The sequence below is a fragment of the Croceicoccus sp. Ery15 genome, assembly GCF_020985305.1.
Classification (GTDB): domain Bacteria; phylum Pseudomonadota; class Alphaproteobacteria; order Sphingomonadales; family Sphingomonadaceae; genus Croceicoccus.
The window spans coordinates 169,879-284,432 of the sequence record NZ_CP087588.1; the positions used below are offsets into that span (position 1 = coordinate 169,879).

103 protein-coding genes and 5 pseudogenes (1 of these 108 running past the window's edge) are annotated in these 114,554 nt (G+C 61.3%); 57 read left to right on the forward strand and 51 right to left on the reverse strand.

All coding sequences use genetic code 11. The features are described from left to right. Positions 1–26 precede the first annotated feature (26 nt). Together LOZ77_RS00930 and LOZ77_RS00935 are read right to left on the reverse strand one after the other, a co-directional pair. Positions 27–1,106, reverse strand: coding sequence for a nitronate monooxygenase family protein (locus tag LOZ77_RS00930; RefSeq protein ID WP_230280429.1), 1,080 nt, complete (start codon positions 1,104–1,106; stop codon positions 27–29). A 102-nt stretch (positions 1,107–1,208) separates the two neighbouring features. Beyond that, complete coding sequence (locus LOZ77_RS00935; RefSeq protein WP_230280430.1) at positions 1,209–1,547, reverse strand: hypothetical protein; 339 nt, start codon at positions 1,545–1,547, stop codon at positions 1,209–1,211. Positions 1,548–1,793: 246 nt separating this feature from the next. On the opposite strand from LOZ77_RS00935, the gene LOZ77_RS00940 reads away from it, so the two are divergent. Next, on the forward strand, positions 1,794–4,262 hold the full coding sequence (locus LOZ77_RS00940) for a strawberry notch-like NTP hydrolase domain-containing protein (RefSeq protein ID WP_230280431.1): 2,469 nt from the start codon (positions 1,794–1,796) through the stop codon (positions 4,260–4,262). A gap of 248 nt (positions 4,263–4,510) precedes the next feature. Next, positions 4,511–5,815, forward strand: a complete 1,305-nt coding sequence (locus LOZ77_RS00945) for a hypothetical protein (RefSeq protein ID WP_230280432.1) — start codon at positions 4,511–4,513, stop codon at positions 5,813–5,815. Here the strand turns inward: LOZ77_RS00945 and LOZ77_RS00950 are convergent. Genes LOZ77_RS00950 through LOZ77_RS00960 form a run of 3 tightly spaced genes read right to left on the reverse strand, consistent with a single transcriptional unit; the run spans position 5,805 to position 9,273 of the window. After that, positions 5,805–6,821, reverse strand: coding sequence for a tyrosine-type recombinase/integrase (locus tag LOZ77_RS00950; RefSeq protein WP_230280433.1), 1,017 nt, complete (start codon positions 6,819–6,821; stop codon positions 5,805–5,807). The genes LOZ77_RS00945 and LOZ77_RS00950 overlap by 11 nt on opposite strands. Continuing rightward, positions 6,818–7,732, reverse strand: coding sequence for a tyrosine-type recombinase/integrase (locus tag LOZ77_RS00955; protein ID WP_230280434.1), 915 nt, complete (start codon positions 7,730–7,732; stop codon positions 6,818–6,820). Before LOZ77_RS00955 ends, LOZ77_RS00950 begins: the two co-directional genes overlap by 4 nt. Continuing rightward, positions 7,726–9,273 carry a tyrosine-type recombinase/integrase gene (locus LOZ77_RS00960; protein WP_230280435.1) on the reverse strand — a complete coding sequence of 516 codons (1,548 nt, stop codon included), beginning with the start codon at positions 9,271–9,273 and terminating at the stop codon, positions 7,726–7,728. Before LOZ77_RS00960 ends, LOZ77_RS00955 begins: the two co-directional genes overlap by 7 nt. Before the next feature lie 209 nt (positions 9,274–9,482). On the opposite strand from LOZ77_RS00960, the pseudogene LOZ77_RS00965 reads away from it, so the two are divergent. From LOZ77_RS00965 to LOZ77_RS00975, 3 genes and pseudogenes are all read left to right on the forward strand, one after another. Then, positions 9,483–11,098 (forward strand): annotated as a pseudogene (locus LOZ77_RS00965) (strawberry notch C-terminal domain-containing protein). A gap of 60 nt (positions 11,099–11,158) precedes the next feature. After that, positions 11,159–11,572, forward strand: a complete 414-nt coding sequence (locus LOZ77_RS00970) for an MbcA/ParS/Xre antitoxin family protein (RefSeq protein ID WP_127692237.1) — start codon at positions 11,159–11,161, stop codon at positions 11,570–11,572. Beyond that, entirely contained in the window at positions 11,569–12,288 is a 720-nt protein-coding gene (locus LOZ77_RS00975; RefSeq protein ID WP_230280436.1) for an RES family NAD+ phosphorylase, read from the forward strand. Before LOZ77_RS00970 ends, LOZ77_RS00975 begins: the two co-directional genes overlap by 4 nt. A gap of 105 nt (positions 12,289–12,393) precedes the next feature. On the opposite strand, the gene LOZ77_RS00980 is transcribed toward LOZ77_RS00975, so the two are convergent. Next, a complete protein-coding gene (locus LOZ77_RS00980) occupies positions 12,394–13,164 on the reverse strand; it encodes a hypothetical protein (RefSeq protein WP_230280437.1) in 771 nt (256 codons plus the stop codon). 53 nt (positions 13,165–13,217) lie between these two features. Continuing rightward, the gene (locus LOZ77_RS00985) at positions 13,218–13,403 is read right to left on the reverse strand and encodes a hypothetical protein (protein ID WP_007013849.1); all 186 of its coding nucleotides are present in this window, start codon (positions 13,401–13,403) and stop codon (positions 13,218–13,220) included. A gap of 224 nt (positions 13,404–13,627) precedes the next feature. Here LOZ77_RS00985 and LOZ77_RS00990 point away from each other — a divergent pair, with 224 nt between their 5' ends. From LOZ77_RS00990 to LOZ77_RS01005, 4 genes are all read left to right on the forward strand, one after another. After that, positions 13,628–14,383, forward strand: coding sequence for a DUF4365 domain-containing protein (locus LOZ77_RS00990; RefSeq protein ID WP_230280438.1), 756 nt, complete (start codon positions 13,628–13,630; stop codon positions 14,381–14,383). 99 nt (positions 14,384–14,482) lie between these two features. Further along, positions 14,483–15,832 carry an IS1380 family transposase gene (locus LOZ77_RS00995; protein ID WP_230279774.1) on the forward strand — a complete coding sequence of 450 codons (1,350 nt, stop codon included), beginning with the start codon at positions 14,483–14,485 and terminating at the stop codon, positions 15,830–15,832. A 195-nt stretch (positions 15,833–16,027) separates the two neighbouring features. After that, the gene (locus tag LOZ77_RS01000; protein ID WP_230280439.1) at positions 16,028–16,642 is read left to right on the forward strand and encodes a hypothetical protein; all 615 of its coding nucleotides are present in this window, start codon (positions 16,028–16,030) and stop codon (positions 16,640–16,642) included. After that, on the forward strand, positions 16,639–18,096 hold the full coding sequence (locus tag LOZ77_RS01005) for a hypothetical protein (RefSeq protein ID WP_127692224.1): 1,458 nt from the start codon (positions 16,639–16,641) through the stop codon (positions 18,094–18,096). The genes LOZ77_RS01000 and LOZ77_RS01005 overlap by 4 nt, the downstream gene beginning before the upstream one ends. 36 nt (positions 18,097–18,132) lie before the next feature. On the opposite strand, the gene LOZ77_RS01010 is transcribed toward LOZ77_RS01005, so the two are convergent. Beyond that, positions 18,133–18,905 (reverse strand): IS5 family transposase gene (locus tag LOZ77_RS01010; RefSeq protein WP_156170621.1). Its coding sequence is split into 2 segments (ribosomal slippage): positions 18,133–18,587 and positions 18,587–18,905, totalling 774 coding nucleotides; the frame shifts between segments, so codons are not numbered across the junction. 465 nt (positions 18,906–19,370) lie between these two features. Between LOZ77_RS01010 and LOZ77_RS01015 the strand changes: the two genes are divergently transcribed. From LOZ77_RS01015 to LOZ77_RS01030, 4 genes are all read left to right on the forward strand, one after another. Continuing rightward, complete coding sequence (locus tag LOZ77_RS01015) at positions 19,371–21,359, forward strand: ParB/RepB/Spo0J family partition protein (protein ID WP_230280440.1); 1,989 nt, start codon at positions 19,371–19,373, stop codon at positions 21,357–21,359. A 155-nt stretch (positions 21,360–21,514) separates the two neighbouring features. Continuing rightward, positions 21,515–22,456 (forward strand): ArdC family protein, encoded by a 942-nt coding sequence (locus LOZ77_RS01020; RefSeq protein WP_230280441.1) that lies wholly within the window; start codon positions 21,515–21,517, stop codon positions 22,454–22,456. Positions 22,457–22,467: 11 nt separating this feature from the next. Next, positions 22,468–22,890 carry a hypothetical protein gene (locus LOZ77_RS01025; RefSeq protein WP_230281945.1) on the forward strand — a complete coding sequence of 141 codons (423 nt, stop codon included), beginning with the start codon at positions 22,468–22,470 and terminating at the stop codon, positions 22,888–22,890. A gap of 300 nt (positions 22,891–23,190) precedes the next feature. Then, positions 23,191–24,156: a DUF2493 domain-containing protein gene (locus LOZ77_RS01030; protein ID WP_230280442.1), complete on the forward strand. Its 966-nt coding sequence runs from the start codon at positions 23,191–23,193 to the stop codon at positions 24,154–24,156. Between the two features lie 71 nt (positions 24,157–24,227). Here the strand turns inward: LOZ77_RS01030 and istB (LOZ77_RS01035) are convergent, their stop codons facing one another. Further along, entirely contained in the window at positions 24,228–24,995 is a 768-nt protein-coding gene (gene istB / locus LOZ77_RS01035; RefSeq protein ID WP_048578302.1) for an IS21-like element helper ATPase IstB, read from the reverse strand. Beyond that, a complete protein-coding gene (gene istA / locus LOZ77_RS01040; RefSeq protein WP_081261070.1) occupies positions 24,992–26,482 on the reverse strand; it encodes an IS21 family transposase in 1,491 nt (496 codons plus the stop codon). The genes istB (LOZ77_RS01035) and istA (LOZ77_RS01040) overlap by 4 nt, the downstream gene beginning before the upstream one ends. 127 nt (positions 26,483–26,609) lie before the next feature. Here istA (LOZ77_RS01040) and LOZ77_RS01045 point away from each other — a divergent pair, with 127 nt between their 5' ends. Then, positions 26,610–27,836 carry an AAA family ATPase gene (locus LOZ77_RS01045; protein WP_230280443.1) on the forward strand — a complete coding sequence of 409 codons (1,227 nt, stop codon included), beginning with the start codon at positions 26,610–26,612 and terminating at the stop codon, positions 27,834–27,836. On the opposite strand, the gene LOZ77_RS01050 is transcribed toward LOZ77_RS01045, so the two are convergent. After that, on the reverse strand, positions 27,833–28,477 hold the full coding sequence (locus LOZ77_RS01050) for a S24 family peptidase (RefSeq protein WP_230280444.1): 645 nt from the start codon (positions 28,475–28,477) through the stop codon (positions 27,833–27,835). The two genes, LOZ77_RS01045 and LOZ77_RS01050, sit on opposite strands and share 4 nt — an antisense overlap. Before the next feature lie 392 nt (positions 28,478–28,869). Between LOZ77_RS01050 and LOZ77_RS01055 the strand changes: the two genes are divergently transcribed. Then, a complete protein-coding gene (locus LOZ77_RS01055; protein ID WP_230280445.1) occupies positions 28,870–29,097 on the forward strand; it encodes an AbrB/MazE/SpoVT family DNA-binding domain-containing protein in 228 nt (75 codons plus the stop codon). 1 nt (position 29,098) lies between these two features. Beyond that, a complete protein-coding gene (locus LOZ77_RS01060; protein ID WP_230280446.1) occupies positions 29,099–29,491 on the forward strand; it encodes a type II toxin-antitoxin system death-on-curing family toxin in 393 nt (130 codons plus the stop codon). Between the two features lie 176 nt (positions 29,492–29,667). Here the strand turns inward: LOZ77_RS01060 and LOZ77_RS01065 are convergent, their stop codons facing one another. Together LOZ77_RS01065 and LOZ77_RS01070 are read right to left on the reverse strand one after the other, a co-directional pair. Further along, a complete protein-coding gene (locus LOZ77_RS01065; RefSeq protein ID WP_230280447.1) occupies positions 29,668–29,943 on the reverse strand; it encodes a hypothetical protein in 276 nt (91 codons plus the stop codon). Positions 29,944–30,006: 63 nt separating this feature from the next. Next, the gene (locus LOZ77_RS01070; RefSeq protein WP_230280448.1) at positions 30,007–30,390 is read right to left on the reverse strand and encodes a hypothetical protein; all 384 of its coding nucleotides are present in this window, start codon (positions 30,388–30,390) and stop codon (positions 30,007–30,009) included. 202 nt (positions 30,391–30,592) lie between these two features. Between LOZ77_RS01070 and LOZ77_RS01075 the strand changes: the two genes are divergently transcribed. Beyond that, the gene (locus LOZ77_RS01075; RefSeq protein WP_230280449.1) at positions 30,593–30,922 is read left to right on the forward strand and encodes a hypothetical protein; all 330 of its coding nucleotides are present in this window, start codon (positions 30,593–30,595) and stop codon (positions 30,920–30,922) included. Positions 30,923–30,993: 71 nt separating this feature from the next. Here the strand turns inward: LOZ77_RS01075 and istB (LOZ77_RS01080) are convergent, their stop codons facing one another. The 16 genes from istB (LOZ77_RS01080) to LOZ77_RS01155 form a co-directional block, all read right to left on the reverse strand. Continuing rightward, complete coding sequence (gene istB / locus LOZ77_RS01080; RefSeq protein WP_048578302.1) at positions 30,994–31,761, reverse strand: IS21-like element helper ATPase IstB; 768 nt, start codon at positions 31,759–31,761, stop codon at positions 30,994–30,996. Continuing rightward, positions 31,758–33,248, reverse strand: coding sequence for an IS21 family transposase (gene istA, locus LOZ77_RS01085; RefSeq protein ID WP_081261070.1), 1,491 nt, complete (start codon positions 33,246–33,248; stop codon positions 31,758–31,760). The genes istB (LOZ77_RS01080) and istA (LOZ77_RS01085) overlap by 4 nt, the downstream gene beginning before the upstream one ends. Before the next feature lie 100 nt (positions 33,249–33,348). Continuing rightward, entirely contained in the window at positions 33,349–34,797 is a 1,449-nt protein-coding gene (ltrA, locus tag LOZ77_RS01090; RefSeq protein ID WP_230280450.1) for a group II intron reverse transcriptase/maturase, read from the reverse strand. A gap of 612 nt (positions 34,798–35,409) precedes the next feature. Continuing rightward, entirely contained in the window at positions 35,410–36,429 is a 1,020-nt protein-coding gene (gene traU / locus LOZ77_RS01095) for a conjugal transfer pilus assembly protein TraU (protein WP_230280451.1), read from the reverse strand. Further along, positions 36,426–37,064 carry a type-F conjugative transfer system protein TraW gene (gene traW, locus LOZ77_RS01100; RefSeq protein ID WP_230280452.1) on the reverse strand — a complete coding sequence of 213 codons (639 nt, stop codon included), beginning with the start codon at positions 37,062–37,064 and terminating at the stop codon, positions 36,426–36,428. The genes traU and traW overlap by 4 nt, the downstream gene beginning before the upstream one ends. Next, positions 37,061–37,582, reverse strand: a complete 522-nt coding sequence (locus LOZ77_RS01105; protein ID WP_230280453.1) for a S26 family signal peptidase — start codon at positions 37,580–37,582, stop codon at positions 37,061–37,063. Before LOZ77_RS01105 ends, traW begins: the two co-directional genes overlap by 4 nt. Further along, positions 37,579–37,923 (reverse strand): TrbI F-type domain-containing protein, encoded by a 345-nt coding sequence (locus tag LOZ77_RS01110; RefSeq protein ID WP_230280454.1) that lies wholly within the window; start codon positions 37,921–37,923, stop codon positions 37,579–37,581. The genes LOZ77_RS01105 and LOZ77_RS01110 overlap by 4 nt, the downstream gene beginning before the upstream one ends. A gap of 34 nt (positions 37,924–37,957) precedes the next feature. Next, positions 37,958–38,338 (reverse strand): hypothetical protein, encoded by a 381-nt coding sequence (locus tag LOZ77_RS01115; RefSeq protein ID WP_230280455.1) that lies wholly within the window; start codon positions 38,336–38,338, stop codon positions 37,958–37,960. Further along, positions 38,335–40,878, reverse strand: a complete 2,544-nt coding sequence (gene traC / locus LOZ77_RS01120) for a type IV secretion system protein TraC (RefSeq protein ID WP_230280456.1) — start codon at positions 40,876–40,878, stop codon at positions 38,335–38,337. The genes LOZ77_RS01115 and traC overlap by 4 nt, the downstream gene beginning before the upstream one ends. Next, the gene (locus LOZ77_RS01125) at positions 40,875–41,462 is read right to left on the reverse strand and encodes a hypothetical protein (protein WP_230280457.1); all 588 of its coding nucleotides are present in this window, start codon (positions 41,460–41,462) and stop codon (positions 40,875–40,877) included. The genes traC and LOZ77_RS01125 overlap by 4 nt, the downstream gene beginning before the upstream one ends. Next, entirely contained in the window at positions 41,459–42,331 is an 873-nt protein-coding gene (locus LOZ77_RS01130; RefSeq protein ID WP_230280458.1) for a DsbC family protein, read from the reverse strand. Before LOZ77_RS01130 ends, LOZ77_RS01125 begins: the two co-directional genes overlap by 4 nt. Beyond that, positions 42,328–43,644 carry a TraB/VirB10 family protein gene (locus LOZ77_RS01135; protein WP_230280459.1) on the reverse strand — a complete coding sequence of 439 codons (1,317 nt, stop codon included), beginning with the start codon at positions 43,642–43,644 and terminating at the stop codon, positions 42,328–42,330. Before LOZ77_RS01135 ends, LOZ77_RS01130 begins: the two co-directional genes overlap by 4 nt. Next, complete coding sequence (locus tag LOZ77_RS01140; RefSeq protein ID WP_230280460.1) at positions 43,644–44,459, reverse strand: type-F conjugative transfer system secretin TraK; 816 nt, start codon at positions 44,457–44,459, stop codon at positions 43,644–43,646. The genes LOZ77_RS01135 and LOZ77_RS01140 overlap by 1 nt, the downstream gene beginning before the upstream one ends. Further along, positions 44,456–45,025 carry a type IV conjugative transfer system protein TraE gene (locus LOZ77_RS01145; RefSeq protein ID WP_230280461.1) on the reverse strand — a complete coding sequence of 190 codons (570 nt, stop codon included), beginning with the start codon at positions 45,023–45,025 and terminating at the stop codon, positions 44,456–44,458. The genes LOZ77_RS01140 and LOZ77_RS01145 overlap by 4 nt, the downstream gene beginning before the upstream one ends. Positions 45,026–45,037: 12 nt before the next feature. After that, positions 45,038–45,325 (reverse strand): type IV conjugative transfer system protein TraL, encoded by a 288-nt coding sequence (gene traL / locus LOZ77_RS01150; protein ID WP_006834208.1) that lies wholly within the window; start codon positions 45,323–45,325, stop codon positions 45,038–45,040. Between the two features lie 34 nt (positions 45,326–45,359). Continuing rightward, positions 45,360–45,689 (reverse strand): hypothetical protein, encoded by a 330-nt coding sequence (locus LOZ77_RS01155; RefSeq protein WP_230280462.1) that lies wholly within the window; start codon positions 45,687–45,689, stop codon positions 45,360–45,362. 367 nt (positions 45,690–46,056) lie between these two features. On the opposite strand from LOZ77_RS01155, the gene LOZ77_RS01160 reads away from it, so the two are divergent. The 4 genes from LOZ77_RS01160 (at position 46,057) to LOZ77_RS01175 (ending at position 49,011) form a co-directional block, all read left to right on the forward strand. Beyond that, a complete protein-coding gene (locus LOZ77_RS01160; RefSeq protein WP_230280463.1) occupies positions 46,057–46,548 on the forward strand; it encodes a hypothetical protein in 492 nt (163 codons plus the stop codon). After that, positions 46,541–46,756 (forward strand): AlpA family transcriptional regulator, encoded by a 216-nt coding sequence (locus LOZ77_RS01165; RefSeq protein ID WP_230280464.1) that lies wholly within the window; start codon positions 46,541–46,543, stop codon positions 46,754–46,756. Before LOZ77_RS01160 ends, LOZ77_RS01165 begins: the two co-directional genes overlap by 8 nt. A gap of 167 nt (positions 46,757–46,923) precedes the next feature. Then, positions 46,924–47,703: a hypothetical protein gene (locus tag LOZ77_RS01170; RefSeq protein WP_230280465.1), complete on the forward strand. Its 780-nt coding sequence runs from the start codon at positions 46,924–46,926 to the stop codon at positions 47,701–47,703. 126 nt (positions 47,704–47,829) lie between these two features. Continuing rightward, positions 47,830–49,011 (forward strand): hypothetical protein, encoded by a 1,182-nt coding sequence (locus LOZ77_RS01175; RefSeq protein WP_230280466.1) that lies wholly within the window; start codon positions 47,830–47,832, stop codon positions 49,009–49,011. Positions 49,012–49,569: 558 nt separating this feature from the next. Here LOZ77_RS01175 and LOZ77_RS01185 read toward each other — a convergent pair. Beyond that, positions 49,570–49,959 carry a hypothetical protein gene (locus LOZ77_RS01185; protein ID WP_230280467.1) on the reverse strand — a complete coding sequence of 130 codons (390 nt, stop codon included), beginning with the start codon at positions 49,957–49,959 and terminating at the stop codon, positions 49,570–49,572. A 2,562-nt stretch (positions 49,960–52,521) separates the two neighbouring features. On the opposite strand from LOZ77_RS01185, the pseudogene LOZ77_RS01190 reads away from it, so the two are divergent. From LOZ77_RS01190 to LOZ77_RS01195, 3 genes and pseudogenes are all read left to right on the forward strand, one after another. Then, positions 52,522–53,244: pseudogene (locus tag LOZ77_RS01190) on the forward strand (translocation/assembly module TamB domain-containing protein); the annotation flags it as partial. Between the two features lie 125 nt (positions 53,245–53,369). Then, positions 53,370–53,627: pseudogene (locus tag LOZ77_RS17905) on the forward strand (translocation/assembly module TamB domain-containing protein); the annotation flags it as partial. Beyond that, on the forward strand, positions 53,627–53,821 hold the full coding sequence (locus tag LOZ77_RS01195) for a hypothetical protein (protein WP_230280468.1): 195 nt from the start codon (positions 53,627–53,629) through the stop codon (positions 53,819–53,821). The pseudogene LOZ77_RS17905 and the gene LOZ77_RS01195, both read left to right, overlap by 1 nt. Positions 53,822–53,898: 77 nt before the next feature. Here LOZ77_RS01195 and LOZ77_RS01200 read toward each other — a convergent pair whose 3' ends face one another. Continuing rightward, positions 53,899–55,521: a M20/M25/M40 family metallo-hydrolase gene (locus LOZ77_RS01200; RefSeq protein ID WP_370638092.1), complete on the reverse strand. Its 1,623-nt coding sequence runs from the start codon at positions 55,519–55,521 to the stop codon at positions 53,899–53,901. A gap of 142 nt (positions 55,522–55,663) precedes the next feature. Here LOZ77_RS01200 and LOZ77_RS01205 point away from each other — a divergent pair, with 142 nt between their 5' ends. The 4 genes from LOZ77_RS01205 to LOZ77_RS01220 all read left to right on the forward strand — a co-directional run bounded on the left by LOZ77_RS01205 (position 55,664) and on the right by LOZ77_RS01220 (position 62,345). Then, positions 55,664–56,266, forward strand: a complete 603-nt coding sequence (locus LOZ77_RS01205; RefSeq protein ID WP_230280470.1) for an RNA polymerase sigma factor — start codon at positions 55,664–55,666, stop codon at positions 56,264–56,266. Continuing rightward, on the forward strand, positions 56,263–57,327 hold the full coding sequence (locus tag LOZ77_RS01210) for a FecR family protein (protein WP_230280471.1): 1,065 nt from the start codon (positions 56,263–56,265) through the stop codon (positions 57,325–57,327). Before LOZ77_RS01205 ends, LOZ77_RS01210 begins: the two co-directional genes overlap by 4 nt. A gap of 135 nt (positions 57,328–57,462) precedes the next feature. Beyond that, the gene (locus tag LOZ77_RS01215) at positions 57,463–60,591 is read left to right on the forward strand and encodes a TonB-dependent receptor (protein ID WP_230280472.1); all 3,129 of its coding nucleotides are present in this window, start codon (positions 57,463–57,465) and stop codon (positions 60,589–60,591) included. Positions 60,592–60,614: 23 nt separating this feature from the next. Next, on the forward strand, positions 60,615–62,345 hold the full coding sequence (locus LOZ77_RS01220; RefSeq protein ID WP_230280473.1) for an amidase: 1,731 nt from the start codon (positions 60,615–60,617) through the stop codon (positions 62,343–62,345). A 115-nt stretch (positions 62,346–62,460) separates the two neighbouring features. On the opposite strand, the gene LOZ77_RS01225 is transcribed toward LOZ77_RS01220, so the two are convergent. Further along, positions 62,461–64,458, reverse strand: a complete 1,998-nt coding sequence (locus tag LOZ77_RS01225) for an MFS transporter (protein ID WP_230280474.1) — start codon at positions 64,456–64,458, stop codon at positions 62,461–62,463. A 411-nt stretch (positions 64,459–64,869) separates the two neighbouring features. Between LOZ77_RS01225 and LOZ77_RS01230 the strand changes: the two genes are divergently transcribed. The 3 genes from LOZ77_RS01230 (at position 64,870) to LOZ77_RS01240 (ending at position 67,647) form a co-directional block, all read left to right on the forward strand. After that, complete coding sequence (locus LOZ77_RS01230; protein ID WP_230280475.1) at positions 64,870–65,463, forward strand: hypothetical protein; 594 nt, start codon at positions 64,870–64,872, stop codon at positions 65,461–65,463. Between the two features lie 328 nt (positions 65,464–65,791). Beyond that, positions 65,792–67,114: an Hsp70 family protein gene (locus LOZ77_RS01235; RefSeq protein WP_230280476.1), complete on the forward strand. Its 1,323-nt coding sequence runs from the start codon at positions 65,792–65,794 to the stop codon at positions 67,112–67,114. After that, complete coding sequence (locus tag LOZ77_RS01240; RefSeq protein WP_230280477.1) at positions 67,111–67,647, forward strand: GreA/GreB family elongation factor; 537 nt, start codon at positions 67,111–67,113, stop codon at positions 67,645–67,647. Before LOZ77_RS01235 ends, LOZ77_RS01240 begins: the two co-directional genes overlap by 4 nt. On the opposite strand, the pseudogene LOZ77_RS01245 reads toward LOZ77_RS01240, so the two are convergent. Together LOZ77_RS01245 and LOZ77_RS01250 are read right to left on the reverse strand one after the other, a co-directional pair. Continuing rightward, positions 67,557–67,787, reverse strand: a pseudogene (locus LOZ77_RS01245) (exopolysaccharide biosynthesis protein); the annotation flags it as partial. The gene LOZ77_RS01240 and the pseudogene LOZ77_RS01245 sit on opposite strands and share 91 nt — an antisense overlap. A 1-nt stretch (position 67,788) precedes the next feature. Beyond that, positions 67,789–68,532 (reverse strand): ZIP family metal transporter, encoded by a 744-nt coding sequence (locus LOZ77_RS01250; protein ID WP_230280478.1) that lies wholly within the window; start codon positions 68,530–68,532, stop codon positions 67,789–67,791. Positions 68,533–68,665: 133 nt separating this feature from the next. On the opposite strand from LOZ77_RS01250, the gene LOZ77_RS01255 reads away from it, so the two are divergent. The 4 genes from LOZ77_RS01255 (at position 68,666) to LOZ77_RS01270 (ending at position 72,539) form a co-directional block, all read left to right on the forward strand. Beyond that, positions 68,666–69,103, forward strand: a complete 438-nt coding sequence (locus tag LOZ77_RS01255; RefSeq protein WP_230280479.1) for a DUF2231 domain-containing protein — start codon at positions 68,666–68,668, stop codon at positions 69,101–69,103. Continuing rightward, positions 69,100–70,395 (forward strand): sorbosone dehydrogenase family protein, encoded by a 1,296-nt coding sequence (locus tag LOZ77_RS01260; RefSeq protein WP_230280480.1) that lies wholly within the window; start codon positions 69,100–69,102, stop codon positions 70,393–70,395. The genes LOZ77_RS01255 and LOZ77_RS01260 overlap by 4 nt, the downstream gene beginning before the upstream one ends. Before the next feature lie 655 nt (positions 70,396–71,050). Next, positions 71,051–72,040: a GSU2403 family nucleotidyltransferase fold protein gene (locus tag LOZ77_RS01265; protein ID WP_066761518.1), complete on the forward strand. Its 990-nt coding sequence runs from the start codon at positions 71,051–71,053 to the stop codon at positions 72,038–72,040. A 316-nt stretch (positions 72,041–72,356) separates the two neighbouring features. Then, positions 72,357–72,539, forward strand: coding sequence for a hypothetical protein (locus tag LOZ77_RS01270; RefSeq protein ID WP_230280481.1), 183 nt, complete (start codon positions 72,357–72,359; stop codon positions 72,537–72,539). Between the two features lie 162 nt (positions 72,540–72,701). Here the strand turns inward: LOZ77_RS01270 and LOZ77_RS01275 are convergent, their stop codons facing one another. After that, positions 72,702–73,733 carry an IS110 family transposase gene (locus tag LOZ77_RS01275; protein WP_230280482.1) on the reverse strand — a complete coding sequence of 344 codons (1,032 nt, stop codon included), beginning with the start codon at positions 73,731–73,733 and terminating at the stop codon, positions 72,702–72,704. A 102-nt stretch (positions 73,734–73,835) separates the two neighbouring features. Here LOZ77_RS01275 and LOZ77_RS01280 point away from each other — a divergent pair. Beyond that, positions 73,836–74,726, forward strand: a pseudogene (locus LOZ77_RS01280) (IS3 family transposase); the annotation flags it as partial. A 205-nt stretch (positions 74,727–74,931) separates the two neighbouring features. Here the strand turns inward: LOZ77_RS01280 and LOZ77_RS01285 are convergent. Both LOZ77_RS01285 and LOZ77_RS01290 read right to left on the reverse strand, forming a co-directional pair. Then, complete coding sequence (locus LOZ77_RS01285; RefSeq protein WP_098108407.1) at positions 74,932–76,848, reverse strand: AMP-binding protein; 1,917 nt, start codon at positions 76,846–76,848, stop codon at positions 74,932–74,934. Further along, complete coding sequence (locus LOZ77_RS01290) at positions 76,845–77,774, reverse strand: DMT family transporter (RefSeq protein ID WP_066762459.1); 930 nt, start codon at positions 77,772–77,774, stop codon at positions 76,845–76,847. Before LOZ77_RS01290 ends, LOZ77_RS01285 begins: the two co-directional genes overlap by 4 nt. 136 nt (positions 77,775–77,910) lie before the next feature. Here LOZ77_RS01290 and LOZ77_RS01295 point away from each other — a divergent pair, with 136 nt between their 5' ends. From LOZ77_RS01295 to LOZ77_RS01335, 9 genes are read left to right on the forward strand one after another with little or no spacing between them, the layout of a single operon-like run. Further along, positions 77,911–79,290, forward strand: coding sequence for an aromatic ring-hydroxylating dioxygenase subunit alpha (locus LOZ77_RS01295; RefSeq protein ID WP_066762456.1), 1,380 nt, complete (start codon positions 77,911–77,913; stop codon positions 79,288–79,290). 25 nt (positions 79,291–79,315) lie between these two features. Beyond that, complete coding sequence (locus LOZ77_RS01300) at positions 79,316–79,840, forward strand: aromatic-ring-hydroxylating dioxygenase subunit beta (protein WP_066762449.1); 525 nt, start codon at positions 79,316–79,318, stop codon at positions 79,838–79,840. Positions 79,841–79,882: 42 nt separating this feature from the next. Further along, positions 79,883–80,980 carry an NAD(P)-dependent alcohol dehydrogenase gene (locus LOZ77_RS01305; protein ID WP_066762443.1) on the forward strand — a complete coding sequence of 366 codons (1,098 nt, stop codon included), beginning with the start codon at positions 79,883–79,885 and terminating at the stop codon, positions 80,978–80,980. A 34-nt stretch (positions 80,981–81,014) separates the two neighbouring features. After that, the gene (gene ppdK, locus LOZ77_RS01310) at positions 81,015–83,681 is read left to right on the forward strand and encodes a pyruvate, phosphate dikinase (protein ID WP_230281946.1); all 2,667 of its coding nucleotides are present in this window, start codon (positions 81,015–81,017) and stop codon (positions 83,679–83,681) included. A gap of 53 nt (positions 83,682–83,734) precedes the next feature. Further along, the gene (locus tag LOZ77_RS01315; RefSeq protein ID WP_098108409.1) at positions 83,735–84,697 is read left to right on the forward strand and encodes a dihydrodipicolinate synthase family protein; all 963 of its coding nucleotides are present in this window, start codon (positions 83,735–83,737) and stop codon (positions 84,695–84,697) included. Positions 84,698–84,722: 25 nt separating this feature from the next. Further along, a complete protein-coding gene (locus LOZ77_RS01320) occupies positions 84,723–85,736 on the forward strand; it encodes a ketopantoate reductase family protein (protein WP_098108410.1) in 1,014 nt (337 codons plus the stop codon). Positions 85,737–85,749: 13 nt separating this feature from the next. Continuing rightward, the gene (locus LOZ77_RS01325; RefSeq protein ID WP_230280483.1) at positions 85,750–86,817 is read left to right on the forward strand and encodes a tartrate dehydrogenase; all 1,068 of its coding nucleotides are present in this window, start codon (positions 85,750–85,752) and stop codon (positions 86,815–86,817) included. A gap of 44 nt (positions 86,818–86,861) precedes the next feature. Then, the gene (locus LOZ77_RS01330) at positions 86,862–87,146 is read left to right on the forward strand and encodes a DUF1330 domain-containing protein (RefSeq protein ID WP_066762426.1); all 285 of its coding nucleotides are present in this window, start codon (positions 86,862–86,864) and stop codon (positions 87,144–87,146) included. 10 nt (positions 87,147–87,156) lie between these two features. Continuing rightward, a complete protein-coding gene (locus LOZ77_RS01335; RefSeq protein WP_230280484.1) occupies positions 87,157–87,582 on the forward strand; it encodes a BphX family protein in 426 nt (141 codons plus the stop codon). Here the strand turns inward: LOZ77_RS01335 and LOZ77_RS01340 are convergent. From LOZ77_RS01340 to LOZ77_RS01350, 3 genes are all read right to left on the reverse strand, one after another. Continuing rightward, complete coding sequence (locus LOZ77_RS01340; RefSeq protein WP_230280485.1) at positions 87,568–88,500, reverse strand: 2-dehydropantoate 2-reductase; 933 nt, start codon at positions 88,498–88,500, stop codon at positions 87,568–87,570. The two genes, LOZ77_RS01335 and LOZ77_RS01340, sit on opposite strands and share 15 nt — an antisense overlap. Positions 88,501–88,504: 4 nt before the next feature. Then, a complete protein-coding gene (locus tag LOZ77_RS01345) occupies positions 88,505–89,824 on the reverse strand; it encodes an LLM class flavin-dependent oxidoreductase (RefSeq protein ID WP_230280486.1) in 1,320 nt (439 codons plus the stop codon). Between the two features lie 62 nt (positions 89,825–89,886). Next, positions 89,887–90,816: a fatty acid desaturase gene (locus LOZ77_RS01350; RefSeq protein ID WP_098108416.1), complete on the reverse strand. Its 930-nt coding sequence runs from the start codon at positions 90,814–90,816 to the stop codon at positions 89,887–89,889. Positions 90,817–91,009: 193 nt separating this feature from the next. On the opposite strand from LOZ77_RS01350, the gene LOZ77_RS01355 reads away from it, so the two are divergent. Further along, on the forward strand, positions 91,010–91,861 hold the full coding sequence (locus LOZ77_RS01355) for an IclR family transcriptional regulator (protein ID WP_229660417.1): 852 nt from the start codon (positions 91,010–91,012) through the stop codon (positions 91,859–91,861). Between the two features lie 100 nt (positions 91,862–91,961). After that, positions 91,962–93,194 (forward strand): multidrug effflux MFS transporter, encoded by a 1,233-nt coding sequence (locus LOZ77_RS01360; protein WP_229660418.1) that lies wholly within the window; start codon positions 91,962–91,964, stop codon positions 93,192–93,194. Between the two features lie 9 nt (positions 93,195–93,203). On the opposite strand, the gene LOZ77_RS01365 is transcribed toward LOZ77_RS01360, so the two are convergent. The 3 genes from LOZ77_RS01365 to hpaH are packed head-to-tail and all read right to left on the reverse strand — an operon-like array spanning position 93,204 to position 95,988. Further along, the gene (locus tag LOZ77_RS01365) at positions 93,204–94,370 is read right to left on the reverse strand and encodes a CaiB/BaiF CoA-transferase family protein (protein ID WP_098108418.1); all 1,167 of its coding nucleotides are present in this window, start codon (positions 94,368–94,370) and stop codon (positions 93,204–93,206) included. Positions 94,371–94,374: 4 nt separating this feature from the next. Next, a complete protein-coding gene (locus LOZ77_RS01370) occupies positions 94,375–95,163 on the reverse strand; it encodes an HpcH/HpaI aldolase/citrate lyase family protein (RefSeq protein ID WP_230280487.1) in 789 nt (262 codons plus the stop codon). Between the two features lie 9 nt (positions 95,164–95,172). Then, a complete protein-coding gene (gene hpaH, locus LOZ77_RS01375) occupies positions 95,173–95,988 on the reverse strand; it encodes a 2-oxo-hept-4-ene-1,7-dioate hydratase (RefSeq protein WP_066762404.1) in 816 nt (271 codons plus the stop codon). Positions 95,989–96,069: 81 nt separating this feature from the next. Between hpaH and LOZ77_RS01380 the strand changes: the two genes are divergently transcribed. From LOZ77_RS01380 to LOZ77_RS01425, 10 genes are all read left to right on the forward strand, one after another. Then, a complete protein-coding gene (locus tag LOZ77_RS01380) occupies positions 96,070–96,987 on the forward strand; it encodes an alpha/beta fold hydrolase (RefSeq protein ID WP_229660421.1) in 918 nt (305 codons plus the stop codon). Between the two features lie 95 nt (positions 96,988–97,082). Next, a complete protein-coding gene (locus LOZ77_RS01385; RefSeq protein WP_230280488.1) occupies positions 97,083–97,610 on the forward strand; it encodes a TIGR02444 family protein in 528 nt (175 codons plus the stop codon). A 43-nt stretch (positions 97,611–97,653) separates the two neighbouring features. Further along, positions 97,654–98,571, forward strand: a complete 918-nt coding sequence (locus LOZ77_RS01390; protein ID WP_066762401.1) for an SDR family NAD(P)-dependent oxidoreductase — start codon at positions 97,654–97,656, stop codon at positions 98,569–98,571. A 10-nt stretch (positions 98,572–98,581) separates the two neighbouring features. After that, positions 98,582–99,751, forward strand: coding sequence for an acyl-CoA dehydrogenase family protein (locus LOZ77_RS01395; protein WP_066762398.1), 1,170 nt, complete (start codon positions 98,582–98,584; stop codon positions 99,749–99,751). Between the two features lie 108 nt (positions 99,752–99,859). Continuing rightward, positions 99,860–101,074 (forward strand): CoA transferase, encoded by a 1,215-nt coding sequence (locus tag LOZ77_RS01400; protein ID WP_066762395.1) that lies wholly within the window; start codon positions 99,860–99,862, stop codon positions 101,072–101,074. Continuing rightward, positions 101,071–102,285: an acetyl-CoA C-acetyltransferase gene (locus LOZ77_RS01405; RefSeq protein ID WP_066762392.1), complete on the forward strand. Its 1,215-nt coding sequence runs from the start codon at positions 101,071–101,073 to the stop codon at positions 102,283–102,285. Before LOZ77_RS01400 ends, LOZ77_RS01405 begins: the two co-directional genes overlap by 4 nt. A gap of 2 nt (positions 102,286–102,287) precedes the next feature. After that, positions 102,288–103,880, forward strand: a complete 1,593-nt coding sequence (locus tag LOZ77_RS01410; protein ID WP_066762390.1) for an acyl-CoA dehydrogenase family protein — start codon at positions 102,288–102,290, stop codon at positions 103,878–103,880. Further along, positions 103,877–104,737 carry a MaoC family dehydratase N-terminal domain-containing protein gene (locus LOZ77_RS01415; RefSeq protein ID WP_061939682.1) on the forward strand — a complete coding sequence of 287 codons (861 nt, stop codon included), beginning with the start codon at positions 103,877–103,879 and terminating at the stop codon, positions 104,735–104,737. Before LOZ77_RS01410 ends, LOZ77_RS01415 begins: the two co-directional genes overlap by 4 nt. 22 nt (positions 104,738–104,759) lie before the next feature. Further along, positions 104,760–105,635: a MaoC/PaaZ C-terminal domain-containing protein gene (locus LOZ77_RS01420; RefSeq protein WP_066762467.1), complete on the forward strand. Its 876-nt coding sequence runs from the start codon at positions 104,760–104,762 to the stop codon at positions 105,633–105,635. Then, positions 105,622–106,797 (forward strand): acyl-CoA dehydrogenase family protein, encoded by a 1,176-nt coding sequence (locus tag LOZ77_RS01425; RefSeq protein ID WP_066762387.1) that lies wholly within the window; start codon positions 105,622–105,624, stop codon positions 106,795–106,797. Before LOZ77_RS01420 ends, LOZ77_RS01425 begins: the two co-directional genes overlap by 14 nt. 94 nt (positions 106,798–106,891) lie before the next feature. Here LOZ77_RS01425 and LOZ77_RS01430 read toward each other — a convergent pair whose 3' ends face one another. The 8 genes from LOZ77_RS01430 to LOZ77_RS01465 form a co-directional block, all read right to left on the reverse strand. Further along, on the reverse strand, positions 106,892–108,076 hold the full coding sequence (locus tag LOZ77_RS01430) for an acyl-CoA dehydrogenase (protein WP_066762465.1): 1,185 nt from the start codon (positions 108,074–108,076) through the stop codon (positions 106,892–106,894). A gap of 12 nt (positions 108,077–108,088) precedes the next feature. Next, a complete protein-coding gene (locus tag LOZ77_RS01435; protein WP_230280489.1) occupies positions 108,089–108,337 on the reverse strand; it encodes a hypothetical protein in 249 nt (82 codons plus the stop codon). A 156-nt stretch (positions 108,338–108,493) separates the two neighbouring features. After that, positions 108,494–108,859: a cytochrome c gene (locus tag LOZ77_RS01440; RefSeq protein ID WP_066762383.1), complete on the reverse strand. Its 366-nt coding sequence runs from the start codon at positions 108,857–108,859 to the stop codon at positions 108,494–108,496. Between the two features lie 31 nt (positions 108,860–108,890). Beyond that, entirely contained in the window at positions 108,891–110,357 is a 1,467-nt protein-coding gene (locus tag LOZ77_RS01445; protein ID WP_066762381.1) for an FAD-binding oxidoreductase, read from the reverse strand. Between the two features lie 13 nt (positions 110,358–110,370). Further along, entirely contained in the window at positions 110,371–110,595 is a 225-nt protein-coding gene (locus LOZ77_RS01450; protein ID WP_066762380.1) for a non-oxidative hydroxyarylic acid decarboxylases subunit D, read from the reverse strand. Further along, the gene (locus LOZ77_RS01455) at positions 110,592–112,046 is read right to left on the reverse strand and encodes a non-oxidative hydroxyarylic acid decarboxylases subunit C (protein WP_066762379.1); all 1,455 of its coding nucleotides are present in this window, start codon (positions 112,044–112,046) and stop codon (positions 110,592–110,594) included. The genes LOZ77_RS01450 and LOZ77_RS01455 overlap by 4 nt, the downstream gene beginning before the upstream one ends. A 19-nt stretch (positions 112,047–112,065) precedes the next feature. Continuing rightward, positions 112,066–113,511, reverse strand: coding sequence for an aldehyde dehydrogenase family protein (locus LOZ77_RS01460; protein ID WP_066762376.1), 1,446 nt, complete (start codon positions 113,509–113,511; stop codon positions 112,066–112,068). Between the two features lie 42 nt (positions 113,512–113,553). Continuing rightward, positions 113,554–114,554: the 3' portion of an FAD-binding protein gene (locus LOZ77_RS01465; protein WP_066762374.1), read on the reverse strand. 559 nt of this gene lie beyond the right edge of the window; only the last 1,001 of its 1,560 coding nucleotides appear in the window; the start codon falls outside the window, past its right edge — the gene reads right to left on this strand; the stop codon is at positions 113,554–113,556.

The following is a 114,554-nucleotide window of genomic DNA, read 5'->3' on the forward strand; positions in this document are numbered from 1 at the left end:
CTCGTGTACAACGCTGGGCGTGAACATTAATGCTCTAGATCCGTATGTATCGATCGGCTCTGCTGGAGTTCGGCTCGCAGCGTCTGAACCAGTCTGGCGGCCGACATAGCACGATTGAGCGGCGCACCCTGGCCGGCCCATTGCGCACCAAAGGCATGCTCGCCTTTTGCCTTGGCTGCAGCGTGAAGTGCTTTTCCGGCATCGTAGGCTATCGGATAATCCGGTGGAAGCCGCTCCCCCAGCCGATCCGCCATGGCCGTGAACCGATTGGCGACCGCTCGCGCAGGACGGCCTGATATAAGCGATGTCAGTACAGTGTGATACGCTCCCAAGCCGTTCAGCGCCGCACGATAGGCATCGTCCGCAGCCGATTCCGGGCATGCGATAAACGCAGTGCCGAGTTGCGCCGCGACAGCGCCAAGATCGAGCACTGCCGCGATACCGGCGCCGTCCATAATCCCACCGGACGCAATGACAGGGATATTCAATTCGCTAACCAGCAATCGGGTCAAGGCAATGGTGCCCAACGCTGGATCTGGTGCGGCAGGGTCGAAGACACCTCGGTGGCCGCCCGCCTCGATGCCTTGTGCGACGATGGCGTCGATTCCCGCGGCCTTGATGGCCCGAGCCTCATCAAGGTTGGTTGCCGTGGCGATCAGATAAATACCTCGCTCGCGCAATGCCGACAAAATGTCAGCGGAGGGCAGGCCGAAGTGGAAGCTGACAGCAGGGGGCGCCAGGTCCAGCACCACCGACAACATGTCGGGATCGTGGGCAAAGCTTTTGTAGATTGTATGCAACTGTGTTGGTGGCTCGGCATCGAATTCCGCGAACAGCGGAGCGAGCCATTCGAGCCAAGCCGCCTCCCGATCCGGATCCGCGCTGGCAGGACCATGGACGAACAGGTTGACATTGAAGGCCCGGCGGGTGCGGCCGCGTAATTCCTCAATCATCGCTCGCGCAGCCGCGGCGTCACTTGATCCCACCCCAATGGATCCAAGCCCACCCTCTTCACACACGGCAGCAGCCAGCGAAGGAGTGGAGACGCCGGCCATGGGGGCCTGGACTAACGGTATTGTGAGTTTGAGCTGATCGATGAAAGACATGGACGCGCGCTGATCGAAACTGAAATGACGGTCTGCTTATGGACGTCCCTGAGTGCCATGGGAATGGATGCTATGTCGGCGGATGACGAAGTTGACCCCCAGTCAGCGTTTTTTCTTGGCAATGGTGGCCGTGAAATCGGGGTCCTTATTCGCCACCCAATCGACGAACTTGCGGACTGCGGGATCGGCCAACAGGCTCTCTATGTCCATTCCGTGCCGCTGCAGTTCGGAATTGGTGAAATTGGCGATCAGCGTCTGCTGACAAATCGGATGCATGGGGACCACGTCTCGACCACCTCGGCTTTTGGGTACGGGGTGGTGCCAGACAATGGTCTTGCCGGTCGGCCGACTGCAGAGCCAACAGTGGACCACGCTCTCAGGCACCTCTTCCTCCTGGTGCACGTCGCCATAGGGATCATTTTTCGAATGCTTGCGGGCCATCGGTCTGCCTGAATTTGCGTTGTCAGTCTCATAGCGGGCGGTGCTGGGATTACCATCCTCGCGGCGTCAGTCAGAGCCTTCTTCCTGATTGACGATTATTCGGCATGTCCAGAGTCCGAGCTGCGGTCTGAGTGCCAGTAAGAGGAAAGCAGGCTTGGGGCCTTATGAGGCCCCCAGACGGATTCATCCGAACGGACACCCGGACTAACTCCGGGAGCAGGCAAGGGCCTCTTTAGGAGGTCTCGCATGTCACACGCAAATACTGCTTTCGCATTCTCCGATACCGCCGAGCTGCAAGTATTGGCGGCGGCGAGGGCGCTAGCTGTACTACTCGCTGCCGATCAAGCCATCTCACGGCGTACAGTGAACGCAACAATGGCCGATCACTTCGGCGGTAGCGACGCCGAAGGACGCTGGTCCGTACGCGATGCCCATGCCGCGCTTGAATTGGCGCAGGTGCTGTTTCTTGCGCAGGCAACTGAATTCTCTCTCGCGATGCCATCCAGCGCTGCCGATGAGGCTTTCACGCGCCTTGAACGTCTGGTCCCGACCCAGTCCAACCGGAGCGATGAGCAGATCGAGTGGCAACAATTCGCGACGCCGCCCCGTCTGGCCTGGATGGCTGCAAAGGCATGCGCGATTTCTGCCAATGAACTGGTTCTCGAACCGTCGGCCGGGACCGGCATGCTGGGCGTATGGGCTGCAAAGGCAACTGCGCGTCTTGCTCTCAACGAGATATCGCCGCTGCGCCGCGAATGCCTGGGCGCCGTGTTTCCGGAAGCGACAGTTACGGGAATTGACGGGGAACTGGTCGACGAACTTCTCACCCCCGACGTGGGTCCGAGCGTGGTGCTGATGAACCCGCCTTTTTCACACAGTATCGAGAGGGGCCACGATAGCCGTACTTGCGATCGGCACTTGCGTTCTGCCTGGAAGCGTCTTCTGCCAGGTGGCCGCCTGGTCGCAGTGATGCCCGAGTGGTTCGAGCTTCCGAAGTTCCTCGCCGGGATCGCCGGTCCCGTCGCGCTCCGCCTCAACGCGACAATCGAGCGCGGTTTCATCAAGCAGGGCACATCAATCTCAACCCGGCTGCTGGTACTCGACAAGGCTGAGGATGGTACCAGCCCGATCATTGCCCAGCCGGCAGATTTTGCCGAGCTTCATTTGCTGATCGATATGCTGCCTGACCGGGTAAGCCTGCCCGCCGAACCCAGCATCGGCACCAAGCCAGCCTTGCCGCTGCGACTGGCGGCGGGAAAGAAGAACCCGGTTCCGCTTAGCGCCCGTCCAGCCGCTACGGCGCCGTCGATCCTGCCGCTTGCATTTACGCCGCGCGAAGCACCTGCGCCGATCGAGAATCAGGTTGGGCATTATTTGCCTTACCGACCGAGCCGGATCTCAATTGCAGATGCTGTCCCGCATCCGACCCCGCTGGTCGAATCCGTCGCGATGGGTTCGATCACCGCACCCGTGCCCGAAGTGGTGCCTCAGCTTCCTTCGAGCATCATTGCTGGAGGCGTCTTATCCGCTGCACAGGCCGAGACCCTGATCTATGCCGCAAGCGCGCATGCCCGCGATCTGCCGGGCCGGTTTGAGCCCGACGACAAAGGTTGCGCCTTGAAGCCGAGCGCCGAGGGGCACGCCTACCGCATGGGCTACTTTCTTGGTGACGGAACTGGCGCAGGCAAAGGCCGGCAAGTCGCATCTGTCATCCTCGACCGGTGGGTGAGGGGCGAGCGGCGCCACATCTGGATTTCCAAAAACGAAGCTTTGCTCGAAGACGCCCGCCGCGATTGGAGCGCGCTCGGCGGCCTTCCCATCGACGTTCAGCCCCTTGGTCAATGGAAGCTCGGTGTCCCGATCGGGATGCGCGAAGGCATACTCTTCGTGACTTATCCCACACTACGCTCGGGACGCGGCGACGCGACCCGGCTCGAGCAGATTCTCGAATGGGCAGGGGAGGATTTCGTCGGGCTCATCGTCTTTGACGAAGCCCATGCGATGGCCAACGCCGCTGGCGGGGAAGGCTCACGTGGTAAGGTCAAAGGATCGGAACAGGGCATTGCCGGTGTTCGCATCCAGAATCTGCTGCCGCGCGCCCGCGTGCTCTACGCTTCGGCGACTGGGGCATCCGACGTCAATAATCTCGCCTATGCCACCCGTCTTGGCCTGTGGGGTCCCGAAACGGCTTTTGCCAATCGCGAAGCCTTTGTCGCAGATATCCGTGATGGCGGTATCGCTGCAATGGAACTGGTCGCCCGTGATCTGAAGTCTCTGGGGCTTTACGCGGCGAGGGCACTTTCATTTGCCGGGGTTGAGTACGAGATTCTGGAGCATTGCCTGACCCCCGACCAGGTAGCGGTTTATGACGCCTATGCAGACGCCTGGGCAATCATTCATGCCAATTTGCGGGAGGCGCTCGAGGCAACCCGGATCGTCGACACTGACAGTGGCGATACCCTCAATTCAGGTGCCAAATCGGCTGCGCTTTCGGTATTTGAAGGCACCAAGCAGCGCTTCTTCGCGCAGCTCCTTCTATCGACGAAGCTGCCGAGCCTGCTGCCTGCGATTGATACGGCGCTTGCCGACGGCAACGCGGTTGTGGTGCAACTTGTCTCGACCGCCGAAGCCATGCTCAACCGCCGCCTCGCCGATCTCTCCGATGCAGAGCGTGAAGCGCTCGAAATCGATCTCTCCCCCCGAGAATATGTGTAATGTTGAGCTCAATATTAGACATATTCTTTGCAGTCGCAGTTTATGTCGAGCGTGGTGGCGGGAGGCGCAGGTTTCCTTCGGTTTTCCATGATTTCACTCCAGATAATTGCCTGACAAGGTTGAATGCTGGGGCCGTTAGGATTGTCGGCACCGCTGGAATGGTGCAGGTTGTAGAAGATCCCCGAGGCAGTCGTTCGTCGCTTTCAATCGAGGTCCCGATGCAAGGCTGTCCGCCATGGAGATATGCCATGCCGAGCAAACTGCCCAAGCGCCCCATTATCGTTTTTCTCGCAGGGATTTTTCTGGGCTTGCCCGGCGTCGCATGTGCAGTGACATTGACGTCATTAAAAGGCATGGATCTCGAAGGAAGCTATGGCTCGTATGCGCCGCGTGGCGATTGCTCCCGAGGGGCGAGCCTTGAGATCAACGAAACCGGTTTTACTTTCAAAGCGTCTGGTCAGACTGTAAAAAGCACCCGGTTTGAGTACGCGGCTTCGTTTCTTGGCCCGACCTATGAAGGCATTAGCGCGGTCTTTTTTCCTTTTCCTGTCAATGCCAACGATTTCGGACGCGTGATCTTGACGGTCAATGACGACGAAAAGCGAGGCGTAGTCCGCCTTGAAGCAGACGTCGCGCCGGGACAGCGCCTGGATCCGTTCAAGTCAGCGCTCGTGTCGCAATCCCCATTGCTTTTGTGCAATGGGTCTGGGCTGGCATCTGCTGCTTCAAAAGCACCGCTGCAAGCAAGGCCAGTCTTGGGAAAACCGACGCCGCTAACCTGGACCAATCTTGCCAGTTCCGTAGGGAAATTCCAAAGTGATTCCGATCCCAACGGAATAGATCTTTTGACAAGGGGTCCGATAGCTGACGCGATACGTTCGCGTTTGGGCCGCAAAACAGACCTGCTGGCCAGCAATCTTTCGGCGATATCCGGTCTCCAGCGACAAGGGTCTCTCTATTGGGTTACCGGAAATGCGCCGCATCAAGGCGGTGTAGAGCAAGCCTATGTTTTGCTTGATGCAAATCGCCGTGCTGTTCAAATTGGCCTTTGGGAAAAGGGAAAGTTGACGGTCTATGCGCCTCAAGGAGGCCGCTTGCCCGTGCCCCAGGACATTGCTCGCCTGCTTATGGACAGCCCACCTGAGGACGCAGTGCCGCTGCCTGGGACTGCTTGGGAGGTCGTGCCGGTCCAAGGCCGCGCCCCAATGGCCTATGTCGATGTAGCTGCGTCGCCAAACATCAAGTCGTTTAGCCTGTTTTGTGAAGGCAACCGCCCCATGATGGCCATGCTCCTTAACAAGCCCGCGACGGTGCCGCGCGTTACGGTTACATGGAATTTTGCTGGTCGATTAATTGACATTCCGACCGGCCGCGCTAACGCTCAGAGCACGTTTTGGCAGGCCAACCTCACTGGTTCCCAACTCATTCCGATGCTTCTCCGTCAAAACGGTTCGGTTATGCTGCGCATCAACGGCCGCCTCGAAGGCGAAGCTTTGTTGGCGGGAGCGCCACTGGCGCTTCGGACTGCGATGCGGAACTGTGTCAAATTTTGACATGACCTCCTGCACGTATTTCCTGAAGCATTGATAGTAGATCGTCGCTTTGCGGCTTGAAGCGCCCGGGCCTGATGGCAGGGGCGCCGTGCGACGCGAGAATTTGCAGCTTTTCCTCGGGATCAGCGCGCAAATAGGTCTCAGTGCTCTGGATGCTGGCGTGCCCGAGCCATAATGCGACCTTGCGAATGTCCCCGGTCGCCGCGAGCGTGTGCATTGCGCAGGAATGGCGCAGCACGTGCGGTGTTACGCGCTTGCCAAGGATCGACGGCTGCTTCTCTGCCGCGCGCTTGACGTGCTCCGCCAAACGGAACGCAAATCCGTCGCGGGTCATGGGTTGCCCGCTGGCATTGAGGAATATCTCGGCAGCTTGCGCATCGGGGCGGATCGCAAGCCACGCGCGCAATGCGAACTGAGTCTCCTTCCAGAGCGGGAGGACCCGTTCACGCCGTCCCTTGCCCATGATGTGCACGGTGGACAGGAAGCGGTCCGGGAAATCGCGCAGTTGTAGCGTTACGAGTTCCGACACCCTCAGCCCGCCAGCATAGGCCAGATGCAGCATTGCGCGATCGCGGGTGCCAAGGCGTGTCCGGGGATCCGGGGCGTCGAGCAAAGCCTTGATCTCTGCCCGGTCGAGGTAGTCGATCAGCGCCTTGTCGGTCTTCTTGGTAGGGATCGATCTGACGCGAAGGGCCTGATCCAGGCAGGCCGGAATACGATACTCGATGTAGCGGAAGAAGGACCGGATCGCGGCGAGCCTGCCATTGCGGGTCCGAACACAGCTGCCGCGACCGTTCTCGACATGGTCAAGGAAGGCCATGATCATGTCGGTGTCGAGATCCTCGATCTCGAGATCGGTCGGCCGACGCTTCAGCCGATCGGCAGCGAACTGGACCAGGAGGACAAAGCAGTTGGCATAGGTCTTCACCGTGTGCGGACTGACAGCACGTTCGCGCGGCAGATGTTCACGCAGGTAGATCGAGAGATGCGGAGCGAGTGCCGTCATGCCGCTTCTCCCCGGTAAAGTTCCTCGCTGGCGACAGCGATATCGCGCAGCAGCACCGGAGTGGCCTCGAGATACCAATAGGTGTTGGCTACCGACGCATGCCCCAGATATACGCTGAGTCCGGCCATGTGGTGTGCGATGGCTTCCCTGTCGCGCGGACAGGACTCAAGGGAACGCACGGCGAAAGTGTGCCGCAGGTCGTGTAACCGCATCCCGGCCGTTCCGGTCGGTCCGCGGTATCCGAGCTGCCGGGCCAGCCTGACGAACACCACGTGGGCGCGCACCTTGTGTGGTGCTCTCCCCCGAATGGTCACGAACAGGTCATTGCCCGTGGCGCCAAGCCTTGCTCGGGTGGCGAGATATGCTTCGAGCGCCCGACGGGTCGATGGCTGCAAGGTAATCAGCCGCTGCTTGCCGAACTTGCCGTTGCGGACGATCAGGCCATCCTCGACCAGATCGTTGCATTGAAGAGCGAGGGCCTCGGAAATCCGGAGACCTGTCGCCGCCAGCAAGCCGAACAAATAATGGTACGTGTATGGGCTGATCGTGTCTTGGGACGCAACGTCCAACGCCGCGGTCATGATCGCCCGGACCTGTTCCGGTTCGATGATGGTCGGGGTCGGGCGTGGCCGCTTGCCCCGACCGAAGACACCGACAGGCGGAACCTCGTAAACTGGATCATCGGCTTGGATAAAGCGGCTGAAGTTGCGAACGGTATCAAACCTCCGGCGGGCCACATTTTGCGAACTCGCCGTGTGGCACCAGTCGTAGATCCGCTGGACTTGGATGTGCCGGTCGCCGAATTCTTCGGCGTAGGCGGCGTACAGGCGCAGCATGCGTTCCTGTTCAGAGAACTTCCGCCCGAGGCTGCGATGCAGCGCCACGTATCTGGAAATGTGGATGTTCAGCATGACTGTTCTCCCGGCCAGGGCTGCGTGATCTTCATGAGCATCGGCAGATCGACCTTGGCGTAGATGGCAGTGGTCACGGGCGAGCTGTGACGCAGGATGGTCCCGACGGACTCCAGGCCTGCGCCTGCGCGCAGCAGGTTGGTGGCAAGCGAATGCCGGAATATGTGTGACCCGGTCGGCACTCCTTCGATCCCACCGCGGTCGCGCGTACGAGCGACGATGCCCGCGATCTCAGCGGACGAGCGGAATGGCCGAAACGGTGCTTGTGCACGCAGGAACAGATGCTTTTCGGCGGTCTTCGGGCGGGCTGCCGCAAGATATGCCAGGATCGCGTCGCCAACATCCTGCGGCAATGGCAGGCGGTCCGGTCGACGCGTCTTGCCCTTGACCGTCAGGTGGCCGGATCGCCAGTCGATGTCGTCGAGACGCATGTCCTGAATATCGGCAGCCCGCAGGCCGAGCCTGGCGAGCAGGAGAATGATGGCCTTGTCCCGGACTTCCACCGGACGATCTGTCGGACAGGCCGCAATGATCCTCTCGATCGTTGCCGTGTCGACATGGCGCGGCAGCGTCGAAAGGCGGTAGCGCTGCACTGATGGAACTGCATGCAATAAAGCCGGCCGGCACTCGCCACGCACGACCAGAAACCGGATGTAGCTCCTCATTATCGTGACGAGCAGCGATGCCGAGCCCGGCGTCTCCTTGCTTCGTCGTTGGAATGCGCTCCTGAGTCCGGCGGCATCCCATTGCGCAGGCTCGCCCAGCATTGGCATGAGCCGTCTGATATCAGTCCGGTAGCGCCGGATCGTCTCGTCCGTGGCGCCGCGGTGTTGCTTGAGCCATGCCAAGTAAGCCGACATGTGCGGGTCATCGTCCGCCACCGGTTCAACCAATGGGATGGCGCCCCGGCCTCGCAGGAACTCGACGAAGTGCCGTGCGCATCGCCGCCGCCGCTTGGTGCCCGTTGCGACCAGCTTGCCCCGCTTGCGCCAGACCGGGCATCGGCAATCATGCGCTGCATAGTGGTCGATGATCGCGTCATCGATCTCGATCCATTGGCGCCGCGCCATGCGAAGCCAGGCCACGAAATGCTCGGCCTCGGACCGATAGGCCTGTGCCGGTCCCTCGGCAAGTTGCAGGCGATCGATCGCATCGGAATAGTCGGCGAGGTGCCGTGGCAGATCGTCGATCCCGTCGTCGACTTCGACGTAGCCTTGATCTTCCAGGAACCGGACGAAGCGCCTGACCCTTGCTGCTTGGTCAGCCTTGTAAAGCGCTTGCTGCGCCGAATACCGGTGGCACCGGCACCCATGCTTCTCGAACCGCCGGACAGCCCGATCGTCAATCGTGCGGATCGCGATCTTATGCAGGCCCAGCCAATGCAGGAAATGGCGGACCGCCGCGCCATACAGAACCGCACAGCCTGACTTCTCGTCGAGCGACAGAGAGGAGAGGAATGCGGTGAGAAGGGCGCCGTGACTGGGCGGGTCTTCGACCCGGAGCGGGGCCGCTCGAAACGGCAATGATGATCTTGATCGCATGTTGGTTCCTTCGACTTGTTGAGGTCGAGGGAACCGTAATTATCTGGAGTGAAATCATGGAAAACCGAAGGAAACCTGCGCCTCCCGCCACCACGCTCGACATAAACTGCGACTGCAAAGAATACGTGGTCGATTACCTCACCAAGAGCTTTCCGGTTCGGTTGATGGCCGTGTTTACGGACGAAAATGGCAATGCCCGGTCTGAACCGATGAGTGATGAGAATGGTGCTCCTGTTCTGTGCCGTTCGGCGCTTGCCGCGCGCGATCGCATGATCGAGCAGCTCTGTGCCTTGCCGCCGATCGCGACGGCGCTCGATGCAATTATCGAACGGTTCGGTGTCGATCAGGTCGCCGAAGTCACGGGCCGTACCCGCCGCCTGATTGTTGGACACGATGGGCGCCAAGTACTCCAGTCGCGCTCTCCACGCGCCAATGTCGCCGAAACGCGAGACTTCATGGACGGGACCAAGCGAATTCTGGTTTTCTCCGATGCCGGTGGCACCGGCCGCAGTTATCATGCCGACCTTGCGGCAAAGAACCAGATGCGCCGGATTCACTTTCTGCTTGAGCCGGGCTGGCGGGCCGATGCCGCAATTCAGGGCCTTGGCCGTACCAACCGTACCAATCAGGCATCTGCCCCGCTGTTCCGCCCGGTGACGACCGATGTGCGCGGCGAACGCCGGTTTATATCGACCATTGCACGGCGGCTCGACAGCCTCGGGGCACTGACCCGAGGGCAGCGCCAGACAGGTGGGCAGAACCTCTTCGATCCTGCCGACAATCTCGAGAGCACCTACGCCAAGGAGGCGCTTCACCGCTGGTTCGGCCTGTTGTTCGCGGGCAAGCTGGAAGCCGTTACGCTTTCTCGGTTTGAGGAACTGACCGGGCTCAGGATCGAAGGGCCCGATGGCGCGATGGTCGATGACCTGCCAACAATCCAGCGCTGGCTCAATCGCATCCTCGCTCTACCGATTGCTCTGCAAAACGGGATATTTGACGAGTTTCTTGGCCTCGTCGAAGCGCGGATCGACGCTGCACGCCAGGCGGGCACGCTCGACATCGGGGTCGAAACCATTGCGGTCGAGCATTTCGAGGTGCCCGCGCGCTCAAGCCTTTGCGTCTCGAGCGGCTCGAGGAGCTCTACGGCTTTTCGGGCTCGCGTCAGCAGTTTCTGCGTAATGCGCGCTCAGGCCGGATCGGCCTGCTCGTCCCGGCGCGCAGTCTGCTCACCGACGACGGTATGCGTGTGGCCCGCTTCGAGCTTGTCCGTCCCTTGAAGCATGGGCACATCACCGCCGATCAACTCGCGGAGAGCAGCTGGGAAACGGTGGATCCAACCGAATTTCGCCGCCTGTGGCAGGTGGAGGTCGATGACGCCGCCTCAAATCACAAGCGCGAGCGCCTGCATCTTGCAACCGGCCTGCTGCTTCCGGTGTGGGACAAACTCCCTTCCGACTATGTTCGGGTCAGCCGGATTTCGGCGCGAGATGGACGCTCGCTGTTAGGCCGGGAGGTTCCCCTCCATTGCGTGCCCGAACTTTGCCAGGCGCTTGGGCTCGAAGACGAACATGCCTTTTCGGCAGAGCAAATCGTCGATGCGGTGCTCGGGACAGGGCGACCGATGCAAATCAAAAGCCGCGAAGCGCTTACGCTCAAGCGCAGCCTCGTCAATGGCGCGCAGCGGCTCGAACTGGCTGGTTGGTCGGTGTCGCGCCTCGACTGGTACAAGACACATGGGTGCTTCACCGAGATCATACGCTATCAAACGCGACTTTTCGTCCCGACGACGAGCGCAGTAGCGGTCTTGGCGCGACTTGTGGGATGAGAATCGTTATCTTGCCAATTGGCATCCAAAGTTATATATGATGCCATATGGAGAATGCTTATGTTGGCACTGCAACCCGTTGATACCGTCCCCCATGCCTTTCGGCCCGATCCTGTAACCCAGGAGGAAGCATCGGCGATGTTTCGCGCCGTGCTGAACCTGTTTGGGAAATGGGAACTAACCGACGAACAAGCCGCGACTTTGCTCGACATGCCTGTTCGCTCCTACCGGCGGTGGAAGGCTGAGGGTGCAGGCCGTGTCTCGCGCGATGGCGCGGCGCGGCTCTCCAACCTGATGGGTATCCACAAGGCGCTGAGGATCATCTTTTCAGAAGCTCCGCGTGGCTACGCCTGGATCAAGGCAGGCAACGCCGCCTTTGCCGGAGCGAGTGCGCTCGACGTCATGCTTGGCGGCGAGCTGACCGATATCATGCGGGTGCGTCGCTATCTTGATGCCGAACGTGGTGCCTGGTGATTGATCCCAAGGCGATTCCGGTTGCCCAGGTCGAGTGGAAAGGTGCGGTACGAATTATCCGCAGTGCCTTTCCACCGATCGACCTGTTCGAAGATATCGCAGACCCCGCAGATTGGCCACTGCTGATCTCTGCCGAGCAAAAAACCAATCCTCGCATTATGGCGACGATCGGCAATCTCGATCTGGTACCTGCTGACCGCCGGGTAGGGGGCAACGGCGCATCCTATCTGATGGCCCCGTTCACGCATGTCAGCACCGACCGACCTAGTCGCTTCACCGATGGGACCTACGGCGTCCTATACGCGGGGGATACATTCGAAACTGCGCTGTTCGAGACAATCCATCACCATGCCCGCTTCATGGCTCGCACTGTAGAAGCGCCAGGCTGGACCTCACAGTTCCGTGAGATCATCCTTTCGGTAAGCGCCGATTTTCACGATCTCAGGAGCCTTGCCGCAGGCGATCCCGCGCTTGATCCCGACAACTATGCTGCATCGCAAGCTCTCGCTGTTGCGCTCAAAGGGGACGGGGCCGAAGGTGTTGTCTATCCGAGCATCCGGCATTCGGGTGGTGAGTGTGTCGGATTGTTCTACCCGGATTGTGCATCCGACCCCACTCAGGGACGTCACCTCGACTACCACTGGGATGGAACGGGTGTCGATCTGGTTCGAGACGCGGGAACAGGTGCCGTGTTTCGAGTGGTGGACACTGACTGAAGATCCAACATCCGGCTTGCGCTGCGGCGACTCCGGCAGCTTTGCGCCCCTCAAAGGTGTATCAAATAACCTGCACTTGGCCTTGAAAGCTGACATCAAATTGGCTCAAGATCGGGCGTTCTCGCGCTTTCGGTTGAATGCTTCTTTAATTCGCTCGGTCATTATGCCCCATGCCGTGCGCTTTCTGGCTAACGAAGCTCGCATGGAATGCAGAGATTTTTCACGCCAGCGTTCGTCAAGGCGCTCGTCATTTTGGAATGTATCGAGGACCGCTGAAGGATCGTTGCGCATGTGCTTGTGCGCCTTGCGGCCTACGATGTCGCTCGAAAGGTAATCATAGAGGGCTTGAAGAACGCCTGTAACGTGCTTGCTTTGGCCATTATCTAATTGCTCGAGAAGAAATTCGCGCAGAACAATTGGTGAAGCGTTGAGCTGATTAAGGGTCAGGTCGGTTTCCCTTTTGAGCTGGACAACGTTGGCTAGGCGGCTTTGCAGGCAATGAAAGGGATGCATTATTGGGACATGGAGCTCAGCCGTCCCTTCAGTCATCCTGACATTCATTCTTATCTGGATGGCTTGCTTCTTTAGCTTGGCGCCATCGACGCCCATGACATGCCAGAGAAAATCGATTTCAATCGGGTGCCCATCGATCTCAGCATGCACTATGGCCGTCTGCGGTGTGTGGTTGTCGGTGTCGGGGATGGCAACGGAACCACCAAGAGCGTTTGCAAGCTTTTCTGCGGCTTCGCGCTGACCAAAGTAGTCAATATCTTTGGATGTGTAGGGCCCGTAGGCATCGAGCTCGGCTACATGGCTGTAGCGCTCTGCCCACAGGTTGAGCGCTTGGCCTCCGACGATGAAGGCATCGTCACTCAATTTCAGGATGCTTGCTAGATCATAGACGATCTTGGCAGGTAGAACTGCTTGATTCAGGCGAAAGCCTCTTCGCAGATGATCGACGATTCGACGATGTCCAGCGAGGAGAAAAAACCATTGCGGGCACGCATCTCGTCGCGCGAAATACGGCCAGAACGCAGGTCGTCGGCGTCGGAAGCGCGTTGACGCTCCTTCTCCTGCTGGCGTTCCGCCGGGCTGTAGTAGCAAGCCTGCTGCATGGTTTTCTCCGTTAGTTGATATATTCTGCGGAAGGTTACCAGTCAATGAACTGTTTAATTCTGCCCTCGTTCCCTTTTCCTACCTCAGATCTCTCTTTCGCGTCACAGCATTGAAAGCGGCCTTGGCGCCACTCCTACCTAGCGGGGGAAACGCGTTTTCAAGAACTTGCTACGAAGGCCTCGGCACCGTATATTCTTGATATGTTCTCATGGCCGCGCCTTCGATGAAGACTCTCACGGACAACCAGCTGACTGGCGAGTTGGGCGAAACCGTAGTCAAAAGCAAGATTCTTGAGCTCGGCCACGTTTTCGAAGGCCGTGGGCGCCTGGAAACGGGCATCGATGGGACGATCGAATTTCGAGATCCCGTTACGCGCTCCATGACCGGTCTCACCGTCGCAGTTCAAGTGAAGACGACGAAGTCCACCAAATATGTCGGCGAAAGTGACGACGAGTTTGAATACAGCGTTCGCCAGCAGGATATCGATTATTGGAAGCGTTGCAGTCTCCCTGTCGCACTGATCCTCTACCGACAGGAAGACGGATCACTCTATTGGCGCGACGTTGAGGCTGGAGAGGAAGGCAATGAACGGCGCCTCAAATTTCGCAAGGATCGAGATCGCCTCGATTCCAGCTCGATCGAGCGCCTGGCCGCAATGGCAGTCCGCCGCGGTAAGGATGGCACATTCCTCCCATCGCTTCGAGTGGGCGAGCAAGCGCATCTAAATCTGATGCACGTCGGACTGCCTTCATCGATCTTCGTTGGCGAAAGTCCTTTTGCCTCGGGCCGTGACGCGGTTCCGGAGTTATTGCGCGCTGACGGCCATCACTTCGACTGGGTTATTCGCGGCCGCCGTTTTCTGTCCTTTCGCAATCCCAAAAGTACACCGCTCGAAGCGATTGTCGATATCGACACGGTCGAGGAAGTCGATACGGAAGACGTGTCGATTAGCCCGTCGTATTCACCAAACCGGTCCTAAAGGGTTAGCGGGAGTGGCCTAAGCCTCTGATCTGAATTAGGAACTGGGTGTCTAAGCCGAACCTGCCGCAGGGCAGAAAATGCCACAGGTCACCCCCGCATGAACAACGATATCGCAAGCGCATTTGGATTCCCAGCAGTCGGCCGCAAGAAAGTCACAGCCGCTTTCGACGGCGGCCGGCTTACCTCGGATGGCGGCGTGTTGCTGCTGGCACAGGCCGAACGAGCGATGGGGATCTGCCAGCGGCTTGCAGCCTGCATTTCCGATCCGCGTGACCCGGGCAGAGTGGTGCATCACCTCGACGATATCCTGCGCGCCCGCATCTTTGCGATCAGCTGTGGCTATGAGGACGCCGATGATCTCGACGCTCTGCGCGACGATCCGGGCTTCCGCCTGGCGCTGGGCAAGCTGCCGGGATCGGGCGTGGGGCTTGCGAGCCAACCGACCATGAGCCGGTGGGAAAATGCGCCGACTACGCGCGAGTTGGCCAGGATGATGGCCGCGATGATCGACATCTACTGCGCCAGCTATCCCGCCGCGCCGGCGGCGGTGACGCTGGATATCGATGACACCTGTGATGTCGTGCACGGCTATCAGCAACTCTCGTTCTGGAACGGTCATCACGGGGAGCGCTGCTTCCTGCCGATTCATGTCTACGACACCGCCACCGGTCGGCCGGTGGCAATGCTGCTGCGCGCCGGCAAGACACCGTCGGGCGCCGAGGCTGCCGGACACATTCGGCGCCTGGTGCGCCATCTTCGGCGGCACTGGCCCGATACCCACATCACCATCCGCGGCGACGGGCACTATGGGCGGCCCGAGGTCATGACGTTGTGCGAGGCGACCGGCGTCGATTACGTATTTGGTCTGCCGACCAACGCCGTGCTGCGTGCCCATCCCGAAATCGTCGTTGCCGCCGATGCCTGTGCGGTCAAACGCGCTCAGCGCCAGTACCCGGTCCTGCGCACCTATGCCGAGACCCGCTACGGGGCCAAAAGCTGGAAGTGCCAGCGCCGCGTCGTCGCCCGGATCGAGGCCAGTACGATGGGCATGGACATCCGCTATGTCGTCACCTCGCTGACCGAAGGCTCGGCCGAGCACATCTACGACACGCTGTACTGCGCCCGCGGTCAGGCCGAGAACCTGATCAAGCGCCACAAGAGCCAGCTCGCCAGCGATCGCACCTCGTGCCGCTCGGCGGGCGCCAACCAGATGCGCCTCATCCTGCACACCGCCGCATACTGGCTCCTGTGGCGAATCCAGCAGGAAATCCCAAGAGCCACCGCACTCGCCACCGCCGAGTTCGCCACGCTGCGCCTGCGCCTGCTCAAGGTCGCTGCCCGCGTCATCGAAACCGCCACGCGTATCCGCGTCGCCTTCGCTTCGGCTTGCCCGGATGCCGGTGTGTTCAAGGCCATCACCACCAGTCTGCGACCAGCGCCCACATAGCAAGAGCGGCGGTGCCGCCGAACCCCTGAGCCCCAGTCCATCAACCTCGAAAAGCCCATTGCTCCTGCCGCGGTGAAAAACGCCGGTGGAGGCGTGCGCCTTGATCAATCAGGCACCGCCACATCGCCGTCCGAACAACACGAAGCGGTAGCCTCATGAATAGGACGGGTTAGCGATGATCATGATGATGCGGTGATGATGATCGAACTGCTGCGCCGGACAATGGCCGAACAGTTCTCGGATATCCTCGCTTTCGACCGAAAAGCCCGGCTCTTCTATTTCAAGGCCGAAGAGAGGTATCAGCCGAGGCGATATTTCTATCGATCCCTGCGCGAAACGACATCCGCGACGGTCGTCCAAGTTTATGACTACAAGAAGGGAAAACGCAAAGGACAGGTCAACTACCTTCGCCACCACGCTTTCTCACCTCGCTTCCAACAAATCGGGAGCAATTGGTTTCTATCGATTTCCCCTACCTTTGTTTTCACCGAAGACGGTTTCCGCGCTCATAGGTTCGCCTCCGATCTCCTTGCTGGGAAGAAGAGGCTCGATCGTAACGGATCGATACGCGGACAGATGATGATGTTCCGTTTTCTGCTTTCAGGAATTGATCTTCAGCCGCACGCGAAGTTCGATCTTTTTCAAGAAGCCGAGGAAGTCAGCCCGGTTCTGACATTCAACGTCGTTGAACCCGTAGCCATGGAAGCGGCCGTTCCTGAGAACGCTTGGTCCGAAACAGATCCGAACGCCAAACGGATGAAGGTTCAGGACGATGAGTCCACACAGGGGGAGTTGGGAGTAGGCGTGTGACATTCACATTCGAAACTCGCTGTATTCCCGAGCCAGATCTCGAATTTGGGGATGGCGGCCTGTTCCTCGACCCGCGTGTCGGATTGATGCGCCACGGCCCTCTGCAGCCAAAGCCTGGCGACCTGATTCGGATCGGAGTGGTAGGCACATCTGATACGGTCGATGGGTTTGCCAAATACATCGACCGCGCGATGCAAGGTATCCCGAGCGACAATGAAAAACTGGGGAATTTGCATCCAGATTTCCCCGGGCTTGGAAACCAGAACCCCTTTCGCTGCCGCTTCGAAGTGCCTCGGGAAGCCTGCCAGACGGTTCTTCAATCCGAGATAAAGAGGATTGTTGCGATAAGGAACCACGAGGAAGCGGTTCGCGCCGCTGTCGATCTGCTGATCGTGCAGGCGCGCATTTTGCTTGAGGGCACTTCGCGTCCCGAGGTGATCGTCATCGCCCTACCGAAAGTTCTGATCGAAAAGGTGGTCAACGCACGTAGCATCGTGTCCGAAGATGATGATGACGATGATGAGGAGGAAGCCGGCCCTACCGAGCTCAATTTCCGTGATCTGTTCAAGGCAAAGGCGTTGAGCCTTAGCGTGCCGACGCAGATTGCTTGGCCTTCGGTCTGGGATGACGCCTTCAAGCTTTCCAGGAAGATGAAAACCACTGAGCGCAAGGTGCAAGGCCCAGCTACGCGGGCTTGGAACCTGCTCAACGCGATTTTCTACAAGGCCGGTCGCGTGCCGTGGCGTCTACCCAAATCCGACGGATATGAAACATGCTATCTTGGTATCGGATTTTATCGGGACCTGGACGGCCATCGGCTTTGGACAAGCACCGCTCAGATGTTTGACGAGCGGGGTAAAGGGCTGATCCTTCGCGGAGCGAGGGCTCGTACTGATCGGCCAGGAAAGCACCCCTATCTGGCCCGCGCAGATGCTTGCGATCTCGTCAAGCGCTCGCTTGAGACTTATTTTGAGCATCACCGCACGATGCCGGCCCGGATCGTCATTCTGAAGACGTCCCGCTTCGAGAATAGCGAATCTCGTGGCTTCGCAGAAGCTATCGAAGAGATGCGCGTCGCCATGACTGATATGGTTTGGGTATCGGAAGGTGGCCATGTAGCCCTCTTCCGGGAAGGTGATTACCCCGCGCTCAGGGGGAGCTTCGTCCGCATTGGAAACGACGGCATCCTCTACACGCGGGGTAGCGTCCCATACTACGGCACCTACCCGGGCGCACGAATGCCCAACGCACTACAGCTTCGGCCCTATGAATGTGAAACCTCGCTGGACGAAATAGCTACCGAAATCCTTGCCTTAACCAAGATGAATTGGAACTCGACCCAATTCGATCACGCACTTCCCATCCCCATCCGAGCAGCGCGGGAAGTCGGACGGGTTTTGAAGCACGTTAGCTATGCCGAGCGAGATCAGCCCGACTTTCGCTATTACATGTGAAGGCTGGCACGAGTTGGGGCTGCGGCCAATTCGTTACTAGGGCGTAGACTCATTAGCGGCGATCCATAGGCGTGTGCAGAAGAGCTTGATGGCAGCGAGGAAGTTATCGCTTCGTTTGTCGTATCTGGTGGCCAAGCCTCTGGCGTTTTTGAGTTTCCCGAAGAAACGCTCGACCAGATTACGGTAGCGATACAGGAAGCTGCTGAACGCGAAGCCTTTGCGACGATTGCGCTTGACTGGGATGTTGGCGAAGCCACCCTGCGCGGTGATCTGACTGCGAATGGCATCGCTGTCATAAGCCTTATCGGCGAGAAAGGTGGTGGCGTTCGGCACGGCGGCCAGCAGCCTCTCGGCCTCACGGCAATCGCTCGCCTGGCCTTCGGACAGATGCAGTTGGATCGGCAGGCCGCGACCATCAACCAGGGCATGGATCTTGGTTGTCAAACCGCCCCGGGAACGTCCCATGCAGCGATTTGGGTCCCCCTTTTTAGGGTCGCACCGTGCTGGTGGACCCGGATGGAAGAACTGTCGATCATGACCAACTCGCCGTCGAAGGCTTGGCTCACCGCTTCGAGAAGGCGGTCCCACACACCGGCTTTGCGCCAGCGCACGAAACGGTTGTAGCAGGTGGTATGTGGGCCATAGCGCTCGGGAATATCAGCCCAAGGACTGCCCGTGCGAAAGCGCCACAATATCCCGTCGATGACCCGCCGGTCATCCACACGCGGAACCCCGCGAGGCTTGTTCGGCAACAACGGCTCGATCACCAGCCACTCATCATCGGTCAGTTCAAATCTACGACGCGTCATCCAAAGCTCCTTCCCGAAGCCTTGAATCAACCGCGCCCGCGCCGCGCAAGTCAGTTTATGAGTTTACGGCCTAGCTGTCTGACATCTACCCTTCATTCTCCCTCGCCATGTCTCAGTTTACGTATTTTCGCCGGAGGAGTGCGAGCAGGTCATCCGCTAGACGGCTGCGTTCGGCCCGCAATTCCATGCGTGTCCGGTCTGCCCGGGTGGGCAGGATAAGCGCGCGTTCTTCCTGGTCGCCGCGTGCGGCACGTCGTTGTGAGCCGTCCTCAGTTCGAACCTCCCGTGGTGAAGGGAGGAAACGCACACGCCCGTCGACGTGAGCTTTCTGGCATTTCGCTCTCAATTACGGGCCGACCGCAATCGGCCCACCCGCGGTCATAGAGAGGGAAGGGGGCTTGCTTCTGTTTGAGCCGAATGGGCGTCGAAGGTCGATGCCCGTGCTCATATTCAGGAGTATGTTCCATGATCAAGTCGATCCCGCTGGCCAAGTTGGTCCAGTCCCCTCGCAATGTGCGCCGTCACGGTGACCCAGCCGCAGATTCCGAACTGAAAGCGAGCATTGCAGCCCATGGGCTGTTGCAGAACCTCATCGTTCGGCCTGCGGCTCGTGGCAAATTCGAGGTCGAAGCCGGAGAGCGCCGCCGCTGCGCCCTGCTGGCGCTTGCCGAAGAGAAAGTCCTGCCGAAGGGCTACGAGGTTACCTGCCTCGTGCTTGAGGACGATGCGGAAATCGCAGTCGAAACGAGCCTGGCCGAAAACTTCCATCGCCTCGCGATGAACCCGGCCGACGAAGCGCAGGCGTTCGCTGCCCTGATCGAGGCAGGTGCATCGACGGAGGACGTCGCGCGCCGGTTCGGACTGACGGTCCGCTTCGTTGAAGGCCGTCTGCGTCTCGCCACCCTTGCACCCGTCGTCTTCGATGCACTGGCGGCCGGCGAAATCACTCTCGATCTCGCCAAAGCTTTCGGCGCGACCTCCGACCAGGAAATTCAGGCTCGCGTCTATGAACAGGCGTCTTCGGGCTATTATGCGCCCAGCGCCGACAGTATCCGGCGCATGGTGCTCTCCGGCACGGTTCGCGGCAACGATGCTCGGGCCCGCCTTGTCGGTCGCGAAGCCTATATCGCTGCAGGTGGCCGGATCGAACGCGAACTCTTCGACGACGATGACAGCGAGTCCTGGGTCGATGTCGCGCTTCTGGAAACGCTCGCCGCGGAGGAGATGGAAAAGCGCGCCAAGGCGCTCGCAGCAGAACAGGGTCTTGCCTGGGTCAAGCCGACGCTTGACGCCTATGCCAGTCACGATCTCGTCGAAGGCCTCATTCGACTTCCAGCCGAGCCGGCTCCGTTGACTGACGCCGAACTGGCCCGCCTTGACGAGCTCGATGCCTCGTACGACGAGCATGCGGCCATTCTTGAGGACGAAGACAGCGCCGAAGAAGCAATTGCTGCGGCCGAGGCGACGATCGAAGCGATCGAGCGCGAATGCCAGGACATTCGGGCAAAGCCCCCGGAGCTGGCACCCGAACTGAAGGCCGATGCCGGAATGATCCTCGTTCTCTCGCGCGACGGCACACCGGTTCTCCAGCCGGTGTTCTACGGCGAGCGCGACATCGAAGTCGTTGGTGACGAAGATGTCGTCGAAGTCGTTGCGAGTGTCGGCAGTGATGGCAAACGCCGTGCAGCGCTTTCCAAGCGCCTGGTCGACGAACTTGCGATGCAACGTCGTGACGTGCTCGCGCTCCACGTGGCCTCGGATCCCGGCCTTTCGCTTGACATCATGGTCTTCACCCTCGCGGATGCCGACACCCACGACTGGCGGTCGCGCGCGGCCACGACCCTGCGTGGCGGCGTCCCTGCGGGTCCGATTGTCGGGTTCGAAGCGAAGGATGCGCCGGCAAGCGCATCCCTTGCGGACCTGCGCTCTGGTCTCGATGAGAGCTGGCGATCTGGCGAAGACGCTTCGTCGCGCTTCAAGATGTTTCGGGCACTCGCCGATGAAAGCCGCGCAGCATGGCTCGGCTTCGTCGTCGCTCGCACGCTCGAGGCGAGTCTCAACATGGCAGGCGAACGTCAGATCACGTTTCAGGATCATCTGGGCAGCACGATCGGCATTGACATGTCGCAATGGTGGCGTCCGACCGCGGCAAACTACTTCGACCGCGTCTCAAAGCAGGTCATCCTTGATGCGCTCACCGATGTTGGCGGTTTGGAACTGTCCTCACGCTTCGCATCGGTGAAAAAGGGCGATCTTGCGATGAGCGCCGAGCGCGTCTTCGCGGGGACCTACATCACCGAGGTCGAAGTTCGGGAAAGGGCCCTCGCCTGGGTGCCTGAAGTCATGCGCTTTGCCGACCAGCCGGAAATTCCTGCCGACAACGATGCGCAAAGTCCCGACGCGGATTTCGTCGCCAACGACGACAATCAGCCCCCGAGCGAGCTGGCCGCCTGACCTCCTCCTGACAGGAACGGCTGCTCGCCACGGTGAAGCGGTCCTCCGGCACATGCCGGGGGGCCGCTTCCTTCATGGAAAGAGAGCGGAGGGGGCTCCGGGATCTCCGGCACTGACCGACGGAACTGTCGTCAGGCCATTTCAGGAGATCCAACATGGCCTATCGCAAGGGACAAAGCGGCGCAGTGTCGCCTGCTACCCGTATCACCCAGGAAATCATCGCCCGCCTCGAGTCCGGCACGAAGCCCTGGATCAAGCCATGGCGCGGTGTGCCAGTCTCGCGCCCATTGCGGGCGTGCGGCATCCCTTATCGCGGCATGAATGTATTCTGGCTCTGGATGGTTGCCGACATGTGCGGTTACGCCTCGCCGTTCTGGATGACCTACAATCAGGCCAAAGAACTGGGCGCACAGGTGCGCAAGGGTGAAAAATCCACCATCGCCATCTTCTACAAGAGCTACACCAAGGAAGTAGAAGCACCCGACACCGGCGAAAAAACCGACGAAAGCCGTCGCGTGTTGAAGGCCTATCCGGTTTTCAATGCTGATCAGGTCGAAGGTCTTCCGGAACGTTTCCATCCCGCCGCGACGCTTGAGGTGGTGGAGCCCGAGGGCCGTCAGGCTGAACTCGACTCATTCTTTGCCAGTATTCCGGCCGTCCTGCGTCATCAGGGCGACGAAGCCTATTATGAGCCGGTAGCTGACCGGGTGACAATGCCGCCCGCGCATCTCTTCTCGGGCTTCGACCACTATTACGCGACGCTCGCGCACGAGCTATCGCATTGGACCGGTCATGCCAGCCGCCTCGACCGTAATCTCAAGAATCGATTTGGCTCTGCAGCTTACGCTGCCGAGGAACTCATTGCCGAACTTTCGAGCGCCATGCTTGGCGCTGAACTCGGTCTGCCAGTCACACACCTGGATAGCCATGCGAGCTATATCGAGCATTGGCTCAAGCTCCTGAAGCAGGATGACCGTGCCATTCTCACCGCTGCCGCGAAGGCTGAGGAAGCATCAAGGCTTTTGCTCAGACTCGGAGGACGGATCTCTGCCGATGATATTGACGAAGCGTCTGACGACGCTGCGCTGGCCGCTTGAAGGAGGGCATCATGGGCCGATCGGTCAGCTATCCCAGCGGGGCCATTGTCGCCTTCACCGTGCTCGAAGTCGAAAACGACGACGACTGGGACTTCGAATATGAATGGCTCCGCGAGGATTTGCGCGAGCGCGCAGGGCAGGCATTCCCTTCCCTGATCGCGCACGACGGTTGGCGAAGCCGCGAAGACCGTATCCTCATGCGCAATGCCTATGCGGATTTCGGCGTGTCGGTTTACGCCGGCCTGGTTGCGGTATGGATCGTCGAGCGCGACGATGGCGCCTATTGGGATGCCGATTGGCGCACGGCCAGATCGCCCAGAGCACAACGCTGGCTGTCCCAGATCGCCTCGCGCTTTGAAGCGTTGTTCGGCGACTACGTCTGCCTCGGTCACATGTCGAACGGTGAGGGCGTCTACGCAAAACGGGTGGCCTGAATGCGCCAGTCACTTTGATCGTGCCGAGGTGCCTGTTCTCCCTGACGAAGCCTTCAGGTGCACTCATGGTCTGAAGCCATGCGAGAGAGGCCCTGGGCCAGCCGCCAGTCTTCCGCAACCCGGCTTGCGCAGGCCCGAGTTGGCCCGGCCCTGTGGGCCGTTGGCCTGCCCGCGCCAGCCTGCCCAAGCGGGTTTCCCCTGTCGGGTGCGGAGACTGCCTCAAGCTGGCCCTGACGGGCTCTCGCTGGCGCAGCCATGAGCGGGTGCGTCAGCCTCACGCCAGTCAGGAGGACAATACCCATGCACTCATCATTTTCTGACCAACTTGCCGGCCTCGATCTTTCCGGTTTTTCGATTGGTCCTGCCCCGGTTTCCACCAATGATTTTCCGGTCCACGATGCGGTCGTCCATACTCTCGAAGCGGTCTGGTCCGATCTTTTTGCGATGGTCTCTGGGACTGCGCTGGAGGCCGATGCCGAGGACCTCGGCTGGGCGTTCGTCAACATCTTCCACCGTTCCGCGACCCGCAAATCGACCGTCGTCGACCGCGCAACCGACGAAGTCCGAGCGCTCCTGGCCACTGCCGATGGATCCGAAATTCACACCCATGAACTCGAGACCCAGGTTGAGCGTGCGCAGTGTGCCGAAGGGGCCATGATCGCTCTCGAAGAGATGCGCGAAGTGGCCGCTGCCCTCTATCTCAACGAATTCGGCTCCTCGTGGAAGCCCGTGTCGAGTTCGCGCTTCAATCACAGCGCCATGCTGACTTCCGCGCTTGTGGAGGGCCGCGAGTTCGTCCGAGCCCGGTCCGAAGCCAAGCGCCGCGCCGCCATGCCAGAAGGTACGCCGGTGATCTTTGCCGGTGGCCGCACACGCCATCCAAACGAGCAGGACGCTCTCACTTTCGCCAACAACGTCTGGGCTACTCTGGACAAGGTTCACGACCGGGTTCCTGACATGGTTCTTGTCCACGGCGGTGATACCAAGGGCGTTGACCGTCTGGCATCTTCTTGGGCGGAACGACGCAACATCCCGCAAATCAGCTTCTCCCTCGACATGCGCCTGGGGGCACGCGCAGGCTTCAAGCGCAATGAGCGTATGCTCTCGCTTGACCCCCGTTATGTCGTCGCCTTTCCCGGAAACGGGGTCCTGGAGCGCCTCGTCATCGAAGCGAAATCCCGTCGGATTACCGTCGTAGATCGCCGCGGTCCTGTCAACGGCGGCGTAAAAGTCGTCCATTGGGCGGAGCAAAACCAGGCCACTTGATCCGGGTGTTGGCGAGCGCCGGGAGGGCGTAGCCCGAGCGGGGGTCGCCAACACCCGGATTGCCGTTTCTGTCAGGGGTTGGGACGTGCTTTGCGTGCCTGGCTCTGGGCCAGGCGATAGCTCTCGCCGTTCATCTCGAGGATGCTGACGTGGTGGGTGAGCCGGTCGAGGAGCGCGCCTGTCAGGCGCTCGGAACCGAACGTCTCGGTCCATTCGTCGAACGGCAGGTTGCTGGTGATCAGCGTCGAGCCGCGTTCGTAGCGCTGTGAGATCAGCTCGAACAGCAGTTCCGCGCCGGTTTTGGAGAGGGGCACGAACCCCAGCTCATCGATGATGAGAAGCTTATAGCCGGTCATCTGCTTGTGTAAGCGCAGTAGGCGGCGTTCGTCGCGTGCCTCCATCATCTCGCTGACCAGCGCGGAAGCAGTGATGAACCCGACCGTCAGGCCCTTCTGGCAGGCCGCCAGGCCAAGACCGATCGCGACATGGGTCTTGCCGGTCCCCGACGGGCCAAGGGCGATGACGTTCTCGCGACGGGTAATCCAGTCACAACGCGCCAGTTCGAGCACCTGCATCTTGTTGAGCTTCGGAATGGCGGCAAAGTCGAAGCTGTCGAGGCTCTTGGCGGCCGGGAACCGCGCGGCCTTGATCCGGCGCTCGACCATCCGGCGTTCCCGGTCGATCAGTTCCAGTTCGACAAGCCGAGCAAGGTAGCGGACATGATCTACGCCCTCTGCTGCGCATTGCCGGGCCAGCTTGTCATGCTCGCGCAGGAAGGTTGGCAGCTTGAGCGTCTTGAGGTGGCTGGCGAGCAGCAGTTCGGGAGCTTGGCTGCTCATGCCGCTGCTCCGCCGGTCAACAGCCGCATGTACGAGCGCGCCGATGTTGTCTCCACTCTGGCCCTGGGCAGGTAGGGATAGATCGCCATGTCCAGTCGGGGCGGGCGGCGCTCCACCCGGCATAACAGGAGATGCTTCACCGCATCGAAGCCGATCGCGCCCATATCAAGGGCCTGCTTCACCGCGCCATGCAGATCGGCCAGAGCGAAGCTCTCCAGCAGGCGCAGTACCTGCACATATTCGCGCCGGCCATGCTTGCCCATGCGCGTCTCCATCAGCCGGCGCAGCGTTGTAAATACCTCGGGCAGGTCCCAGCCCTGCAATGGTGCGGCCTGATCGAGGGCATTGATCTTCTGTTCGATCAGGGGAAGGTAATGGATCGGATCGAAGATCACATCCTCGCGCTCGTAGCTGCGCACATGGCGGGCAATGATCTCGCCCCGGCAACCGATCACCACCTCGTCGACATAGCCCCTGATCCACACCTCCTGGTGGCCGAAGCGCACCGGCACCGAGTAATCGTTGGTCCGGTAACGCACCAGCGCCTGCGATGAGACCTGGCCGCTGGTCTGGTCACAGGCCTCGAAGGGGGAAGCCGGCAGTTCCTGCATCGCCGCCAGATCGCGCCGCAGCCTCTCGCCAATCGTCTCACTCTCGCCCCGCAGCCGGTCGTTCTGCCGTTTGCGGCATTGCTCCTCGAGCCACAGGTTGAACGCCTCCCATGTCGGGAACCGGGGGATCGGCACCATGAAGTTGCGCCGGCAATAGCCGACAAGGCCTTCAACGCCGCCCTTATCGTTACCCTTGCCGGGGCGGCCGTAACGATCACGGATCAGGTAGTGCGACAGGAAGGCGCTGAACAGCCTCGCGCGCAGCCGCGTCCCGTCAGGCAGGATCTTCGAGACCAGGCAGCGGTCGTTGTCGTAGACGATCGACAGCGGCACCGCGCCGAAGAACGCAAAGGCGTGGACATGGCCGTCCATCCAGGCCTCGGCAACGGCAGCCGGATAGGCGCGTACGTAGCAGGCGTCGCTGTGCGGCAGATCGAGCACGAAGAAGTGCGCCTTCTGCTCCACCCCGCCGATCTCGACCAGAGCTTCTCCAAAATCTGCCTGCCCATGGCCGGGTGCGTGTGCCAGCGGCACGAACATCTCCCGGCTGCGCTGATCCCGATCCCGGATGTAATCCTTGATGATCGTGTAGCCTCCGGTGAAGCCATGCTCTTCGCGAAGGCGATCGAACACACGCTTCGCCGTATGGCGCTGCTTGCGCGGGACCGACCGGTCCCCATCCAGCCAGCCGTCGATGATCGGTATGAACGCTTCCAGCTTCGGTCGCCGCACCGGGGCGCTGCGACGGTAACCGGGCGGCTCGGAATACGACAGCATCTTGCGGACCGTGTCGCGCGATATGTTGAAATGCTTCGCTGCCGCCCGGGCGCTCATGCCGCCCGCGCAGGCAAGACGAACCTTCAGGTAAAGTTCCACGGTGTAAATCCCTCATCCCTCCTCGCCAGCATCGCGAAAAGGGAAAAAGTGGACGACTTTTACGCCGCCCGCAGCAGCACTTCGCCGCCGCTACCGTGGTCTAATTTTGCACCGCCGTTCTCACTCGATGGTCGGCAATGCCGACAAGGAAAAGCTCGTGCGGCTTGCGAACCTGCTTCAGCTAGACCGCTTCGCCAGCATCGGCGACAGGAAGCAATTGGGCGCTGTCGATGCGGGCAAACCCTTCGACGTCATGCAGAAGGCTGGTGTTGAAACCGCGATCATGAGCACCAATCTGCGCGCCCGAGAAAGAGCGCTGCGCGATGCGCAATATGCAGCGCAAGGCGGACATATTGATAAAGCCTTGCGGCATCTCGGGCCACATGTCGTTGCGTCGGGTAATGCAGCTGCCGTCGATGCTGCGGCGGCATGGCTCTCGCTATCGCCGGCCGAGCGCGAGGTAACCGCGATCTATGCATCGGGTCGCAACTTGCGCGGACAGGTCAACGAAGCGGTCCAGACCGGACTCAAAGCCAATGGAGAATTGGGGCCGGGTTCGATGCGGCTGAATGTCCTTTCGCGCGTCAATCTGACGCGCGAGGAAATGCGCTATGCGCGCAGCTATGCGGCCGGCATGGTGCTCGAAGTCGATCGCCGGCAACGGGCGCAGGGGCTTCAGAAAGGCCGCTATGAGGTGATCACGACCGATCCTTCCCGCGAACGCGTGACCCTGCAGAACGGGAAGGGCAAACGCATTGAATTCCGGCCGGGTCAGATGCGCCCGCAAGGCGAGCAGGATTCCCTGCGGGTTTTCGAGCTTCGCCCTCTCGAAATCCATGACGGCGATCGCATTCGCTGGACCGCGACCGATCAAAAGCGCGGGCTCTTGAATGCCGATCAGGCGCGCATCGTGGCGGTCGATGGGAAATCGGTGACAGTGAAAACCTCGCTCGGTGTCGAACACCAGCTGGGGCTAAAGGATCCCATGCTTGAGCGGCTTGATCTCGCCTATGCGCTCAACGCGCATATGGCGCAGGGCCTGACCTCCGACCGCGGGATCGCCGTCATGGACAGCCGCGAACGCAATCTCGCGAATCAGCAGACATTTCTCGTGACGATAACCCGTCTACGCGACGGCCTCACCCTGTTTGTCGACAATGCCGACAGGCTCGAAGCCGCAGTCGAGCGCAATCCGGGCATGAAGCGCTCGGCGCTCGAGACGGTCGACCTGCTGCGCCATGCCGCAGCCACCGGTCAGGCCAAGGGAAGGACGCCCGATCCGTCGCAAGCACCCGCCCGCGAGCCGCCCGAACTCGACCGCTCGATCACCAAGCCCTTCGAAATCGGGATCTAGCGCAATGCGCGGCCGAACCAGAGCACGCGGCCCACGATATTGATTGTGCGCTTCTCCAGCCCGCGCCAGCTGGGATAGGCGGGATTGTCGCTCAGCACCGAGACGCGCTTACCCTGCGGCTCGATCGCGACCCGCTTGACGCTCAGCATATCGTCCATGCGCAGGACATAGATTCCGTCGCGCAGCCGGGCCTGGCCGTCGCTCAAATCGACCATGACCTCGTCGCCATTGGCCAGCGTCGGCGCCATGGAATCGCCATGCACGGCGATGATCGAAAGGCTGCTTGCCTTGCTCGCCGTCAGCCGGCGCAGCCAGTTCTCGTCGAACCCGAACTGGGCACATTTGGCTTCCATCTCGGCGAGCGCGCCGTGTCCCGCCGAGGCCTCGACATCGAGAATGGGCACATGGACCAGTTCGACCACTGGGCCTGCGCGACGCTCGGGCGCGCCGAGGACTTTCTCGTCCACCCCGAAGAAGCGCGCCAGAACCGCGCGATCCTGCTCGTCCAATTGCCGGGGGCTGCCGCGCCGGATGTACTGCTGGATATAGGCCGCATTGCGTCCCAGGAGCCGGGAAACCGAAGAATAGTTGCAGCCTCTTTGCTGGATCAGTTCGTCCAGAGCTCTACGCGCATCGTCCATCGCTGTTGGTCCTGTTGCGTCAGTCTAGGAATTTCTGTCCTAGACTATAGGAACCCTTCCTATTAAGAACAAATTAAGAACGCAAGCAGAAAGTGAGTCGAGGTCGATGGAGCTTTTGGAGCAGATTGAAACCTACATGGCGCACACCGGAATGCGGGCGAGTACCTTCGGGAGAACGGTCGTCGCAGACCCTCGTTTCGTGCAGGACCTTCGCGCCGGGCGGCGACCGAGGCTCAAGACGCGGCAACGTGTGTCGCAATATTTGACGGGTGACTGTTGAGCGGGAATGATTGGAAGGCCAAAGCTATGAAAGGGTAATGCCCCTTTGCGCCCATTGGGCCAGACGTTCGGTTGCACTTGAGCCGAGCGCGTTGGCGCGTTATAACCATCGTATGAACGCGAGCCTTAAGATCACTAAAATCGGTAATTCTGCCGGTGTGGTTCTGCCCAAGGAACTGCTTGCCACGCTTCGGGCGGGCGTGGGTGATACTCTATACGTTTCTGAGACGCCCGAAGGAATCCGCATTACCGTGTCGGACCCGTCGTTCGAAGCCAAAATGGCTGTGGCAGAACGTATTATGCGTGAAGACAGGGATATCCTGCGCGCACTAGCGAAGTAAAATGGTGCAAACATCCGAACCGGTCTGGATCGAGACCGAACTGGCGCTTGCCATTCATGATCGTCAATTGGCGGAGCATGGCGGCCCCATCGGACTGCGCGATGCGGATGCATTGGAATCTGCTTTAGCCCGTCCTCGCAATCAGTGGGCTTATGGCGATACCGATCTCTGCAAACTCGCTGCTGCATACGCCTATGGTCTGGCCCGTAACCATCCATTCACGGATGGCAATAAGCGGACTGCCTGGGTGCTCGCGCGGCTTTTTCTGGCGCTGAATGGCTATAAGATTACCTATAAACCAGAAGATGCAGTCCGGATGGTACTTCAGCTTGCCTCAGGCGAACTCGATGAGGGGGCTATTGCCGAGTGGCTGACGACCAGGCAGGTCGAGTGAGCCGAAAGAGCGGCAACGCAGTTTCCAGTAGTTTTCCTGTCGGACAACCTGCCTGCCGTACATTCGGTCATCTACACGCGATGTAACGGCCTTCAGTGGTATCAACCTCGCGCCAACCATTGGCGAATGCGTTGCAGTCAGCGTGATGTCTGTTCCGCACGCGCCGCTACGCGCTCCTATTTGTTGAAACCCAGTGAAGTGCGAATGCTATCGAGATCGAAGTTATCATATCGATGGCGGCGGCTTGCCAGATAGGACTGGGCTTTGCCGGAACGGATGAGTTCGAAGATTTTGATTTTTGCATCGATGATGCTGTCGAACCTTTGCTTGCCCAGAACATTGTTCATCGCGATGCCGAAACCATCGGTGGTTTCACGAACTTCGACCAGAATTCCTTTTTGGCTGATTACATGTGTTCCGTCAGGCCTGATCTTCCAACGCTTTGAACCCACAAAGCGCTTTTTCGCATCGATCGATTTCAGGTAGATCTCGTGATATTTACTCGCGTCATTTGTTTAAGTTAGATGGTCGCAGCAATCGGTTCCGACGGCCATCGCGCCCCATGCTTCATGTTCGATCGCATAAACGTAGCGAATTTCGGTTCCGCACAACTCGCAGTTACCATCCAACTCGCCCAAATCATCAACGCCAACCCACTTCCATCCGTCACGCGGCATGACATGACCATGCTCTTCGGCATGGCACCCTTTGCAAAGGGCTTCGCAGTCTGTCGTTTCATAATCCCACGGCAATCGCCCGCGAATGTATCGTTTGTGATGCACTTGCAGTACTACGTCGTCGTCTCTGCCCGAACGGAGACAACGGAAACAACAGCCGTTGTGTAATTTGATAACGTCCTTTCGAAACGCAATCCAATTGGCGTGGCGGTATTGCTTCATAGCTTGTCTCACTTCCCATCATAACGCACTGCGCTGTGCTTTTTGAAGGGGAAGGGGAATTTGAAAATCTGTGACTTTTGCACCGGTTTTGCTACGAATGTTCGACCGACTGCGACGTTCCTGAACGCATTTAGCTTCCCATATGAAATAATGCAGCGACAGGGCGGCTGACACGTTTCTGAATGAAGACTAATAGTTACTGATGCAGGTCAATCAGCCTATTCCCGATTCCGATGATGTATGGGCTCTGTCGTTGGAAGGTGGCCTGCGCATCAGGGCAACCGCCAGCCCAGCATCGCCCATAGTCGATGAATTTTTCGAAGCCTATGAACGCGCTTTCGTGCTTCCCGACGAGAAGGAGGATATCGCGGGGTTTCGTGCCTGCCTTGCGATGAATGAAGACAGGGGGTGTTCCGGTCCGCCATCGCACCGCGAACTCATCGCTGTTATCGAGGATGACGGGGGAACCCTGCTGGGTGTCAACGGCGGCGTAAAAGTCGTCCATTGGGCGGAGCAAAACCAGGCCACTTGATCCGGGTGTTGGCGAGCGCCGGGAGGGCGTAGCCCGAGCGGGGGTCGCCAACACCCGGATTGCCGTTTCTGTCAGGGGTTGGGACGTGCTTTGCGTGCCTGGCTCTGGGCCAGGCGATAGCTCTCGCCGTTCATCTCGAGGATGCTGACGTGGTGGGTGAGCCGGTCGAGGAGCGCGCCTGTCAGGCGCTCGGAACCGAACGTCTCGGTCCATTCGTCGAACGGCAGGTTGCTGGTGATCAGCGTCGAGCCGCGTTCGTAGCGCTGTGAGATCAGCTCGAACAGCAGTTCCGCGCCGGTTTTGGAGAGGGGCACGAACCCCAGCTCATCGATGATGAGAAGCTTATAGCCGGTCATCTGCTTGTGTAAGCGCAGTAGGCGGCGTTCGTCGCGTGCCTCCATCATCTCGCTGACCAGCGCGGAAGCAGTGATGAACCCGACCGTCAGGCCCTTCTGGCAGGCCGCCAGGCCAAGACCGATCGCGACATGGGTCTTGCCGGTCCCCGACGGGCCAAGGGCGATGACGTTCTCGCGACGGGTAATCCAGTCACAACGCGCCAGTTCGAGCACCTGCATCTTGTTGAGCTTCGGAATGGCGGCAAAGTCGAAGCTGTCGAGGCTCTTGGCGGCCGGGAACCGCGCGGCCTTGATCCGGCGCTCGACCATCCGGCGTTCCCGGTCGATCAGTTCCAGTTCGACAAGCCGAGCAAGGTAGCGGACATGATCTACGCCCTCTGCTGCGCATTGCCGGGCCAGCTTGTCATGCTCGCGCAGGAAGGTTGGCAGCTTGAGCGTCTTGAGGTGGCTGGCGAGCAGCAGTTCGGGAGCTTGGCTGCTCATGCCGCTGCTCCGCCGGTCAACAGCCGCATGTACGAGCGCGCCGATGTTGTCTCCACTCTGGCCCTGGGCAGGTAGGGATAGATCGCCATGTCCAGTCGGGGCGGGCGGCGCTCCACCCGGCATAACAGGAGATGCTTCACCGCATCGAAGCCGATCGCGCCCATATCAAGGGCCTGCTTCACCGCGCCATGCAGATCGGCCAGAGCGAAGCTCTCCAGCAGGCGCAGTACCTGCACATATTCGCGCCGGCCATGCTTGCCCATGCGCGTCTCCATCAGCCGGCGCAGCGTTGTAAATACCTCGGGCAGGTCCCAGCCCTGCAATGGTGCGGCCTGATCGAGGGCATTGATCTTCTGTTCGATCAGGGGAAGGTAATGGATCGGATCGAAGATCACATCCTCGCGCTCGTAGCTGCGCACATGGCGGGCAATGATCTCGCCCCGGCAACCGATCACCACCTCGTCGACATAGCCCCTGATCCACACCTCCTGGTGGCCGAAGCGCACCGGCACCGAGTAATCGTTGGTCCGGTAACGCACCAGCGCCTGCGATGAGACCTGGCCGCTGGTCTGGTCACAGGCCTCGAAGGGGGAAGCCGGCAGTTCCTGCATCGCCGCCAGATCGCGCCGCAGCCTCTCGCCAATCGTCTCACTCTCGCCCCGCAGCCGGTCGTTCTGCCGTTTGCGGCATTGCTCCTCGAGCCACAGGTTGAACGCCTCCCATGTCGGGAACCGGGGGATCGGCACCATGAAGTTGCGCCGGCAATAGCCGACAAGGCCTTCAACGCCGCCCTTATCGTTACCCTTGCCGGGGCGGCCGTAACGATCACGGATCAGGTAGTGCGACAGGAAGGCGCTGAACAGCCTCGCGCGCAGCCGCGTCCCGTCAGGCAGGATCTTCGAGACCAGGCAGCGGTCGTTGTCGTAGACGATCGACAGCGGCACCGCGCCGAAGAACGCAAAGGCGTGGACATGGCCGTCCATCCAGGCCTCGGCAACGGCAGCCGGATAGGCGCGTACGTAGCAGGCGTCGCTGTGCGGCAGATCGAGCACGAAGAAGTGCGCCTTCTGCTCCACCCCGCCGATCTCGACCAGAGCTTCTCCAAAATCTGCCTGCCCATGGCCGGGTGCGTGTGCCAGCGGCACGAACATCTCCCGGCTGCGCTGATCCCGATCCCGGATGTAATCCTTGATGATCGTGTAGCCTCCGGTGAAGCCATGCTCTTCGCGAAGGCGATCGAACACACGCTTCGCCGTATGGCGCTGCTTGCGCGGGACCGACCGGTCCCCATCCAGCCAGCCGTCGATGATCGGTATGAACGCTTCCAGCTTCGGTCGCCGCACCGGGGCGCTGCGACGGTAACCGGGCGGCTCGGAATACGACAGCATCTTGCGGACCGTGTCGCGCGATATGTTGAAATGCTTCGCTGCCGCCCGGGCGCTCATGCCGCCCGCGCAGGCAAGACGAACCTTCAGGTAAAGTTCCACGGTGTAAATCCCTCATCCCTCCTCGCCAGCATCGCGAAAAGGGAAAAAGTGGACGACTTTTACGCCGCCCGCAGCAGCACTTCGCCGCCGCTACCGTGGTCTAATTTTGCACCGCCGTTCTCAACTGCTCCGTGCTGCCTTCAGCCCAGACCGAGTTACCCGGATGGGCGATGCCCGGCCTGCGCCACGATGCGATTTTCCTCCCGGGGACACGTTTGTGCTTGGCCCGCAGCCACAGCCAGAGACGTTGCCGCACATGCCAGTCGAGACTGGCGAAGATCGACTTCGCCCCCACGCAGTAGCGGTAGTACGCAGACCACCCGCGAAGGTATGGATTGAGTTCCTGAAGCATGGCCTTGAGCGAACGCCGGAGCGTCTGCCGTCGGGCCAGTTGATTTACCCGTATCCTGAATCCGTTGATCGGCTCGCGCGGGATTTCGATGCGGGCGTGCAGCCCGAACCGCTTGTCCCATTTGAGCCTCACGCGGCATCCAAGGAATCGACAGCCCTCGGTCAGCGCTGTGATGCGCGTCTTCTCGGGCGAAAGCGTCAGACCCATTGCTTCGTGCAGGTAGGTCGCCAGCGCCTGCTTTTCGGCAAGGGCGTCAGCTTCCGTTCCCGACACGAAGATCAGGAAGTCATCGGCATAGCGGACGGGATAGAAAACCGGTCGCCCGGCCTTGCGATCCTTGTCGCGCCTGATCGCCGCCAGCCTGATCCCATCGGATTTCAGCTGTGGGTCCTCGCGGCGTTTTACCCAGTCCCGATATCTTTCCTCGATCACGCCAAGCGCGATGTTGGCCAGCAGCGGTGAGAGCACTCCACCTTGCGGCGTGCCGGTGTCTGTCGGGCTGTACGAGACATCCTCCAGAACCCCGGCCTTGAGGAACTGCACGAGCAACCGGTTCACCTTGCGGTCCGCGACGCCGTGGCGCACGCGTTCCATCAGCGGGTGATGCCCGATATTGTCGAAGCAGCCCTCAATGTCGCCTTCGATTACCCATTGGTACGGCGCTTTGTGTCGGCGACCGTCCGCCGCAGGTCTGCCCCGCGACTGGATGGTCACACGGATATGTTCAAGGCAGGCCTGACTGCCCCGTCCGGGCCGAAACCCGTAAGAGACTGGCCAGAACCGGGCCTCGAAGATCGGCTCCAGTACTTGCTTGACCGCGCACTGCACCACGCGATCCTTGACTGTAGGGATACCGAGGGGTCGGAACTTCCCTGGTTTGCCCGGCTTGGCGATCCATTTCCTGCGTGCAGGGGACGGGCGGTAGGCGCCCGACCGAAGCTCCTCGCGAAGCTTCCGCAGAAATTCCATGGCACCAATGCCGGATGCAATTCTCGCTACGGTCTCCCCGTCGACTCCCGGAGTGCGCTTGCCTCGATTACCGGCAATCGTTTTCCAGGCCAACTGCAGGTTGCGGGGATCGGTTACCCAATTCCACAAGTCGCAGTATGGTTCTTCAGGGTGTTCCCGACTCCACTGGTAGAGCTTTCGCTGAACGCCGAGGAGCCAGACCTGTGCGGCCTGATTACCAGAGTCCACTGGTAGTTCCTCCGTCATGACAGCCCACCGGCTTCCTGCCTGCCTTCGCCATGTGGACGGCTTTCCCGTCCTCGGACTACTACGCAGGCTCCGCCCCACCAGCGCCCATCCCCGGTCTCCGCGGATAGCCTGCTCCGAAGCAGGCGGACGATGGTGGTTCCCGTGTTCCGACGATCAACCTTGGACCCGTAGGTGCGACGCTTAACCCCTTGCGGCTCGGGCGTGCGGACAAGAAAGGACGACCCGCACACGAGTGCTCTGCGAGCACCCACCAGAAGGCAGCGCAACACGCCAACCGGTTCACACCGCGATCTCCCCACCCCGTCAGGTGATCGGGAGTTCAACTGTAAATAAAGAGGCTTCAGACACGTCATTCGCTTGTATCTCACCATAGATCCTGTGGTAGCCCGGCCTGCGGCTGACGGGCCGCATCCGGTACAGTTCAGGTCTCCTGCTCTGAGGCCGACCGCCGGATCGCGGCAAACCTTGGAGACCCCCTTCCGCCCCGACTCCTTCCGCCGGGTGGGGTGGCATCGCAGCCACCGGTCATTCGTCAGCAAGACGATGAAAGGATATGTTGTTGTATTACATACATATTTCCTTTCTGCGCCGTCACGGCGCTCGCGCGCAGCAGTTCCGCTTGCGCCAGACGAGGTATCCCATGTCTTCGCCGATGGCGGGGATGACCTGTCCGGCCGATTGAAAGGTGGTGGAGGCACCGATGGGCGGGCAGGCGTAACGGCCCGAGGTCGCCGGGTTGGGGTTGGTGGCCTGGAAGCGGTATTGCTGCTTACGCATCACCGGCATCAGGTATTTGCCGCACAGGCCCTTGGACCCCATCGTTCCCCACGAGACGAGTTCGCGGTGGAGCTTGTAGGCAAATCGCGAGAGCACGAGCCGCGAGGCCTGGACGTGGCCTATGCTGGCCGAGACATTGCCGTTCATCGGGTACATCGACCCCTGGCACCCCGCGCACCAGAACATCTCGTCAATCGGCAGCTTTGCGGTCGAGGCGACGCAGTCGGCCGCACAGGCAGCGAGCGCCAACGGGTTGGCGAAGAGCACGGCTTCAGGGTTGATGATCGCCGTGAGCTCGGAATCCTGCCACAGCGGATCGATCTCGGAGATGTAGAGGATGTCGATCGAGCCCGATTCCAGGCATAGGAAATCGGCGACGATCTCCATCCAGTAGATCAGCGGATAGGCATACCAGTGGACGTGCCAGCTCGAATAATACTGGCTCGCACCGCCCACCGCCGATGGACCCGAGATTGACCGGAATCCGATATCGAAGCCCGGATCGAGTTTCATGCCGCCGAGGTTCACGAAGCACCACGGCTTCATGCTGACATCGGCAAGCCGCACCGGTTCCCAGAAGCCCATGGCGATCCCGGGCCTCAGACCGCACAGGCAAACCGGCAGGTCGGGGTTATCGGGATCGGGCCGGCTCGACGGCCAGATGTCCAGCCCGCCGATCGAGATCGGGAAAAGGCACGACCAGCAGATGTCGGTGATCGGGTTGACGAAGCTGCCGGTGCAGCGACCGGGACCGGCATCGGCCATCGCAGGCGTCGCGGTCGCGAGACCAAGAATGGCGGCCAGCATGAGCGCCAGCTTTCTTAAGTGCGTCATTGGGCTGTCCTCCTTTTCGGTGGCAGCGCGATTTCGCTGACTTCGAGCAGGCGGCCCTGCTGGCGCACGCGTGCGGGCACCGACCTGATCCCGAACCTTTCCGTGAGCTTGCCGCCCTGGTCGAAATAGAAGCGCCGCTTACGGGCCTTCATCAGCTCGAGCGGCGCGCCCTTCACCAGGATCAGCTTGGCATTGGCGTCCTGCTTGAGCGCCCAGGCGAGCTGGTCGGGATCGTCGCCGTCGAGGAACAGGAGATTGCCGCGAAGGCCGACGCTGTCGAGCGGATTGACCCTCGTGCCAGCGGCATGGATCAGCTCGCCTTTTGCGCCGCGGATATCGGCAGCGAGCGTGATCGTCGGGTCGAATTGCCAGCGCCGCGCTTCGCTGGCCCGGACGATCCCGGCGACGGGGTCGGGCCGGCCCACCCGCGCGATCGTGCGGCGCTTCAGGTCTTCATTGAGCCGCGCAGTTTCGCCCGAACGTTCCATCTGCGTCAGGCGGGAATGGATCTGCTCGAGGAGGTCGCGCTCGATCACGGGAAACACCGTGCCGCGCTGGCCATAGTCGCGCGCCAGCACCTCGGCAGGGCAGAGCAGGACTGCAAGCAGGGCCGCAGGGAGGATGAGCTTGCTCACAGGATCGCCCTCCCGCTGCCGAGGATCTGGCCGCGGCAGACGAAACCGATCTCGGCGTAACGGCTGTCGAGGCCGCGGGGATGGCTGGTCCCGGTGTAGAAGCAGCCGTCGGGGATCGGGCCTTCGGGGCCTTTGTGAAGCGCAATGCCGAGACGGGTCTCATCGAGCCGCGCGGCGATCTTGCGACCGTTAATGAAGACCTCGTGACCGCGGTGGCTCACGACATCGCCCGGCACACCCAGCACCCGTTTGCCGAAGAGCTGCGCGCCTTTTCCGAAATGCATTTCGACGAGCCTGCTTGCGGGCGGCTCGAAGAAGATCAGGCTGCCGCGCTCGATCCGCGCGTGCTTGTCGAGCCAGAAGGCCCAGTTGGGCAGGCTCGGGCTGGCATTGATGAGGAAGGCATGGTCCTTCGCGAAGGCGTCGATTGCGGCCCATCCGAGTGGCAACAACACCAGCGCGGTCAGGACAAGTGGTCGTTTGATCGTGCGGACAACGCGAGCGGCAAACTGCGTCACTGACGGCCTCCCTGCTCAAGCTGGCGGGCGATCCGTGCGCGCAGTTCGTCGGTAGCATCGGGGGCATCGCCCGCGAGCACCGCTTCGCCGACCAGCACCACGCGGCCATTGGTCCCCATTTCTGCAACAGCGCGTTCGGACGCCTGGAGGAAAGCGAGCACGCGCGCCTGGCTGGCTTCGGGATCCTGTTGCCCGCGCGCTTCGCCATCGACAAACGCCGCGATGGTCTCGGCAAGCCGGACGGTGACGATCTGCTGGCGCGGCTCGGACAGTTCGCGGCTGACCCAGGCCGCCCAGAGCAGCGCGGCGACGAGCGCGAGCACGCCAAGAATTCTCAGCAACAACGGGCGATTGAAGGATGGTAATCTGCGCCTGTCAGTCACGGTTTGCCTCCCGGGCCGGATGGTTGTCGAGATCGGCCGCGAGCCGCTTCAGGAAGCGCGGCATGCGGAACAGCGTCACCGCGCCAGCGAGGACGAGGAAGCAGCCCTTGAGGTCCTGGCTGAACAGGCTGCGGCGCAGCCCGTCGGCTTCGAGATAGCGGTCCGACAGATTGGCGAGCTGGGTGAAGAGGCCGCCAAGGTCCCAGCCCGCAACGAACAGGAACAGCGCGAGCGGCAATCCCAGCACGATCAGCAGTGAAGTCGCGGCAAAGCGTGCGGTCTCGATGAGGACGAAACAGCTCCCTTGCAGGATTGGCAGCAGGCTGCGGAGATTGGCCGGAGGGGTCCGGTCGACGAGATGCGAGACCATCATTGTCCGCCTCCCGCCACGATCCGGATGGCATCGGCGAGGCTGTGCCCGCGCCGCTCGCAGTCCTGGATCGCGGCATAGGTGTCGGGATCGGAGGAGTAGATCGTCGCCGAGAAGGGATCGAGCACGAGCCGGCCGACCGCTTCGGTTTCGGGACCCTTGATGAAGACCTCGCTGTACTCGGTGCCCGAACGCTTGAGGCTGCGGATCAGCGTTTCGGTGCGGTCGTCCATGTCGAGCCGCGCGTTCGCCCTGAAATCGGCGATCGTCTCGGCCTTCTGCTGGAGCACCAGCATCCAGTCGCTGTTCTCGAGCGCGGCGCGCGCGCCATCGGACTTGTAATAGTCATTGAGGGACTGGGTCGCGGTCGCAAGCGCGCCGCCATATTTGCGCGCGGTGCGGGCGTAGGTCTCGACGAACTCACCCATCGATCCGCCCTTGAGCATGGCCCAGGCCTCGTCGATCAGCAGCAACTTCTTGGTCGCCCGCGATGAGCGCGTCATCGCCTGGCTGGTCATGAACATGATCGCCGAAAGGACGACGCTTCGCAGTTCCTCGCGGGACGCGAGATCGCTCATCTCGAAGACGGTGAAATCATCGTCGAGTGCGAAGCTCGCCTTGCCTGCAAAGAACCCGCCGTAGCTGCCGCCGCGGCAGAAGGGCGCGATCGCGGTGGCGAGATCGCGGCCCGCCTCGCTCTCCGAGCCATGGAGCGCATGGGCGACATCGTCGACCGATGCGCCGCTTCCCAGTGCCTCCCAGGTCGCGGTTACGGCCCGGTCGATCAGTCCGCGCTCGGTGTCGCTCGGTGCAGTGCCCGGTCGCGCCATCTGGCCGACAATCGCCTTGATCATGGCGAAGCAGTCGAGGCGGTAATCCTCGTCTTCGTGCGCACGGGCATCGTCGATCATCGAGAAGGGGTTGAGCGAGAAGCCCGAGGCGAGCGTGAACTCGACGAAGCGTCCGCCCTGCAGTTTGACCGAATGCTCAAAACTGCGCCCGTCGTCGATCACCACGACCTTGGCGCCGGCACCGCGTAGGGCGGCGCAGAGCTCCTGCAGCAGCACCGACTTGCCCGAGCCCGACTTGCCGCAGATCGCGATATTGTGATTGCCGGCATTGTTTTCGAATGGCGACCACCAGAAGGGCTGCCCGCGGCGGCCGACAAGCAGGAGGTGCGGGATCACGCCGCCGAGATATTCGCCCTGCATCGGCGCGATATGCGCCGCCGTCGTCGAGAGCATGGTCTTGAGGCGCTTTAGCCGCGCCATGTCGTTGGCGAGGCCATCGGCAAGGCTCAGGGGAAAGGCAGCGACGAGGCCCTGCAGCTGGAGGAAGCGCTCATCCGCCAAATCCCAGCCCGCTGCCTTGTATATCGCCTTGATGATGCGTTCGTGCGCGTCGCCCTGGCCGAGCGGCGAGATGCTGGTGAGCCCGTAGAACAGCTTCACGAGTTTCTTGCCGGCCTGGAGCTCGGCCTGGACGTGGCGCCATTCGGCCGACTGTTCGGCGAGCTTGGGAAGAAAGCGCGCGCTCTTGGTCTGGCTGAGACTGGTGGTGCGCATGAACTTGAAGCCCGCGCGCGCCGAGGCGGCTTCCTGGTCGGGGTAGACCAGGCACAGCATGGTTGCCGTCGGACAGGGGAAGCGCAGCTTGTCGGTGAACATGTCGCCGATGAGCCGCGCGCATTCCCAGGGTGCCCAGCGCTCAGGGGTAGAGCGCACGGCATAATGCCGCACGTCGAAATGGTCGGGATAGCATTCGCCGACTTCGGGATTGCCCTCCTCGTCTCGGCCCGTCTCGCGAAAGCGTTCGGTCCTGAGGATCAGGCGATCGTCGCCGACCTCGAGCTCGATGTCGCGGCGGATCGCCTGGACATCGAGCGTATCGTGGGGGTTCCACGCATGAATGTCGGTCTCGTGCGCGGTGGTCGGCGAGGTGAGCTCGTCGATCAGCGCCAAGAGGCCGCCTGGACGCAGCTCTTGCGCGTGCAGTCCGAGTGAATGGAGCATGCCCATCAGCCCTTCGCGGCATTCGGAGAGTTCGGCATCGGTCACGCTGCCGGGCACCGGCACGCCGAGCGAGACGATCAGCCGGACGTTGCGGGCGTGGAAGGGCGCATGCGCCGAGCCCGAATTCCAGACGAGATCGTAAAGGCGCCTGGTGCGCGCCCTGGCGATAGCCTCGTAGATGCCGCCCTGCTCGTAGCGCGGAGCGAACCAGGGGCCGACCACGCTGCCGATCCGCGGCGATGCGAAGTTCAGGACCTGGAGACAGGCGCCCTGCGGCAGGCCTTCGGAGAAGAACTGCCCGAGGATCTCGCCGGTCCGTTCGTCGGCACCGATCAGCGGGGTGACCTCGAGCACGAAGCCCTTCGAGCGGGCGTTGCGGTAGAGCTTCGCCCCCTCGTCATAGACCCGGTAGGGCAGCCAGTCCGAGAGCATTTCGAGTCCGAAATGCGCCTGCGGCTTTTCAGGCCGAGCTGTGTCGGCAAACAGGCCCCGCGAGAGTGCGTCGCGCGCGGCAGCAAGGGATAAAGTCACCGGCTCTCTCCTTCTTGTGTTTCGGGGTGGGGGACCGGCTCGCGGGGAGGGGAAAACGAGCCAGGTCCCCCGGGTTCCGGCGCGTCAGCGCCGGGCATCGCCGGAACGGGCTGCGAGGGGATGAACAGCTGTTCCGGCAATGTGTCTGCCTCTAGGTTTTTCGGCGGTTGGAAATCGGGTGCGGGGTTGCCCTCGCGCGTCGCGGCAATGGTCGATGCCAGCGAGCGCAGGACTTCGCGGCGGCCCTGCGGGGCGCGCCAGCCTGTCCCTGCCTGTTCGGGCAGCGTCAGGTGAACGACGCGCGCCTCATGGTCGCGACCCGCCGCGTCGCGGTAGGGCGTCAGCACGACCTGCAGGCGGCGAACCGCTTCTCCGGTCGGGGTCACCGTCCGATGCGACTCTGGCTTGTCAGCCTTCTCGATGCCGGTCGCCCCGGCATCGATCGCGGAAGTCGGCGCGCAGGTCCCTTCGGGAGCGCGGCAGGCAAAGCTGCCTTTGACGTTGCCGCCAAGGCTGGCGCAGCCACTGGCCAGAAGGAGCGGCGCAGCGAGCACCACGGCGCGACGGATCGGAAGCCGGCTCATTGCGCCTCTCCCTTGCCTTCGACGACGAAGCGGCGGATCGCCGCGGCATCGCGGTAGCCATGCAGCACCGCCCCATCGCGGGCGCGCACGATAACCGGAGTTCCGGCAAACCCATTGGCCTTCGCGAAGGCTTCATTGGCATCGAGCGCCTTGGCTTCCTTGCAAGTCTTGCCGGTCGCCGGCGCCTGGCCGGCGTAGGCCGCATGGAGCGCCTTTGCCGGATCCTTGGCGCACAGTACCGCCTCGGAGATCTTGCGGCTTGCCGCGCCGAAGATCGAGATCGGTCGCTCTTCGACATGGACCTTGGCCTTGGCGAGTTCGGCGGTCAGGCGCTGGCAGTAGCCGCACTGGAAATCCGAGAAGACGACCAGGCGTTCGCCCTTGGGGTTGCCCCAGTGGATTGCGCCCGCAGCCGGAAGCGACGAGAGGTCGACATGGCTGGCAGCCGCCTGGATCGGCGCTTCGTCGTGTCCCGCCGGCGCGTCGCTGGCTACGCGCGCCGCACCCGCCGCGAGCAGGTCAGGATTGAGTTCGAGCAAGCGGGCAGCGGTGACGTCGCGCCGCTCTTCCATGTCGTAGAGACGGCCCACGAACAGGTAGCGGGCGGTCTCGTCGATGTAGAACAGCGTGTCGCCCGAGACGACTTCGCACCAGGGGCCAAGCGTGTCGCAGCTGATCGCATCGATCGGGGTCTTGGGCAGCCGCAGCTTCAGTGCCTGCGCGACATCGCTGGCCATGCCGGCAGCGCTCGCAGGCATAGCGGTGACGGCAGAGACTCCGAGCGTCAGCACGGCGGCGGCGCTCGAAAGGGCAAGGGCAAGGTGGGCGGCGCGGGTCTTCAGGCCCGGCCGGTGCTCATTGTAGTTCATTTGGAAGGGCTCCTGACGTGGACGCCGTCGAGAAAGACGATCTCGACCTCGATGCCGGTCGGCATCTCGACGACGGGTTGGTATTGTTCGGCGCGTTCGATGAGGTATCGGCTGACGGTGTCGGCAGCCTCGCCGGCACCCTGGCCGAAGCCACCGGCGAGAATGTCGGTCGGCGACAGCGCTTCGCGCTGACCGTTGGCGCCGACAGGCTGCGTGAAGATGCCGTTGGCGTTGGCGGAAAATCCGCGGCCGAAGCCGCCGACAATCCCGGCCAGCAGCGCCTGGCTGACAAGGCTGCCTTCGCGGCTGACCACGCGGCCGCGCACGCCCGACTTTCCGGCAAAGGAGATGAAGCCCTTGACCTCGCTCACCGCGAAACGGCCGCCGGGCTGCGCGCAGGTCATGCGCACCAGCTTGACGTAGACCTTCTCGGCCGAGAGATCGCCGCGCGCAGCTCCATTGACGAGGCAGCCGGTAATATCGGTGGTGAGTAGCTTGTTACCGCGCATCACCGAGCGGGCCGGTCCGGTGATCCTGAGAACCACGGGAAGCGGATCGCTCTGGCTGGCAACGCCGGTCGAGGCATCGACACCCACGATGACCGTTGCCGGTGCGTAGCTGTTGGGCGGCAGGTAATCGCGGCTCGCTTCGAGCAGCAGGGCTGGCGCAGTCTCGGCTGCGCGCGGCTTGCCGTCCTTGCCCGTCTCCGCGCTGAAACTCATCAGGCTGAGCTGCCCGCCCTGCGCTTCCGGCCCTCCTTGCGGTGGCTGGACAGCCCCGCCGGTGCCTACGCCGGGACCATAGGCCGGTGGAGGCGGCAGCGGCGGCGCGGCAGAAGGTGATTTCGCAGCGTCGCTGATCTGTGAGCGCAGATTGGCATTCTCGGCCGAGATCGCGTCGATCGCTGCCTGGCCGTCGGAGCGCATCTGCGCGTTCTCGCTGCGCAGGGCTTCGAGCTCCTGCTCGATCTCGGGGCGCGGCAGCTGGGCCTGCTGCAGATCCTTGATCGCGCGGCCCTGCGCATCGAGCCGGTTACCATAGCTCGCGACGAATTCGCGCTGCGAGAGGTTGCGATTGACGAGGCCGCCGGTGTCGATCGTCGCCGCACCATTGGCATCGGTGCCGCCCTCGTCGCCGTCGCCGCCGAAGATGAACATCCCGCCGCCGATGAGCGCGATGGCCCCGATCCCGGCGAGCAGCATCTTCTGGCGCTGCGCGATCTGCGAATTGAGGTTGCGCCGTCCGCCTTCGCGCGCTTCCGGCGAGCCCGGCAGAGGCCTTTTTTCGGCGTCCTTCTGTGTTGCCTCGGCCATCAGTTGAGCCCTCCCTTGGCAAAGACAAGGAAGGCACTGGTCGCTTCACCGGGAGCGAGTGCGTCGCGGCCATAGGCAAAGGCGAGCGCGCCTGCGGGACCCTCTCGCTCGGAGCCAAGCGCAAGGCTCTCCTGGCCGAGGTTGCGTACGAGAAAGCGCTGTCCGGTGAGTTCATCGCCCTGATATTCGGTGACCAGCTGAACCTCGATCCCGCCGGTGCGGCGCGGAGCCGAAAGTTCGGCGCGGGCAGTGAACCCGGGCAGGACGGCATCGCTCGCCATCGCCTCGATCAGGCGGATCGCAGCGTCCTCCGGCCCGGTCTCGGTCTCCCATTCGGTAGCCGCGGCTTTGGCTAGCGCGGGATTGGTGATGAAGAGCTGGGTCGCTTCCTCGCCGCCGAGGCGGCAGGCGAACTTGTAGACATAGCCCGCCTTGCTGGTCGCAAAAAAGCTGACCCGGGCAGCGGCAAATTGCGGGGGCACGGAGATATAGATGTCTCCGCGCACCGGCTCGTGCGTCACCTGGAAGTCGTTGTAGGGAAAGCCGCTCGCGATCTTCGAGACATTGGCGAAGCCGTCATCGATGAGCGCAATCCGCGTGAGTTCGCCGCGGGCGAGCTCGCAGTCGATGGTCGCATTGTCGGCCGCTTCGACGAACTGGTCGGCATGTGCCGGAACCGGCGCGAGCGCGAAGGCAAGCACGGCTAGGCCGGTCAGCTTGAGGCCGGGATCGGGGCGCCGTGTCGCGCCGATCGCGAAACAGGCAAGGCCGGTTCCGGCAAGCGCAGCAGCGAGGGGAGATGGGAGAAGGCTCATTGGCCGGGTTCCTCCTTGTCGGTGGGAAGTTGCTCGAAGCCGACGAGAGCGAGGCTGAGACCACGCTTCGACCAGCGAAAACGGAAGGAGCGGCGCTGGCTCGCGATCACCTGCGCGCCGACAAAGGTCTTGAGCGTGCCGGTGACGGTCGAGGTCAGGGCCTTGGGGTCGACATGCATTTCCGCGATCACGAAGGCCTGGCTGATGTCCGAGCCGCGCTGTTCCTCGACGATTCTGACGAGCGCGGCCTTGAGGCGGCCGTGCGCGGCGGGATCGGCGAGCTTCAGGATGTTCGCCATCCAGTAGTCGAGGCTTTCGGGTGCCCGGTTGAGGAGCATCAGCGCCGTGTCGCGGGTGACGAGTTCGAGATAGGGCGCGTCGATTCCGCCGCTCGAGACGGTGATCCGCTCGGCGGTAATCGGCACCAGCACAACCTGCTCGTCGCGGGTCACGGCGGCGCCAAGGCTGACCAGCGTAGTGAGGCCAAGGACACCTGCCAGCACGGCAAAGCGGTTGCGTTGCCGAAGGTAAGTCTGCGCCTGTTCGTGCGCGAATTCTGCTCGCATGGTTTGCCTACCTCAGCCCGCCAGCAGGCGGCAGTGGGAGGGCGGCGTGGCTTTCAGCCCCAGGAAACTCCCGGGCAGGTACCAATATGCAGCATGCACCAGTGCCGAACCGGCGCCGCGTGCCTTTGCCTTCCGCAAGGCAAGCCAGGCCCCGGCGGCCAGGCCGATACCGATGAAGATATGCTGCGAGAGAATGCCCCAGGCGAAGGGAATGAGAATCCCTGCAAACTCGTCGATGGTCCAGAAGCCGATGAGCTCCGGGTCGTCGAGCCGCCGTGGAACGAGGTACCTGTCAGCCATGATGCCGCCCTCCTGTCGTAACCGGATCCGCTGATCAGATGACCGCGGTCACGACCGAGGTGACGATCGGCACGCCGGTGCCGACACCGATCCCGACGCCGACCGGCACCGCGACCTGGCCGAGCGAAAAGCGCCCGGAGGCAAGGCCGATCAGACCGCCTGCAAGGCTGAGCACGGTGATGATCTTGCCGCCCGAGCCTTCGAGGAAGTCGGTGAACTTGGTCAGCGCGGGATCGAAGGTGGTGTCGGCGCCGGCAAAGGCGGCACCGGCGCAGGCCAGCGCCACGCAGGCGGGAAGAATGTAGTCGCGGCCACGAGCACGGTTGAGCGTGCGCTGCTGGGCCGAAAGGGCAGTCTTGGTCATGGATGGAAACTCCGAGGGATTGAACATCAGTCAGCGATACGTTCGCTGTATGTTCTTTCCTCTCCCCGGACCCGGGCTGTAGGAAATCGGAAACTGGATTTCAGGGCTGCCGACCAAGCAAAAAGCGACATCTGGAGGTGCATTGGCCGGGATTCGCGCAGGCTGATCGCCAACCAGCGCCGACTGTGCCGGCTTCAGAGCGAAGCGAGCCGCGATCTGCGTGAACGCGACCGGAATTCGCGCGAATCATTGAAGGAAGCTGATTCGTTCCTTCCTCTATGTTCTCTACATGTTCTTTTTATTTTCCTACAGGCTTCCTTCGCGGTTAGCCAGTGAGTCGATCACCTCTAGAGATAAGGATTCGTCGATGACCAAGATGGCGCTCTTTGCCGAACAACAGGTTCGCGCCGACCTCGCCCGGCTGCTCTTGGCGGCCGTCGAAGCCAGCGGCCGTGCCCGCTGCGACATCGCGCGCGATGCGCAGATCCATAAGGATGCCTTGCGCCGCGTCCTTGCCGGCGAACGCTCGGCAAGCCTCGGTGAAGCCTTGCGCATTCTTGCCGCGAGCGGAGTTGCGCCGCACGCACACCTGCTCCTCTTCCTCGTCAGCAGCGGCGATCACGCGATTGCATGGTTGCAATCGGACCTCGCGCAATTCTTCGAGGACTTTTCCGGCGAACTGCCTGCAGCACTCGAGCGTGTCCTGGGCAACCAGGTTCATGACGTGAAGCCGCGTTGGGCCAAAGGCACCGCGCACCGGGTTGCGCGCTTGCTCTCCGACCACATCGATGAGCTTGAACGAAAGGATGCGCTGCTCGGCGATGTCTTTGCCGGTGTCGAAGGAGGCCATCGTGGGTGAAGAGATCGACAAAAGAGCGACGGAGTCTCGCCGGGTGACGCGGCTCATTCGCTTGCCCGAGGTTCAGCACCGTGTCGGGCTTGGCCGTTCGACGATCTATCGCTGGATGGCCGAGGGCAAGTTTCCGAAGCCGGTACAGCTGGGCGGCTACGCGGTAGCGTGGTCGGAAGAAGATGTGCAGGCTTGGATTTCGGCAAAATTGGAATGAAGAGTCTGCTACCGAAGGGCTCTGCTCGATACCCCTATAACATCGCGCAATTGCTCCGAACGTTACCGTCTGTCGCAAGCGACAACAAGCGCTCCTACTTCGAAGGAGACAAACCCGTCGTTACCTCATAATGGACCTACGTCAGGGACGAAAAGAGGCGTAATCATTTGGAAAATAGTGCGATTGTGGAAAGCGCGATCCGCAGTCTGGCGAACACGATGAGGCTTTATGGCGAAGCGCAAATGCGTTTCGGCAATTTGGTCCAAGTCGATCCGGAAGAAGCCGTCGACAATGTCGATCGCGCATTCGAAGCCAAGCTCGAAGCGTTTCATACACTTTATGATGTTTCGAAGGAGCATTTCCCGTATTTTGAGCATGGGGATACTGGCCTGTTAATTGCCATCCGGAACGCGATCCACCATCGCAATCATCCGCTGTTTCACAGTCTGAACTGGCGCCTGCGTCTCGATGATGGCGGGGCCGCGCGGCTGCTCGGAGCCTCATTCTTGTTGGCATTCCACCCAACGCTTCATGGCTCTCCCGTCCGAATGTCGCACCATGTAAAGTTGGATGATGTCGATGCGCGGCTCGACCCTAATCGTCAATCACCTTATCTCGACGTTTCGCTCAGGCGAATAAAGGCGGCTGAGCGCTTTTCCTTGATAGATCGTCAGCTCCGACTTCCCGCAATCCGCGAATTTGGCTCGCGGGAAGGATATCCTGGCGATCAAGTGTATTTGGACCTCATGCCGATCTTTGTATCTGCAGTTTCAAAGGTGTTTACCAGACTGAGCGCGACGGGATTCAAGTTCAGGGGGTTTGATGCCGAAACATACTTGGTTCCCTTCACTACAGAGCTCCAGGTGGACCTTGCAGATGTGAAATTTGCAGAATTGCGTCTGCGCGGTTGGGGCCCTCTTGATCTCATCCCGATCCCCATCGAATGATGGGCGCGGCATCCGGCACAGACATCAGAGCGGGCTGAGATTACACGTCGACAGACCGCCTAAAGCAACACAATGTCACGAAAATATACGCGACCAGAATTCTACGACCTCGTTTGGTCGAAACCCATGACGCATCTAGCCAAAGAGTTCGGGTTATCCGACGTGGCGTTGCACAAGATTTGTCGCAAACATGATGTCCCGAACCCTCCGGCAGGCTGGTGGGCGAAGCATGCTGCAGGTCACGAGGTTCAGCGAACACCTCTACCCAAGTTGAAAGCTGGGATTTCTGGCACAATTAGTATTACCGGAGGGGAGCTTCACAATCAGCCCGACAGCGTGGTGCGTAGCCGTGAAGATGCGCGCGTACGAGCGTCCCAATTCGATCCCGAAGTTACAGTTCCGCAAAACGCCATCGTGACGCGATCGATGGCAAAACTGCGCAAAGCCAAACCGGATGTGCAGGGCCTTGTGAAGATTTCCCAAGTGGGCCTCATAGCTATCGAGATTGCACCTGCGTCGGTCGATCGGATTGAATTGGCCCTCAATCGTATTACCGCAGCCGCCGAAGAGCAGGGCTTCAAATTACGCCAGAAGGAAAAACAGATTGCGTTCACTGACGGCACCATCGTCGTGCCTTTCCGGCTAAAAGAAGCGGTACGTCGTACCAAACACGAGCCCACTGCCGAGGAGTTGGCAAAGGACGAACGGGAGCGGAAGCAACGCGAAAGGCGGTGGGCCCGCAAGGATTGGGACTTCACCCCGCGGTTCGGTCTTAATAGCCGTTGGCCGGAATGGGATTACGATCCCACCGGCAAGGTCTCATTCGAGTTCGACCTTTACCTGCGATACTCGTCCTCTCTTCGTCGTTCGTTCAAGGATGCGAAGGTCCAGCGACTTGAGAACATGGCCAACGATATCGCGATCGGGCTTGCTGTCCTTGCTGCAGCGAAGCGCGAGGATGAGCAGCGCGCTGAGGAAGATAGAATTCGGGCTGAAGAAGCTGCCCGCCGACGCAACGAAGCGAAGCGGCTTGCCTACATTGAGGAGCGCCGCCTCAAAGTTCTAGAGGTGGCTTTCGAGAGGATGGAGAAGCGTGATCGCTTGCGCCGACTTGCTGATCAGATTTCGGATGAACTCAAAGGAACCCATTCGCCGCGGGCCGCCGAGTTCATCGCCTGGCTGGAACGCCACCTTGAGCAGGCCGAGAGAGATGCCGATGTTCGAGGCCTGGAAGGCCTGTTTGCTAGCGAAGACGTGTTCGGCTCTGATGATGACAAGGGTTTCTATCCCGACCGCTACGGTTGGTAGCAGATCCAACGCGAGGCGATCTCTGTGAAGGCACTGCGGAGCTCGGCTCGATCGTCAGCGCTGTGAGAAGCGAGATTGACCGCGGCCTTGGCAGAAAATCTGCGTGGTTCGCGTAGCGGGGCCATTGATCGTCCATCTTGCATCTGGCTCATGCGGTCTGGTTGAACTAACGGCTTGCCATGTCTCTGCAAATCTTCGAAGAATTCATTCCGGTCCTGACCAATCTGAGCCCGGCCCAACTACGCAATCCGTGCGAAGTGGCGTCTCTTCAAATCTATTTCGGTGAAAGCGTGCTGCTGCCTGAATATCGCGGGCAGGGTATCGGCCACGCCTTCTTCGACGCGCGCGAAGAACATGCGCGGGCCGAGGGCGCGAATGCGGCCTGCTTTGCCTCTGTGATCCGACCCGGACGATCATCCGCTGCGCCCTGCCAGCCATCGTCCCCTCGACGGGTTCTGGCAGGCGCGCGACTATGCGCCGGTCGATGGGCTGATCACGCAACTGGCATGGCGGGAGCATGGCGAACCGGTCGAAACGCCCAAGGCGATGCAATATTGGCTACGCCGGTTCTGACCCGCTCGGATCGCGCATGTCCCAGCGCAGGCTGCGGCTGGACCGGGCGGGAACATCGATCCGCATGACTTGATTGCCGCGATGCGTTTCGATCTTCTTCGATCCGCTCCGCAAGCGCATCATACTGGCGGGGCCGAGCGCCAGTTCGAAGGTCACAGGCTGATCGTTGGGGTTGAAGATCACCGCTTCCATCCCCGCCCATTCGCCGCGTGCCAGGGCCGCGTCCCTGTCCTCCACCGACCCCTTGCGCGAACCGCATTCGAACAGCACCGGCGTGGCGTTCGACAGGGCGATCTCCACCTCGTCGCCCACAGCAAAATCGCGCATGCCGTCTTCGGCGACCAGCAGCGGGCCAAAGCGGCTGGGTTCGAACACCGCGGCGCGACGCTTGCCGGTCAGGGGCGGGCGAGCGGCGACACGGTCAAGCTGCTGCTGGATGCCGTTCCGGAGAGCAATCGCCTCGCGCTCGATCTCGATCTGCAGGCACCAGCGGGCGGAGTGATCGCGGCGATGGCGGGTTTGACAGAGCCGCTGTCGCTGAAGATCGGCGGTAGGGGAGACTGGTCGCGGTGGGACGGCTCGCTGAACGCCGATCTTGCGGCATCAGAACTCGCCAGGCTCGATCTGACCGCGCGTGACGGCACCTTCGCGGTCAAGGGGCCAACGCGGATCGCGCGGCTATTTCAGGGGGCGACGGCGGCGCTGCTCGGTCCGGTGATGGCGATCGATCTGACTGCGACGCCGCAAGACCGCAGGATTGACCTGTCCGGCCATGTTTCCAGCGATGCGTTCCGCCTTGAAACCGATGGGATCGTCGATCTGGCCACAAGCAGCTTCGATAAGTTCGGGCTGTACTTCACCCTGTTCAAACCATCCGCACTGGCCAAAAACCTGAGCGGGCGAGGCATCGCGGCCAGGCTCGATCTCGACGGTGCATTCGCAACGCCGCGCGTGGCCTACAATATCGCGGCCGCGCAGATCATGATGAACGACACGGGGCTTCGCGACCTTACGGCCAGCGGATCGGCAACGGTGGATGCGGATCGCATCCTCATTCCCGTCAGCGCGCGGGTCGCGCGGATCACGGGGCTGGACACGGTGGCGGGCGGTTCGCTTTCGAACGTCACGCTTAATGGCGATCTCGCGATCGAGGGAACGCGCATTCTGTCGGACAATATGCGCCTGAAATCCGATCGGATCGATGCGGGCCTGATCCTTGTCGCCGACACGTCCAAAGGGCTCTATACCGGCGCGATCGACGGGCGGATCGACAATTACCAGGTCGAAAGCGTCGGGGTGTTCGATATCCGGACCGATCTCGACCTGCGCAGCGAAGCGCAAGGCTTTGCGCTTGCAGGCCGGGTCGGGGTGCGGTCGCGATCGATCACCAACGAAAGCGTGCGCGGTTTCCTTGGCGGCAATGCGGTTGCGGGAGCGGATGTCCGCTACGGCCCCGATGGCACCATCCGGTTCCGCAATCTAAGCGTGCAATCGCCATCGGTCGCCATTCGCGGCGGAACCGGCAGCTATTCTCCGGACGGGCGGATCGTCTTTAACGCTGACGCCGCCACCGACCAGTACGGGCAGGTCGGCGTGCGCGTCGCCGGAACCATCGCCGATCCGCGCGCAACGATCACGGCAGAGCGGCCCGGTTTCGGCATCGGGCTCGCCAATCTTAAGGCGCGCGTCACCGCGGCGCGTATTCCCGAAGGGCGCGGCGGCTACCGGCTCGATGCCAGCGCGGATACCGATTACGGACCGCTGACGGCGGATGTGGTTATCGGCACCGGGGAGGCGCTCACGCTTGACATCAACCGGGCGAATCTGGGCGGCCTCGCCTTTGCCGGGGCGTTGCGGCAGACCCCGGCCGGGCCCTTCGCAGGCCGCCTGACCGCAAACGGCCAAGGCCTTGGCGGGGTTGTGCGGCTTGATGCGCAGGGCCGTTACCAGCAGGCCTTGATCAATCTTCGCGCGAAGGATGCGTCGCTGCCCGGCCCCGCCGGACTCACGATCGGATCGGCCATCATCGATGCACGGGTGGTGCTCTATGATCAGCCCTCGATCGTTGCCGACGCCCAGCTTTCGCAAACGCGGTTCGGCACCCTGAACATCGCCGTCGCTCGCGCGGTGGTCGATTATCGCGCCGGGCGCGGTACGGCGAAAATCCTGGCGGAGGGCACTAGCGGCGTGCCGTTCCGCATCGCCGCCAACGCCGATATGGCACCCGAATTGTGGCGGGCGGCGATCAAGGGACGAGCGCGCGGTATCGATTTCCGCACGACGAGTCCGGCGCGCATCATTCCCAAGGGCGGCACGTATGAATTGCTGCCGACGCGCATCGATTTCGGCAAGGGCAATATCCGGCTCGCGGGCACATACGGGTCCGGGATCAAGGTGCAGAGCCGGATGGAATCGCTCCAGCTCGATATCGTCAATGCCTTTGTCCCCGGACTGGGTTTGGATGGCGCGGCATCGGGAAGCCTGGACTTTGAACAGGCCAATGCTGCCGCCTTCCCGCGCGCCGATGCAAGGCTCAAGATCAAGGGGCTCACCCGCACCACCGCGGTTTCGGTCAGTCAGCCGGTCGATATCAGCCTTGTCGGCAAGCTGCTGCCCGATGGTGGCGAGGCCCGGGCCGTGTTCCGCCGTCGCGGGAGCGTGATTGGCCGATTGGTCGGTTCGCTCAAGCCGCTGCCGCCGGGATCGGGTCCGTGGATGACGCGATTGATGGAGGCCCCGCTGGGCGGCGGCATCCGTTATAATGGACCGGCGGATACGCTGTTCTCGCTCGCCGGACAGCCCGACCAGCGGTTGACCGGCCCGGTCGCGGTCGCTGCCGATTTCTCCTGCCGCGTTTCGGCGCCCTGCCTTTCAGGCGTGGTGCGCGCCAACAAGCTTACCTATGAAAACCAGACCTACGGCACCCGCCTGTCCAACATGGCGATAGAAGCCCGGTTCAGCGGCGACCGGCTGGAGATCCAGCGCCTGGATGCGACGGCGGGCGACGGCACGGTCAATGCAAAAGGTTACCTGAGCCTGGCGGCGGACAGCGGCTATCCGATGGATGTGTCGTTGCAACTCGATGATGCGCGGCTGGCGCGAAGCGATGCCATCTCGGCGACCGCGAACGGCACGCTGCGGCTTAGCAAGAGCGCGGGCAGCGATGCGCTGCTGTCAGGGAAGATCGTCCTGCCCGAAACGCGCTACCAGATCATTCGCCAGGGGAGCGCGCAGGTGCCCGAACTTACCGGGGTGCGGTTCAAGCCCCCGCGCGGGCCGCAGCGCATAACCGGCGACGAACCGGTCGAGCCGCAGCCGGGGCTGTTCTCGCTGTTGCGCCTCGATATTGCCCTCGACGCGCCAGAGCGACTTTACGTGTCGGGGATGGGGCTGGAATCGGAATGGAACGCCGATCTCAAGGTCGGCGGCACCAGCGCCGCGCCGCGGCTGTCGGGCTCGGTCGAGCTGGTTCGTGGTACGCTGGGATTTGCCGGCAGGTCTTTCGAGCTGACCGAGGGCCGCATCGGGTTCACCGGTGGGACCGAGATTGACCCGACCATCGATCTGGTCGCGACCGACGACATCGAGGACGTGACCGTAAATGTGAACGTCGCAGGGCGCGCGACCGATCCGGAAATCACCTTTTCCAGCGTTCCCGGCTTGCCGCAGGACGAGATCATGTCGCGCATCCTGTTCGGCAATTCGGTCGCCAATTTGTCGGCGGTGCAGGCGGTGCAACTCGCGGCGTCGCTCAATTCGCTGCGCGGGTCCGGTGGCGGGTTGAATCCGCTGCGCAAGGCTTTACCGCCACTGGAATCGACAGGCTGCGCATCCTTGGGTCCGACGACGCAACCGGGCGCGGCACCGCCCTGGCCGCAGGGCAGTATCTCACCGACGATATCTACGTGGAACTGATCACCGATGCGCAAGGCTTTACCGCCACGCAGCTGGAGATCAGCCTGACCAAGACGTTGTCGGTCCTGACGCAGGCGGGAGGGTCGGGAGGTACCGACCTGAATCTGCAATACAAGAAGAACTACTGATGCGGCAGATTGCGTTGCTACTCGTGCTGGGAATTGCAGCCTGCAAGCAGCCGCCCAATTTCGACGAGCGCTACAAGGACGCCAGCACCCGGATTGAGAAACAGTCAGCCAGCATCGAAAACGAACTCAAGAGCCGTGAGGAGAGCGAACCCGCGCATCCGTCGGGACAGCACCGAGATCCTCCTTCTGACTAGCACTACTTTGGCGGATCTGCGATCTGGCTCTTTCTAAGCGAGAATCCGCAGCGAATTACGTTTCCGCCAAGGAAGCGCTAGTCTCGCAGCTTCGCGAATTCGGATGACGCCTGCCAATGCGGCCAGCGGTCGGAATGCGCGAGGTCGCTGCCGATTGCATAAGCCATATCCACGTCCTGCGCAGCACCGCTGAAATCATAGGACGCGCGCCAGTTGTCGCAGGTCTGGTGATAGCAGTCGCGCGTGAATTCGGTCACCCATCGGTCGCCAGCCTCGCGGCCCCCATTTTCCAGGTCCACCCCACCACCCAGCGCCATCATGATCAGCGCAGGAACGCCGCGCTTGGCAAAGGCGAAATGGTCGGCGCGATAAAACAGGCCACGCTCAGGGTGCCCATCGCGGGTGATCGTTCTTCCCTGCGCCGCCGCGGCAGAGGCAAGGTCGTTTTCCAGCGTGCTCTGGCCGGCGCCGATCAGGATGAAATCCTTGGCCCGGCCGTTGGGCTGCAAGGTATCGAGCGTGATGTTGGCGACCATCTTGTCCACCGGGTAGAGCCCCGACGCCATGAAATGCTCCGCCCCCAACAGGCCGCGTTCCTCGGCGGTCCAGAACCCGAACAGCACGGTGCGGTCGGGCGCAGGGCCCTCTTTGAACATCCGCGCCAGTTCGATCACGCCAGCCACGCCCGACGCATCGTCCAAGGCGCCGCGGCGAATGGTCTGCCCGTTGGCATTGGCTGTGGGCGAAACGCCATAGGCATCCCAGTGTGCGCCGAACGAGATCGTTTCGTCGGGCCGCACGGCACCGGTGATCTTGCCGATGACATTGTGGCTTATCACGGTTTCGCTGGAAACGGGGACATCGGCATCAATCGTCAGGCCGGTCAGGGCCACCGGCTTGAAATCCCGGCTGCGGGCGGCCTTCGCCAGCGCATCGAGATCGAGGCTCGCGGCGGAAAACACGCGCTGCGCCGCCTCTGCCGAAAGCCAGCCCTGTGCGATCAGCCGATTGCTGCCGCCGTCAGTGGCGGCGATGTCGTAATTCTCGCCGCGCGGCGCCACGATCGTGTTCCAGCCATAGCCTGCGGCCGGGGTGTCGTGGACGATCAGCGCGCCCACCGCGCCGCGGCGCACCGCTTCCTCGAACTTGTAGCTCCACCGTCCGTAATAGGTCATGGCCTGTCCGCCGAAGGTCCCGGCCAGCGGATCGGTTGCGGGAAGGCCGAAATCGGGATCGTTGACCAGGAACACGGCGATCTTGCCGGCGATGTCCGCGCCCTTGAAATCGTCCCAGCCATTTTCCGGCGCATCGACGCCATAGCCGACAAACACCAGCGGCGCGGCCGCGATGCGGGCGCGGTCCGTATTGCGCTGGGTGCTTATGTAAACGTCCTTGCCCTGCACCAGCGGGATGATTCCGGCTGGTGTGTCCAGTGTGAGCTGGACCGAAACATCGACCTGCGTGCGCACCAGCGGGACGTCCTGCGTCCACGAACCGTTCGGCCCGCCCGGTTCTACGCCCGCACGTTCAAGCGCCTGCGCGATATAGGCGATGGTCACTGTTTCGCCCTGGGTTCCGGGCGCGCGTCCGGCGAATTCGTCGGAGGCAAGATCGCGGATCATCGAGGACATCCGGTTCGCATCGGTGCTGGCGGCCGCGACGGGTTTTTCGCCATCGGCGGTTCCGGCCTGCGGCGTCATGCAGCCGGACAGGAGCACGGTCAGGGGTGCGAGGAATGGTGCAAGATTATGTTTCAATGTGATTTTCCGGTATTTTCGGACGGGCTTGACACATTCAGACTAGGGCATCCATCATCGCGTTGCCAAGGGAGGCATCGCCGAAATGACGGAATTTATATCCGCCAAGCCGTCAGCCGGCGGGGCGGACAACGCGAACGCGGCAGCGACAGCCGAGAGCAACGCCCAGCTTGCCGGGTGGCTGTGCGAGAGCGACCGCGAGCATCTTATTGGATATCTTTCGCGCGCGCTGCGCGGGAACCGGGCCCTTGCTGAGGACATGACACAAGAGGCGCTGACCCGAATTGTCGTTTCGGGTCGGCGCTATGTCGATACCAGGGCGCGCGGCCTGCTTTATACGATCGCCCGAAACCTGCTGACCGATCATTATCGCGAAGAGATTGCACAGGCCGAGGCGATGCAGACGCTGGGCGTGATTGGTGAGGACAGTGACACCCGCAGTCCGCTTCACGACCTTGTCGCCAAACAGGATGTAGACCGGGTGCGCACGGCCATCCTGGCATTGCCTCCGCGTTGCGGACAGGTCTTCGTTCTCAACCGGTATGAACATATGAGCTATTCGGCAATCGCCCGGCATTTCGACATCAGCGTCTCAGCGGTCGAAAAGCATATCGCCCGCGCGCTCCGCCATCTGGTCGAAGCGCTTGAGGATGCACCGGGCAGCGATGCGGTGTCGGCACCGCGATGAAACATTTTCTGCGAACAGGTGGTCCGGCCCGGTCGGCGGTGCGCAAACACATCCTGCGCGAACGTGCGGGCAATGATGACGAGCGTGCGGGCACGGCGCCCCTGCCGGAATTGTCGGGGGCGGATCTGGACGTGGCCTACGCCTGGGACGTTGCGGGCATTCTGGAATCCGATCCCGCGATCGCGCAGATCCGGATGGCTGCGATGGGCGCGGTTGCGGGTGAGGATGAAGGCGAGGCGGTTGAGTGCAGAGCGGAAACAAGGTCGCGCCCCGCAATCGGCAAGGCGCTCTGGGCCGCGACCGGTGTGGCGCTGGCGGCATCGCTTGCCACGATTCTGCTGGTTCAGCCCCGGATCGCCTCATCCGTCCATGATGTGGCCACGGCATTCGGGGCCCCTGCCACCAGCAGGCCCACGGCCACCGCAGACGAGGTTGAAATCCGCACCATCCACGGCCAGCGGCGCAGGGCCACGCTGGCCGATGGCAGTACGGTGGTGCTCGACGCGACGACCCGGCTGTTCGTATCGACTGCGGGCGAAGAGCGGCGCGTGCGGCTGGTCGCGGGCCGCGCCATGTTCGATGTCGCGCATTCGGCCAAGCCGTTCATCGTCGAATCGAACGGTGGCGAAACGATCGACCTTGGCACAAGGTTTGTCGTCGAGGACACCGGCACCGACACCCGCGTCAGCCTGATCGAGGGCAGGCTCGCCGTGCGCACCCGGGCCCATGACGTTCCCGTCAACCTGCTCCCCGGCGAAAGCGTGAGCTACACCGCGCAGGGACCGGTCTCGCCCATCGCGGCGGTTCGCGACGATCCGGCGGACTGGACGCGCGGCCATCTGGTGTTCAACGAAACACGGCTGGCCGAAGCGGTTGCCACTCTGTCGCGCTATTCCTCGCGGCCGATTACTGTCGATCAATCCGCCGAACTGCAGAACCGGCGCGTCAGCGGCATCTTCCTGATCAGGGATCGCGAGGAGTTCGCCTCCGCCCTGGCTTCCGCCCTCGATCTGCGGGTGGAGAAAAGCCCCGATGGGTCCGATCGCCTGATCGCCCGCTGATTGTCCTGTTCCCTCCCGTCTTTACGGGGCTCGCGGTTTTTTTTGGGGCGCGGGGTGGGGTGATGGCCTCGTTCTCCGTTCACCTTGTGGAAGGCGGCGGGATTGATCGCCTCAGAGAGCAAATCAGGGGGTTTCATGAGCATCCGGAAGCTATTCAATTCGCGTATCCTGGGCGGCGCCGCAGCGGCCGCGATCATCGTCGGCGGAATGGCCGCCACGCCCGCATCGGCCAACGCAGCGCCGATCCAGTTCGAAATTGCGCGGCAGAGCCTTGGCAGCGCGCTCAACCAGCTGGCGTTGCGGTTCGACCGCCAACTCGTGCTCGAAAGCGGGCTGGTCCGCAATCGGACGACCGCAGGGCTCAAGGGCCAGTACACGCTGGAACAGGCGCTGGACCGGCTGCTGGTGGGCACCGGCCTGAACTATGCGATCAAGGGCAATACCGTCATCATCCGCAAGGCCGGGGCGGGCCGGTTCATCCCGGTTTCCGCCCGCAGCGAGCAGGCTTCGGCGATGTCGGTGCAGGACGGCGAACCGCTGCCCGCAGGCGCGGTCGTCGAATCCGCAGCCGAGGAACCGATCATCGTTACCGGTTCACGCATCGCCCGCACCGGGTACGACACGCCACAGCCAGTCACCGCGATCGACAGCCTGGCGATTGAATCGACCGGCGTCAGCAATATTGCCGACGTGCTGACTCGGTCGCCGGTGGTGGGCGTGGGGCTTGGCCAGGCCAATTCGTACTACAACTCCGACGCGGGCGCCTCGTTCATCAACCTGCGTGGGCTTGGCACCAATCGCACGCTGGTGCTGGTCAACGGACGCCGCCGTGTCGCGGGGACCGAGCGCTCCTCGGCGGTCGATCTGACCACCATCCCGGCCAATATGGTTGAACGGATCGAAGTGATCACCGGCGGCGCCTCGGCCGTCTATGGCGCGGATGCGGTCACTGGCGTGGTCAATATCACGCTGAAATCCGACGTGCAGGGCGTGGAACTGAGCGGTCGCAGCGGGATTTCCAGCCGGGGCGATGGCGAAAGCTATTCGCTGGGCGCGCTGGTCGGCTCCGATTTCGCCGACGGCAGGGGCAAGGTCGTGCTGGGGGCTTCGTACAATCGCGAACATCTGTTGATGGCGAACAAGCGCGAGTTCGGGCGCAACCAGGTCGAATTGTTCTCAAACCCCGACAACACCGGACCCAACGACGGCATCTACGATTCCATCGCAATCGCCAATTATCGCTATACCGGCACGACCTACGGCGGCACCTATAATATCGGCGACACCGCCTACACCTATGACGAGAATGGCGTGCGCCCCTTGCAGAACGACCAGCGTGTGTCGTTCTGGGGTGTTGGCGGCGACGGCTTCGACGATGCCGATTTCCGTCCGCTGCGCAACGGCAGCAAGGTGTTTGCGGCCACCACCCATCTTGAATACGAAATCAGCGACCGGATCGGCCTGTTCGCCGATGCCCAATACGCCCGCACCAAGACCGAGGCACCGCTGCAGCCGAGCTTCGACCTGGGTGGTGATTTCACCCTTACCTACGACAATCCGCTGATCCCCGACGATGTCCGCGCACTCATGGACGATGCCGGGATGACCGAGCTGACCTTCGGGCGGACCAATTGGGACCAGGGCCAGCAGGTCCGCTACGTGGACCGCGATACGGTGACCGGCGTGGTCGGACTTGAAGGCAAGATCGGCCGGTTCGACTGGCTTGGGTTCTATCAGTACGGCCGCTACGAGGCGGATTCGAAGGTGACGCATAATCGCATCACCTCGCGCTTTATGCAGGCGCTTGACGTGGTCGATGGCGTCGATGGCCCGGTCTGCCGCGATGCGGCTGCGGTTGCGGCCGGGTGCGTACCGCTCAGCGTTTTTGGATCGAATGCGGCTTCGCCCGATGCGGTGGCGTATTTTGATTATACCAAGCGTCGCAAGGTCGTGAACACACAGCAGGTCGCGGGCCTTCAGCTTAACGGCGATCTGTTCGATCTTCCCGATGGCGCGGTGCAGATCGCGCTTGGCGCGGAATATCGCAAGGAAACCACCAAGGCAGTTCCCGATCCGCTTTCCGCGATGGGAGAGCTGTGGCGCGATACCGACAACCCGGTCGATGCCTCGTTCGATGTGAAGGAAGTGTTTGGCGAAGTGCTGGTCCCGATCCTGTCGGGCCGCCGCTTTGCCGAGGAGCTCTCGCTTGAAGGCGCGGTCCGCTTTTCGGATTATAACACTATCGGCACGACCACGACCTGGAAGCTGGGGGCGCAATGGGCGCCGGTGAACGACATCCGCTTCCGCGTGACCCGTTCGCGCAGCGTTCGCGCCCCGAACCTTGCCGAATTGTACAGCGCAGGCTCGGTCTCGAACGTCTTCATCATCGACCCGTGCAACGCTGCGACCATCGATCTGGGCAGCACCAACCGCGCAGCCAATTGCGCGGCACTGGGCCTGGCTTCGGGCTACAGCGACCCGGAGGCAAACGCCTTCAAGTTCGTCGTCACCAGCGGCAACCCCGATGTGAACGAGGAAACCTCGAACAGCTGGACGGCGGGCGCGGTCATTACGCCGACGTTCCTGTCAGGCTTTTCGGCCTCGGTCGATTGGTGGAAGATCGACCTGAGCGGCGCAATAGGCACGGTTTCGGAACAGCGCCTTGTCGACGATTGCGTCGATGCCAGCACGATCGACAATCCGTTCTGCAGCCAGATCGCGCGGAAGGGCAATGGCGCAATCGGATCGATCAACGTGGCGCCGATCAATATCGGTTCGCAGAACGCCGAGGGCATCGATTTCGGCGCGACCTATCGCACCCCGATCGGTGCGGCGGATCTGCGCTTCAACGTGTCGGGCACCTATCTGATCAAGAACGAACTTGAAGTCGTCAGCGGCGATCCCACCACGCTCGACGTGTCGCGCGGCGAAGTGGACAATCCCGATTGGCGCGTCAACTTCACGCCCGGGATCACCGCAGGGCCGTTCAGCCTCGACTGGACGGTGCGCTATATCGACAGTTCAAAGGTCGACGTGCAGCTGAGCGACGAGGGGCGCAGCGACAACAAGGTTTCGTCGAAGCTTTACAACGACATCTATGCTGCGCTGGAAGTGACCGACCGGATGAATTTCTACGCCGGGGTCAATAATCTTTTCGACGTCGATCCGCCATTCAGCCGCGAAACCTATCAGGGGAGCGCGCGCGGTGCGTTGTTCGACAATATCGGCCGTTACCTTTATGTCGGTGTGAACGCTTCATTCTGACGACGAAGATGATGGGAGGGTCGGTGCACAGTTCCAACCGCCGCGCGATCCTCAAACGCATGGCCGCCGCCGGAGCGATTGCTACCGGCGGCGGCCTTGTGTCGGTCAATGCGCGCGCCGCTGCGGCGTCTGGCACGGCAGAGATTGCCGATGTCTGCCAGCCGCTGACCGGGCTGACCTTCGACGCGGCCGAACAGCAGCAGGCCCTGGGTGCGATCGACGATATCATCGACCGGGCCCGCACGATCGCTTCGCTGCGGCTGGATAATGAACTGCCACCGGCGGAACTGTTCGATCCCCGGCTGACTTCGTGGGAGCCCGTTGCGGCATCTGGCCCCGAAGCATGCCCTCCCGAACTGCCCCCGCTTCCCACCTCGGCAGAAGACATCGCCTATGCCCCCGCCTGGCAATTGTCCGGCTGGATCAGGACCGGCAGGATTTCCGCCGTTGCGCTGACGCGGCTTTATCTGGACCGGATCGCAGCGCGGGCCGGGCGGCTCAACTGTATCGCCACGCTTTTGCGGGATGAAGCGCTGACAGAGGCAGCCGCACGGGATCGCGATCTGGCGCGCGGGATATGGCGCGGGCCGCTTCATGGGTTGCCCTATGGTCTGAAGGATCTGGTCGATACCAACGGCATCCGCACGGCCTGGGGCGCAGAGCCCTATCGCGACCGTATCGCCAAGCGCGACGCGACCATCGTCACGCGCCTGCGCGAGGGCGGGGCAGTGCTGCTGGCCAAGACCAGTCTTGGCGCGATTGCCTATGGCGACATCTGGTATGGCGGGCAGACGCGCAATCCGTGGAACATCGAGGAAGGCTCGTCCGGATCGTCCGCAGGCAGTGCCGCGGCGGTTGCCGATGGTCTGTGCGCCTTTGCCATCGGGACCGAGACGATGGGGTCGATCATCGCGCCATCGGCTCGCTGCGGCACGGTCGGGCTGCGCCCCACCTTCGGGCGGGTGCCGCGCACCGGCGCGATGGCGCTGTGCTGGTCGCTCGACAAGATTGGCGCGCTGGCCCGCGATCCGCGCGACACGCTTGATGTCGCGCGCATCATGGCCGGGCCCGACGGGCAGGATCCCTGCGCAATCGCGGAACCGTTTCCGCCCCTCCCGCAGATCGATCCCGCAACCGTGAAACTGGGCTATCGCGCGGAATGGTTCGAAGATGCCCTGCCCAGCGATACCGCTGCGCTGGATGCCGCCTGGAAGGCGGGGTTCGAACTGGTCCAGATCACGATGCCGGACATCGACCTCGCGCCGCTGGGCAATATCGTCGTGCTGGAAGCAGCCGCCGCGTTCGAGGAGCTGACCGCAAGCGGGCGCGACGATGCGTTAAGCTGGCAGGACGATGCCGCCTGGCCCAACAGCTGGCGTTCGGCCCATTTCGAAACCGCCGTCAATTATATCCAGGCCCAGCGGGTGCGGCGCATGGTGATGCAACGGTTTGCCGAGGTGATGCAGGGCGTGGATGCCATCCTGCATCCCAACGATGCGGGCGGCCTGCTGACGATCGGCAACCATTGCGGCTATCCGGCGCTCATTTTTCCCACGGCCTTTCTCGAACAGCCGACGCGGACGGGTTTTGCCGATTATGTGGCGCCTGTCGCTGCCGCCGAAGGGACTGCGCTGCACACGGTGCCCTTCGCCACCACGCTGACCGGCCGGCTGTTCGACGAAGCGAGGCTTGTGGCGATCGGGACCACGATAGCCGATGCAATGGACCTGCCCCGGCTCCGGCCCATGGTGTGAGCTTGCGAAACCGGGTGCGAAGTGCCGATCGAGGACAGGCGTCGTCCGCTGTCGGTTTTTCAGGACGCGCCTTGTGAGCCGATTTCACGCTGGCGAAGCCGGGCAGCAAGCCGGATTACAATACGGGCCGGGGCGGCGAGTTCAGGAGATCGCGGGCAAATTCCTTCACCATCGCCCTGATCTCGGCATGATGTTCCGGTGACCATCCTTCCAGAAGGACCGTAAGCCGGGCTCTGTAGCCTTCGGCGATGCGCTCGACCGTCGCACGCCCTTCATCGGTCGGCACGATCGCTCCCCCTTCTCGGTTCGCGAGCCCCTTTTCCACCACCCGGTCGGCAATCTCCCGGACCTGATCCGGCAGGAGCGAAAGCCCTTCGCCAAGCCGGTCCGGAGAGGTTGCGCCCTCGTGCCGGGCAAGCCAGACCAGCAGCCAGATCTCGTCGGGCGGCAGTGTAACGCCGCCGCGCGCGGCAATGCGGCCGATCGCGTCCCACCGATTGTCGGGTCGGCTCAGCCGATCGAGGATAAGGCGCAATTCCTCAATTGAAGTGGCATCGTGCGGCACCGCGAAGCTCTCGCCAATGGTCTCGGCGCGTGCCTCCTTCAGCGGCTGCTCCTTCAGAAACCAGCTGATCATGAAGGCGATGGCGCCCAATGCGGCAGCGGTCAGGAAGACGGGATGGAGCGCGGAGGTAAATGCCTCCAGATAGGCGGTGCGCACCACGACCGGCAGGGCCGCAACGGCCGCAGGATCGTTTGTTCCGGCTGGCGGGCCGCCGGGGAAGCGGTCGGCCAGCCCGCTCGCCAGCCCCGCAGCGAAGATCGCGCCGAACAGCGACACGCCCACCGAACCGCCCGTGGATCGGAACAGTGTCGTGCCCGAGGTCGCAACGCCAAGATGACGGTAGTCGACCGCGTTTTGTACCGCCAGCACCAGCACCTGCATCACCATGCCCAAGCCCATGCCAAGGACCAGCATATAGCCCGATGCCGCCCAGACGCTGGTTTGCGTTCCCAGCGTCGAGAGCAGGAACAGGCCGATCGTCATTACCGCCGTGCCCGCGATGGGGAACAGTCGATAGCGTCCAACCCGGCTGATTATCTGGCCGCTTATGATCGAGGTGACGAGCACTCCGCCCATCATCGGGGTAAGCTGCAAGCCGGCCGTGGACGGGCTCACGCCTTTCACCGTCTGAAGGTAAACGGGCATGAAGGTGACCGATCCGAACATCGCAAGCCCGACGATGAAGCCGACGATACAGGCAACCGTGAACGTGCGGTCTGCGAACAGGGCCAGCGGCAGGATAGGCTCCGCAGCCCGATATTCGATAACGAGAAAGCCGAACAGCGCCGCAACCGAGAGTGCGATCAGGCCCAGAATCTGGGGAGACCCCCAAGCCAGCCCATTGCCGCCAAGGCTGGTGAACAGCATCAGCGCGGTGAGCATTACCGCCAGCGTCAGCGCCCCGGCTATGTCGATCTTCGGGCGACTGCGGGCAGCCGGTGCTGTGAACGCCCAGCCGATGACCGTCAGCGCCAGCAGCCCAAGCGGCAAGTTGATATAGAATATCCAGCGCCAGCTCAGATGCTCGACAAAGAAGCCGCCGATCAGCGGGCCCAGAACCGTCGACAGCCCGAATACGCCGCCGAAATAGCCCTGGTAGCGACCGCGTTCGCGCGGAGGGATGATGTCGCCGATCGCCGCCATGGTGGTGACCATGAGGCCGCCGCCGCCCAGCCCCTGGATGGCGCGAAAGATGATGAGCTGCACCATTGAGCCGGCGAGTCCGCACAGCGCCGATCCCGCCAGGAACAGCACCAGCGCGCTCTGCAGCACGATCTTGCGCCCGAACAAATCGCCCAGCTTGCCGTAGAGCGGGGTGACGATCGTCGTCGCCAGCATATAGGCGGTGACGATCCATGATAGATGGGCAAGCCCGCCAAACTCGCCCACGATGACCGGCAAGGCGGTCGAAACGATGGTCTGGTCGAGTGACGCAAGCAGCATGACCAGCATCAGCGCGCCGAAGATCAGCCGGACCGGCTGCGCAGGCGAACCCGGCTCGAAAGGTGCTGTGGATAGGGAGTTGGGCAAGCGGAAAATCTCTGCCAATTAGCGTTTTGCGACCAATTCGCCCGGTACCGATAATGCGTTACCAGGGTGGACCACAAGTTCGTTGTTGTGAGTTTCAGCCCCGGCCTTTCCTGCTCCTTTGACGTCGCGAAAATGATCAAGCGCGAATGACCTTGCCGCGCCTACGCGCCGATCATTATCCCAACGCCTGGCGCCAGCGCGCCGCCTGTCCGGGATGGACAGGAGCAATCCAGAAGGCAGCTGGGCTCACAATATTTTCAGAGGTTGCGATCCGTTTCGCTGATTCTTCTCGCTTGTCTAGTTGAGGACGCATTTTCGCGGCCTCGTATTGGGGGGCAAGCGATGCGTGGATTTGAACGGGGGTTGGCCGAACTGGGGTTGGCTGGGGTTTCACGGTGCAATCTGCTGCGGGGGGCGTCCGCATTGGCCGTGGCCGGCTTTGTCCTGGCGGCCGGTACGGTGCAGGCCCAGCAAGTCCTTGTGGGAACGGTCGAGTGCCCGGTCGTAGCCGAGGAAGCGGTCTGCACCGGCGATCTCTTGGACGGTGTGATCGGGGACCAGACGATCTTTGCCGGGGCGCTTTCGACCATCACCATTCGTGACGTTACAGGCCCGATCGAGCCTGCGGGAATTTACGGCATTGGCGCTGACCGCAGCAATGGCAGCCTGACCATCAATGTCGCGGACGATGTGGTCATCAACACCTATGACGACCCCGCCATCGCCAATCCCGCACAAGGTATTATCGCGATCGTGCGCAGCGGTTTCGATGCCGCCGTCGACAGCGGTGCCGCCATCACGGTGGATGGACGCGGCCAGCCGGTGGCCGGGATCGAAGTCGCGGTCTTTTCCGACGCCAGCAACATCGGAATCGTCAATCGCGGATCGGTGACCGTGTCCACGACCGACCAGTTCGGCGCCGCACTGGTCGCGCAGGCTGGCACTTCGAGCGGGAACATCGATATAACCAACAGCGGTGCGCTGGACGTGACGACCGGTCCTGGCGGGAGGGCTATGGGCTGATGCGACAGATCGAGGACAAGCACGCCTTGTCCGAACTCGATCGCTCCGTGTTGATGCCGCGCCTGGCCAATTATGTGGCCAGGAACTGCGACAACGGCCCCCCTCGGGCCGGCATGGGGAAGGAGCTCTAGCTGGCGGGCAGAGCGCCAACTCTAGCTGGCAGGGCAGGGCGCCCTGTCTGAACCGCATCTGTTCCATGACCGGCACGAGAAATGCTGGACACAGGAGTTGCGGCGGCTATGCGCGCCTGTTCACGCGAGCCTTCACACCCAGAGCATCGTCGCGCCGCAACCATGACCCGGCGCCGCCATGCAAGTCAGAGCCTGCCATGCCCCATCATTCAAACGCCCCGCGCGCCGTCGGGATCGACTTCGGCACGACCAACTCGGTCATCGCCTGCATGGCGGACGATGGCGAGGCGGAGCTGATCGACTTCGCCGCGCAGGATGGCACCGGATCGGTGTTCCGGTCCGCGCTTTGCTTCTGGCAGGACGATGCGGTGCGCGGCGGGCTGGGGCACGAGGCTGGACCTTGGGCGATCTCCGAATTCCTGGATTTTCCTGAGGGCAGCCGCTTCCTGCAATCGTTCAAGTCGCTCGCGGGCAGCAGGCTGTTCGAACAAGCCAACCTGTTTGGAAAGCGGCTGAAGTTCGAAGACCTTGGCCAGATCTTCCTGCAGCACCTGCTGGATCATGGCGGAGACCGGCTGCGCAACCTGCCCGACCGCATCGTGGTGGGCCGCCCGGTCCGCTATGTGGGGGCAAGCCCCGATCCGGCCTTGGCGAGGGTCCGCTACGATGCGATGTTCGCCCTGCTCGGTCGCCCGGTTCAATATGTGTATGAACCCTTGGGTGCAGCCTACAGCTTTGCCTCGCGCCTGACCGATCCCGCTACCTTGCTGGTCGCGGACTTCGGCGGCGGCACCAGCGATTTTTCGGTCGTGCGGATAGAGGCGCGCGGATCGGAACGGCGCGGCGTTCCGTTGGGATCGTCGGGCATCGGCATCGCGGGCGACCGTTTCGACTACCGGATCATGAATCACCTGGTGCTGCCCTTGCTGGGCAAGGGTGGCACCTATCGTTCGTTCGGCAAGGTGCTGGACATCCCCGGCGGATATTTCACCGATTTCCGCGATTGGTCGCGCCTGTCGCTGATGCGCAACCGGCGCACGCTGGACGAACTGGCGCATCTGGAACGCAACGCGACCGATGGTGCCGCGATCCAGCGCCTGATCGCCGTGGTCGACAATGAACTGGGCTATTCGCTTTATGAAACGGTTGGCCGGTTAAAGCGCACGCTTTCCAGCGAAACCCATGCCCCGTTCCGGTTCGAAGGTCCGGGCATCGCGATCGAGGCGGAAGTCGCCCGCAGCGATTTCGAAAGCTGGATCGCGGCGGATCTGGCGCGGATTGCAGAAACGGTGGACGAGGCGCTGGCCAATGCGGGGCTTCGCCCCGACCAGATCGACCATGTCTTCCTGACCGGCGGGTCGTCGCTGATCCCTGCGGTGCGCAGATTGTTCGAGCAAAGGTTTGACGAGAGCCGAATTGCCAGCGGCAATGAATTGACCTCCATTGCCCACGGCCTTGCCCTGATGGCAGAAGACCCTGAGCTGCATCAATGGGTGGTGCGCGAAGAGGAACCGCAATGAGCGTCGCATTCCGCCGGGACAGTGATGAAGAGCATCTTGAGCCCAAGTTCGAACGCCCGATTCCGGCCGGCCCGAATTTCGTGACGGCGCGCGGTCTTGCGCAGATCCGGGCGAACATCGTCGCGCTCGAAGCCCTGCTGCCGGGTCTGGCGGAGGAAACCGAAATCGCCGTGGCCAAGCGCGATTTGCGCTATTGGCGCGCGCGGCAATCCACCGCGCAGATCGTGGACCGGGCCGCTGGCAAAAGCTTTGCGTTCGGTCACACCATCGGCTTCCGGCTCAACGGCCAGGACCGATCCATCACCATCGTCGGGCACGACGAGGCGGAGCCGACAGCGGGGCTGCTGTCCTACTCGGCGCCACTTTCCCGGGCGATGGTCGATGCGGAAGTCGGCAGCCAGAGGTGTTCCTTGCCGAACAGCAGCTGTGCGGCGGTGATCGCGATGATCGTGGCAAGCAGGGTAGGCACGCCGGGAATGCCGCCGATAGGCGTGATCTCGATCAGGGCCGGCAGCATCAGGGCAGGTCCGTAGGATCGGTCGCCCACGGCATCAAGGACGTCGCCGATCGAGATCCGGTCCTGCTTGTCGGCCAGCCGCCGCAGAGTGCCGAGAATGTCGCAGACCGAATGGACGTTTTCGCTCTCGCCTTCGTTTGAAGAAACCTCGCTCATGTCATTCTCCCAGATAGGCGGATGTCAGCAGGAGGGCTGCAAACCCCAGGGCAAAGGCCGTGCTCGACACGCGCCGGGGCGCCTGCGGCTGGTCGGCTTCCGGGACAATGTCCTCGATTGTCGCTGTCAGCAGCAGCCCGGCAAACAGCGCGAGCACGAAGCCGGTCAGCAGTTCGCCCGCATCGGCCAACACGGCATAGCCCGCAAGGGCGCCAAGCACGGGCAGGAAGGGGTAGAGTGCGAGTGCGCTCCATCGATGCACTCGTGGAATATCCGCCGAGCGGAAATTGGCGGCAATGGCGAAACCGCCCGGCAAATTGCCCACCACCTGCGATACTGCGAGAAGGACACCCAGGCTAGTCGCGACCGCGCCGCCTCCGCCCGTCATCAGTCCGTCCGTGAACAGATCCACTCCGACAGCGGCATAGGCTCCCCAAGTGGTGGCGCGGCCACCCAGGCCCTCCATGCGCGCGCGCAACAGGCGAGTGGCCTTGGCGATGCCCGCCGAGCAAACGGCTCCGGCGATCAGCGCGAGGGCCAGTATCCACGTCTCCACCCGCTCTTGCGATCGCGGGATCAGCTCGATTGCGGCCACTGCGGTGGCAATGCCTGCCGCAGCATGCATGGCCCCGCCCACGAGCCAGCCGGGCGGTTTGCGCCATTCGGCAAGGGCAATGCCGATCAGGTTGCCCAGCGACGGCAGCAGTGCAAGAGCGAGGATGGCGAGAAGGCTAGTCTGACCCATGCCCACCAACGGCCTGTCGGCGCAAGAGTGCCATTTTTGCCGACAAATCCGGAAACTTCCGCAAATCCGGAAACCTGGCCGGTGTCGCACGTTGAGAAGCTGTTACGCGGAACAAGCGACCAGGAGATCAGCGATGAGCAAGGGCAATCTGACGGTAAAACCGTTCTTGTCGCCGGTGCATGCGCTCCTGCTCGCATTCCCGGTCGCGCTGTTTCCGGCGGGCCTGCTTTCCGACCTCACCTATCTCAACACTGCCGAGATTCAATGGTCCAACTTTTCGTCCTGGTTGATAGCCGGGGCGAGCCTGGTTGCAGGCCTTCTGCTCCTTTGGGCACTGGGAAGCCTTTTCCAGGGTCGCCTGCGCGCACGTACGGGAAGGCACTTGCTCTACATCGTGCTGGTTGCGCTCATGTCCGTGGCGGGCACCGTCAATGCGCTGCAGCACGCGCGCGACGGCTGGCATTCGGTCGGGTCGTTGGGCGTCGCGCTCTCCGTTCTTTGCACGGTGGTGGCGCTGCTGCTCGGGATTCTGGCGCATACGCGTTTCTTCGTCAGGGAGAAGGTCGCATGAAATATGCTCTCGCAGTCTCTTCGCTTGTGATCGCCCTGGCAGCCTGTAACCCGGCAAGCGACAACCTAGACCAGACCGGTAGCGATCCGGTTCTGCCCGAACAGTCCGATGCGCTGCTGCCGGCGATGAATATCGCGACGCCCGAGAGCTGGGGCGACGGCCTGCCCACGGTTCCCGAAGGCTTTACCGTGTCCGCCATTGCAGAGGACCTGCAAATCCCGCGTCAGATGCTGGTCCTTCCCAATGGCGATCTGCTGGTTGCCGAGGGTTCCGGCGGCAATGCCCCCAGCCTGCGCCCGAAGGACGTCATTGCAGGGATAATCAAGTCGCGCGGCACGACGAGCATTGAGGGCGGTGACAGGATAACCCTGTTGCGGGACGAAGACGGTGACGGCGAGACCGATCTCCAAACAGTGTTCATCGACGGGCTCGATGCGCCTTACGGTCTCGCAATGATAGGCAGCACTCTCTACGTCGCCAACCAGGGCAATCTGGTGCGCTTCGAATATACCGAAGGCGCAACCTCGATCGAGGGTTCCGGTGAGGAAGTCACCGCCCTGCCGGCCCGCATCAATCACCACTGGACCAAGGCGATGACCGCGAGTCCGGACGGCTCTTTTCTGTATGTTGGTATCGGATCCAACAGCAATGTTGGCGAGCGCGGGATGGACGTAGAGGAAGACCGCGCGGTGATCTGGGAAATCGATCCGGCAACAGGTGCGAGCCGGATTTACGCATCCGGGATTCGCAATCCGACTGACCTGGCCTTCAATCCGTGGACGCAGCAATTATGGGCCGTCGTCAACGAGCGTGACGAATTGGGGCCGGAACTCGTGCCCGATTACCTGACCTCGGTGCAGGACGGGGCCTTTTATGGCTGGCCCTACAGCTATTGGGGCCAGACGATCGATCCCCGCATCCGCCCTCAGCGACCTGAGCTCGTTCGTCGGGCCGTGGTTCCCGATTACGCTCTCGGCTCGCACGTTGCCCCGCTGGGCCTGAGCTTCGTGGCCGATGGTGGATTAGGCAGAAATTTTACCGACGGCGCGCTGGTCGGGCAGCATGGCAGTTGGAATCGCTCTGATCTTGCCGGCTATCGGGTGGTGTTTATTCCGTATCGTAACGGACGTCCTGTTGGCGATCCTATCGATTTCCTCACTGGCTTCATTGAGGACGGCCAAGCCCGCGGTCGCCCGGTGGGAGTAACCTATGATCCCGCACATCAGGTAGTTTATGTCGCCGATGATCTGAGCAATACGGTTTGGCGTGTGGCTCCTGTAGCAAGCGATTGACGATCCTCCCTGTGAATGTCGGGCGCTGCACAGCTTTTTCGGTCAGCACATGCCGAGGGACGCGAGCTTGGATGCTTCGCCTCGAGGAGCCAAGCGGCGAAAAATGAAAATGAGTTTCGAGTCCCGAAAAAGGCATCGAACCAATGCATTAGACGGCTTTTGAGGGCCTTTTGAGGGCTTTTTGGAGACGACCGAATTCCTAGCTATCTGATAAGACGTAAAAAATTATTTCGAATGTGATGCCTCTTCTGGGCACCATTAGCTTAAAGCATTGAAATACATAGAAAAATGGGATACTTTGAGGACTCACATTGGTTCTCCAAATTCTTGTCTCGGCTTGTCTTTTCCCTTCTCTTTCAATGCCTATCGGTCTCCAGCGTTCGAATCATCGATAGTCCCGGATCATTCTGGCTTGAAATTCTTGCGGGCCTTTCTATGGGCCTTCTGAAAATCCGAATTAGGAGGCCCGCATCGTCATTCCCGTGAGGAACGCCTCTTTCCTGTCTCTTGAGCGATTGCCACGCTTGGGGAAGTTTGGGGAGCGGTCTAGGCAACTTACCCTGCAATTCGTATGAATTGAGGAGATGCTGCGTAAATCTTGCATTTCCGGTCTTTACCCTGCATTTTCGTGAAATCGCAGATTGCAGGGTAATACATGAACTTCAAACCGTTTTCCGACGAACAGGCAAGGGTGATCGTCAATCTCGAGCAGACCTACCAGGTCTGGATGGAGGCCCTGCGTGCGCTGAATGAGATGCCCTACAACATGCGCATTAAGGAGGTTTCTGGTCGAGAATATCTTTATGAGGTTACAGATCGGCGCGGATCGATGAAGAGCAAGGGCCCGCTCGATCAGGAAAAGCAGGCTGAATTCGACGTTTACAAGGCTGAGAAGGCAGAGCTCAAGGAACGTCTTTCAGGAAGCAAGGACGCGCTCAAGGAACAAGCGAGCCTGTACCGCGCGCTGCGTCTCCCAATGCTCCCGGCGGAGGCGGGCAAGATCCTGCGCGAAGCTGACCGCCTTCGTTTTCTTGGACATCAGGCCATGGTAGTCGGCACCAACGCTCTGATTGCATATGCCTTGGAGGCAAATGGATTCATTCGAGATGCGCCCGACACAACACTGGATTTTGACATGGCGTTGACCGGAATCGAGGCTGATGAGGACCGACCAACCTTATGGAAAGTGCTTAAAGAAGCCGACTTGACCTACTCGGTGAACACCGAGCGGCCTTTCCAGGCACGCAACGCCAAGGCATACGAGGTGGAAATTCTTTCGGCCCCTAGCCGCATTAGCGGACAAGTCTTGCAGGACCGACCTCGGCCCATACCGCTACCCGAACAGGAATGGCTGTTGAATGGACGACCGGTCGACCGCGTCGTTGGTGTACGCGACGGCGAAGCTGCGCGCATGGTTGTTCCCGATCCGCGATGGTTCGCCTTGCAGAAACTGTGGATGGCAGAAAAGCGTGAGCGCGATCCGCAAAAGAAGCCCAAGGATCGCAAGCAAGGAAATGCCGTGCTTGATGCAGTCTGGGTTGCCATGCGGCATTACCCATTGGATGAAGAATTCTGCAAAGAGCTGCCCGAAGTATTGAAGCCGCATTTTGAACGATGGGATGCCAAGAAACCGCAGCGCGATTAAGCGATCCGACGCCGGCTCCCTTGTTATCGGTTGCTTTCAGGTCATCGGTAGGTGTCGCCGTACTAAGCTTTCCGGGATCACTGTCGTAGCGATGGTGACAGAAACTGGGCCGATTGCGGACTGTCGGCTTTTTGGGAAATTTGTACGGATATTACATGTAGCGGCGCGAGGCTGGTCGGAGCGAGAGTCTCGCGCTGAATTTTGTCTTCCGACATGCGTTGTGAGCGGGGTGGGTTATTGCGCCGTCGCTCTCCAGTTGAATAGCCCCTAGATTTGTGGACGCCTTCTTTCCTAAATTTGAGGACAGGAGGCGACGATGGGGAAAGCTAATTTCAGCGACGAGTTCAAGCGTGATGCGGTGGCCCAGATCACCGAGCGCGGCTACCGGGTGACCGAGGAGCGCGACATCCTAAAAAACGTATGGCCCGCCCCGTCTGCAAGGGTAAAATTGGATGGCGTAGTGGGTCTGCATCAACGTATCCGGTCTCAGGTCTGCTGACCTGGCCAAGATGGGTTCCGCGCGGCAGGAGCTTCATAAAGCCATCGGTGACAAGCACCACATTTTTAACCAGGCTTTCCCGTCCGCCGGTTCGACCGTTATGCCATCTATCTCACCTCCACAGACATTCTGAGCGCCCAGCCTCGACTGACCGCAATTCCGTCAGATGGTTGCCTCCTGCGATCGATACACGTCACCGCGCCGGAGAACGGCCCAGGCGATCCGCGCCAGTTTGGCTGCCAGTGCGACGACCGCAACGTTGGGATGCGCGCGAGCAAGTAGATTGCGTAGCCACGCTCCTATCGCTGTTTGTTGCTCGGCAAAGTGCCTCATCGCGGCCCGTGCCCCATGGATGAGCTGGGTCCGTAAATAACGATTCCCACGCTTGCTGATGCCCAGCATTTTGGTTTTACCGCCGGTCGAGTGTTGTCGCGGCGTCAGACCGAGCCATGCGGCCAGATCACGCCCTTTGGCAAAGGCGCTGGCATCGCCCACTGCAGCGACCAGCGCCGTGGCATTAATCACACCGATGCCGGGAATTGTAACCAGGCGCCGCGCCAGATCGTCCTCGCGAGTTAGCGCCACCAGTTCGCCGTCATAGGCCGCTATTCGCTGGTCGAGCTGGGTCCATTCGTCGCGCAGGTCCTGCAGAAGATGCAGCATCCTGGCACTGATTGGCGGATCGTCCGCCATGAGTTCGTCGAGCCGATTGATTAGGGGACCACGGCGCTTTGGCAGAATGATACCCCGCTCCAGCAGCATCGCGCGTAACTGGTTGGTCAGCCGGGTCCGCTCTGCAACCAACCTTGCGCGTGCGCGATGCAGAATTTGCAGGTCGAGCTGGGCTTCGCTTTTCGGTGTCACCAAGCGCATTGTTGGTCGGGTCGCGGCTTCAGCAATCGCTTCGGCATCGCGATCATCGGTCTTCTGCGCCTTGACGTAGGGCTGAACATATTCGGGCGACATCAATCGCACCGAGTGACCATGCGACTGGAATATTCGGCACAGAAAATGCGCGCCGCAGCATGCCTCCATCGCCACCACGCATCGCGGCAGCTTCGATACGAACTTAATCAGACCCTGTCTCGTCATCCGTCGACGCAACACGACTGCGCCGGAATCATCAAGGCCAGCAACGCTGCAACTGTTTTTGCCAAGATCAACGCCCAGAACACTGATTGCCAAATTCGTCATTGCTCGTCTCCTCTTCCATTCCGGCGCCGTTATAGCGCCGGTCGTTGAGGGGCGGGCCATCCCATAAAGCCACCGCGTATTTGACCTTTGGCCACTTCGTTCCGCCAGGGATGCAAAGTGAGATACGCGTTCGTTGCCGAGCATCGCACGCTGTTCCCGGTGCGCGCGATGTGCCGGTGTCTGCGCATCCAGCCCAGCGGCTTCTACGCCTGGTTGAAGAACCCGTTGAGCAGACGGGCGAAGGAAGATGCTCGGCAGACCGAGCTGCTCCGGCAGGCATGGGAAGACAGCGGCAAGGTCTATGGCTATCGCAAGCTGCATGACGACCTGCTCGATCAGGGCGAGACTTGCTGCCCGAACCGCGTGGCGCGTCTCGCCAGTCTGGCGGGTATTAAAGCGAGGATCGGCTACAAGCGCAGGCCGGGCAGCTATGGTGGCAAGCCATCCAGGGTGGTCGACAATACGCTGGCCCGCCAGTTCGATGTCGCGGCACCCGACAAGACATGGGTGACCGACATCACCTACATCAGGACGCAGGAGGGCTTTGCCTATCTGGCGGTGGTGATCGACCTTTACTCCCGCCGAGTGGTGGGCTGGTCGATGCAGAACCGCCAGATCACCGATCTGGTCCTGCAGGCACTGCTGATGGCGGTGTGGCGCAGGAAGCCGAAGAACACCGTGCTGATCCACTCGGATCAAGGATCGCAGTTTACCAGCATGGACTGGGCCTCGTTCCTGAAGGCGCACAACCTGGAGCACTCGATGAGCCGGCGTGGCAACTGCCATGACAACGCGGTGGTCGAGAGCTTCTTCAACCTGCTCAAGCGTGAACGCATCCGGCGACGGACCTATCGCTCACGAGACGAGGCCAGGCAGGATGTGTTCGATTACATCGAGATGTTCTACAACCCGATACGCAAGCATGTGAGGAACGGGATGCTGTCACCCGTAGAGTTCGAACGGCAGCAGATGATGAGCACCGAGGGCGTCTAGACAACTCGGGGCTATTCACAGTTCCGGCAGGTGATAAGCAATATGGTCGAAATGGAGGCGACCACGCTGGCGGTCATTCACGTTTTTTGGGCAACCTCCGCCATGCTTTTAATGGCCACGGCCCTCATCTGGCTCGCCCCGCGACCGACGAAATCGGGCGGCATGTCAATGGGGCATTGAATCGCGAAACGAGCTGCCGCGATAGTCATTTCGCCGACTTGGCCTCCACTAACGTGGCAATTGCCGCGGGAACAGAAGTGTCCTCAATTGTGGGAGGAATTTCAAAAGGCTCGCTGTTGACGATCTTGCGCAGCAAGTTGCGCAGAATCTTGCCGGAACGGGTTTTGGGCAATTGCGGCACAACATGGACTTTCTTCAGAGCCGCCAGCGCGCCGAGCTCGTCGCGCACGGCTTCAACTGTGCGGCTTGCCAGAGCCTCGTCGCCGTCGTGCCCGGTGCGGGCAGAGACAAAGGCAATCGGAATCATGCCTTTGATCGGATCATCGGCGCCAATTACAGCACATTCGGCAACGCCGTCCTGGCTCGCGACGATCTGTTCCATCTGACCGGTCGAAAGCCGGTGACCAGCGACATTGATGATGTCGTCGGTGCGCCCCATGATGTGGAGAAAGCCGTCGAGGTCGCGATAGCCGGCATCGCCCGTTTCATAGAAACCGGGAAAAGTCGCAAAATTCTTCTCATAGCCCGCCTTGTTGTTCCAAAGGGTCCGGAAGGCCCCAGGCGCTAGCGGCGCACGAATGACGACATTGCCGCTGTCGCCTTCGGCAACGGGCTTTCCGTGATCGTCCAGGATCGCGAACTCATAGCCCGGCACCGCCAAGCCGGCGCTGCCGCGCTTGCGGCGTCGATCACCCAGGCCAATGCAGGTGGCGATGGCGGGCCAGCCCAGCTCTGTTTGCCACCAATGGTCGATCACGGGCAGGCCGCTGTTCTGTTCAAGCCAGTCTATCGTATCGGGATCGGCGCGTTCGCCAGCCAGAAAGATTGCCTGGCATCGTCCGGTGCCGATCTGCCCGAGCAACCTTCCGTCAGGGTCTTCCTTGCGGATGGCGCGGATTGCGGTCGGCGCGGTGAAGAACGACTTCACGTGGTGACGGGCGATGATCCGCCAGAATGTCCCGGGGTCGGGTGTTCCGACCGGCTTGCCTTCGAACAGGACGGTTGTCGCTCCGACGAGCAAGGGTCCATAGACAATATAGCTGTGACCGACCACCCAGCCGACATCGGAAGCCGCCCAGAACGTGTCGCCGACTTCGATACCATAGATATTTTCCATGGACCAGGCCAGCGCCACAGCATTTCCGCCATTCTCGCGCACCACGCCTTTGGGCAGGCCAGTTGTTCCCGAAGTGTAGAGTACATACAGCGGATCGGTTGCCGCTACCGGAGCGCAGGGCGGTATTTCATCGCCAATGGTGCGTGTACGAAGTTCCATCCAATCGATATCGCGGTACGGGTTTAGCGTGGCGGCAACCTGTTCGCGCTGGAGGAGCACGACGTTCTGGACCGGGTGAGAGGTCAGCGCGATCGCCTCGTCCACCAATGGCTTGTAAGCGATCGTTCGTCCGCCTTCGATCCCACAAGAAGCGGTCAAGACAAGTTTCGGCGTGGCATCGTCGATGCGTTTGGCGAGTTCGAGTGGCGAAAAGCCGCCGAACACCACCGAATGAACCACACCGAGCCGGGCGCAGGCGAGCATGGCAAAGACGGTCTCCGGGACCATCGGCATGTAGATGACCACCCGATCTCCTTGCGCCACTCCCAGGTTCTTGAGCATTGCTGCCACCCGACCCGTTTGTTCGAGAAGTTCGGAATAGCTGTACCGCTTGATCGTCTTGGTGACCGGGCTGTCGTAAATCAGCGCAGTGGATCCGCCGCGACCTGCTGCCGCATGCCGGTCGAGACAATTATGGCAGGTGTTCAGCTTGCCGTCCGGGAACCATCCCTCAATATCATCAAATGCCACATTCGGGGGCGTGAACCAGTCGATGGCTTGGGCTGCCCGCCCCCAGAATTCGGCTGCGTTCTCGCTGGCTTCTTGCTGTGCCCTCTCAAGGCGGCGTATTGCGCCCTGCGACGATGGGTTTCCGGTTGAACTCATTTTTTGACTTTCCTCGACAACAGGATCGACGCGATTATGATCAGCGATCCAAGTACATGATATTGCTCAAACCTCTCTCCCAGGAGCGGTACAGCCATCAATACGCCAAACACCGCCGGAAGGTTCATGTAGATGCCGGCCCGCATCGATCCAATGAGGGCAACCGCCCGGTTGAACAAGGCATAGGAAACGAGTGAAGGAAAGATGCCAATGAACACCAGCGCACTTGCCGAGGTTAGCGAGAGAGCGGACGGGCCTTCGAGCAACAGGTGCAATGCGTAGGGGATGGCAAGCGAGACGATACCCGCCGCAAACAACACCACCAGCAGGCTCAGGTGATGCAGCTGGGGTGCCTTGCGCAAGGACGTCGCATAGGCGGCGTAGAGAAACACCGCGGCCAACGCTAGCAGATCGCCAGTGTTGAGCGCCTCGAGGCGCAGGTTCGCCAATTGCCCCTTGGTCATGAACCATGCGACGCCCAAGATCGACAGTCCGGCGCAGGCAAAATGGAGCAAGGCCACGCGTTCGCGGAAAATCACTGCCGGCATGACCAGCGTCATGATCGGCATGGTGGATTGGAGCAGCAGATTGTTTGTTGCCGTAGTCAGCTGGAGACTACTGTAGACGAGCAAGGAAAAGACCCCGACACCAAAGAACCCCAGCAATCCCAGGAAGGGCCAGGACCGGCGAATAGCCGGAAGGTCATCGCGAAGATGCGGCCAGGCGAATGGCAGGACACATGCCGCGGCGATAAGCCATCGCCAGAAGCCTATCGTCACTGGGGTCAGGTCGTCTCGAATCGCCCGACCGACAATCGGGTTCAATGCCCAAAAGAAACTTGCCAGGCACAGCAGCAGCGTCGGAGTGTGCCAAAAACTGGACACAATTCCGTGCCTGAAACGTCGGACGTGATCGACTGTCGACATTGCACTCTCACCCGGCACCGGGGACCGAAAGATACGGCTTGCATCCCACAAGTGCATTGCATATGGTGCATCGCGTTGCATGTATAGTGCGAATCGACTATGCAGTACTCAGACAAAAATGCATGGGAGCGATGTTATGAAAGGATCGTCGGCACTCGTCGACAACATCGGTGCGAGCCAGTCTCGCCGGGTGTTCTGGGATCAAGATGTCTATCAGCTGGAGCTGGAGCGGATATTCTCGCGATGCTGGCTCATGCTCGGACATGATTCGCTAGTTCCCAAACCGGGCGACTTCATTACTACGTACATGGCAGAAGACCGTGTCATCTTGTCGCGGCAGCCGGACGGTTCACTGAAGGCGTTCATCAATTCCTGCACTCACCGCGGCAACCAGATCTGTCATGCCGACAGCGGCAGCGCCAAGGCGTTCGTGTGCAATTATCATGGTTGGGTTTTCGGTCAGGATGGTTCGCTCGTCGATGTTCCGATGGAAGAGCGGTGCTATCACAGCGATCTCGACAAATCCAAGCTGGGGCTCGCGCCGATCCGGGTCGAAACTTACAAGGGCTTCATCTTCGGCTGCCATGATCCCGAAGCGCCCTCGCTTGAGGACTATTTGGGGGACTTCTGCTGGTACCTCGATACGATCTGGGATGGTCCGGACGGTGGTCTGGAACTGCTCGGGCCGCCGTTGAAGAGCACCCTCGCCTGCAATTGGAAAGTCCCGACCGAGAACTTCGTCGGCGATGGGTATCACGTGGGCTGGACGCATGCCGCCGCTCTCCAGATGATCGGGGGCGAGCTGGCTGGCCTATCGGGCAATCGCGCCGACATGCCGTTTGACGACCTTGGTCTGCAATTCACCATGCGGCATGGCCACGGGTTTGGCCTGATCGATAACGCGGCGACTGCGATCCACGTCAAGCGCGACGGGTACGTCAAATATCTCGAGGAGACGCGGGGCGGAATTCGCGAAAAATTCGGGCCGGAGCGCGAACGGCTTTATGTCGGTCACTGGAATACGTCGATCTTCCCAAACTGTTCGTTCCTCTACGGAACCAACACCTTCAAGATCTGGCATCCGCGCGGGCCGCATGAAATCGAGGTCTGGACCTATACCATGGTGCCGAAGAATGCCGACACCGAAACTAAGCGGTCGATCCAGCGCGAAGCGATCCGTTCATTTGGTACGGCGGGAACGCTCGAAAGCGACGATGGCGAAAACATGTCGTCGGCCACCTACAACAACAACGGTATCATCACCCGCAAGGGGTGGATGAATTCGAGCATGGGCAAGGACCGCGAAGGGCCGCACCCCGTCTATCCAGGAATTGTCGGGGTCAGCTTCATCGGCGAAACTTCGTATCGAGGCTTTTATCGTTTCTGGCAAGAAATGCTCGATGCGCCAGATTGGGCCGCCATCCGGGCCAATGACGATACCTGGGATGCAATGTGGACCAACCGTAATTTCTGGCCTGAACGTCTGTCGGCGAAGCAAGCCGAGCCGCAAGACTGATCCCGACAGCAATCTGGACCGCAAGATGACCGAAACACGCAAGCCCGTAGGCATGGAACTGCATCATGCCATCGTCAGTCACTATTCCGCCGAGGTGCGGATGTTGCAGAACCAGCAATATCGCGAATGGTTCGATACTGTAATCGCCGAAGATATCCATTACTGGATGCCAGTTTACGAACAGCGGTTCGCACGTGACCGCCGCCCGGATCCAACCCCGGGGGATGCCGCAATCTACAACGATGACTATGCCGAGCTGCAGCAGCGGGTCGACCGGTTGCTGACGGGTCAGGTATGGATGGAAGATCCGCCATCACGTATCCGCTATTTCGTCACCAATGTCGAAGCATTCGAAATTGCACCGTTTGAATTCGAGGTCTTCTCTAATGTTCTGGTGCACCGCAATCGCCGACAGAGCGAAGTTTACGTGCACACGCTGGGACGCGAAGACAAGCTGCGGAAAACAGACAGCGGCTTCAAGGTATTCAGCAGAAAGCTGAATATCGACGCGCGCGTCGTGCAGGACAAGAATCTCTATTTCTTTGTATAAGCAAATTCAATCAACTGGAAATCAGGAAACGGGAGAGCAAGAATGGACGCATACGCGGCAATTATCGAGCGTCAAGGCGGCGAATTCGTTCTGGATAACGTCTCTATCGAGGATCCGCGCGACGGCGAAGTGCTGGTCAAGGTTGCCGCAGCTGGCATGTGTCATACCGACCTGACGGTTCGCGATCAATATTACCCGACGCCGCTGCCGGCGGTGCTGGGCCATGAAGGTTCGGGCGTTGTCGAAAAGGTCGGACGTGGCGTCACCACTGTCAAGCCAGGCGACAAGGTCGTGCTCTCCTTCAGCTATTGCGGCACCTGTCCATCGTGCCTCAAGGGGCATCAGGCCTATTGTCCGAGCCTGTTCCCGCTCAATTTCATGGGCCGCCGCCTGGATGGTTCGACGCCGATTACCCGCAACGGCCAAGAGGTCAACGCCTGCTTCTTCGGGCAATCCTCGTTCGCGACCTATTCGATCGCGTCGGAAAACAACTGCGTCAAGGTTGCCGACGACGCACAGATCGAACTTTTGGGCCCACTGGGCTGCGGTATCCAGACCGGGGCGGGCAGCATCCTCAATGCGCTTTGTCCCGAACCTGGCTCCTCGATCGCGATCTTCGGGGTCGGGTCGGTCGGCCTCAGCGCAGTGATGGCCGCCAAGGCCTCGGGCTGCCTCAAGATCATCGCGGTTGACCGCAACGCAGACCGCTTGGAACTGGCGCGCGAACTGGGCGCCACCGATGTGATCGACGCCAACACGGTCAACGCTCAGGAAGCGATCGTCGCGATGACCGGTGGCGGCGCCGACTATGCCATGGATACCACCGCCATTCCAGCGGTGCTGCGCTCGGCGGTGGACAGCACGCACAACATGGGTGAAACCGCAGTGGTCGGCGGGGCGAAGCTGGGCACCGAATTTTCGCTAGACATGAACAACATGCTGTTTGGCCGCAAGTTGCGCGGCGTAGTCGAAGGATCGAGCACCCCGCAGGTCTTCATCCCGCAACTGATTGCGATGCAGGAAGCCGGGCTGTTCCCGTTCGAGAAGCTCTGCACCTTCTATGATCTCGACCAGATCAACCAGGCCGTCGAGGATACCGAAAAGACCGGCAAGGCGATCAAGGCTATTCTCAAAATGTAGGCCCACGGGGCGGTCACCAGGACTTCCAGCTGAAATGAAGAGCGTATTTTCCTTTGGTTCGGGCATTGGACCCGAAGGCGCGCTCGTGCTGGACAAACGCGTCCTTGGCGGGAAGGGCGCAAATCTTGCAGAAATGGCGCAAATCGGCCTTCCGGTCCCGCCGGGCTTCACTATTGCCACCGGCGAATGCCTCGCTTATCTTGACCACGGCAGAGCTTCACTTGATCGCATCCGCGATGAGGTTTCGGCTGCTTTGGGGCTGGTCGAACGGGCGACGGGCAAGACGTTCGGCAATCCTCGCGATCCCCTGCTGGTCTCGGTGCGTTCGGGCGCGCGGGTATCCATGCCGGGGATGATGGACACGATCCTCAACCTTGGCATTAATGATGCGACCGTCACCGGCCTGGGCCAGTCCTCCGGGGATGAGCGGTTCGCGCTCGACAGTTATCGCCGCTTCATCCAGATGTATTCCAGTGTCGTGCTCGAAATCGAGCATGGCGTATTCGAGGCAGCCCTTGACCGCATCAAGGAAGATCGCGGCGTCGATGAGGATATCGATCTTCGAGTGGAGGATCTGCGCGGCCTGATCGCGACCTTCAAGGATCTCGTGCTTGCCCATCACGGCGCGGCCTTTCCTCAGGATGTACAGGAACAACTCTGGACGGCAATCGAGGCGGTGTTCCGCTCATGGGACTCACCGCGAGCCAAGGTCTACCGGCGCCTGAACGATATCCCCGGAGATTGGGGCACGGCGGTTAACGTCCAGGCCATGGTGTTCGGAAATCTTGGCGAGACCAGCGCTACCGGCGTCGCCTTTACCCGCAACCCTGCAACCGGCGAGAAGGCCTACTACGGCGAATGGCTGGCCAACGCCCAGGGTGAGGATGTTGTCGCCGGCATCCGCACGCCCCAGTATCTGACCAGGGCTGCCCGCGAAGCCGCAGGTGCGCGGCTTCCCTCAATGCAGGAAGCGATGCCGAAGGCCTATGCCCAACTTGCTGAGGTGTTCGAACTGCTGGAGCGCCACTATCGCGACATGCAGGACATCGAATTCACAGTCGAACGCGGCAGGCTCTACCTCCTTCAGACCCGTTCGGGCAAGCGCACCGCCAAGGCCGCGCTCAAGATTGCCGTCGACATGGTCGAAGAGAGCCTGGTCGACGAAGTGACCGCGCTGCTCCGCCTCGACCCGGCCTCGCTCGACCAGTTGCTTCACCCCTCGCTCGATCCGAATGCCCCGCGGGTGCTGCTCGGAAAGGGTTTGCCTGCCTCGCCCGGGGCAGCCTCGGGAGGTGTGGTATTCGATGCGGAAACAGCGGCACGGTGGGCCGAATTGGGAGAGAAGGTCATCCTCGTCAGGCATGAGACGTCGCCTGACGACATCCATGGCATGCACGTCGCAACCGGCATCCTGACGGCGCGCGGCGGCATGACCAGCCACGCGGCCGTGGTCGCGCGGGGTATGGGCCGGCCATGCGTGGCGGGCACCGCCAGTCTCAAGATCGACCCGGTCGCGCGGGTCGCCGAGATCGGCGGCCAGCGGCTCGAAGAGGGCGCATTCATCACGATCGACGGTTCGACCGGCGAAGTGTTCCTGGGCGAACTGCCGACGATCCTGCCCAAACTTTCGGGCGATTTCGCAACGGTGATGGCATGGGCTGACAAGCATCGCCGCCTGAAGATTCGGACCAACGCGGAAACCCCGCTCGATTGCGAAATGGCCCGCCGGTTCGGGGCCGAAGGGGTCGGGCTTTGCCGAACCGAGCACATGTTCTTCGATGAAAGCCGGATCCTCGCCATGCGGCAGATGATCCTGGCCGACAGCGAAAAGGAACGACGCTCCGCGCTCGACCAGCTATTGCCCGAACAGCGCGCCGACTTCCGCCGGATCTTCGAGATCATGGAAGGCTTGCCAGTCACCATCCGCCTCCTCGATCCGCCGCTGCACGAGTTTCTGCCGCATACGGATAGCGAATTCACCGAGCTTTCGCGGGCGATGGGTATTGACGTGGAGCAGGTTCGGCATCGCGCAATCGAATTGGCGGAAACCAACCCCATGCTGGGGCATCGAGGCTGCCGACTGGGCGTGGTCTATCCCGAAATATACGAAATGCAGGCTCGCGCGATTTTCGAGGCTGCGCTCGAAGTCGCGGGCGAGGCGGGCATGGCGGTCTGTCCCGAAATCATGATCCCGCTGGTCGGATTGCCGCGTGAACTGGAATCACTGAAGGATACCCTGTACAGGGTCGCTGAAGTCGTGTTCGCCGAAAAAGGCGAGCGGATCGCCTTTAGCGTTGGCACCATGATCGAGCTGCCGCGGGCAGCCCTGGTTGCCGACGAAATCGCTGCAAGCGGGGAATTCTTCTCGTTCGGAACCAATGATCTGACCCAGACTACGCTGGGGATCAGCCGCGACGATGCGGCGCGTTTCCTGGGTGCTTATGTGGAAAAAGGCATTATCGCCAAGGACCCGTTCGTCACCCTCGATATCGAAGGGGTCGGCAAGCTGATCGAAATGGCATCGCGCAAAGGACGCGAAACCCGGCCCGACCTAAAACTGGGGATCTGCGGCGAGCACGGCGGCGATCCGGCCACGATCGCTTTCTGTGAGGAGATCGGGTTGGACTATGTCAGCGCATCGCCTTTCCGGGTGCCGATTGCCCGACTGGCTGCGGCCCAGGCGGCGCTGGCGCCTTCATGAACGGCCGATGCAAGCTGAAATTCTGAACCAAATCGAGATGAGGTGCACCTAAAATGGAATATGATCGTAAGGATGCCAAGGCCTGGGCAACGAAGACCGTAAGGGGCTTCTATCAGTGTCCGATCACCCCGATGACCGCCGATTACAAGTTCGATGTGGACGGTATCCGCTACAACATCGATAAATATGTCGAAATGGGCGTAGATGGCTTGGCCGTCGGCGGGTTCATCGCCGAATGCTGGAACGTCTCAGCGTCAGACTGGTTTCGCTATCACGAGATCGTTGCCGAGGCGAATGCCGGGCGGCTCGATCTGTGGACCATCGTGCTCGATCCAAGCGTCTATACCGCGATCGAGAAGATGCAGTTCGTCGAGAAGCTCGGGTATAACGGGGCTGAGGTGATCAACCCGGTTGTGCAGCTCAAGCGCGACGACGAAATCTATTCCTGGTTCAAGTTCCTGACCGACCACACCGATCTGGCCGTCTGCCTCTACCGGACCCCGGTTTCGGGCACCGTGCTGAGCTGGGACCTAATGCGCCGCCTGGCCGATATCGAAACCGTGATCGGCGTCAAACAAGGTGCCATGAGCCGTGCCGAGACAATCAAGATCCGCCAGCTAATGCCTGAAGGCTTCAACACGATGGAGCCATTCGAATACTTCTTCCTCGACGATCTGCGTCTTGGCGGCACCGTTTGCTGGGGTGAATTGTCCTACATGCTGTACGGCAAGAAGCGCCATTTCGCCAAGGAATACATCCGCCTGGCGCATGAAGGAAAATGGGAGGAAGCGCGGGCCGCTTCCGATCAGCTCAGCGAAGTCCGCGAATTCTATCACGACAACTTCCTGTGGGATATCGCCCGCACCGCGACCTATGCCAGCGCACTTGCCAATGTGAAGGCCTGGTACGAAGCGATTGGCCTCAAGGCTGGCCCGATCCTGCCGCCGGTGGCTGATGTGACGCCGGAAAAGAAAGAGCAGATCAGGGCCAAGCTGATCGAACTGGGCATTGCCTGAACCGAACCAACGGGAATCCCAAAGCATGTCCAAGCAATTGCATTTCTGTTTCCACGGCGCCGGCGGGCTAGGCTCGGTCATCGGCGGATTCCTTGCGCGCGGCGGCCACAAGGTCACGCTGATTGCGCGCAAGCCCCATGTCGAGGCGATCCGCCGGGATGGCCTGAGTATTTCGGGTGTGCGGGCGCAATTCGTCCAGCGCGAAAACCTCTTCGCGGTCGAAACGCCCGAGGAGGTTGAAGGCGACATCGACTATTACATCCTGCTGACCAAGGCCAAGGGTACCGATCAGGCGCTGGACGATGCGCAGGTGTTGGTCGATCGCACCGCTTGCGCGCTGACTTTGCAGAACGGCGTGGGCAAGGAAGGCAAACTCCAGGCCGCGTTTGGCAAGGACAAGGTGATCGGCGGCTCGATCATGGACGGGGCGACCCTGCTCGAACCGGGCAAGGCGCTCAATCACATGGCGGTTCCCGTCACCGCTTATTTCGGCGAGCTGGAAGGCGGGGAGAGCGAGCGCACGCGGATCATGGCCGAAGCGCTCGACGCTGCGGGCATGGGTTCGCGCTCAACTCCCGATATCGTCCATGTCCATTGGGAAAAATTGGTTCAGGTCGGTGGAGCATCGTCGTGGAGCGCCAGTACGCTGGGCGCGCTTCCAAAGCTCGATTTTGTGGATGGTGTGGCGGTTCGCGAAGGCGCCGAACACTATGTCCACGTCGTCAAGGATCTGCTGGCGATCTACAAGGCACTTGGCTACGAACCGCAGAACTATTTCGCGCCTGTATCCAGATTGGTCGAGATTGACCGTGAAGGCTTTGAAGAGGCAGTGTCCGGTGTCATGGCGATGGGCACCAGATTCAAGCCGGAAAACCGTCCCGTCCGCACCTCGATGCATGACGATCTCGTAGCGGGCCGGCGGATGGAAGTTGACGAGGTCCTGGGGCCGCTCGCGGCGGCAGCGGAGCAACTGCAGGTTCCTGCGCCAGCCTTCCTCAGCGCCTATCGGGTGCTCAAGACTTTGAACAGCTATCTGTAGTGAAAGATTGACCATGAGGCGTTATTCTATCGCCAGCATTCCGGGAGATGGAATTGGCCGCGAGGTGGTGCCTGCCGCAATCGAGGTGCTGACGGCGGCAGCGGCCAAGTGCGGTTTCGTGCTCGAATTCCGGCACTTCGACTGGAGCTGCCAGACCTACCTCAAAACCGGCAAGATGATGCCCGATGACGGGCTAGATCGGTTGCGGGATCATGATGCGGTGTTCCTCGGCGCGGTCGGCTTTCCCGGGGTACCCGATCATATCTCGCTGTGGGGGCTGCTGCTGCCGATCCGGCGCGAGTTCGAGCAGTACGTCAATCTGCGTCCGGTGCGGCTGCTGCCGGGCATCGCTTCGCCTCTGCGCGACAAGGCTCCTGGCGACATCGATTTCTGGGTGGTGCGCGAAAACTCGGAAGGCGAATATTCCCAGATCGGCGGTCGGACCGGGACCGGCGAGAACGAAATCGTCGTCCAGCAGGCGATCTTCACCCGCCGGGGCACCGACCGCATCTTGCGCTATGCCTTCGACTTCGCTCGGCGGAGCGGGCGCAGGCATGTGACCAGCGCGACGAAGTCCAATGGACTCTATCATTCGATGCCGTTCTGGGACGAGCGCTTTGCCGCGATCGGCGCCGAATACCCCGATGTTGCCGCCGATCAGTATCATGTCGATATTCTCGCCGCACGCTTTGTGATGTCGCCCGAACGGTTCAATGTGGTGGTTGGTTCGAACCTTTTTGGTGATATCCTATCCGATCTGGGGCCGGGAATCACTGGCACCATCGCTGTGGCTCCTTCTGCTAACCTCAACCCCGAACGGCGGTTCCCTTCGATGTTCGAGCCGGTCCACGGGTCTGCCCCGGACATCGCCGGGCAGGGCATCGCCAATCCGATCGGCCAGATCTGGTCGGGTGCCATGATGTTGGAGCACTTGGGCGAAGACGAAGCCGCCGCGCTGGTGATGCGCGCGCTCGAAGCCTCGCTCATTGCTCCTGATATTGAAAAGACCCCCGATCTTGGCGGAAACGGGACAACCGCCGGATTTGCAGAGGCAATCCGCACCAAGTTGCTGGGATTCTAGCCTGAAGGCTGGCGATCCTGGCCATGACGAAAGGAAACAGAGTGATGGCTGCTTATTTCATCGGATCGATCAAGTCGCACGACGAAGCCTGGGTGGCAGACTATATGGCCGCGGTTCCGGCGCTGGTCGGACGGCACGGCGGGGAAATGGTCTGCCGTTCGCACGAGTTCGTCCGTTATGAGGGCGAGGGAGCCGCACCTGACTATGTCGTGGTGATCCGGTTCCCTTCGATGGAGGCGATCGACGCCTTCATGAACGATCCCGACTATGCGCCGCACAAGGATGCGCGGATCGCCTGCGCCACGTCGGATATCTTCGCGATCGCATGAGGAGGCCGCGATGAAGGTTCTGCGCATTTTCCTGATCGCCGTGGGGATCTGGTATCTCTGCAATCTCGTGCTGCTCTGGCCTCCGGTCTACGGCGGGGCGCTGCCGTTGATCTACCCTGGGATCGCGCTGGGGCAGGGGACGCCGATGTTCGGCCTGTTGCTCGACGCATGGCTGATCGTCGGCGTCCAGTTGGCCGCGATCGGCGTCGTGGCACTATGGGGTGCTCGCGACCCGATGCATTACCGCGCGCTCGTCCCGGTGATCGTGCTGACCGAGTTGGTCGGTTCGGCCTGGGACATCTATAGCATTGTCTGGAGCGGTGAGGCTTTGTGGGTCGGGTTGACGACCTTGGCAGCGCACGCAGTGATTGTCGCGGGCGCTTGGTTTGCCGTGCGCGCGGTTGAGCGGGAAACCGCCGGATCAGTCAAGGCGTAGTCCACGGGCGCGCAACCGCGCAATAACATCGTCTGCCGCAGGGCAGGGCAGCCCTGCCTGCCGGGCGAAACGAGGAATCGCGCCGGTGAGGTGAGCGAATTCCGAAGGTCTGCCGCTTTCGAGATCGCGTTGCAGCGAACTGGTGACGTCGGGTGGAAAGCGGCCGATGAAGTCCAGCTTCTCGTATATGCAATCGGGCGGCAATTCGATGCCCAACGCCGCTGCGATCCGTTCGACCTCGGCCATGGTCTCGCGCAAAAGCGCGCTGGCCTGGGGATGGCCCAGCACCTGACCGACCTTCAGGCCGAACGCCGGGGCCACCGCGCCGATCGTCGCGGCCATCAGGAACTTGTCCCACAACGCTGGGCGCATGTCGCCTGTCAGAGTGGTGGGGACCCCAGCGGCAATAAGGTCGCCCGCAAGGATTGCCGAGGCCTGTCCGGCAGCCGGGTCGGTTGCGCGATCGGCGACCGGGCCGGCCAGCAGCGTGGCGGGGACGCCGGTGTGGCGCACGATCCCGTCTTCAAGCTCGAAGAAGCCGTGCATGCGTGCGCCAAGCACGACAGCGCGGGGCAGGGCGGCCTGGGCGATGCCGGGTGCTTCGACCCCATTCTGCACCGTCAGCAGCGTGAAGCGGCTTCGGCGCAGTGGTTCGAGCAGGGCAAGCGCCGATTTGATCTGAAACGTCTTGGTTGCCAGGATGGCATGATCCGGCGGCGTTGCTGGATCGCATGCTGCGGACACCGGCACACGCACTTGCCGCTCGGCCCCGCCTTCGGACAGCAGCACGCCCGTGTTTCGCAAGGCCTCGAGCCGCGCTCCTCGGGCGATAAGCAGAACTTCATGCCCGGCGTTGTGCAACCGCGTGCTCAGGAAACTGCCGATTGCCCCGGCGCCGATGATGACAAACCGGCTCACCGCATTAGGCGAAGAAGCGGTTGTCCGGGCGCGGCAGGCCTAGATGGTCGCGCAGCGTTTCGCCTTCGTATTCGGTGCGGAAGAGGCCGCGCGCCTGCAGTTCCGGCACGACCTTGCCGGTGAAGTCTTCCAGGCCTTCGGGCAGATAAGGGAACATGGTGGTGAAGCCGTCGCAGGCGCCCTGCTCAAGCCAGTGCTGCATTTCATCGGCGATGGTCTTGGCGGTGCCGACAAAGGCCAGCCCGCCATAGCTGCCGGCCTTGGCGGCGAGTTGCCGGATCGTCAGGTTCTCAGCTCTGGCCAATTCGATCATGAACCGCCGCGAACTTTTGCTGGCGTTGGATTCGGGGATGTCGGGCAGGGGGCCATCGGGATCGAAGCTCGATACGTCGTGACCCAGCATGCCGGACAGTGAATGGATGCCGCTGTCGTAGTGGACCAGGCTGTCCAGTTTCGCGCGTTTCGCTTGGGCTTCCTCGACGGTGTCTCCAACAACCAGGAATACGGCCGGCATGATCTTGATGTGATCGGGATTGCGTCCTACCGTCGCCGCCCGCCCTTTGACGTCGTCGTAATAGGCTTTGCTGCCTTCCAGCGTCGATTCCGCAGCAAATACGGCTTCGGCGGTTTCGGCAGCGAGCTGGCGGCCCGGGTCCGAGGCACCGGCCTGGAAGATGACCGGCCAGCCTTGAACCGGACGGGCGATGTTAAGCGGCCCGGTGACCGAGAAATGCTCGCCCTTGTGGTTCAGCGCACGCATCCGGGCGGGGTCGAAATAGATGCCCTTTTCTGCGTCCATAACGAAGGCATCGTCGGCGAAACTGTCCCACAGCCCGGTCACCACGTCATGAAACTCGCGGGCGCGGTGATAGCGCGCGGCGTGATCTGGCTGGGTCTCCAGGCCGAAGTTGCGGCTGCTGTCCGGATTCGAAGTGGTCACAACGTTCCAGCCGGCCCGCCCGCCGCTGATGTGATCGAGAGAGGCAAAGCGGCGCGCGACATGGAACGGCTCGTCGTAAGTGGTCGAGGCCGTTGCGACGAGGCCGATTCGCTCAGTCACCCCGGCCAGTGCGGAAAGCAACGTGAATGGCTCGAACGAGGTCACAGTGTGGCTGCGCATCAGCGCCTGGCGTGGCAGGTTGAGCACGCCGAGGTGATCAGCCATGAAGAAATAATCGAACTTGGCAGCTTCAAGGCTGCGGATGAAGCGCTGGATCGCTTTGAGGCTGAAGTTCGCGTCGGGTAAGGCACCTGGATACCGCCAGGCTCCGGTGTGGATGCTGACCGGACGCATGAACGCCCCGAGGTGAAGTTGCTTGGCCATCAGTGCGTTTCCCGGTCTGGAGGTACGGCCGGACCATACCGAACGGTCCGGCCGTTATTTCGTTAGGCAGGCTTTGCCTTGCCTTGCGCCTGGTCGAGTTCCCGGCGAACCGCAAAGTGGTCGTCATAGTTCTCGGGCTTCAGGGCGAAGGCTTTCTGGCGCGTGATACGGTTGGCGTTGATTTCATCGTACTTGAGGTAATAGGCCTTGTGCATCCGGTAGAACGGGATTTCCGGCCAGAGGTGGTGGATCAGGTGGTAATTCTGATAAACCATCAGCGGGTTGAGCAACCATTCCCAGCCGAACCGCATGGTTGTCGCCATGTAAGGGTCTTCGTCTTGCGCGATGATCGCGGGATGATGTGGCAGGATGACGAAGACGATGGCGATGAGGAACAGCGTGATCCGTGACGGCACGAACCACAGCATGAACAGTTCCCAGCCGAAGCCGAAGTAAATTGCCGCAACGAACAGCAGCGCGAGGAGCGAATAGAAGACAAGCAGTTCGGTGCCATGTTTCTTGCGCACGTTCTGACCATATTTGACGAAATACCAGATGTAGGCACCATCGAAGAAGGTCCAGCGGAATGTAACCTGCCACCAGGGCGATTCATGCTCGAACCGGTCGGGGTCTTTGGGTCCATTGGTATGCGTGTGGTGCTTGTTGTGGACCCAGCGGACCAGGACCATCGGGGCATAGGGAAAGAGGAAGAACAAGCCGATCGCGCCGATCGATTCGTTGATCCAGCCAACGCTAGACAACGACTTGTGCGAGGCGTCGTGGATCACGCTGAAGAGCAGATAGGTGATCAGTCCGTTGGCGATTGCGCCGACCCAAAGCGGAAGCATCGAGTTCAGCGCCAGGTACCAGGTCGTTGCGATCCCTGCCATGGAAATGACAAACAGGAGAGCCGTCGGCAGGGCGAGAACGGGCGCCTTTCGCAGCTGTTCGAAATGCTCTTCGGACGATCTGGGAAACGCGATTGCAGCCATTACCCGGGTTCCTTTCCTCTCACTGGCTTAGAAGCGCCTAGTTGGGTTGACGCTTGGCCTCTTTGTCGTATTTGACCGAGGTTATGCTCTTGAACAATTTTGCCGCCTACACTATTCGTTGGACAATATGCAACTCTTTTCCCGTCATGCAAGGGGACTTCGGGCCGGGCAATGCTGGTAATGGGAGTACCGAATGAATGCACGCAAGGCTAGCCAGCTTTCAGCTAAAGGTGATGAAATGGAACATCAGGCTACCGAGCGCTTGCCTCCCAAAGATTTGAGCGCGAATGATTCGCCGCGCAAGGCTATCCAGTCCGTGGAAATTGGTGTTCGCGTCCTCAGGGCCTTGATGGATTGCCCAAGGGATGGCGCACATCTGCGTGATGTTGCCGAGAAATCGGGTCTGTCACGCAGCCAGGCACACCGTTACCTGCTGTCTTTTGTCAATACAGGCGTGGTCGAGCAGAAGGTCCAGAATGGCCGCTATGCACTAGGTGAGTTTTCAGTTCGTATTGGCATGGCCGCGCTGGCGCGGGTGGAGCCGGTACGGATCGCTGGCGATAATCTGGCGAGCGTGCTGGAAGAACTGCAAACGACTGGGTTGCTGTCGGTCTGGGGCAATTATGGGCCAACGGTGATTCGCTGGATCGATGGCGGTCTGCCCCTGTTTACCAGTTTGCACGTCGGCTCTGTTTTGCCCTTGCAGGCTTCGTCCACCGGCATCCTGTATTTGACCCATTGTTCACGAGCTTTGACTCGGCCCGTCATCGCCCAGGAGCGCGCCAGCGGGCTGGTGGTTTCCGACGACGAACTGGAAAGGCAGATAGTCCAAGCGCGCGAGATGGGATACGCGACCACACAGGGTACAGTTGTGCCTGGTCTCTCTGCCTTGAGTGTACCTGTGCTTGGTTCCGGGAACAGGCTTGTTGCAACGATGAGCGTTCTCTCGCGAGTTCAGGAAAAGCATTTTTATTCGAAGCCGAAGATCGAAAAGATCCGTTCGGCGGCCATAGCAGCGAGTCGTGCGATCGGCTGGCAAGGATAGCTCCTGCGGTTTTCCATCAGAAGTGGACTGGCCTCCATATTGGTGGACCGGCTTCATGGCGGGGGCGCTGCCAGGCCCGACCATCCGGAAGGTATAAAGATTGTCGCTGACCCATAAAGAGCCAATCGGCAAACGGGAGTTCATCGCCATGATGGCGATGATCCAGGCATTGCAGTCACTTGGGTTTACAACTTTGCTTCCGGTCTTAGGTGTCATGGCAAACGATCTGGGGGCAAGCGGTTCAAACCAGCGGCAATGGGTCATCGGCACCTTCCTGATCTGCTCCGGCCTGTTTTCGCTCGTCCCGGGGACGATCTCCGACCGGCTTGGGAGGAAGCCGGTCCTGCTGGTTTGCATGGGCCTGTTCGCCCTGATCAATCTGCTTTGTGCTTTCGTGGCTGACTTTTCCGTCCTGCTGGCGGCCCGCGCGCTGCTTGGCTGTGCCTCGTCCGCCCTGACCGTCCTTCCTATGGCGATCATTCGCGACCGCTATCAAGGCGAAGACATGGCCAAGCTGCAAGCCTTTGTCGCGATGCTGTTTATGGCAGTCCCGACCCTTGCCCCAAGTTTGGGTTATGTGATCTTTACTACGCTCGGCTGGCGTGCCGTCTTCATTGTCATCGGCGTGCTGTCGATGGGAGTGTCAGCATGGTATTTCTACCGCATGGAAGAAACGCTGCCGCTTTCCCGGCGGCAGTCCCATGGTGCCAGAGAATTGTTCGGTAACATCCGCCTCGTTCTGACAAACCGCCGGTCGATCGGTTACGTCATTGGCATGGCCCTGATTTTCGGCGCTCACTTCGGCTTCATCAACAGCTCGCAGCAATTGATCGGCGAACATTTCGGGGCCGGCGGGGCCTATTCGGTAATCTTTGGCTTGATGGCGGGCTCGATGATGCTGGCCAGCATTGCCAATTCTGCGATCGTACACCGTTTCGGAACCCGGCGGCTTGGGCATGCCGCGATCCTCTGCTACCTCATCGTCTCGGTCTGCCAGGTCTATCTGGCATCGCGCCCGGGCGAGACCTTGTTGCAATTTGTCTTGCTGATGTCCGCGAACATGTGCCTGCTGATCACGGTATTCATCAATTTCACCGCAATTTCACTGCAGCCGTTCGGTAAGCTCGCTGGCGCTGCCGCCTCGGTCCAGACCTTCTTTCGGTTGGTACTTGGTGCTGGGCTGGGTGCCTTGATCGGTCAGGCCTACGACGGTTCGCCACTGCCTTTGGCCTATTCGCTCGTTGGCGTGGCGACTGTGACTATTCTACTGGTACTGTTCAGCGAGGGGGGCAGACTGTTCGCAGCGAGTGTGGCGGTACGGACGAAAGGCTGATCGCCGGACTTATTCGACCTTGAAGGGCTGAGGTATGCCCGGTGCCGGTCGGTCCGAAACCATTCTCACACCGTCTATCACGATCGGGCTAGCGACACCCTTGTAGCCTTCCGGGGTTACCGCCAGACCCCTTGCAACGACATGCGGATCAGCGAACACTTCGTCGAGCTCGTTGATCGGTCCGGCGGGTACGCCCGCGTCCTCCAGCGCGTTGAACAGTTCCTGCCGGTTCCATCGGGCCGTAAGCGTCTCCACGGTTTCGATAAGTTCGGACCTGTTCGCAAGCCGTGCGGGGTTGGTGGCGAAGCGTGGGTCTTCATGCAGTGAACACCGCAAAACGCGGCACAAGCTGGCGAACTGGCCGTCGTTGCCGGCCGCAATCACCAAGGGCCCGTCAAGCGTGGGGAAGGCTTGATAGGGTGCCAGATTGGCGTGACCGTTGCCGAACCGGCGCGGCACATTACCCGATGTCATCCAGTTCATCGCCTGATTGGCCATGACCGCCACCTGGGTATCGAGCAGTGCCATGTCGATGTGGGCGCCGCTGCCGGTGCGGTCCCGGCGGTTGAGCGAAGCGAGGATCGCCACCGTGCTGTACATGCCCGTGAACAGATCGGCCACGGCGATGCCCGCCTTCTGCGGTTCGCGATCGGGTTCGCCGGTCATCGACATCATGCCGCCCATGGCCTGGGCGATGAAATCGTAGCCTGCGCGGTGGGCGTAAGGCCCGGTTTGTCCGAACCCTGTGATCGAGCAGGTGATCAGGCGCGGGTTCAGTGCGGAAAGCGCGGCATGGTCAAGCCCGTACTTCGACAGCCCGCCGACCTTGTAGTTCTCGATCACGATGTCTGCGCCGCTTGCCAGTTCGCGAATGATGGCCTGGCCCTCCGCGCTGGCGATGTCGATTGCGAAAGACCGCTTGCCGCGATTGGTCGAATGGAAATAGGCCGCTCCCAAATTGGTGCCATCTTCCGCTGTCACGAACGGCGGCCCCCAATGCCGCGTATCGTCTCCTACACGGGGCCGTTCGATCTTGATCACTTCGGCGCCAAGGTCCGCCAGCAGCTGTCCGCACCATGGGCCAGCCAGGATGCGGGCTAATTCAAGCACCCGGACGCCATCAAGCGGTTTGACCGGGTCACTGGAACGAGGCGTCTGCCAAGCCGGTTTCGCCATAGCCTCAGTTGCCGCCCTGTGCCGCGATACGCTCACGCCAGACCCGGAGTCCGTCGCCCGCGCCCTTGGCCAAGGTGAGGCTGTCGATCCCGTTGGCGATGAAGCGGGCACCGCCATCGAGGAACTGCTGGACGAGCCGCTCGTCGCGCGAAAGGATCCCGGCCGGTTTGCCGGTTGCCACGATACGCGCCAGCGCCTCGCCGGTCAGCTTGAACAGGGCATCGAAGCTGCTTCCGCCCAGCAAACCTTCGGTCGCGGCCAGGTCCGCAGGTCCAAGAAACAGCGCGTCGATCCCGTCCACTGCGGCGATCGCCTCAATATTGTCGACGGCGGTCGCGGTCTCGATCTGGGCGATGATGCAAACCTGCGCATTGGCTTCTGCGACATAAGCAGGATAGCCACCCCAGCGCGCGGCACGGGCGCCACCGAGGCCGCGTTCGCCTTCAGGCGGATAGCGGGACGCAGTTACGATGGCCTGGGCCTGTTCGGCGGTTTCGACCATCGGAACCATCAGAGTCTGCGCTCCAAGATCGAGAACCTGCTTGATTGCTACCGGATCGTGGCCGGCAATCCGGACGATCGCCGAACACGGCGGCGTCGCCTCGATCGCACGCAGCTGCGCGACGATTCCGGGCAGGGTCTGCGGGCCATGTTCGCCATCGATCAGCAGCCAGTCATAGCCCTGGCCCGCACTGATTTCGGCAATGTCTGGATGGGCCAGGGCCAACCAGAAGCCAAGCTGGACCGGACCTTCGCGCAAGGCCGCCTTGAAGCGGTTGACGGGTGTTTGCATTGTCGCCCTCTATACGAACCGGAACCCAATTGAACCAAACTCGCCGAAATCGGCGTTGAAGACATCGCCCGGCGCCGCTTCGACCGGACGCGTGAACGATCCGCCGAGCACGACCTCTCCGGCTTCTAGCCCTTGCCCCCAGGGCGCGAGCCGCCTTACCAGCCACGCGACGCCGTTGGCGGGATGGTTGAGAACCCCTGCCGCAAGGCCGGTCTCCTCGATCACCCCGTTGCGGCTGAGCAGCGCGCCGATGCGGCGCAGGTCGAGCCCGTCGGGTTTCGCCGGCAGACCGCCGACAATGATTCCGGCATTGGCGGCATTGTCGCTGATCGTGTCCAGGACCTTGCGCGCGGCCCCGGTTTCGGCATCCTTGGGATGCACCCGTGTGTCGATGATTTCGATTGCCGGAACCACATAGTCGGTGGCGCTCAGGACATCGAAAATCGTCGTCTGTGCTCCTTCCAGGCGGCGCCCGAGCACAAAGGCCAACTCGACCTCGACCTTGGGCGTGATGAACCGCGCGGCCGGAACGTCGCTGCCCTGTTCGAACACCATGTCATCCAGCAAGGTGCCGTAATCGGGTTCGGTGATCCCGGCTGCCTGTTGCATCGCGCGCGAGGTCAGGCCGATCTTGTGACCAAAGACGGTCCGGCCGCGCTCTCGCTTGAGATCGACCCAAGCCTGGTTGATGCGGTAGGCATCCTCGATCCGCATGGCAGGATAGCGCGCCGAGAACGGCCGGACCCGTTCGCGGGTCTGTTCGGCGCCGTCGAGTTCAAGCGCCAGCTCGTTGACCAGTAGGTCGCTGAATACCTCCACTGCCATCTTGAATCTCCCGTGGCATATCCTTTGGGAAAAACCATTGCACAATGTCAAACGATATCTTAGGTTCCGGCAAATTTGACCGTGAACTCCGGCGAAGAGTCGCGCGGATATTTCGTCAGGATCACATGGGAGAATGTCATGGCTGCTGAAGGTGTTATCAGGGAAGAAAAGATCACGGGCCGGGGCTTGACCTCGCACACCCTCTTGGCGGGCGATCCGTCCAAGCCGGCAATTCTGCTGCTTCACGGTGCGGGTCCGGGCGCACATGCCGCATCCAACTGGTATCACCTGATGCCGGACCTCGCCGAAAACTTCTTCGTGATCGCGCCCGACCTGATCGGTTTCGGCCAGTCGGTGATTCCCGATCCGTGGCCTGACAGCGTGATGGGCTGGATCGGCACCCGGGTCGACCAGTGCTTTGGCCTGCTTGAGGCGCTCGGTGTGAAGAAGGCCCACGTTGTCGGTAATTCGATGGGCGGCGCGCTGACCCTGCAGATGATGAGCGAGGAGCCCGACACGATCGACAAGGTGGTGCTGATGGGTTCGATCGGGGCGCCCGGCCCGCGCACCCCGGAATTGATCCGCCTGCTCTCGTTCTATTCGGACCCGCGTTACTCTCGCTATCGCCAGGTGATGCACAGCTTCGCCTACGATGCCGAGAAGTTCGAAGGCATGGAGGAAATCGTCGAGAACCGTTACAAGATCGCCACCGATCCGGGAATCATGAAGACCGCGGTCAAGATGATCGATTCGATGAAGAACGGCATTGAGACGCTCAACATGCCGCCCGAACTGCTGGGCAAAATGCCGCACGAAGTGCTGATCTTCCATGGCCGCCAGGACCGGGTGGTGCCGCTCGACACCAGCCTCTACCTGATCCAGCATCTCAAGCATGCCGAACTCTACGTTCTCGACCGTTCGGGTCACTGGTCGCAGCTGGAACGGTGGGATGTCATGCGTCCGATGATGGAAATCCATTTCGGCGCCCGCACGTTCTAGGCGGTTGGCCTCGTTGCATGTCTGGTCAGCATTTTCACCAAGGTCCGCGATTGGCTACTTCGGCACGGTCGGACCAAGGCCCGGTCGTGCCGCCAGTGGGTGATGGAGCTTCAGTTCAGGTGGAGCAGCACGCGGCGGCGTTATGGGACTATTCTTTACACATTTATGCCAAGCCGGGTGTGGCAGCTTCCTGCCTTGCCTTGCAGGATCAGCATGGGTGTGACGTCAACACGGTGTTGCTTTGCCTTTGGTTGGCAGGGGCGCGTAGCACCATTCTCGCTGTTTCGGACATCGAGGCCGCGCAGCACTCGGCAGCAACTGCGAATGAACGCTTCGTGCAACCGGTCCGTTCGGTGCGGCGCTGGATGAAGCAGTGGTGCCAAGGTACGCCTGAGTCGGAAATTAACGCCGCAGCCTATGCGGCGCTGAAGACGGCAGAGTTGCATGGTGAACGTCTGGTCCAGTCCCAAATGCTCGCTGGGCTGGACCTGGACCAGTTGACCCGTGCCGAGTCGTCCGAAGCAGCAGTCCAGGCAAGCTTTGCCAACTATTGTACCTTGGCGAGCACATCTGGCGGAGTGGCAGAGGAACTGGGTGAGCTTGTTGCCAGGGCCTGGCATTGAGCCAGTCCTGCCTGTCGGGCTAATTGCATTTGAGGAACGGGATATGGATCGGTGCCTGGATGGATCAGTTGTCGCGATCACTGGTGCCGGGCGCGGAATAGGTCGCCAACTGGCGTTGTATTGCGCCGCGCAGGGGGCGGCAATTATCGTCAACGATCCTGGCGTGGCGCAGGCGGGCAACGGCGGCGATACCGCATTCGCTCAGAACACCGCCAACGACATCATCGCTGCCGGGGGCAAAGCGGCGGCCAACTTCGGTAATGTTGCAGATCCGGCGGAGGCGCAGAGCATTATCGAGGATGCGGTACGGAAATTTGGCCGAATTGATGCGGTCGTGAACAATGCAGGCATCCTGCGAGACAGCATCTGGCACAAGATGAGTCACGCGGACTGGACCAGCGTCATCGCGGTCAATCTTACTGGTGTCTTCAACGTTTCCCAGGCCGCCACGCCCTATTTTCGTGAACAGAAGGCGGGCAGTTTCGTTCATTTCACTTCGACGAGCGGTCTGATCGGCAACATCGGGCAGGCGAACTATTCGGCGGCAAAGTTGGCCGTCGTCGCGCTTTCGCAGTCTATCGCGCTCGACATGGCGCGGGTTGGCGTCCGCTCGAACTGCATCGCGCCTTTTGCGTGGAGCCGCATGACCTCGTCAATTCCCGCGACAACCCCTGCCGAACACGAACGTGTCCAACGGTTGCAATCCATGTCGGCAGACAAGATCGCGCCTTTGGTTGCCTATCTGGCATCCGACCTGTCCAAGGACGTGACGAACCAGATTTTCGCGGTTCGCAAGAATGAAATCGCCCTGTTTTGCAAGCCCCGGCCGATCCGGTCGATGACCAAGGTCGAAGGCTGGACGCCGGAGGCAATTGCCCACGAGCTTGTACCTTCGTTTCGCAGCAGCTTCGCGCGCGCCGATGAAGTCTCGGCGCATGTCTTTCCTTATGATCCAATCTGACAGGTAACCGATGAGCAACGCCGGCATGGATGCAGAAGTCTTCGAACAATTCTTGATACAGCTTGAACGCTTCGTGCGCGACCGGCTCATTCCTGTCGAGCGCAAAATTATTGAAACCGACCTCATCCCCGAAAGCGTCCTCGAAGCGATGCGCGACATGGGTCTGTTTGGATTGACCATACCGGAAGAGCATGGCGGCGCCGGCATGAACATCAGCCAGTATATCCGCACCATGCACACGCTAAGTTATGCGATGCCGGCATTCCGCTCGATCATCTCGATCAATGTCGGCATGTTCGCATCAGCCTTCAAGAATGGTGGAACAGAAGCGCAGAAGGCTGCATGGCTGCCGCGCATTGCCGCGGGTGAAATCGCCGCTTTCGGCCTGACCGAACCCGGTTCGGGATCAGATGCGGCGGGTCTGCAGACGACTGCGGTGCCGACCGCCGACGGCTGGCTTCTCAATGGCACCAAGCGATATATTACCAACTCGCCCTTTGCGAAGGTTGGACTGATCATGGCGCGGACGGCCACGGAAAATCTGCCCAAGAACGCCCATATATCGGCATTCATCGTCCCTCTTGACATACCCGGCGTGACGATCTGCAAGTCGGACAGGAAGATGGGCCAGTCGGGTAGCCATATCGCCGATATCGTGCTGGAAGATGTCCACGTTGGCAGCGAGGCTTTGCTCGGCGGCGAACTTGGCAAGGGCTTTGCATTCGCGATGATGAGCCTCGACAACGGCAGGATGTCGGTGGGCGCCGCAGCGACCGCTTATGCCCGCCGGGCGCTGGACAGCGCCATCCGATACGCGACCGAGCGCAAGGCATTCGGCGAGCCGATTGCCAACTTCCAGTTGATCCAGCAGATGCTCGCCCAGAGCGAGATCGAAATCTATGCCGCCGAATGCATGATGGACGATGTCACCCGGCGCGCCGACGCAGGCGAGAACATCTTGCGCAAAGCAGCGGCGTTCAAGGTTTTCGCGACGGAAATGTGCGGCCGGGTGGTTGATGCCTGCGTCCAGATCCACGGCGGTGCCGGCTATCTTGCCGAATACGATGCCGAACGTTTCTTCCGCGATGCGCGCATATATCGGATTTATGAAGGCACGACCCAGATCCTGCAACTCCAGATCGCTAAGCACATGCTGCGCGAATTTGCGGCGGCGAATTGACCTTCGTGGGTTGCACTTCATCCGCAGGCTGCACCATGGGCGGCCAGGGGGTTCATTCCGCCCCGCCCTGGCGCGTGGCCAATTCGCCTGCGGGCCGGATCAAACGCCATGTATAGTTTTCTCGATGGCCTATCGATCATTGAGGCATCGTCATTCGTCGCCTCTCCCACGGCGGGCCTTTATTGCGCGCAATTTGGCGCACAGGTGATACGTGTCGACCAGACTGGCGGCGGCCCCGATTACCGGCGCTGGCCTGTGACGGAGGCGAACGACTCGCTCTATTGGGAGAATCTCAATCGTGCAAAAAAGTCAGTCGCGGTTGATCTTCGCAAGCCTGAGGGGCGTGAAATTGTGCAGGAACTGGTGAGGGCAACCGGCCAGCTCATCACCAATTTTCCGGTGGATGGTTTCCTGTCCCATGCCCTCCTCGCGCAGGGGTGTCCGGATCTTGTCACCTTGCGGATAATGGGGTGGGCCGATGGCTCGCCCGCGCTCGATTACACCATAAACAATGCCGTGGGATACCCTATGCTGACTGGAACCGGCCCCGATCCGGTCAATCATGTCCTGCCCGCGTGGGATCTCATTTCCGGCGCATACGGAGCATTCGCCATGCTTGCCGCGATGCAGTGGCGAAGCACAAGTGGCGAAGGATGCGAGATCCGGCTGCCGTTGTCAGACGTGGCGATCGGCACGGTCGCCAACCTCGGTGCACTTGCAGAAATGCTCTATACGGGCCGGGATCGTCCGCGCCTTGGCAATGCAGTTTATGGCTTGTTCGGTCGCGACTTCACCACGCGCGACGGGGTGCGGATAATGATTGTCGTTGCCACGCATCGCCAGTGGGCCAATTTGCTGGTAGCGCTGGGCCTTTCCGAAGATGTTGCGGCCATCGAACAAGAGCGCGGTGTTTCTTTCGAACAGGATGACGGCCTCCGATATACCTTGCGTGACATGCTCTATCCCTTGTTTGAACGGGCAATCCGTTCGCGTGATTACGCCGATCTGTCCACTGCCTTCGATGCGGGGGGAATCGTCTTTTCGCCCTATCGCAGGATGCTTGATGCGGTTCACGATCCAGCGCTGGTAGCGAACAATCCGATTTTCGGGACGGTGCCAAATCCCAGCGGCTTCGACTATCCCGCCGCGGGCACATTCGCCACCGTTCCTCAAATGCACCGTCGGGAGCCTTGTCCCGCGCCGTACAATGGCCAGCATACCGAAGAAGTCCTGGCGGATCTGCTCTCGCTGCCTGCCGCCGAAATCGGCCGCCTGATCGACGCAGGTATTGTGGGCAACATAGCGAGTGGAGACCCGAAATGACCCTTCGTCGCGCAGCCATTGTCATGCCGATCCGCACTGCGGTGGGCAAGTTTGGCGGCTCTCTTTCGCCGATGACTGCAGGCGAGCTTGGCGCAGTCATCCTCAAGGCCCTGATCGAGCGCACGAAGATCGATCCCGCCCGGGTTGACGATGTCGTGTTCAGTCAGGGATATGGCAACGGCGAGGCGCCGGCCATCGGCCACTGGTCATGGCTGGCTGCCGACCTGCCGCTTGAAGTCCCCGGCTATCAGCTCGACCGGCGCTGCGGTTCGGGGCTGCAGGCGATCGTCAACGCCGCGATGATGGTGCAGACGGGGATGTCCGACGTTGTTGTCGCCGGCGGGGTCGAATCAATGTCCAACGTCGAACATTATTCAACCGACCTTCGCAGGGGCAAGCGTTCCGGCAATATCACCCTTCACGACAGGTTGACGCGCGGACGCCTTATGTCTCAGCCGACGGAGCGTTTTGGTGTTATTTCCGGCATGATCGAAACGGCCGAAAATCTTGCCAGGGATTATGACATCAGCCGGGAACAGGCAGATGCCTATGCCGTGCGCAGCCACCAGCGGGCCGCGGCCGCCTGGGCGAATGGAATGTTCGACGACGAAATCGTGCCGGTTGTGGTGCCGCAAAGAAAGGGCGCGCCTGTCATCTTCGCACACGATGAAGGTTATCGCGGCGACGCGACGATGGCTTCGCTCGGCGCGCTGAAGGCGATCGAGGGCGGCGTCGTAACCGCTGGCAACGCCAGTCAGCAGAACGACGCCGCTGCCGCTTGCCTAGTGGTGGCCGAAGACAAACTCGACGAACTGGGGGTGGAACCGATCGCCTTTTATCATAGCTCGGCCGCGGCGGGCTGTGATCCCAGTCGCATGGGAATTGGTCCCGTTCCTGCAGTGCAACGCTTGTTCGCCCGCAGCGGCCTTGGCTGGGGCGATATTGATCTGGTTGAGCTGAACGAAGCCTTCGCACCGCAAGTTCTGGCGGTTCTGAAAGGATGGGGCTGGTCGGATGACGACGGCCGGAACGAAATCCTCAATGTCAATGGTTCGGGTATATCGCTTGGCCACCCGATCGGTGCAACCGGTGGTCGTATTCTTGCCAACCTTACCCGCGAACTTGTGCGCACGAAAGGCCGCTACGGTCTTGAGACGATGTGCATCGGCGGCGGACAAGGCATCGCCGCAATCTTCGAGCGCGCGGCCTGAAGGTGGCTGATCTGCGCCAGGCCCTGAACGCCGCGAGAGACTATCGCGCCTCGGTCAAGGCAGCGTTGGGCGCGCGCTTGGTGTCCGGAAGGATTGATGAGGAGCAGCGGGCCGCGCACGGCTATGCCTGGGTGGCCACGCTTGTGGCTGCGATGGAAGCGGTGCTCGAATGGTCCGAGGCCAGGGGCAGCAAGAATGATCTTGACGCCAGGATCGCCATTCTGGCCTTCGCTGAATGCATTGGCCAGATCGGTGGCGGCCTGCCGATGGGCCAGAACGAAATCTTCCGCCCCGGCGACCTCGGACTTGGCAGCGCTGCCCGCACGCTTTTCGACCGGTGCGCGGACCTGCTCGACGTGGACTATGCGGCAACCAGAGGCGAAGTGGCCGCAGCCCTGGCTCAGGGGCAATGGCCAAGCGAGTCGCTCGATGATGCCGAAGCCGACACGATCCGCGAGCAATACCGTCGCTTCACCAATGCTGTCATCGTGCCCCAGGCGCACGGATGGCATCTGGCGAATGACCTTATCCCCGAGGCAGTGATTCAGGCCATGGCCGATCTCGGTACATTCGGAGTCTGCATACCCGAAATCTATGGGGGTCTTGGCCTTGGCAAGCTAATGATGTGCATCATAACCGAGGAATTGTCGCGCGGCTGGATTGGCGCGGGTTCGCTTGGCACGCGGTCCGAAATCGCCGGCGAACTGATCGGCTTGAACGGCACCGAAGCGCAAAAGGCCTGGTGGCTACCCAGGATCGCGAGCGGCGAGGTTTTGCCGTCAGCAGCCTTCACCGAACCCGACACCGGATCGGATCTTGGCTCCATTCAAACCCGCGCACGGCACGACGGCGATCACTGGGTCATCAACGGGGCGAAAAACTGGATTACCCATGCCAGCCGATCAGATCTGATGACGATGCTCGTGCGAACATTACCTGAAGCCAGGGGTTACGCCGGGCTGTCGATGTTGCTGGTGCCCAAGCCTCGGGGCACGAGCGATGACGGTTTCCCAGCCCCTGGCATGACCGGAAGCGAGATCGAGGTCCCCGGTTATCGCGGGATGCGCGAATATGCCCTGCAGTTCGATGCCATGACCGCGCCGGCAGACGCCCTGCTGGGCGGCGAGGAGGGGAAAGGGTTCAAGCAGCTCATGCGTACCTTCGAGGGCGCACGCATCCAGACCGCCGCGCGGGCAGTCGGCGTCGCGCGGCGGGCCCTCGAACTGGGCCTCGACTATGCCTTGGTTCGCAAGCAATTCGGCAGGGCCATCGTCGGGTTTCCGCGCGTGTCGGACAAGCTGGCGATGAGCCTTGTCGATTTTGTGATGGCGCGTGAACTCTGCTATGCTGCCGCGCGAGCCAGGGATTCGGAAAAGCGCTGCGATATTGAGGCCGGCATGGCAAAGTTGCTTGCCGCTCGCGCCGCCTGGTCGAACGCCGACGCTGCGCTGCAGATCCACGGCGCCAATGGTTATGCCCTTGAATACGAGATCAGTCGCATCCTTTGCGATGCGCGCATCCTCAACATTTTCGAGGGCGCTGCGGAAATTCAGGCTCAGGTGATTGCCCGCGGCCTGACCGGAGATGATTTATGACCACCCAGCCAGACGAACAATGGCAAAGCTGGATCGGTCGTGAAGAATTGCGTCACGACTATCTGGAACTCGCTGCCGCAAGACGGTGGCTGGCGACTTTCGACCGCGTTGCGCCGGCAGATGGCAGCGTGCCGCAAGGCTATCATTGGTGCCTTTGCCTGCCAGACGCGCCAACAGCGGCATTGAGCGTGGATGGCCATCCGGTGCGCGGCGGCGAAAGCAGCTTCATGCCACCACTTCCTCAGTCGCGCCGGATGTGGGCATCGAGCAAGATCGAATTTCTTTCGCCGTTGCTCATCGGTCAGAAGGTGCAGCGCAGATCGCGGATCAATTCCATCGCCGAAAAGCAAGGGGCGACCGGCAAGCTTGTTTTCGTCGAGATAGCACAAGAAACCCGCTGCGAAGGCGAACTCTCCGTTCGCGAAACCCAAGCGATCGTTTATCGGGATCCCATGCCTTTGGGCACCGCAGAGCTGCCAAGGCCGTCTGACATGATCTTCGACGGATCCCGATGGGTTGCGCACCGCGCGCTGGTCCCCTCCGAAACCTTGCTGTTCCGATTTTCGGCGCTGACCTTCAACAGTCACCGGATTCATTATGATCGGGCCTACACCTGCGAAATCGAGGGGTATCGCGGCCTCGTCGTTCACGGTCCGTTGACGGCGACACTGCTGCTGGAACTCGCCCAGCAGCACTTCGGCGACAATGCGCTTCGGTGCTTCGATTGCCGAGCGGTGTCTGCCGCGATCTGCGGCGAGGAACTGCATTTGGCGCTTCGCGCGAACGGCAATAGTGTTCAGTTCGTCGCCCATGCGCGCGATGGCCGTCCGATCATGGTTGCCAGCGCCACCCTTTGACCACCTTCCAGGGAAATTGAAAGTGACAATCGATCCGCAAAAATTGCTCAACTTTCGTATTCCTGCGGTTCGTCAGACCGTCACTCCACGCGATGCTGCATTTTACGCCTTATCGATCGGGATGGGGCGAGATCCTACCGACCTCGCGCAGCTGCCATTCGTGGATCCCCTTCGTGGACCGGTTGCCATGCCCGGCATGGCGCTCGTTCTCGCGAGTCCCGGGTTCTGGCTGGGGCACCCTGATTCTGGTGTAGATCCGGTTTCCGTCCTGCATGCCGGCCAATCCATGGTACTGCTTGGCCCGGTTCCGGCAACTGGCGAAGTCGAAAGCACAACCCGCGTCACCCACATTGTCGACAAAGGCGCGGGCAAGGCCGCGTTGATATTCACCGAAACCAATATCCGCGATGATCGCGGCACCTGCTTTGCCTGTCTTGAACGTACGATCTTCATTCGCGGCGGCGGCGGGTTCGGAGGGGAAGGCGAAGCACCGCGAAGTTCGCCGGTACCCTTGGCGGAAGGCAATGCCGGTCTTGTCATTGACCTGACGACCGGTCCCGAACAGGCCCTGATCTATCGTCTCAATGGAGATCTCAACCCGCTGCACAGCGATCCCGCAATCGCGGCGCGCGCCGGGTACAGGATGCCGATATTGCACGGCTTGGGCACGATGGGCATCATCGTTCACGCCATCCTCCGCGGGCGACTTGGCTACCAGGCCGAGCGCCTGCGCGCAGTGCAACTGCGTTTCGCCGCGCCGGTGTTCCCTGGTGAAACCATCAGAACCGAAATCTGGAATAATGGCGCTTTTCGGGCATCGGTGCTCGAGCGCGACGTCATCGTTGCAGATCAAGGGTTTTTCACAATCTCTCAGGATGAGGGCGATGCAGTTTCTTAGTCCTTTCGAATCTCAACACTTTCACGAAATCCGCGACGGCGTGCGCCGGCTGTGTGAAAAGTTCCCGGGTGAATATTGGCGCAAGCTCGACGCTGATCGCGAATATCCGACCTCCTTTGTGGATGCGTTGACGAGCGCTGGCTATCTTTCGGTGCTCATACCCGAGGAATATGGCGGATCAGGTCTGGGCCTTTCGGCTGCAGTTGCCATCCTTGAGACGATTCAAGCGATGGGTTGCAACGGAGCGGCATGCCATGCCCAGATGTATAACATGGCCATCATCCTCAGACATGGATCGGATGAGCAAAAGCGCCTTTATCTTCCCGCGATCGCAAGCGGCGCACTGCGCTTGCAGGCTTTCGGCGTAACCGAGCCGGGAAGCGGCTCCGATACCACTGCGTTAAGGACGACGGCAGTTCGCGATGGGGACTATTTTGTGGTGAGCGGCCAGAAAATCTGGACCAGTCGCGCCGAACACAGCGATCTCATGCTGCTGCTAGCGCGGACTTCGCCGCGCGATCAAGTGACGAAGAAAACCGACGGTCTTTCCATATTCATCGTCGATATGAATCAGGCTCGCACCGCGGGTTCGCTAACGATCCGGCCTATCCGCACCATGATGAACCATGCCACGACGGAACTTTTCTTCGACAGGATGCGCATCCCGGTCGCCAATCTCTTAGGCAAAGAAGGCAAGGGCTTTCATTGCATCCTTTCGGGCATGAATGCGGAAAGAGTTCTTATTGCTGCCGAATGCGTCGGTGATGCAAAATGGTTTACCCGAAAATCCATTGCTTATGCCAATCAACGGGTGGTTTTCGATCGCCCCATTGGCATGAATCAGGGCGTCTCTTTCCCGATCGCGCGAGCCCACGCAAATATGCGCGCTGCCGAGCTCATGGTCCATGAGGCCGCGCGCCTTTACGAAGCGGGGCTTGAACATGGACCCGAGGCGAACATGGCAAAAATGCTTGCCGCGGACGTAGCAGTCGAAGCGGGCAACGCCTGCATCCAGACATATGGCGGATATGGCTTTGCTGAGGAATACGACATCGAACGGAAATTTCGAGAGGCCCGCCTTTATCAGGTGGCACCTGTTTCGACCAATCTCATATTGTCATTCATCGCAGAGCATGTCCTGAAACTACCGCGAAGCTATTGAGGCGGCCACCACGCTCCGTCGTTTCCGCTCACTCGACACAACGATTGTTGCTGCGACCAGGCAGCGCAACACTGAAGAAGGAAGGTGGCCTGCCCTAGAATGCGGCAATGCCAGTGAGTGCTCGACCAAGGATGAGCGCGTGCACATCGTGCGTGCCTTCATAGGTGTTGACGGTTTCCAGATTCACCATGTGCCGCATGACTTGATATTCATCGCTGATGCCATTACCGCCGTGCATGTCTCGGGCATGGCGCGCAATATCAAGCGATTTTCCGACATTGTTACGCTTGACGAGAGAGACCATCTCCGGCGCGAACCTGCCTTCATCCATTAGGCGGCCGACACGCAATGAGGCTTGCAACCCTAGCGCAATGTCTGTTTGCATATCGGCGAGCTTCTTTTGATAGAGTTGGTTGGAGGCAAGCGGCTTTCCAAACTGGTGCCGATCAAGCCCATATTGGCGGGCTGCGTGCATGCAATATTCTGCTGCGCCGAGCGCTCCCCAACTGATCCCATAGCGTGCGCGGTTTAGGCAATCGAAGGGGCCCTTGAGACCCTGGACCCCGGGGAGCAAGGCTTCTTCGTCAACCTCAACCTCATCCATCACGATCATGCCGGTGGTCGAGGCGCGCAGGCTGAGCTTGCCCTTGATCTTGGGAGCGGAAAGCCCCTTCAGGCCCTTTTCAAGCACGAAGCCGCAAATGGCCCCATCATGTGCTTCGCTCTTTGCCCAGACGACAAAGACGTCGGCGAAAGGAGCATTCGAAATCCATGTTTTGATGCCGGAAAGGACATAGCCACCATCAATCCTCTTCGCGATTGTGCGCATGCCCGCAGGATCAGATCCCGCATCAGGTTCTGTCAGGCCGAAGCAGCCGATCAGCGAGCCTGCGGCTAGGCCAGGCAGATATTTAAACCGCTGTTCCTCCGAGCCGAAAGCAAAAATCGGATACATGACGAGCGAGCTTTGCACCGATGCCATTGAACGATAGCCCGAATCCACGCGCTCAATCTCGCGCGCGATCAGACCGTAGGAGACATAGCCAGCTCCAGCACCGCCATAAGACTGTGGGATCGTCGCTCCAAGCAAGCCGGCTTGTCCCATGAGTGGAAACAACTCTGCTGCATCCAGCTCTTCGCGGAAGGCATTGATGACCCGGGGCTGAAGTTCGCCTTGCGCGAAGCCATGAGCCGCATCACGCACCATTCGTTCTTCTTCAGTCAGTTGATCGTCAAAGTTGAAGGGATCGCTCCAATCAAACCGTGCCATCTCGATCATAAATTCCACTCGTCATATGATATCATTCGGTTCAGATGCAGTAATGGCGAGGAGTTCTTCAAGCGTTACCGCGAACCTTGTGAGTTGGACAAATCCCGAAAGTGAAACAATCCACGCAAATACCCGCATGCGGTTGTAGCGAGCTGAAATTCCCCCGAAGGCTACCCTGCCGAGCATAAGGCCAACCGGGCCAGCGAGGAAAACTGGGCCAAAAGCGCTTTTGTCGAGCAGCGAAGCGGAACCGAACACCAGTGCAATCAAGCGATAAATTGCGCGTCGTAGCCATAGATAACGACGACTATCCAACACAAGGTGCGTCCTCAATATGGCGACTGGCTATCCGCATACTCCTTTGGCGTCGCACCAAGTTCAGCCATAGGAACCCTGTTGATCTTTCTCGCCCATTTTGATTTAAGTTTACGGTGTTTTGTTTTTGGCGGGTTGAGCCTTCGCGGGGGGAAGCTTCTGCGCCATGATGTGATCGTAGATCTGCTTGATTTCCGTGTCCGACAATTCGGTCGGGCGGAACGGCGGCATTTCGATCAGGCCCTGGCGAACGACCGAATGTAGGTAATCGTAATCTAAGTCCTTGCGACCGATGAGCGAAGGCACCGGAGCACCTTTTTCGGCCAGCAGCATGGTGCCACCGTGGCCCGGGCCGGGGTTGTGGCAACCTGCGCAGTAACGCTCATAATTCTCCGCGCCATCCGCGACCACTTCGCCTTGCTTGGACGAACAGGCGCCAAGAGTGGCGAGGAGCGAAAGGACGAGGAGCTTGTTCATTGTACCTCCGCAGGCATGGCGACGCATCGGCTCAGACCGAGGCAAAGATCGAGTTGGGATCGAGCGCCTGCTTGACCCGCGCATGCAGGGCCGAGCGGCCACCCTTTTCATAGGTCTTGGCAACCGCCGCCCCCAGCCCGGGGTCGGTCAGGATCTGGCCGAAGCCGGCCTCGGCCTGCGCGGCGATCAGGGCTTCGGCGCAAGTCTTGGCCCGTGCCGCATCCTCGCCCTTCCCGGCGGCATGGGACAGTACTTGGCGATGGTTGGCCGAACGCCAGATCGCGGTGGTTTCGCCAACGAAGTCGAAGCCGTTCTTGGCACAGATATCGCGCGACAGTTCATAAAGCTTGACGGCTTCCTCGCCATCCACAGGGCTGACCGGGTTGACCGTAAGCGCCATGTCGCCGCTCCAGCCCGCGGTCCTGGCCGGGGGATCGGTCACGACGCCGGTCATCGAGCCCATCCGCCATGCCCACAGCTTGGGATCCACGCCCTTGCCATCGACGATGACCCTGGCGCCGCTGATCGACGAAAACGCGCCCTTGACCATGTCCCACAGGATCGCGACGTTGTCTGGCAACCCATAGAGCGAGCCATAGAGGTTCCAGTAGCCAAGGCCGAGTGATTCGCCCGCGGCTTTGACCGCGCTCGCCGCCATCGGCCCCTGGCCTTCAAAGTCGGCGCGGCGCTTGCCGAGCAGGGCCGCTTCGTGAAGCGCATTGCCCACCGCGACGCCATTGGCCACCACCATGTTGAGCTTGAGTGGCCCGAGCACATCCAGCAATGGGCCAAGATCGTCCTCTTTGGGAACCGCGACCATGAAGGTCTGGTGCGCCGGAGGCTGCGGCATCATCCACATCCCGACCTTGGTCACTACCCCGAAATCGGACTGGGTGAACAGCCCATCAACCCACGGGCCATAGCCGAACTTGAACAGCTGCCAGCAGGTGCTCTTGGGCATGGCACCCATGCCGGTTCGCACCATCTTGCCATCAGCCAGCATCACCTCGAGCCCGCACTGCATCAGGAAGTGATCGGAATAGGGGGTGTAGCCGGGGCGCCGGTTGATGAAACTGGCGGCCACGCTTTCATCGGGATTGCCGGGAAAGTCGACCCACAGCTTAATCCCCTTTTCCTTGATGTGGGCATCGAGCTGGCGGAAGGTGACGCCCGGTTCGACCAGGCAGGTGGCCAGTTCGTCATTGACCTCGAGGACCTTGTTCATCTTCTGCAGGTCAAGCACGATCACCTTGTCCTGTACGGCTTTTTCAAGTCCGTAGGCGCCGTTGCAGACCGTCTGGACCACACCGCCGCTGGTGCGCGCGGCTTCCAGCACCCTGGCGAGCTGGGCTTCATCGGCCGGAAGCACCACGCCTGCCGGTACCATCCCCGGGGCAGCATAGCGGGCCAGGGTCTGCGGGCTGGTATCGACGGTCTCCTTGCCCAGTGCCTGGGTGAGGGTGCCGAGCGTGGCCGTCTGGCGGGCTTGATCGATCATGGCGTTGGGAGCCTTATTGCTGGAGAATCTTGGGATAACGTTGGAGATCGCCGGCATCGACGGCAAAATCGGCCGAGCGCGCAGCAGGGTCGATCGCGCGGGCCGGTTCGCTGTCGCGCCAGGAAAAGTTGCAGGTCGGGCAGCGCAGGATCGTCCACACGACCTCGCCGTCCTGCCTGCCCTGATGATCGGTGACAGCGCCGCTCGATTTGCAGCGCCCGCAGACGGTGGTGGTCATGACAGGGCTCCCAGCTGCATTTCGCGGATCCGCTTGCTCAGGGCGTCGATCTCGTCCCCGGTTGGCGGGGTGACAAGGTGCGCTTCACCCACCGGATCGGGCGGGAGATAGCTGGTCGCGTCGATGATAAGGCGGTGCCCCTTGCCTGGGATCACTGCCGAAGGATCGATCGGAACGGCAGGCATGTTGGGCAGCACGATGATATCGTCTGCACGGGTGCGGGTCGAAAGCGCCCACATCACCTGGTTGAGATCGAACGGATCGACATCGGCATCGACCATGATCAGGTTCTTGAGGTACATCACGCCGTGCGGCGTGCTCAGCGCGCGCAGCGCGACCGTCTTGGCAAAGCCGGCCATGCGGTTCTTGACCGAGATGATCCCGGTCAGTCCGTGCTGGTAAAGCGCGTTGACCGCGGTGACTTCGGGGAAGCTCTCGCGCAGCTGGGCATAGATCGGGGCGGAGGTGTGCAGGCCGATCAGGGTATCGTGCTCGGTCCAGCCGCGCCCGATGTAGATGTTCTCGAAGATTGGATCGCGCCGGTGGGACACCGCTGTGACCTTGAAGATCGGCGCCTTGCGCACGCCGCTGTAGGAACCGGGAAATTCGCCGAACGGCCCTTCCAGCTCGCGTTCTCCCAGTTGCAGCTCGGCCTCGATCACGATTTCGCTGTCGGCCAGGATGTCGATCCCGTTGCCCGATTTGGTCAGCCGCATCGGCGCGCCCATCATCGCCGAGGCATAGGAATATTCCGATTCCTCGTAGCCGATCGGGGTGGCAGCAAACACCGCAAGGCCGGGATGATTGCCCAGCATGACCGCAATCTTGAGCGGAACGCCTTCCCGTTCGGCCGCCATGATCTGACGTCCCATGTCGTGGGAGGGGATCGTCATCAGGGTGAAACTGTCCGGCCCCTGGATCTGCAGGCGATAGATGCCGACATTCTGCTTGCCGAAATTGTCTGGATCGAGCGGATCGCGCGAGGCGACCGAGGCCTTGCCGATGTAGAAGCCGCCATCATATTCGTTGATCCGATAGACCGGGAGGACATCGTAAAGGTTGATGTCCTGTTCGATCCGGCATTCGTGCACCGGGGCCTGGGCTTCGGGAACAGAGCTGATCTGCGCTTCCTGATCGCCCCAGCGGCCGGCGATCTCGAAGAACAGCTCGCGGATTGTCGTGCCTTTGGGGCGGCCCAGCAGCAGGGCGATGTTGTCCCACGAACCATGAACGCCCACCGCCAGGCGCTTGCCGGGATAGCCGGTGATGTTGTCGAACACGATCGCCGGCGCGCCGTTGGCATCGCGTGAGGCGGCAACCGCAATGTTGCGCACGCCGGGTTCGGGCATCACCGGATCGCTCCAGGTGATGGCCTGGCCCGAATCCTCGAGCAGTTCGAGGAAATCGCGCAGCGAGGAGATCGACCGGGCGCGGTTGGGAAGATCGTTCATTGCCGTTGCATCCCGCCTGTCAGTGTCCGCCCGCGCCCGCAGTCGCCGACTGCATCGTGACCCATTTCCATTCGGTCATGATTTCGAGATCGGCTTCGGTCCCTTCGCGGCCAAAACCCGATGCCTTGGTCCCGCCGAACGGAACGTGCGGCTCGTCGTGCAGGGTCGGCGCGTTGATGTGGACCATCCCCGCTTCGGCCCGCTGGGCAAAGGCCAGCGCCTTGTCGAGATCGCGGGTGAAGATCGAGGCGCTGAGGCCGTATTCGGTGTTGTTGGCGAGTTCGAGCGCCTCCTCGAGCGTGTCGAACGGATAAAGCGAGGTCACCGGCCCGAAGGTCTCTTCTTCGAAGACCGTCATTTCCGACGTGACTCCACGCAGCACCGTGGCGGAACAGCAGTTCCCGTCCCATTCGCCGCCGGCAAGTACCTCGGCGCCCTTGGCGCGGGCATCGTCGATGTGGCGGCGGACGCGGTCGCGCTGGCGCTCCGAAATGATCGGCCCCAGCATGGTGGTCGGCTCGCGCAGTTCGCCGCTCTTGGCGCGGCCTGTCGCGGCGGCGAAAGCTTCAGCGAACTGGTCGAAGATCGACCGTTCCACATAGATCCGCGAAGCCCCCATGCAGACCTGGCCCTGGTACATGAAGATGCTGAACAGCGCGGCGTTGACCGCCTTGTCCAGATCGGCATCGGCGCAGATCACCAGCGGGCTCTTGCCGCCCAGCTCCAGCGTGTACTTCTTGAGGTTGCGGGCCGCGATTTCGGCAATGTGCTTGCCGACGCGCGAGGACCCGGTGAAGGTTATCGATGCGACCTTGGGATGGCCGGTCAGCACGTCGCCGATCTCCGCGCCATTGCCGTAGACCACGTTGAACAAGCCGTCGGGAACGCCGGCCTCCTTCCACAATTTAGCGAGCAGATCGGCGATCATTGGCGCGGATTCCGAGGGTAGCAGCACGAAGGCGTTGCCTGTGGCCAGGGCCATGGCTGACTGTTTGATCCCCTTGATCAGCGGCACGTTGAACGGGGTAATCCCGGCGACCACACCGACCGGCTGGCGCAGGCTCATGCTGAACCGCCCAAGGGTGTCCGAAGGGATCGTTTCCCCCCGAATCCGGCGCGGCACGCCGATCGCCGCGCGCAGGAAGCTGACCGCGAAGCGGGTTTCGAACCCGGCCTTGGCGATCGGCGAACCGATTTCGTCGACCAGCACGTCGGCGAATTTGGCGGTATCGCGCTCCATGATTTCGGCGGCTTTCGCGATCCATGCTTCGCGCACCGGTGCGGGCAGATCGCGATGTTTCAGATAAGCCTGATAGGCGGTTTCGACCGCGCGGTTCACGTCATCGGCGGTGCCGGCCGGCACCCGCGAATAGACCGAATCGTCGACCGGATTGAGGTCGTCGAAGTAGGCACCGTTCGATGCGGCAACGGCGCCTCCGCCAATCCAGTGTTCAAGTTGGGTCATGGTCTCTCGATCCTTGTATTCGTCTTGCAGGCGGTCGTACGCTCACCCCTGGTTGCGCATCGCCTTGGGCCAGATCCCCTGCTTGCCCGGGGAAAGGATGCCGTTGGGGTCGAGCACATCCTTGAGGCGATGGTGCAAATCCCACAGCGCCCCATCGTTGTGCTTATAGGTCTTGGCGATCTGGTCCATGAAGGCGAGGTGCGTTCGATACTCGCCAAAGCCAGCATCCGCCGCTTCGTCGACCAGCTTGGCGAACAGATCGTAGGCTCCCTTGCGCATGACCTCGTCGGCGCGGTCGTACATGATCATCAGGATGTGGTGCATGTCGCGCCACCCCACGAGAAACTCGCCGATGTAGTCGAAACCGTAATCATGGCAGCGTTGCTTGATCAGGTTGTACTGGCTCAGCGCTTCCTTGCCGTCGGGTGCCGAGATCGGCGAGAAGTTGATATGCCCGCCGCCGCCGATCCAGTTCATGATGCTGAACTCGGTCATGTTCGGCTCGCCGCGCATGAGCTGAATTCGATAATCCCAGGCGGGATCGTTCTCGCGGCTGAGGTACAGTTTTGCGCCGGGAATGCTCATCATCGCTTCCTCGACGAGCTTCCAGTTGTTCTCGATGATCGGAGGCGGGCCGTACAGCGCGGCATAGAAGTTCCACATGCCCAGGTCATGGTCCGAAGCGATCTTCTTGCGGATCGAGTCCGGGATAGGGCCCTTGCCGTCGAAATAATGGCGGCGCGTGGTCTTGGCGGAGACTTCCCACAGGAGGTCGACCGCCACAGCGGCGTTGGGGATCACCTGGTTGATCTTCAGCGGCAGCACCGCGTCGAAGATCGCAGCAAGGTCTTCCTCGCGCTCGTAGGTGATCATGAACGGCTTGTAGCCCGGCGGTTCAGGCATCAGCCAGATGCCCATCTTGGTCACTACGCCGAAGTTGGACTGGGTGAACATGCCGTCGAAATGCGGGCCCGCTGCATGCTTGGTGGATTGCCAGTGCGGCGATCCCTCGATTGCGCCCTGGCCGGTGCGGACGACCTGGC

Excerpts from the sequence above, each read along its gene's own strand:
- LOZ77_RS00930 (WP_230280429.1), bottom strand. The coding sequence starts at position 1,106 with ATGTCTTTCATCGATCAGCTCAAACTCACAATACCGTTAGTCCAGGCC.
- LOZ77_RS00935 (WP_230280430.1), bottom strand. The coding sequence starts at position 1,547 with ATGGCCCGCAAGCATTCGAAAAATGATCCCTATGGCGACGTGCACCAG.
- LOZ77_RS00940 (WP_230280431.1), top strand. The coding sequence starts at position 1,794 with ATGTCACACGCAAATACTGCTTTCGCATTCTCCGATACCGCCGAGCTG.
- LOZ77_RS00945 (WP_230280432.1), top strand. The coding sequence starts at position 4,511 with ATGCCGAGCAAACTGCCCAAGCGCCCCATTATCGTTTTTCTCGCAGGG.
- LOZ77_RS00950 (WP_230280433.1), bottom strand. The coding sequence starts at position 6,821 with ATGACGGCACTCGCTCCGCATCTCTCGATCTACCTGCGTGAACATCTG.
- LOZ77_RS00955 (WP_230280434.1), bottom strand. The coding sequence starts at position 7,732 with ATGCTGAACATCCACATTTCCAGATACGTGGCGCTGCATCGCAGCCTC.
- LOZ77_RS00960 (WP_230280435.1), bottom strand. The coding sequence starts at position 9,273 with ATGCGATCAAGATCATCATTGCCGTTTCGAGCGGCCCCGCTCCGGGTC.
- LOZ77_RS00970 (WP_127692237.1), top strand. The coding sequence starts at position 11,159 with ATGTTGGCACTGCAACCCGTTGATACCGTCCCCCATGCCTTTCGGCCC.
- LOZ77_RS00985 (WP_007013849.1), bottom strand. The coding sequence starts at position 13,403 with ATGCAGCAGGCTTGCTACTACAGCCCGGCGGAACGCCAGCAGGAGAAG.
- LOZ77_RS00990 (WP_230280438.1), top strand. The coding sequence starts at position 13,628 with ATGAAGACTCTCACGGACAACCAGCTGACTGGCGAGTTGGGCGAAACC.
- LOZ77_RS00995 (WP_230279774.1), top strand. The coding sequence starts at position 14,483 with ATGAACAACGATATCGCAAGCGCATTTGGATTCCCAGCAGTCGGCCGC.
- LOZ77_RS01000 (WP_230280439.1), top strand. The coding sequence starts at position 16,028 with ATGATGATCGAACTGCTGCGCCGGACAATGGCCGAACAGTTCTCGGAT.
- LOZ77_RS01015 (WP_230280440.1), top strand. The coding sequence starts at position 19,371 with ATGATCAAGTCGATCCCGCTGGCCAAGTTGGTCCAGTCCCCTCGCAAT.
- LOZ77_RS01020 (WP_230280441.1), top strand. The coding sequence starts at position 21,515 with ATGGCCTATCGCAAGGGACAAAGCGGCGCAGTGTCGCCTGCTACCCGT.
- LOZ77_RS01025 (WP_230281945.1), top strand. The coding sequence starts at position 22,468 with ATGGGCCGATCGGTCAGCTATCCCAGCGGGGCCATTGTCGCCTTCACC.
- LOZ77_RS01030 (WP_230280442.1), top strand. The coding sequence starts at position 23,191 with ATGCACTCATCATTTTCTGACCAACTTGCCGGCCTCGATCTTTCCGGT.
- istB (WP_048578302.1), bottom strand. The coding sequence starts at position 24,995 with ATGAGCAGCCAAGCTCCCGAACTGCTGCTCGCCAGCCACCTCAAGACG.
- LOZ77_RS01045 (WP_230280443.1), top strand. The coding sequence starts at position 26,610 with ATGGTCGGCAATGCCGACAAGGAAAAGCTCGTGCGGCTTGCGAACCTG.
- LOZ77_RS01050 (WP_230280444.1), bottom strand. The coding sequence starts at position 28,477 with ATGGACGATGCGCGTAGAGCTCTGGACGAACTGATCCAGCAAAGAGGC.
- LOZ77_RS01055 (WP_230280445.1), top strand. The coding sequence starts at position 28,870 with ATGAACGCGAGCCTTAAGATCACTAAAATCGGTAATTCTGCCGGTGTG.
- LOZ77_RS01060 (WP_230280446.1), top strand. The coding sequence starts at position 29,099 with ATGGTGCAAACATCCGAACCGGTCTGGATCGAGACCGAACTGGCGCTT.
- LOZ77_RS01070 (WP_230280448.1), bottom strand. The coding sequence starts at position 30,390 with ATGAAGCAATACCGCCACGCCAATTGGATTGCGTTTCGAAAGGACGTT.
- LOZ77_RS01075 (WP_230280449.1), top strand. The coding sequence starts at position 30,593 with ATGCAGGTCAATCAGCCTATTCCCGATTCCGATGATGTATGGGCTCTG.
- istB (WP_048578302.1), bottom strand. The coding sequence starts at position 31,761 with ATGAGCAGCCAAGCTCCCGAACTGCTGCTCGCCAGCCACCTCAAGACG.
- traU (WP_230280451.1), bottom strand. The coding sequence starts at position 36,429 with ATGACGCACTTAAGAAAGCTGGCGCTCATGCTGGCCGCCATTCTTGGT.
- LOZ77_RS01115 (WP_230280455.1), bottom strand. The coding sequence starts at position 38,338 with ATGATGGTCTCGCATCTCGTCGACCGGACCCCTCCGGCCAATCTCCGC.
- LOZ77_RS01125 (WP_230280457.1), bottom strand. The coding sequence starts at position 41,462 with ATGAGCCGGCTTCCGATCCGTCGCGCCGTGGTGCTCGCTGCGCCGCTC.
- LOZ77_RS01130 (WP_230280458.1), bottom strand. The coding sequence starts at position 42,331 with ATGAACTACAATGAGCACCGGCCGGGCCTGAAGACCCGCGCCGCCCAC.
- LOZ77_RS01135 (WP_230280459.1), bottom strand. The coding sequence starts at position 43,644 with ATGGCCGAGGCAACACAGAAGGACGCCGAAAAAAGGCCTCTGCCGGGC.
- LOZ77_RS01140 (WP_230280460.1), bottom strand. The coding sequence starts at position 44,459 with ATGAGCCTTCTCCCATCTCCCCTCGCTGCTGCGCTTGCCGGAACCGGC.
- LOZ77_RS01145 (WP_230280461.1), bottom strand. The coding sequence starts at position 45,025 with ATGCGAGCAGAATTCGCGCACGAACAGGCGCAGACTTACCTTCGGCAA.
- traL (WP_006834208.1), bottom strand. The coding sequence starts at position 45,325 with ATGGCTGACAGGTACCTCGTTCCACGGCGGCTCGACGACCCGGAGCTC.
- LOZ77_RS01155 (WP_230280462.1), bottom strand. The coding sequence starts at position 45,689 with ATGACCAAGACTGCCCTTTCGGCCCAGCAGCGCACGCTCAACCGTGCT.
- LOZ77_RS01160 (WP_230280463.1), top strand. The coding sequence starts at position 46,057 with ATGACCAAGATGGCGCTCTTTGCCGAACAACAGGTTCGCGCCGACCTC.
- LOZ77_RS01175 (WP_230280466.1), top strand. The coding sequence starts at position 47,830 with ATGACGCATCTAGCCAAAGAGTTCGGGTTATCCGACGTGGCGTTGCAC.
- LOZ77_RS01195 (WP_230280468.1), top strand. The coding sequence starts at position 53,627 with ATGCGGCAGATTGCGTTGCTACTCGTGCTGGGAATTGCAGCCTGCAAG.
- LOZ77_RS01200 (WP_370638092.1), bottom strand. The coding sequence starts at position 55,521 with ATGACGCCGCAGGCCGGAACCGCCGATGGCGAAAAACCCGTCGCGGCC.
- LOZ77_RS01205 (WP_230280470.1), top strand. The coding sequence starts at position 55,664 with ATGACGGAATTTATATCCGCCAAGCCGTCAGCCGGCGGGGCGGACAAC.
- LOZ77_RS01210 (WP_230280471.1), top strand. The coding sequence starts at position 56,263 with ATGAAACATTTTCTGCGAACAGGTGGTCCGGCCCGGTCGGCGGTGCGC.
- LOZ77_RS01215 (WP_230280472.1), top strand. The coding sequence starts at position 57,463 with ATGAGCATCCGGAAGCTATTCAATTCGCGTATCCTGGGCGGCGCCGCA.
- LOZ77_RS01235 (WP_230280476.1), top strand. The coding sequence starts at position 65,792 with ATGCCCCATCATTCAAACGCCCCGCGCGCCGTCGGGATCGACTTCGGC.
- LOZ77_RS01240 (WP_230280477.1), top strand. The coding sequence starts at position 67,111 with ATGAGCGTCGCATTCCGCCGGGACAGTGATGAAGAGCATCTTGAGCCC.
- LOZ77_RS01250 (WP_230280478.1), bottom strand. The coding sequence starts at position 68,532 with ATGGGTCAGACTAGCCTTCTCGCCATCCTCGCTCTTGCACTGCTGCCG.
- LOZ77_RS01255 (WP_230280479.1), top strand. The coding sequence starts at position 68,666 with ATGAGCAAGGGCAATCTGACGGTAAAACCGTTCTTGTCGCCGGTGCAT.
- LOZ77_RS01260 (WP_230280480.1), top strand. The coding sequence starts at position 69,100 with ATGAAATATGCTCTCGCAGTCTCTTCGCTTGTGATCGCCCTGGCAGCC.
- LOZ77_RS01265 (WP_066761518.1), top strand. The coding sequence starts at position 71,051 with ATGAACTTCAAACCGTTTTCCGACGAACAGGCAAGGGTGATCGTCAAT.
- LOZ77_RS01270 (WP_230280481.1), top strand. The coding sequence starts at position 72,357 with ATGGGGAAAGCTAATTTCAGCGACGAGTTCAAGCGTGATGCGGTGGCC.
- LOZ77_RS01275 (WP_230280482.1), bottom strand. The coding sequence starts at position 73,733 with ATGACGAATTTGGCAATCAGTGTTCTGGGCGTTGATCTTGGCAAAAAC.
- LOZ77_RS01285 (WP_098108407.1), bottom strand. The coding sequence starts at position 76,848 with ATGAGTTCAACCGGAAACCCATCGTCGCAGGGCGCAATACGCCGCCTT.
- LOZ77_RS01290 (WP_066762459.1), bottom strand. The coding sequence starts at position 77,774 with ATGTCGACAGTCGATCACGTCCGACGTTTCAGGCACGGAATTGTGTCC.
- LOZ77_RS01295 (WP_066762456.1), top strand. The coding sequence starts at position 77,911 with ATGAAAGGATCGTCGGCACTCGTCGACAACATCGGTGCGAGCCAGTCT.
- LOZ77_RS01300 (WP_066762449.1), top strand. The coding sequence starts at position 79,316 with ATGACCGAAACACGCAAGCCCGTAGGCATGGAACTGCATCATGCCATC.
- LOZ77_RS01305 (WP_066762443.1), top strand. The coding sequence starts at position 79,883 with ATGGACGCATACGCGGCAATTATCGAGCGTCAAGGCGGCGAATTCGTT.
- ppdK (WP_230281946.1), top strand. The coding sequence starts at position 81,015 with ATGAAGAGCGTATTTTCCTTTGGTTCGGGCATTGGACCCGAAGGCGCG.
- LOZ77_RS01315 (WP_098108409.1), top strand. The coding sequence starts at position 83,735 with ATGGAATATGATCGTAAGGATGCCAAGGCCTGGGCAACGAAGACCGTA.
- LOZ77_RS01320 (WP_098108410.1), top strand. The coding sequence starts at position 84,723 with ATGTCCAAGCAATTGCATTTCTGTTTCCACGGCGCCGGCGGGCTAGGC.
- LOZ77_RS01325 (WP_230280483.1), top strand. The coding sequence starts at position 85,750 with ATGAGGCGTTATTCTATCGCCAGCATTCCGGGAGATGGAATTGGCCGC.
- LOZ77_RS01330 (WP_066762426.1), top strand. The coding sequence starts at position 86,862 with ATGGCTGCTTATTTCATCGGATCGATCAAGTCGCACGACGAAGCCTGG.
- LOZ77_RS01335 (WP_230280484.1), top strand. The coding sequence starts at position 87,157 with ATGAAGGTTCTGCGCATTTTCCTGATCGCCGTGGGGATCTGGTATCTC.
- LOZ77_RS01345 (WP_230280486.1), bottom strand. The coding sequence starts at position 89,824 with ATGGCCAAGCAACTTCACCTCGGGGCGTTCATGCGTCCGGTCAGCATC.
- LOZ77_RS01350 (WP_098108416.1), bottom strand. The coding sequence starts at position 90,816 with ATGGCTGCAATCGCGTTTCCCAGATCGTCCGAAGAGCATTTCGAACAG.
- LOZ77_RS01355 (WP_229660417.1), top strand. The coding sequence starts at position 91,010 with ATGAATGCACGCAAGGCTAGCCAGCTTTCAGCTAAAGGTGATGAAATG.
- LOZ77_RS01365 (WP_098108418.1), bottom strand. The coding sequence starts at position 94,370 with ATGGCGAAACCGGCTTGGCAGACGCCTCGTTCCAGTGACCCGGTCAAA.
- LOZ77_RS01370 (WP_230280487.1), bottom strand. The coding sequence starts at position 95,163 with ATGCAAACACCCGTCAACCGCTTCAAGGCGGCCTTGCGCGAAGGTCCG.
- hpaH (WP_066762404.1), bottom strand. The coding sequence starts at position 95,988 with ATGGCAGTGGAGGTATTCAGCGACCTACTGGTCAACGAGCTGGCGCTT.
- LOZ77_RS01390 (WP_066762401.1), top strand. The coding sequence starts at position 97,654 with ATGGATCGGTGCCTGGATGGATCAGTTGTCGCGATCACTGGTGCCGGG.
- LOZ77_RS01395 (WP_066762398.1), top strand. The coding sequence starts at position 98,582 with ATGAGCAACGCCGGCATGGATGCAGAAGTCTTCGAACAATTCTTGATA.
- LOZ77_RS01400 (WP_066762395.1), top strand. The coding sequence starts at position 99,860 with ATGTATAGTTTTCTCGATGGCCTATCGATCATTGAGGCATCGTCATTC.
- LOZ77_RS01405 (WP_066762392.1), top strand. The coding sequence starts at position 101,071 with ATGACCCTTCGTCGCGCAGCCATTGTCATGCCGATCCGCACTGCGGTG.
- LOZ77_RS01415 (WP_061939682.1), top strand. The coding sequence starts at position 103,877 with ATGACCACCCAGCCAGACGAACAATGGCAAAGCTGGATCGGTCGTGAA.
- LOZ77_RS01425 (WP_066762387.1), top strand. The coding sequence starts at position 105,622 with ATGCAGTTTCTTAGTCCTTTCGAATCTCAACACTTTCACGAAATCCGC.
- LOZ77_RS01430 (WP_066762465.1), bottom strand. The coding sequence starts at position 108,076 with ATGATCGAGATGGCACGGTTTGATTGGAGCGATCCCTTCAACTTTGAC.
- LOZ77_RS01440 (WP_066762383.1), bottom strand. The coding sequence starts at position 108,859 with ATGAACAAGCTCCTCGTCCTTTCGCTCCTCGCCACTCTTGGCGCCTGT.
- LOZ77_RS01445 (WP_066762381.1), bottom strand. The coding sequence starts at position 110,357 with ATGATCGATCAAGCCCGCCAGACGGCCACGCTCGGCACCCTCACCCAG.
- LOZ77_RS01450 (WP_066762380.1), bottom strand. The coding sequence starts at position 110,595 with ATGACCACCACCGTCTGCGGGCGCTGCAAATCGAGCGGCGCTGTCACC.
- LOZ77_RS01455 (WP_066762379.1), bottom strand. The coding sequence starts at position 112,046 with ATGAACGATCTTCCCAACCGCGCCCGGTCGATCTCCTCGCTGCGCGAT.
- LOZ77_RS01460 (WP_066762376.1), bottom strand. The coding sequence starts at position 113,511 with ATGACCCAACTTGAACACTGGATTGGCGGAGGCGCCGTTGCCGCATCG.